The organism is Virgibacillus oceani (assembly GCF_041521345.1).
Taxonomy (GTDB): domain Bacteria; phylum Bacillota; class Bacilli; order Bacillales; family Amphibacillaceae; genus Virgibacillus_N; species Virgibacillus_N oceani_A.
In genome coordinates this window covers 1-107,708 of the sequence record NZ_JBGOHB010000015.1, presented here as the reverse complement: position 1 = coordinate 107,708, position 107,708 = coordinate 1, and the positions used below count along the sequence as shown (strand labels likewise).

Annotated in this window: 102 protein-coding genes, 1 tRNA gene, 7 pseudogenes and 3 riboswitches; of the genes and pseudogenes, 56 read left to right on the top strand and 54 right to left on the bottom strand. The window is 38.8% G+C overall.

All coding sequences use genetic code 11. The features are described from left to right. Positions 1-257: 257 nt before the first annotated feature. A pseudogene (locus ACDX78_RS12650) lies at positions 258-727 on the bottom strand (QueT transporter family protein). 266 nt (positions 728-993) lie between these two features. Then, a complete protein-coding gene (locus ACDX78_RS12645) occupies positions 994-1,344 on the bottom strand; it encodes a MerR family transcriptional regulator (protein ID WP_486028380.1) in 351 nt (116 codons plus the stop codon). Between the two features lie 438 nt (positions 1,345-1,782). Between ACDX78_RS12645 and sda the strand changes: the two genes are divergently transcribed. The 10 genes from sda (at position 1,783) to ACDX78_RS12595 (ending at position 14,850) form a co-directional block, all read left to right on the top strand. Next, positions 1,783-1,992 carry a sporulation histidine kinase inhibitor Sda gene (sda, locus tag ACDX78_RS12640; RefSeq protein ID WP_486028378.1) on the top strand — a complete coding sequence of 70 codons (210 nt, stop codon included), beginning with the start codon at positions 1,783-1,785 and terminating at the stop codon, positions 1,990-1,992. After that, entirely contained in the window at positions 1,989-2,198 is a 210-nt protein-coding gene (locus ACDX78_RS12635; RefSeq protein WP_486028376.1) for a hypothetical protein, read from the top strand. Before sda ends, ACDX78_RS12635 begins: the two co-directional genes overlap by 4 nt. 2,093 nt (positions 2,199-4,291) lie before the next feature. Continuing rightward, positions 4,292-4,645, top strand: a complete 354-nt coding sequence (locus ACDX78_RS12630) for a MerR family transcriptional regulator (RefSeq protein WP_486028374.1) — start codon at positions 4,292-4,294, stop codon at positions 4,643-4,645. Positions 4,646-4,772: 127 nt separating this feature from the next. After that, the gene (locus ACDX78_RS12625) at positions 4,773-7,139 is read left to right on the top strand and encodes an adhesive domain-containing protein (protein ID WP_486028372.1); all 2,367 of its coding nucleotides are present in this window, start codon (positions 4,773-4,775) and stop codon (positions 7,137-7,139) included. A gap of 486 nt (positions 7,140-7,625) precedes the next feature. Continuing rightward, entirely contained in the window at positions 7,626-9,116 is a 1,491-nt protein-coding gene (locus ACDX78_RS12620; RefSeq protein ID WP_486028370.1) for a prenyltransferase/squalene oxidase repeat-containing protein, read from the top strand. Next, a complete protein-coding gene (locus ACDX78_RS12615; RefSeq protein WP_486028368.1) occupies positions 9,100-9,681 on the top strand; it encodes a class D sortase in 582 nt (193 codons plus the stop codon). Before ACDX78_RS12620 ends, ACDX78_RS12615 begins: the two co-directional genes overlap by 17 nt. 482 nt (positions 9,682-10,163) lie before the next feature. After that, positions 10,164-10,355, top strand: a complete 192-nt coding sequence (locus ACDX78_RS12610; RefSeq protein WP_486028366.1) for a hypothetical protein — start codon at positions 10,164-10,166, stop codon at positions 10,353-10,355. 450 nt (positions 10,356-10,805) lie between these two features. Beyond that, on the top strand, positions 10,806-11,696 hold the full coding sequence (locus ACDX78_RS12605; RefSeq protein WP_486028364.1) for a terpene synthase family protein: 891 nt from the start codon (positions 10,806-10,808) through the stop codon (positions 11,694-11,696). Between the two features lie 1,088 nt (positions 11,697-12,784). Further along, positions 12,785-13,633, top strand: a complete 849-nt coding sequence (locus ACDX78_RS12600; RefSeq protein WP_486028362.1) for a VOC family protein — start codon at positions 12,785-12,787, stop codon at positions 13,631-13,633. Between the two features lie 263 nt (positions 13,634-13,896). After that, positions 13,897-14,850, top strand: coding sequence for a calcium/sodium antiporter (locus ACDX78_RS12595; RefSeq protein WP_486028360.1), 954 nt, complete (start codon positions 13,897-13,899; stop codon positions 14,848-14,850). A gap of 44 nt (positions 14,851-14,894) precedes the next feature. Here the strand turns inward: ACDX78_RS12595 and ACDX78_RS12590 are convergent, their stop codons facing one another. The 3 genes from ACDX78_RS12590 to ACDX78_RS12580 form a co-directional block, all read right to left on the bottom strand. Then, the gene (locus ACDX78_RS12590; protein WP_486028359.1) at positions 14,895-15,497 is read right to left on the bottom strand and encodes an alpha/beta hydrolase; all 603 of its coding nucleotides are present in this window, start codon (positions 15,495-15,497) and stop codon (positions 14,895-14,897) included. Positions 15,498-15,515: 18 nt separating this feature from the next. Next, positions 15,516-16,121 carry a flavin reductase family protein gene (locus ACDX78_RS12585; protein ID WP_486028357.1) on the bottom strand — a complete coding sequence of 202 codons (606 nt, stop codon included), beginning with the start codon at positions 16,119-16,121 and terminating at the stop codon, positions 15,516-15,518. Positions 16,122-16,194: 73 nt separating this feature from the next. Continuing rightward, positions 16,195-16,629 carry a MarR family winged helix-turn-helix transcriptional regulator gene (locus ACDX78_RS12580; protein WP_486028355.1) on the bottom strand — a complete coding sequence of 145 codons (435 nt, stop codon included), beginning with the start codon at positions 16,627-16,629 and terminating at the stop codon, positions 16,195-16,197. Positions 16,630-16,845: 216 nt separating this feature from the next. Then, positions 16,846-16,960: riboswitch (SAM riboswitch) on the top strand. A 121-nt stretch (positions 16,961-17,081) separates the two neighbouring features. Between ACDX78_RS12580 and ACDX78_RS12575 the strand changes: the two genes are divergently transcribed. After that, on the top strand, positions 17,082-17,561 hold the full coding sequence (locus ACDX78_RS12575; RefSeq protein ID WP_486028353.1) for an OsmC family protein: 480 nt from the start codon (positions 17,082-17,084) through the stop codon (positions 17,559-17,561). A gap of 17 nt (positions 17,562-17,578) precedes the next feature. Continuing rightward, positions 17,579-19,195, top strand: a complete 1,617-nt coding sequence (locus ACDX78_RS12570; protein WP_486028351.1) for a sodium:solute symporter family protein — start codon at positions 17,579-17,581, stop codon at positions 19,193-19,195. A 115-nt stretch (positions 19,196-19,310) separates the two neighbouring features. On the opposite strand, the gene ACDX78_RS12565 is transcribed toward ACDX78_RS12570, so the two are convergent. Beyond that, positions 19,311-20,888 carry a Vga family ABC-F type ribosomal protection protein gene (locus ACDX78_RS12565; RefSeq protein ID WP_486028349.1) on the bottom strand — a complete coding sequence of 526 codons (1,578 nt, stop codon included), beginning with the start codon at positions 20,886-20,888 and terminating at the stop codon, positions 19,311-19,313. 352 nt (positions 20,889-21,240) lie between these two features. Here ACDX78_RS12565 and ACDX78_RS12560 point away from each other — a divergent pair, with 352 nt between their 5' ends. Then, the gene (locus tag ACDX78_RS12560) at positions 21,241-21,504 is read left to right on the top strand and encodes a DEAD/DEAH box helicase family protein (RefSeq protein ID WP_486028348.1); all 264 of its coding nucleotides are present in this window, start codon (positions 21,241-21,243) and stop codon (positions 21,502-21,504) included. A 150-nt stretch (positions 21,505-21,654) separates the two neighbouring features. Further along, the gene (locus tag ACDX78_RS12555) at positions 21,655-21,843 is read left to right on the top strand and encodes a hypothetical protein (RefSeq protein ID WP_486028346.1); all 189 of its coding nucleotides are present in this window, start codon (positions 21,655-21,657) and stop codon (positions 21,841-21,843) included. A gap of 59 nt (positions 21,844-21,902) precedes the next feature. Here the strand turns inward: ACDX78_RS12555 and ACDX78_RS12550 are convergent, their stop codons facing one another. Both ACDX78_RS12550 and ACDX78_RS12545 read right to left on the bottom strand, forming a co-directional pair. Next, complete coding sequence (locus tag ACDX78_RS12550) at positions 21,903-22,223, bottom strand: Uma2 family endonuclease (RefSeq protein WP_486028393.1); 321 nt, start codon at positions 22,221-22,223, stop codon at positions 21,903-21,905. Between the two features lie 16 nt (positions 22,224-22,239). Then, entirely contained in the window at positions 22,240-22,437 is a 198-nt protein-coding gene (locus tag ACDX78_RS12545) for a hypothetical protein (RefSeq protein WP_486028391.1), read from the bottom strand. A gap of 641 nt (positions 22,438-23,078) precedes the next feature. On the opposite strand from ACDX78_RS12545, the gene ACDX78_RS12540 reads away from it, so the two are divergent. After that, positions 23,079-23,306: a hypothetical protein gene (locus ACDX78_RS12540; protein WP_486028344.1), complete on the top strand. Its 228-nt coding sequence runs from the start codon at positions 23,079-23,081 to the stop codon at positions 23,304-23,306. A 47-nt stretch (positions 23,307-23,353) separates the two neighbouring features. Here ACDX78_RS12540 and ACDX78_RS12535 read toward each other — a convergent pair whose 3' ends face one another. Next, positions 23,354-24,487: a conserved virulence factor C family protein gene (locus ACDX78_RS12535; RefSeq protein ID WP_486028343.1), complete on the bottom strand. Its 1,134-nt coding sequence runs from the start codon at positions 24,485-24,487 to the stop codon at positions 23,354-23,356. A gap of 239 nt (positions 24,488-24,726) precedes the next feature. Then, positions 24,727-24,908: riboswitch (cobalamin riboswitch) on the top strand. A gap of 122 nt (positions 24,909-25,030) precedes the next feature. Between ACDX78_RS12535 and ACDX78_RS12530 the strand changes: the two genes are divergently transcribed. Further along, the gene (locus ACDX78_RS12530; RefSeq protein WP_486028342.1) at positions 25,031-25,501 is read left to right on the top strand and encodes an acyl-CoA thioesterase; all 471 of its coding nucleotides are present in this window, start codon (positions 25,031-25,033) and stop codon (positions 25,499-25,501) included. A gap of 56 nt (positions 25,502-25,557) precedes the next feature. Here the strand turns inward: ACDX78_RS12530 and ACDX78_RS12525 are convergent, their stop codons facing one another. After that, a complete protein-coding gene (locus ACDX78_RS12525; protein WP_486028340.1) occupies positions 25,558-26,001 on the bottom strand; it encodes a YaiI/YqxD family protein in 444 nt (147 codons plus the stop codon). Between the two features lie 134 nt (positions 26,002-26,135). On the opposite strand from ACDX78_RS12525, the gene ACDX78_RS12520 reads away from it, so the two are divergent. After that, a complete protein-coding gene (locus tag ACDX78_RS12520) occupies positions 26,136-26,411 on the top strand; it encodes a DUF3219 family protein (protein WP_486028338.1) in 276 nt (91 codons plus the stop codon). Positions 26,412-26,442: 31 nt separating this feature from the next. Here the strand turns inward: ACDX78_RS12520 and eutH (ACDX78_RS12515) are convergent. Both eutH (ACDX78_RS12515) and eutH (ACDX78_RS12510) read right to left on the bottom strand, forming a co-directional pair. Beyond that, positions 26,443-26,774 (bottom strand): annotated as a pseudogene (gene eutH, locus ACDX78_RS12515) (ethanolamine utilization protein EutH). Next, positions 26,663-27,438: pseudogene (eutH, locus tag ACDX78_RS12510) on the bottom strand (ethanolamine utilization protein EutH). The pseudogenes eutH (ACDX78_RS12515) and eutH (ACDX78_RS12510) overlap by 112 nt, the downstream one beginning before the upstream one ends. Between eutH (ACDX78_RS12510) and ACDX78_RS12505 the strand changes: the two are divergent. The 3 genes and pseudogenes from ACDX78_RS12505 to ACDX78_RS12495 all read left to right on the top strand — a co-directional run. Further along, positions 27,386-27,837: pseudogene (locus ACDX78_RS12505) on the top strand (transposase); the annotation flags it as partial. The pseudogenes eutH (ACDX78_RS12510) and ACDX78_RS12505 sit on opposite strands and share 53 nt — an antisense overlap. Before the next feature lie 293 nt (positions 27,838-28,130). Then, positions 28,131-28,301, top strand: a complete 171-nt coding sequence (locus tag ACDX78_RS12500; RefSeq protein WP_486028336.1) for a proline racemase family protein — start codon at positions 28,131-28,133, stop codon at positions 28,299-28,301. 2,092 nt (positions 28,302-30,393) lie between these two features. After that, complete coding sequence (locus ACDX78_RS12495) at positions 30,394-33,690, top strand: FIMAH domain-containing protein (protein WP_486028334.1); 3,297 nt, start codon at positions 30,394-30,396, stop codon at positions 33,688-33,690. A 578-nt stretch (positions 33,691-34,268) separates the two neighbouring features. Here the strand turns inward: ACDX78_RS12495 and ACDX78_RS12490 are convergent. After that, positions 34,269-35,378 (bottom strand): M24 family metallopeptidase, encoded by a 1,110-nt coding sequence (locus tag ACDX78_RS12490; RefSeq protein ID WP_486028332.1) that lies wholly within the window; start codon positions 35,376-35,378, stop codon positions 34,269-34,271. Between the two features lie 106 nt (positions 35,379-35,484). Between ACDX78_RS12490 and ACDX78_RS12485 the strand changes: the two are divergent. From ACDX78_RS12485 to ACDX78_RS12465, 5 genes and pseudogenes are all read left to right on the top strand, one after another. After that, positions 35,485-36,166: pseudogene (locus ACDX78_RS12485) on the top strand (proline racemase family protein); the annotation flags it as partial. 718 nt (positions 36,167-36,884) lie between these two features. Next, positions 36,885-37,154, top strand: a complete 270-nt coding sequence (locus tag ACDX78_RS12480) for an ATP-binding cassette domain-containing protein (RefSeq protein ID WP_486028389.1) — start codon at positions 36,885-36,887, stop codon at positions 37,152-37,154. Beyond that, positions 37,100-37,270 (top strand): oligopeptide/dipeptide ABC transporter ATP-binding protein, encoded by a 171-nt coding sequence (locus tag ACDX78_RS12475; RefSeq protein ID WP_486028387.1) that lies wholly within the window; start codon positions 37,100-37,102, stop codon positions 37,268-37,270. Before ACDX78_RS12480 ends, ACDX78_RS12475 begins: the two co-directional genes overlap by 55 nt. A 107-nt stretch (positions 37,271-37,377) precedes the next feature. After that, the gene (locus tag ACDX78_RS12470; RefSeq protein WP_486028330.1) at positions 37,378-39,018 is read left to right on the top strand and encodes an ABC transporter substrate-binding protein; all 1,641 of its coding nucleotides are present in this window, start codon (positions 37,378-37,380) and stop codon (positions 39,016-39,018) included. Positions 39,019-40,047: 1,029 nt separating this feature from the next. Next, entirely contained in the window at positions 40,048-42,753 is a 2,706-nt protein-coding gene (locus ACDX78_RS12465; RefSeq protein WP_486028328.1) for a TasA family protein, read from the top strand. Positions 42,754-43,878: 1,125 nt separating this feature from the next. Here ACDX78_RS12465 and ACDX78_RS12460 read toward each other — a convergent pair. The 6 genes from ACDX78_RS12460 to ACDX78_RS12435 all read right to left on the bottom strand — a co-directional run bounded on the left by ACDX78_RS12460 (position 43,879) and on the right by ACDX78_RS12435 (position 47,844). Next, positions 43,879-43,965 carry a hypothetical protein gene (locus tag ACDX78_RS12460; RefSeq protein WP_486028386.1) on the bottom strand — a complete coding sequence of 29 codons (87 nt, stop codon included), beginning with the start codon at positions 43,963-43,965 and terminating at the stop codon, positions 43,879-43,881. A 10-nt stretch (positions 43,966-43,975) separates the two neighbouring features. Beyond that, entirely contained in the window at positions 43,976-44,230 is a 255-nt protein-coding gene (locus ACDX78_RS12455) for a hypothetical protein (protein ID WP_486028326.1), read from the bottom strand. Next, positions 44,227-45,465, bottom strand: a complete 1,239-nt coding sequence (locus ACDX78_RS12450) for an NAD(P)/FAD-dependent oxidoreductase (RefSeq protein ID WP_486028325.1) — start codon at positions 45,463-45,465, stop codon at positions 44,227-44,229. Before ACDX78_RS12450 ends, ACDX78_RS12455 begins: the two co-directional genes overlap by 4 nt. Then, positions 45,458-45,796 carry a (2Fe-2S)-binding protein gene (locus ACDX78_RS12445; RefSeq protein WP_486028323.1) on the bottom strand — a complete coding sequence of 113 codons (339 nt, stop codon included), beginning with the start codon at positions 45,794-45,796 and terminating at the stop codon, positions 45,458-45,460. The genes ACDX78_RS12450 and ACDX78_RS12445 overlap by 8 nt, the downstream gene beginning before the upstream one ends. After that, positions 45,793-46,065 carry a (2Fe-2S)-binding protein gene (locus tag ACDX78_RS12440; RefSeq protein ID WP_486028321.1) on the bottom strand — a complete coding sequence of 91 codons (273 nt, stop codon included), beginning with the start codon at positions 46,063-46,065 and terminating at the stop codon, positions 45,793-45,795. The genes ACDX78_RS12445 and ACDX78_RS12440 overlap by 4 nt, the downstream gene beginning before the upstream one ends. Positions 46,066-46,128: 63 nt before the next feature. Continuing rightward, positions 46,129-47,844, bottom strand: coding sequence for a sigma-54 interaction domain-containing protein (locus ACDX78_RS12435; protein WP_486028319.1), 1,716 nt, complete (start codon positions 47,842-47,844; stop codon positions 46,129-46,131). 221 nt (positions 47,845-48,065) lie between these two features. On the opposite strand from ACDX78_RS12435, the gene ACDX78_RS12430 reads away from it, so the two are divergent. The 7 genes from ACDX78_RS12430 (at position 48,066) to ACDX78_RS12400 (ending at position 56,514) form a co-directional block, all read left to right on the top strand. Beyond that, positions 48,066-49,238 (top strand): NAD(P)/FAD-dependent oxidoreductase, encoded by a 1,173-nt coding sequence (locus tag ACDX78_RS12430; protein WP_486028384.1) that lies wholly within the window; start codon positions 48,066-48,068, stop codon positions 49,236-49,238. Beyond that, complete coding sequence (locus tag ACDX78_RS12425; protein ID WP_486028317.1) at positions 49,239-50,276, top strand: proline racemase family protein; 1,038 nt, start codon at positions 49,239-49,241, stop codon at positions 50,274-50,276. Next, on the top strand, positions 50,277-51,200 hold the full coding sequence (locus ACDX78_RS12420; protein ID WP_486028316.1) for a proline racemase family protein: 924 nt from the start codon (positions 50,277-50,279) through the stop codon (positions 51,198-51,200). Positions 51,201-51,290: 90 nt separating this feature from the next. Then, positions 51,291-52,712, top strand: coding sequence for a Na+/H+ antiporter NhaC (gene nhaC / locus ACDX78_RS12415; protein ID WP_486028314.1), 1,422 nt, complete (start codon positions 51,291-51,293; stop codon positions 52,710-52,712). A gap of 36 nt (positions 52,713-52,748) precedes the next feature. Beyond that, on the top strand, positions 52,749-53,639 hold the full coding sequence (dapA, locus tag ACDX78_RS12410) for a 4-hydroxy-tetrahydrodipicolinate synthase (RefSeq protein WP_486028312.1): 891 nt from the start codon (positions 52,749-52,751) through the stop codon (positions 53,637-53,639). Positions 53,640-53,656: 17 nt separating this feature from the next. Continuing rightward, positions 53,657-55,141, top strand: coding sequence for an aldehyde dehydrogenase family protein (locus ACDX78_RS12405; RefSeq protein WP_486028310.1), 1,485 nt, complete (start codon positions 53,657-53,659; stop codon positions 55,139-55,141). Between the two features lie 170 nt (positions 55,142-55,311). Beyond that, positions 55,312-56,514 carry a class I SAM-dependent rRNA methyltransferase gene (locus ACDX78_RS12400; RefSeq protein ID WP_486028308.1) on the top strand — a complete coding sequence of 401 codons (1,203 nt, stop codon included), beginning with the start codon at positions 55,312-55,314 and terminating at the stop codon, positions 56,512-56,514. Between the two features lie 108 nt (positions 56,515-56,622). On the opposite strand, the gene ACDX78_RS12395 is transcribed toward ACDX78_RS12400, so the two are convergent. Continuing rightward, positions 56,623-58,236 carry an amidohydrolase gene (locus ACDX78_RS12395; RefSeq protein ID WP_486028306.1) on the bottom strand — a complete coding sequence of 538 codons (1,614 nt, stop codon included), beginning with the start codon at positions 58,234-58,236 and terminating at the stop codon, positions 56,623-56,625. 174 nt (positions 58,237-58,410) lie between these two features. Here ACDX78_RS12395 and argF point away from each other — a divergent pair, with 174 nt between their 5' ends. Together argF and ACDX78_RS12385 are read left to right on the top strand one after the other, a co-directional pair. After that, entirely contained in the window at positions 58,411-59,376 is a 966-nt protein-coding gene (gene argF, locus ACDX78_RS12390) for an ornithine carbamoyltransferase (RefSeq protein ID WP_486028304.1), read from the top strand. 147 nt (positions 59,377-59,523) lie between these two features. Further along, complete coding sequence (locus ACDX78_RS12385; RefSeq protein ID WP_486028302.1) at positions 59,524-60,927, top strand: DHA2 family efflux MFS transporter permease subunit; 1,404 nt, start codon at positions 59,524-59,526, stop codon at positions 60,925-60,927. 342 nt (positions 60,928-61,269) lie between these two features. Here the strand turns inward: ACDX78_RS12385 and thrB are convergent, their stop codons facing one another. From thrB to ACDX78_RS12370, 3 genes are read right to left on the bottom strand one after another with little or no spacing between them, the layout of a single operon-like run. Beyond that, positions 61,270-62,160 (bottom strand): homoserine kinase, encoded by an 891-nt coding sequence (thrB, locus tag ACDX78_RS12380; RefSeq protein WP_486028301.1) that lies wholly within the window; start codon positions 62,158-62,160, stop codon positions 61,270-61,272. Beyond that, on the bottom strand, positions 62,157-63,218 hold the full coding sequence (thrC, locus tag ACDX78_RS12375; protein ID WP_486028299.1) for a threonine synthase: 1,062 nt from the start codon (positions 63,216-63,218) through the stop codon (positions 62,157-62,159). The genes thrB and thrC overlap by 4 nt, the downstream gene beginning before the upstream one ends. Next, on the bottom strand, positions 63,187-64,515 hold the full coding sequence (locus tag ACDX78_RS12370; protein WP_486028298.1) for a homoserine dehydrogenase: 1,329 nt from the start codon (positions 64,513-64,515) through the stop codon (positions 63,187-63,189). Before ACDX78_RS12370 ends, thrC begins: the two co-directional genes overlap by 32 nt. A gap of 160 nt (positions 64,516-64,675) precedes the next feature. Here ACDX78_RS12370 and ACDX78_RS12365 point away from each other — a divergent pair, with 160 nt between their 5' ends. Beyond that, complete coding sequence (locus ACDX78_RS12365; protein WP_486028296.1) at positions 64,676-64,822, top strand: hypothetical protein; 147 nt, start codon at positions 64,676-64,678, stop codon at positions 64,820-64,822. 360 nt (positions 64,823-65,182) lie between these two features. Here the strand turns inward: ACDX78_RS12365 and ACDX78_RS12360 are convergent, their stop codons facing one another. The 7 genes from ACDX78_RS12360 to ACDX78_RS12330 all read right to left on the bottom strand — a co-directional run bounded on the left by ACDX78_RS12360 (position 65,183) and on the right by ACDX78_RS12330 (position 70,394). Continuing rightward, positions 65,183-65,887 (bottom strand): hypothetical protein, encoded by a 705-nt coding sequence (locus ACDX78_RS12360; protein ID WP_486028294.1) that lies wholly within the window; start codon positions 65,885-65,887, stop codon positions 65,183-65,185. A gap of 43 nt (positions 65,888-65,930) precedes the next feature. Further along, positions 65,931-66,821: an ATP-binding cassette domain-containing protein gene (locus ACDX78_RS12355; RefSeq protein ID WP_486028292.1), complete on the bottom strand. Its 891-nt coding sequence runs from the start codon at positions 66,819-66,821 to the stop codon at positions 65,931-65,933. Then, positions 66,814-67,992, bottom strand: a complete 1,179-nt coding sequence (locus ACDX78_RS12350; RefSeq protein ID WP_486028290.1) for a hypothetical protein — start codon at positions 67,990-67,992, stop codon at positions 66,814-66,816. The genes ACDX78_RS12355 and ACDX78_RS12350 overlap by 8 nt, the downstream gene beginning before the upstream one ends. Before the next feature lie 49 nt (positions 67,993-68,041). Then, complete coding sequence (locus ACDX78_RS12345; protein WP_486028288.1) at positions 68,042-69,232, bottom strand: hypothetical protein; 1,191 nt, start codon at positions 69,230-69,232, stop codon at positions 68,042-68,044. 236 nt (positions 69,233-69,468) lie between these two features. Next, positions 69,469-69,624 carry a hypothetical protein gene (locus ACDX78_RS12340; protein ID WP_486028286.1) on the bottom strand — a complete coding sequence of 52 codons (156 nt, stop codon included), beginning with the start codon at positions 69,622-69,624 and terminating at the stop codon, positions 69,469-69,471. Between the two features lie 267 nt (positions 69,625-69,891). Beyond that, entirely contained in the window at positions 69,892-70,050 is a 159-nt protein-coding gene (locus tag ACDX78_RS12335; RefSeq protein ID WP_486028284.1) for a hypothetical protein, read from the bottom strand. A gap of 77 nt (positions 70,051-70,127) precedes the next feature. Beyond that, positions 70,128-70,394 (bottom strand): glycine betaine ABC transporter substrate-binding protein, encoded by a 267-nt coding sequence (locus ACDX78_RS12330; RefSeq protein ID WP_486028282.1) that lies wholly within the window; start codon positions 70,392-70,394, stop codon positions 70,128-70,130. A gap of 239 nt (positions 70,395-70,633) precedes the next feature. On the opposite strand from ACDX78_RS12330, the gene ACDX78_RS12325 reads away from it, so the two are divergent. The 3 genes from ACDX78_RS12325 to ACDX78_RS12315 all read left to right on the top strand — a co-directional run bounded on the left by ACDX78_RS12325 (position 70,634) and on the right by ACDX78_RS12315 (position 74,175). Then, the gene (locus tag ACDX78_RS12325) at positions 70,634-71,455 is read left to right on the top strand and encodes a squalene/phytoene synthase family protein (RefSeq protein ID WP_486028280.1); all 822 of its coding nucleotides are present in this window, start codon (positions 70,634-70,636) and stop codon (positions 71,453-71,455) included. Between the two features lie 51 nt (positions 71,456-71,506). Further along, a complete protein-coding gene (locus ACDX78_RS12320; RefSeq protein WP_486028278.1) occupies positions 71,507-72,325 on the top strand; it encodes an STAS domain-containing protein in 819 nt (272 codons plus the stop codon). 305 nt (positions 72,326-72,630) lie between these two features. Further along, positions 72,631-74,175 carry a BCCT family transporter gene (locus ACDX78_RS12315; protein ID WP_486028276.1) on the top strand — a complete coding sequence of 515 codons (1,545 nt, stop codon included), beginning with the start codon at positions 72,631-72,633 and terminating at the stop codon, positions 74,173-74,175. A 64-nt stretch (positions 74,176-74,239) separates the two neighbouring features. On the opposite strand, the gene ACDX78_RS12310 is transcribed toward ACDX78_RS12315, so the two are convergent. The 5 genes from ACDX78_RS12310 to ACDX78_RS12290 form a co-directional block, all read right to left on the bottom strand. Beyond that, complete coding sequence (locus ACDX78_RS12310; RefSeq protein ID WP_486028274.1) at positions 74,240-74,425, bottom strand: hypothetical protein; 186 nt, start codon at positions 74,423-74,425, stop codon at positions 74,240-74,242. 697 nt (positions 74,426-75,122) lie between these two features. Then, positions 75,123-75,743, bottom strand: a complete 621-nt coding sequence (gene thiE, locus ACDX78_RS12305) for a thiamine phosphate synthase (protein WP_486028272.1) — start codon at positions 75,741-75,743, stop codon at positions 75,123-75,125. Positions 75,744-75,763: 20 nt separating this feature from the next. After that, positions 75,764-76,579: a bifunctional hydroxymethylpyrimidine kinase/phosphomethylpyrimidine kinase gene (gene thiD / locus ACDX78_RS12300; RefSeq protein ID WP_486028270.1), complete on the bottom strand. Its 816-nt coding sequence runs from the start codon at positions 76,577-76,579 to the stop codon at positions 75,764-75,766. Positions 76,580-76,617: 38 nt separating this feature from the next. Continuing rightward, complete coding sequence (gene thiW, locus ACDX78_RS12295; RefSeq protein ID WP_486028268.1) at positions 76,618-77,103, bottom strand: energy coupling factor transporter S component ThiW; 486 nt, start codon at positions 77,101-77,103, stop codon at positions 76,618-76,620. Between the two features lie 85 nt (positions 77,104-77,188). Further along, a riboswitch (TPP riboswitch) is annotated at positions 77,189-77,301 on the bottom strand. A gap of 247 nt (positions 77,302-77,548) precedes the next feature. Further along, positions 77,549-77,621: transfer RNA gene (locus ACDX78_RS12290), tRNA-Ala, on the bottom strand. A gap of 185 nt (positions 77,622-77,806) precedes the next feature. On the opposite strand from ACDX78_RS12290, the gene ACDX78_RS12285 reads away from it, so the two are divergent. The 3 genes and pseudogenes from ACDX78_RS12285 to ACDX78_RS12275 form a co-directional block, all read left to right on the top strand. Continuing rightward, complete coding sequence (locus ACDX78_RS12285; RefSeq protein ID WP_486028266.1) at positions 77,807-78,076, top strand: YhdT family protein; 270 nt, start codon at positions 77,807-77,809, stop codon at positions 78,074-78,076. Beyond that, a pseudogene (gene panF, locus ACDX78_RS12280) lies at positions 78,073-78,243 on the top strand (sodium/pantothenate symporter); the annotation flags it as partial. The gene ACDX78_RS12285 and the pseudogene panF, both read left to right, overlap by 4 nt. Before the next feature lie 50 nt (positions 78,244-78,293). Next, positions 78,294-78,943 (top strand): annotated as a pseudogene (locus tag ACDX78_RS12275) (sodium:solute symporter family transporter); the annotation flags it as partial. 472 nt (positions 78,944-79,415) lie between these two features. Here the strand turns inward: ACDX78_RS12275 and ACDX78_RS12270 are convergent. The 11 genes from ACDX78_RS12270 to ACDX78_RS12220 form a co-directional block, all read right to left on the bottom strand. Further along, entirely contained in the window at positions 79,416-81,401 is a 1,986-nt protein-coding gene (locus ACDX78_RS12270; RefSeq protein ID WP_486028264.1) for an acetoacetate--CoA ligase, read from the bottom strand. A gap of 149 nt (positions 81,402-81,550) precedes the next feature. Continuing rightward, positions 81,551-82,195, bottom strand: coding sequence for a hypothetical protein (locus tag ACDX78_RS12265; RefSeq protein ID WP_486028262.1), 645 nt, complete (start codon positions 82,193-82,195; stop codon positions 81,551-81,553). Positions 82,196-82,311: 116 nt separating this feature from the next. Continuing rightward, the gene (locus ACDX78_RS12260) at positions 82,312-82,725 is read right to left on the bottom strand and encodes a DUF3021 domain-containing protein (protein ID WP_486028260.1); all 414 of its coding nucleotides are present in this window, start codon (positions 82,723-82,725) and stop codon (positions 82,312-82,314) included. 1 nt (position 82,726) lies between these two features. Next, a complete protein-coding gene (locus ACDX78_RS12255; RefSeq protein WP_486028258.1) occupies positions 82,727-83,176 on the bottom strand; it encodes a LytTR family DNA-binding domain-containing protein in 450 nt (149 codons plus the stop codon). 33 nt (positions 83,177-83,209) lie between these two features. Then, positions 83,210-83,956, bottom strand: a complete 747-nt coding sequence (locus ACDX78_RS12250; RefSeq protein WP_486028256.1) for an ABC transporter permease — start codon at positions 83,954-83,956, stop codon at positions 83,210-83,212. A gap of 13 nt (positions 83,957-83,969) precedes the next feature. Beyond that, positions 83,970-84,869 carry an ABC transporter ATP-binding protein gene (locus tag ACDX78_RS12245; RefSeq protein WP_486028254.1) on the bottom strand — a complete coding sequence of 300 codons (900 nt, stop codon included), beginning with the start codon at positions 84,867-84,869 and terminating at the stop codon, positions 83,970-83,972. A gap of 146 nt (positions 84,870-85,015) precedes the next feature. Continuing rightward, positions 85,016-85,264 (bottom strand): DNA alkylation repair protein, encoded by a 249-nt coding sequence (locus ACDX78_RS12240; protein ID WP_486028253.1) that lies wholly within the window; start codon positions 85,262-85,264, stop codon positions 85,016-85,018. A gap of 136 nt (positions 85,265-85,400) precedes the next feature. Beyond that, on the bottom strand, positions 85,401-85,838 hold the full coding sequence (locus ACDX78_RS12235; RefSeq protein ID WP_486028251.1) for a YueI family protein: 438 nt from the start codon (positions 85,836-85,838) through the stop codon (positions 85,401-85,403). 74 nt (positions 85,839-85,912) lie between these two features. Next, positions 85,913-86,185, bottom strand: coding sequence for a YesK family protein (locus tag ACDX78_RS12230; RefSeq protein WP_486028249.1), 273 nt, complete (start codon positions 86,183-86,185; stop codon positions 85,913-85,915). A 31-nt stretch (positions 86,186-86,216) separates the two neighbouring features. Then, positions 86,217-86,609 (bottom strand): type II toxin-antitoxin system death-on-curing family toxin, encoded by a 393-nt coding sequence (locus ACDX78_RS12225; RefSeq protein WP_486028248.1) that lies wholly within the window; start codon positions 86,607-86,609, stop codon positions 86,217-86,219. After that, complete coding sequence (locus ACDX78_RS12220) at positions 86,610-86,861, bottom strand: AbrB/MazE/SpoVT family DNA-binding domain-containing protein (protein WP_486028246.1); 252 nt, start codon at positions 86,859-86,861, stop codon at positions 86,610-86,612. 140 nt (positions 86,862-87,001) lie between these two features. Here ACDX78_RS12220 and ACDX78_RS12215 point away from each other — a divergent pair, with 140 nt between their 5' ends. From ACDX78_RS12215 to ACDX78_RS12205, 3 genes are all read left to right on the top strand, one after another. Continuing rightward, on the top strand, positions 87,002-87,172 hold the full coding sequence (locus ACDX78_RS12215) for a hypothetical protein (protein WP_486028244.1): 171 nt from the start codon (positions 87,002-87,004) through the stop codon (positions 87,170-87,172). A gap of 118 nt (positions 87,173-87,290) precedes the next feature. Further along, positions 87,291-87,812 carry a GNAT family N-acetyltransferase gene (locus tag ACDX78_RS12210; RefSeq protein ID WP_486028242.1) on the top strand — a complete coding sequence of 174 codons (522 nt, stop codon included), beginning with the start codon at positions 87,291-87,293 and terminating at the stop codon, positions 87,810-87,812. A gap of 28 nt (positions 87,813-87,840) precedes the next feature. Further along, complete coding sequence (locus ACDX78_RS12205; RefSeq protein ID WP_486028241.1) at positions 87,841-88,116, top strand: 2TM domain-containing protein; 276 nt, start codon at positions 87,841-87,843, stop codon at positions 88,114-88,116. 281 nt (positions 88,117-88,397) lie between these two features. On the opposite strand, the gene ACDX78_RS12200 is transcribed toward ACDX78_RS12205, so the two are convergent. After that, positions 88,398-88,568, bottom strand: coding sequence for a YfhD family protein (locus tag ACDX78_RS12200; protein ID WP_486028239.1), 171 nt, complete (start codon positions 88,566-88,568; stop codon positions 88,398-88,400). Between the two features lie 207 nt (positions 88,569-88,775). On the opposite strand from ACDX78_RS12200, the gene ACDX78_RS12195 reads away from it, so the two are divergent. Beyond that, a complete protein-coding gene (locus ACDX78_RS12195; protein WP_486028237.1) occupies positions 88,776-90,728 on the top strand; it encodes an aconitate hydratase in 1,953 nt (650 codons plus the stop codon). A gap of 21 nt (positions 90,729-90,749) precedes the next feature. After that, complete coding sequence (locus ACDX78_RS12190) at positions 90,750-90,926, top strand: hypothetical protein (RefSeq protein WP_486028235.1); 177 nt, start codon at positions 90,750-90,752, stop codon at positions 90,924-90,926. A gap of 635 nt (positions 90,927-91,561) precedes the next feature. Here ACDX78_RS12190 and ACDX78_RS12185 read toward each other — a convergent pair. Beyond that, entirely contained in the window at positions 91,562-92,176 is a 615-nt protein-coding gene (locus ACDX78_RS12185; RefSeq protein WP_486028234.1) for a spore coat protein, read from the bottom strand. Positions 92,177-92,380: 204 nt separating this feature from the next. On the opposite strand from ACDX78_RS12185, the gene ACDX78_RS12180 reads away from it, so the two are divergent. Continuing rightward, positions 92,381-93,682 (top strand): alpha/beta hydrolase family protein, encoded by a 1,302-nt coding sequence (locus ACDX78_RS12180; protein WP_486028232.1) that lies wholly within the window; start codon positions 92,381-92,383, stop codon positions 93,680-93,682. A 122-nt stretch (positions 93,683-93,804) separates the two neighbouring features. Further along, positions 93,805-94,752 (top strand): MBL fold metallo-hydrolase, encoded by a 948-nt coding sequence (locus ACDX78_RS12175; protein ID WP_486028230.1) that lies wholly within the window; start codon positions 93,805-93,807, stop codon positions 94,750-94,752. Between the two features lie 70 nt (positions 94,753-94,822). Here the strand turns inward: ACDX78_RS12175 and ACDX78_RS12170 are convergent, their stop codons facing one another. Together ACDX78_RS12170 and xth are read right to left on the bottom strand one after the other, a co-directional pair. Continuing rightward, complete coding sequence (locus tag ACDX78_RS12170) at positions 94,823-95,218, bottom strand: hypothetical protein (protein WP_486028228.1); 396 nt, start codon at positions 95,216-95,218, stop codon at positions 94,823-94,825. A gap of 92 nt (positions 95,219-95,310) precedes the next feature. Beyond that, on the bottom strand, positions 95,311-96,072 hold the full coding sequence (gene xth / locus ACDX78_RS12165; RefSeq protein WP_486028226.1) for an exodeoxyribonuclease III: 762 nt from the start codon (positions 96,070-96,072) through the stop codon (positions 95,311-95,313). Between the two features lie 193 nt (positions 96,073-96,265). Here xth and ACDX78_RS12160 point away from each other — a divergent pair, with 193 nt between their 5' ends. The 4 genes from ACDX78_RS12160 to ACDX78_RS12145 are packed head-to-tail and all read left to right on the top strand — an operon-like array spanning position 96,266 to position 99,388. Continuing rightward, positions 96,266-96,640 carry a GntR family transcriptional regulator gene (locus tag ACDX78_RS12160; protein ID WP_486028224.1) on the top strand — a complete coding sequence of 125 codons (375 nt, stop codon included), beginning with the start codon at positions 96,266-96,268 and terminating at the stop codon, positions 96,638-96,640. A gap of 12 nt (positions 96,641-96,652) precedes the next feature. Further along, positions 96,653-97,342, top strand: coding sequence for an ATP-binding cassette domain-containing protein (locus ACDX78_RS12155; RefSeq protein ID WP_486028222.1), 690 nt, complete (start codon positions 96,653-96,655; stop codon positions 97,340-97,342). Beyond that, a complete protein-coding gene (locus tag ACDX78_RS12150; RefSeq protein ID WP_486028220.1) occupies positions 97,339-98,160 on the top strand; it encodes a hypothetical protein in 822 nt (273 codons plus the stop codon). Before ACDX78_RS12155 ends, ACDX78_RS12150 begins: the two co-directional genes overlap by 4 nt. Positions 98,161-98,173: 13 nt before the next feature. Continuing rightward, positions 98,174-99,388: an NHL repeat-containing protein gene (locus tag ACDX78_RS12145; protein WP_486028219.1), complete on the top strand. Its 1,215-nt coding sequence runs from the start codon at positions 98,174-98,176 to the stop codon at positions 99,386-99,388. Positions 99,389-99,457: 69 nt separating this feature from the next. On the opposite strand, the gene ACDX78_RS12140 is transcribed toward ACDX78_RS12145, so the two are convergent. Beyond that, on the bottom strand, positions 99,458-99,796 hold the full coding sequence (locus ACDX78_RS12140) for a thioredoxin family protein (protein WP_486028382.1): 339 nt from the start codon (positions 99,794-99,796) through the stop codon (positions 99,458-99,460). Positions 99,797-99,906: 110 nt separating this feature from the next. Here ACDX78_RS12140 and ACDX78_RS12135 point away from each other — a divergent pair, with 110 nt between their 5' ends. The 4 genes from ACDX78_RS12135 to ACDX78_RS12120 all read left to right on the top strand — a co-directional run bounded on the left by ACDX78_RS12135 (position 99,907) and on the right by ACDX78_RS12120 (position 104,230). Then, a complete protein-coding gene (locus tag ACDX78_RS12135; protein ID WP_486028217.1) occupies positions 99,907-100,131 on the top strand; it encodes a hypothetical protein in 225 nt (74 codons plus the stop codon). A gap of 763 nt (positions 100,132-100,894) precedes the next feature. Next, a complete protein-coding gene (locus ACDX78_RS12130; protein ID WP_486028216.1) occupies positions 100,895-101,470 on the top strand; it encodes a CotY/CotZ family spore coat protein in 576 nt (191 codons plus the stop codon). Positions 101,471-101,686: 216 nt separating this feature from the next. Continuing rightward, positions 101,687-102,961, top strand: a complete 1,275-nt coding sequence (locus ACDX78_RS12125; protein ID WP_486028214.1) for a glycosyltransferase family 2 protein — start codon at positions 101,687-101,689, stop codon at positions 102,959-102,961. A gap of 276 nt (positions 102,962-103,237) precedes the next feature. Continuing rightward, positions 103,238-104,230 (top strand): polysaccharide biosynthesis protein, encoded by a 993-nt coding sequence (locus ACDX78_RS12120; RefSeq protein WP_486028212.1) that lies wholly within the window; start codon positions 103,238-103,240, stop codon positions 104,228-104,230. 244 nt (positions 104,231-104,474) lie between these two features. Here ACDX78_RS12120 and ACDX78_RS12115 read toward each other — a convergent pair whose 3' ends face one another. From ACDX78_RS12115 to ACDX78_RS12105, 3 genes are all read right to left on the bottom strand, one after another. Continuing rightward, positions 104,475-105,413, bottom strand: a complete 939-nt coding sequence (locus tag ACDX78_RS12115; RefSeq protein ID WP_486028210.1) for a glycosyltransferase — start codon at positions 105,411-105,413, stop codon at positions 104,475-104,477. 223 nt (positions 105,414-105,636) lie between these two features. After that, positions 105,637-106,374: a sulfotransferase domain-containing protein gene (locus ACDX78_RS12110; protein WP_486028208.1), complete on the bottom strand. Its 738-nt coding sequence runs from the start codon at positions 106,372-106,374 to the stop codon at positions 105,637-105,639. A gap of 5 nt (positions 106,375-106,379) precedes the next feature. Then, a complete protein-coding gene (locus tag ACDX78_RS12105; RefSeq protein WP_486028206.1) occupies positions 106,380-107,522 on the bottom strand; it encodes a polysaccharide biosynthesis C-terminal domain-containing protein in 1,143 nt (380 codons plus the stop codon). Positions 107,523-107,708: the final 186 nt, after the last annotated feature.

Genomic DNA, 107,708 nt, shown 5'->3' with positions numbered 1-107,708 from the left:
CAGTCTGGTCGTATTGTTATTAACTATATCTCCATATTTTTCTAAATGAATACTTCTATTTCGTTTAGAAATTCATTTTCATGGTAGTTGGTGGCGATGCGTAGCATAGCCATGGTTGTTTCAGTGGAGGATGAAAAAGAAAACCCCCACTGAATGAAGTTTCACTTTATATGATTACAGCTTAGCATGTTTTTCGAAATCAGAAAAAATAACTGCCTAAATAAAAAAGACCGCACTACTCAAGTGCGATCTTTCTTTCAAACAAGTTTATCGAATCTCATTTGCTTATTCAATGTATACATAATTGGTATCCCAACTGCAAGTACTACAAATTCACCTGCAGCAGTTGTCAGCCATGTAAACAAGAATGGCAGGCCAAGTGCTAGGTACAGTTCAAATGCAATGATAAACATGGTGAAAGTAAAAATAAGGGTGTTTAATATAAGAAGCACCCAAACATTTTTAATATACTTTGCTATTTGGATAATGATAAATAATGATATCGCAGAGTCGCTACTCCGAAAACGAGATCGTATAATCCCAATGGTGAAAAAAATAAATTTGTGAGAAAAACACCTAATACGACCCCGAAAAACAATTTTTTGTTAAACACAACGAGGTGATTAAACATTTCCGGAATACGGAATTGGACATTCGTGAAACCAAATGGCTGAATAACTGCAGATGCTGCGATATATATAGCCGCCAGCACGCCGTTTATAACCATTAGTCTTACATTCATTAAAATCTCTTCCTTAGTTTTTTTATTGTGGGACGGGTTTCGAAATACGTTACATCTAGTCTATATTAAAAACTTTATTAATAATTTGGACTAATTTAACCAAAACCAAGGTTTTGGGCTGGAATAATGTATATGTATCTTTACAGGAGTTATCTCTCTCAAATAAAGAAAATCGATTGTAACACATACAAACCATAATTATTACACTATATAGGATTTTTTTATTTTCAAATCCAATTAATTTAAGTTCATTATGGAGATTTTAGTATTTTCATTTTGACTTTTAGTTTTCCTAGCGCAACATTAATATCTTGTTTTTGTTCATGTAGTTTATCTTGATGCTCTTTAAAAATTCGTATCCTCTCATCTAACGTTTCTTTTCCTTGCATATGTAAATGTGCTACATGGCGGAGGGTTTTTACAGACATTCCGGTTGATCGCAAACATCCTATTAACTCTAGCCAAAATAATTCATCTTCTTTAAAAAGACGATATTCATTTTTGTCTCGCTCTACAAAAGGTAGCAAACCCTGATCATCATAATAACGAATTGTAGATGGTGAAATTCCTACTCTTTTTGAAGCTTCTTTAATAGTAAACATGTTTTTTCTCCCTTAAATATCGTTTTGGTAAATTATACCTTTAACCTGCAATTTATTCAATAAATGATATTCGCTGGTTTACAAGGCCGAGGAACAAAGGGCTTCTATCATAGATTTTGCTTGATTATTTTATTTAATTTTCCTGCAACGCTAGTGAGGATTAATAAATAGTCCTGAAATACCGTTTATTATAAATTACATGTTGCCTGGAAGTGGACTTTAAACTGTATATTTAAAATAATAGCGAAATTTGTTATCTGTTGCTGCCAGAAACAATTTATAAATTGTAGACAGACATTTTTATCAGAAGAAGTTGTAAGGATTTTGCTAGTAACCGTTTCAATACTTTATTTTGTTGGCAGTTCAATCGATCGTGTTACCATCTATACTTATCTAATTCTAACAACAAAAATTAATTAATAACTGTCTATTAAAATTATGTCAACTTATAAGGTTGGTTTAATATTTAAGTATTCGAACTACGAAAGGATAAAGAATGCAATGGAAAGATTGTCTGATGAGTTACTAATTGAGACCTATAACAAAGCCAAAGAATTAAAACTTCATAATGAATTTATCATCCTTCTTAGAAATGAATTAATTCGAAGGTCTTTGTTTATAAAAAATGAATATAAAAGGTCGACATGATGCTAGTATATTTCCATACGCGCAATTTAGTTATATTTTTAAGCAATTTGGCGCGAGTGGTTGTGTCCGATACGGAAAATAAAAATGCAAGCATAAACTATAAGGAAGATTTTAAATGGACAATTGTTGACCTTTACCACCACTCTGGCAGCTCAGTTACAGATCCATTGGCGAATATTGCTTCAGATGTAACGATTTATGCTTGAATTAAGACATTTTCGCTAATGGAAACAGAAATTCGATCCAGTGTGGGAAGGGATGGAACCGCAATAGTAAAGAAACAAATACGCCGTCTCCAGGAGAAAAATGAAATCTTTAAAAATGGCTATGTCATATTTGCGAAACAGTAAGTCTCATAGAGCTAGCCGATGTGATAGAAAAGAAATACAGACTAGCATTCCTTTCAAGTGCTTTGTGACGTGTTGGACATTCCAAGAAATACATATAATGAAACATTGACTAAAAACAGAATCATAGAGAGTAAATGAAACTAAATGAAGGAAATCCACTTGGATAGTAAACAGCGTTAGTGAACCTAAAATCATCTTATACCTGAAAAAATAGGGGATCTAAAGCACATTCACCGTTTAAAGGAAAGGAAAGTATCGCCTCTATCCAGACGAAGAAAAATCAACCAACACCAAGTAAAGAGAAAGTTATTGAACGCAAAATGTTCGGAAGCGAGACTTTAGCTTAATGAATTACTCACTATAGACTTAAACCTGTATGAACATAATCACTTCGATCTCATTAACGTAAATGGACTTTCCTCTACTCCATACACATTACACAATGAAAGTTGATAAAGTTCCTTTTCGGATTTTCGTGGTGGGATTATTCTTTTCGCTTCCTTTTTTGTAATTCTTGTCTGATCCTGTCGAGGTGGTTGAACCCCTTTTTAAATAATTTTTCGATTACTCAGTTAATGCCACTTTTATTTCCAGTTTACTATCTTCAGGACGGGCTCTCTCGAGGATCCATAATAATTGTCGTACTACTGGTAATTAAAGGATTTTTTTGGCCGTTATAAATTAAAACACTCTCCAGGTTTGAGGGTGCAATGTTATCTTTACTCTCAGTATCCAGCATTATCCTTTCGACTTCGAGGCGGCCTTTTTGAATATATATCAGAACCTCTGTTTCTTTTCAATAGATAAAGGTCCAGTCTCTGACATTTTCATTCACAAGATGAGATGAGTCAAATCATAAAACGATTACTTCCGCAATTCTATCCAACTGTTCAAAATTCGCCTCATGTCACCATTTTGTGAACATTACTTTCAGTCAACTAACTATATTATATTGTGAATAAGGCAGGACAAAAGAGATAAAATGTAATGTCATTTCATCTCCATTTGCCGTGTTGTTAGATTTACCTAAAATCTATTTGTACATGTATACCCATTGGTGGGTCCTTGTATGGCTTAGCATTGACAGACATTTAAAATCTTAGATGATAACGTTGAGGAAATTCACTGACATAGTTTCAAACTGTACTTTTTGTAATGATTACATCCTCAAATTTTTTCAAGGTGTCTAGTGCCTGAGTAGCAGAAATATACAGATGTTTCTTCAGTAAAATAGGCTTGGGATCCAATTATTAAAGCACGGCCACAATATTCTATTAAAGAGCTTATAAACTTCGTCAGTTTAGCTAAATAGCTTATTTAATGACTAATTCATAAACGCAAAAGCAGGTAAACATACTAATATATCAATATTAAAAACTAGTCTGGCAGGGATGGTATTTTCTTATACCTTAAAGTTAACTTTAATGAAAAAATATAAAACATTTCAGTTAATCAAGCGGACTTTTTTTGTTTTAAAACAAGATGGATAGGTACATATGGATGTTTTCTGTTTATATATGGTAGAAATTGTTTATTATAAAGATTATTTATTAGGATTAAATACCCAATTTTCAAAAATATATTGCATTAAAGTCGGCTTTAAACTATATAATTCAAAATATGTTACAAAATGTTGACTGTTGTCATCTGATGTAATTCTTACGTAAAAGGATTTTATTTTTTAACTTTATCTTACCTTTAGAATTAGATGTCTTCTAGTATTTACCCTTGATAGGAGGTGATAAAAACTACTAATTTTAAAAGTCGATTTTACAAGAAATATAACTCCTATACATTATTTTAGTTATTACTGATATATCACCTCTTGGTTTTTTCTGGGGTTTTCATTGTATGCAAATGTAAACACGTGATCTTTAAAAATCTAATACTAACTTGGATACAGAATATAGGAGGAAATGAGCCGAAATTATGCAAGGAGACAAACAAACATGATGACAGTTAAAGAAGTAGCAGAACAAGTGTCAATTTCACCGTCTACAATTCGTTATTATGATAACCAGGGCTTGCTTCCATTTGTTCGAAGAGATAAAAACGGATATCGGGTTTTTAAAGAAAATGAGTTATTTTGGCTTGAATTAATACGATACATGAGGAAAACCGGAATGCCTGTCAAAGCCCTACAACGTATTGTTCACTTACAGTTAAAAGGAAATGAAACTTTAACTGACCAAATACAGATTATAGAGGAACATCAAGAAAGATTACGAAAGCAAATAAAAGAAATTGAACTTTCACTTATAGATCTGGAAGATATAAAAATTTTATTAGAGATTCAGCGTTAAGGAGTTCGTTAATTTTATATACACACTACTTAAATACCCAAGCTTTTTACTCAAAGTTAAATTCTATAAAAGGAGGGTAGTTCAGATATTTCAAGACTTATATATATAAATATTAGGAGGAGATTTTTTGGCGAAGAATTATAATTACAAACGTAGAATTAAAAAATTAAATGACGTTCACATGCGTAGAACTAAAAAGATTGTAGCAACTACAGCAATTACTTCGGCTTTAGTTTTTAGTACTACACCTGCAATGCCTTTAGGGAGTATTTTAACAAACCCAGATTATACTGTAGAAGCAGCGAGTTTATCAGAAGTGCAACTATTAACCGATATATCGGTGGATGCAGATTTAACCGAGCTTGATGATTCTTATAATTTAAATTTAGGTTTTACGGGAACAGGTTTAGTAGATGCTGAATTAATAAATCCTGATCGAGTAGCTGTTTTCTATATACCAGAGTTGGCTGGGAAAATGACAGCTAATGGGGATGCCGCTATATCAGTTCAGGTATTACCAATCAACCTACAAGAAGACCTTCCTATGTTATATGATGCCATAGGTTCCGTAACTACTGAATTAAATGATCTCGTATCGACCCTTACTGCTGCTATTGAGGACATACTTAATAATCCGGTTACAGGACCATTGTTAAACGTACAAGGGCTAGAAGAACTTACATCTGCGCTTGAATCGCTAAACAATCTCGATGAAGCAATGCAAAATATGACAGACTATCAAGATCAGGTAGAGTATACCATCGGGCCAAATGGTGAAATTGTAATAGATTTTAGTGATGGTTTAGGGAATCATCTAGAAACAGCTGTACAAGATGTAGTAATTGATGCCTTGAATCGGGTTGGAAATGCAATTGGTAATGTAGAAGTTGGGGGAGTTGGTGGTGCTATTCTTGCTCCTGTAGTAAACCCAACTTTAGATTTACTAAATGCCTTAGTGAATGATGCTATCAATCCACTAGCAGAAGATATATTAAATGGAACAGTTGATCTATCAAATGACTTAGCTAGTGTACAATTGTTGGGTAATACGACTGTTGATTTAGATGTCATTGTTGATAAGCCAGCAGATGTACAAGATACAGCAACAGTATATGCAGCTGGGATTTCAGATTCTACAATAGATGCCCAATTACTGAGCAGTTTAGAAGACAGTACTGAAATAGAGTTTAATGAATCTGATGATACAGACGCTGATGCGGATGCGGACGCGGATGCCGACGCCGATGCTGACGCTGATGCTGATGCTGATGCTGATGCTGATGCTGATGCGGACGCTGACGCCGATGCTGATGCTGATGCCGACGCGGATGCCGACGCTGATGCTGATGCTGATGCGGACGCCGATGCTGATGCTGATGCTGACGCTGACGCTGATGCTGATGCTGACGCTGATGCTGACGCTGATGCTGATGCTGATGCTGACGCCGATGCTGATGCGGACGCCGACGCCGATGCTGACGCTGATGCTGATGCTGATGCTGATGCTGACGCCGATGCTGACGCTGACGCTGATGCTGATGCTGATGCTGACGCTGATGCTGATGCGGACGCCGACGCCGATGCGGACGCTGATGCTGATGCTGATGCTGATGCAGACGCTGATGCAGATGCCGATGCCGATGCTGATGCGGACGCCGATGCTGATGCTGACGCTGATGCCGATGCGGACGCTGATGCGGACGCCGATGCTGATGCTGACGCTGATGCAGATGCTGATGCTGACGCTGACGCCGACGCTGATGCCGATGCGGATGCAGATGCAGACGCTGATGCCGATGCGGATGCAGATGCGGATGCAGATGCGGATGCGGATGCAGATGCAGACGCTGATGCTGATGCGGATGCAGATGCCGATGCCGATGCGGACGCCGATGCGGATGCAGATGCAGACGCTGATGCGGATGCTGACGCTGATGCGGACGCCGATGCTGATGCAGATGCGGACGCTGATGCAGATGCGGACGCTGATGCAGATGCAGATGCAGATGCCGATGCGGACGCCGATGCTGATGCGGACGCTGATGCAGATGCTGATGCAGATGCGGACGCTGATGCAGATGCTGATGCGGATGCGGACGCCGATGCTGATGCAGATGCAGATGCAGACGCTGATGCTGATGCAGATGCGGACGCCGACGCCGATGCGGACGCCGACGCTGATGCAGATGCCGATGCGGATGCGGACGCCGATGCAGATGCGGACGCCGACGCTGATGCTGATGCAGATGCTGATGCCGATGCGGATGCAGATGCCGATGCCGACGCTGATGCCGATGCCGATGCCGATGCTGATTCGGACGCCGACGCTGATGCCGATGCAGATGCCGATGCGGACGCCGATGCGGGTGCTGATGCCGATGCGGACGGATCTACACTTCCTAATACAGCTACAGGTATTTGGACAGTAGGTTTAGTAGGGATTGGTTCGGTTTTAGCTGGTATTGTGTCTCGACTTTTTGGACGTAGAAAATAATTCTATATTTCTACAGCGAGGCTGAGACAGAACTCTGAGTAGTTTTGAAAATACGAACCATCCACCACAGTAGCTCCGGAAATATACGTAGACTCCTGTGGGAGCAAAGGCATCGGTGAGACCCCGCAGTGCGACAGCACGAGGAGGCTCACCAGCCGCCCACGGAAAGCGAAGTATATTTCCGGAGCGAGTCATAAGATTAATGTTGTTCGGATTTTCGTTTGCTAAAATGGTTCTGTCCCAGCCTCCTATTATAAATGGAGGTCCTCAAATATGATAACTTCCCAAAAATCCAAAGTTTCCACTTCTTTATTGTTTAGGAGAAAAACAAAAAAATTATACGATTATATCAAGTCTACACAAAATTTTAGTGATTTGAATTCGAATGCTTCCATCGACTTATTTATTACACTCGGGTATAAACACCAGCGTGCTACTGTCCTTTATGTAAATAAGATAGGGTTTGATGAAGCTTGGAAGGCACTCATGAAAAAAGCGGAAAAGTATTCACTAGAACAACCTGACTATGTAAAAGCAGATATTGTGACAATAAAAAAGCCAATTAACTTATTCTCTTTTATTGATTTGATAACAAAAACAAAAAAGAATTATTTTAGATTTGGTATCAGTTTTGATAAGGATTTCAAAAATGCCTTCTTGGAACAGGAGATTAATGGTAATTCTATGATCCAAATTGATAAAAATAAAAAGCGTGGATATTTAAAAGAAACAAATATCCAAAATTATATAAAAAAACATCGTCCAGATATGAAACAAATAGACTTTCAAAGAGTGAAAAAAATTTATTTGTTCTCTACAAAAGGATATTTCTTTGATGGGGATCAGTGTTATGAATTAAAAAAAGGCACGCTAGACAATGGAAGAAGAAATACCCCTATCAGAACAGAAGAAATTCGCTATATGGTAACATCCGGACAAAGGTATCTGAACGGCTTAAACCAAAATAATGGGAAATTTGTTTATGGCTACTTCTCATGCTTTGATAAAGAAATTAATTATTATAATATGTTGCGACATGCTAGTTCTGTTTTTGCTTTAATCGAATCGTATGAATTTAATCCGAATGAAGAAACAAAGCAAGCTATTGAAAGGTCACTACAATTTCTAGAAAAAGATGGGATTATTTACGATGGTAGTAAACGAGCATACGTTATTGATCCTGTTCAACCGAATGAATATGAAATTAAACTTGGCGCAAATGCTGCCGCTATTTTAGCGCTAACAAAATATACAGAAACATTTAATGATGAAAAATATTTAACGCTTGCACAGGCACTTGCAAATGGCATACTTTCATTACAAAAAAAAGATGGAAGTTTTGTACATGTACTCAACCATCCTTCCCTGGAAATTAAGGAGACTTTTCGGATAGTTTACTATGACGGGGAAGCTGCATTCGCTTTAATGCGACTGTATAAACTAGATATGAATAATAAATGGTTGACAGCAGTCGAAAAAGCCTTTGAATACTTCATAGACAATAATTACTGGAAAAATCACGACCATTGGCTAAGTTATTGCACTAATGAACTAACGCTTTACCGGCCGCTCGAAAAATACTTTAAGTTTGGACTTAAGAATACTGAGAAAAAATTAACATTCATTTATCATAGGGAAACCACTTATCCGACTTTTTTGGAATTAACAGTCGCAACATATAATATGATTAACCGGATGAAAGAAACCGGACACCGTTATTTACTAGAAACGTTTGATGAAGATAAGTTGTTAAATGTTATCCATAAAAGGGCGGAGTATCAGCGAAATGGCTTTTTTTATCCAGAATTGGCTATATATTATAAAAACCCTTCTAGAATAATGGGTAGTTTTTTTATTAGACATCATTCGTTTCGCGCTCGAATTGATGACGTTGAGCATTACTTATCAGGGTATATCGCTTATTATAATGCTTTTGTGAAGGAGAAGGAGGTTAATACATTTGAAAAAAATCGGTAATCTACTGATTATAATAGGAGTGGTCCTGATTAGTTATTTTGGGTATCAATATATATCACTTGAAAAGGCTCAAAATCAAACGCTAGCAGAAGCGCAAAACTATATAAAGAAAACTGCGAATTCGGAGTCAAATGTTGATAACAACAACCATGATCAAAATACCTTCACAGCAGATCAGATGGAAGCATTTGGCACACTGGAAATACCGAAACTTGGAAATACAATCGGAATCGTAGAGGGTGCGGATGAAGATGCATTGTCACAAGGTGTTGGTCATATGTCGGAAACCGCCTTTCCTGGACAAGGTGAACAAATTGTTTTATCGGGGCATAGGGATACCGTATTTCGAAACTTCGATCAGTTGGAGATAGGTGATACATTTATTGTCAATATGCCTTATGGCAAATTTGAATATAAAATACTTGAAACAGAAATCGTTCCGGAAGATGACACTTCTGTTGTTGGAAAAATGGGCGAAGAAGTATTGGTTGTCTCAACCTGCTATCCTTTTCATTTTGTCGGGGATGCTCCTGACCGCTTCGTTGCCTATGCTTATCCAATTTAGGGTATTTTGATTTAATATTAAGTATCGCTAGCGTTGCAGAAGTATACATTGAACATGCTGTAAAATATGTTCCTTTAGTTTTTACCTAATAGTCAAAAATTAAAAAATGACTCTGCCTATTTAGTATAATTATACAATTTTTCACATTAAGAATTGTCAAGAGCTGCTACCTGTATTAATAGTACTGTTTTACTTTCATATCGGTCAAGCCTTATATAAGCTGTTTTCTACCATGCTGAGTTTAACCAGCTGTTGAATCATAGCAGCGATTTCTTGCTTTCTGTCTTCAATTGAATGAGGCCGAGTAAGCAGTAAACAATAAACCTCAATGTAAATTTAATACTGTATTGCTGTTTTACTCATACAGCAGGCGTGCTTAAATTTGTTGTATACCAGATAAAATAGTTGTTGCTTTAAAGTGTAGCTAAAACGATATAATTAATCGAAAAATGAAAGAGTTATAGATGGAAAGGGGAATCATTTTGTCAGAAAATAAGGATATTACACAACAAGAGCATGAAGAAGTTATTGAGAGTAAGGAAGAAACAGAAAAAAGAAGTGTAGATCTATCAAAACAACATTACATTGTTAGTTCTTTACTTTTACTTCTTGTTTTTTCTACAGTATCTATTATAAAAAAAAGAAAAAAACGCCATAATAACCCTGAATATTGAGAGATATGGAATGAAAAAATGCCTATAAAAAGCGCCAACCTTAGGAGCTTTTCGTCGTGGTGAAAAGCCAAATAAAAGTTATCGTTCAGTTAATAAAATGCTTCCACTTAAGTGGTAAAGCTGTTAGATTGAACGTATCATTGTGATTAAAATAAGAAGAAGGTAAATGTAAAGGTGTATTGATAAATGAGGAAGAATGATACCAAATGAAATTGGAGGTACAATTGATAATGATTCAAATGATAAAGTAAAAATTGATCTATAAGGTGACTGTGTGGTTATGAAAAAGTACAACGTAGAAAGTAGATGCATGGTAAGTGGAGAAGTTTCAAAAAGTAATCCTATTTTGGCTGATGGAACAGTTATGTTGTCAGAAAAATCGCAGAATATTTTATACAAATTATAGCAAACTTCTTTAAAATAATATATTATGTAAGGGAAGTGACTTATATGGAATTACACTACCTCAACTTTTCTACAGAAATGCATAATAACGCAGATGAGATAAATCGTAGGATATTTGATTGGGGAGAGATGAAAAAAATTGTCAATCAAAACAACTATAAAAAGATATCTGAATTGAAACTCGGGTACTTATCCTCTGTCATGTATCCTCATGCTAGTTTTCTAAATTTAAGTCTAATAACAGAGTATCTCTTAATATCATATATTTTTAAAGAAAACCTTATAAAAATAGAGAATGTTAGTCAATATGAAGATTTTATTGAAGAAATAACATGTGTATTTTACAGTAATAAACATTCAGATAATTATTTTGTTTCTGCTTTAAAAGACTGGTGGAAACGATATATTATGTACATTGGTATAAAATATAAGGCACATTTTTTATACCATTTTATGAGCTATGTATATTCGCAGTATTGGAAATACCACAATAAAAAAAACAAAAGAATACCACCTGTTAAAGAATCACAAGTTAAGCGCCGTTTTACTGAAGGAAATAGTGTTCTTCTGAATTTTATAGATATCGCGAATCATAATCCATATATCCCCAAAAAAGAAGTTAACATATTGATGAATATCGCAAATGATATCGTAAATTGGCAAAAAGATATATTGTTTTTAGAAGATGATTTAGCCAAAGGGTCCACGAATAATTTGGTTATTTGTATACATCACCATAATCAAATTCCAATGCACCAAGCATTAGAAAGGTCTATAGGGATGCGTGACTTACAAGTAGATAAATTTTTGAAAGAGGAGGAAAAGCTTATATTAAAAAACCAAAGTAACGAATTTGATTATAAGGTATTCACTTCAAGTTTAAGAAAAATAATTCAAGGTCACTTATATTGGGGAGAAGAACTATTGACTAATTAATTTCCTGTACATTAGGTGGGAAATTCCAATAAATCTTCATACCTTTATTTCCTCCGTCTATTTAAGCATTGACGGGGGTTTTGTGTTTTTTTATGGTAATTCGAAATAAAATTTGATAATTTATAAAAAGATTAATGCAAATGCAATTTTATGTTGGTAAGCTGGACTTTTACATTCCAAAAACGAAACATTTAATGGAATAAAGTTTAATCTGTTCGACCGTTTCTTCATCTCTCCATTTCATGCGTTCTTTGATCACAAAGTTATTCGTATCGAGAAAGCCTTGTTTCCTTGTGTAATATCCTTCAGGGATTAAACATAAGCACCTACTACTTTCTCCCAGGGAACAAGAGGCACGAGTGTCACCCATCGGTTAACAGAATTCAATTTTCCGCCAAATGGCAGGAAAGATTCATCTGGCATCCCCAATTGTTTTTCGTTGTGTTTATATATACAAGAACCTCCACGTGCAAGGTTTTTATTGGGACCTCCGTTAAAACCCTTGCATATTAATTCGACAAAAACAGCGGGTGATGGGGATTTTATTTGTTCGGTAGACCCTAATTATAATCAAAATCGAAATATCTCAAACCACCCCAATAATTTTTCTTTGCAAGTAGTTTGCCGTAAAAATAATGGAGCACTTTTAGTTCAATAGTTGCCATCAAATATGAATCTCCAAAATGAAAAGTGTTGATATATGTCTCGTTTTTGAAGAAAGATGATCCCGACCACCAGAACGATAAATCTCAATAAAGTATTCTCGTTATTAGGATATTTAATGAGCCTCTTTAAATTAATCTGTTAAATAGAAACGACCTTTGGCTTGTTTAAACTTATTCTCCTAAGCAAAAAAAGCTATACATAAACGTTTAAATCATTATTTGTAATTATATCTTATCGTATTTACTTTAATTTAGGATGGTTTCGAACCACGTGTTTGGGAAAAGTAACAATTTAAATTTAGAACAAGTAGCAGTTTATTAGAAACATAAAGCTTGTTGACAGTATATAAGCAATCAACTATAATAATTACTATAAGTAACTAAATGAAAAATAGTAATTAAATATTTAAAAGAGGAGATCAGATGGAAAAACAATTTTTTGAAAAGCCAGCTGTTTATGTAGGTGAAGTTAGTATTAATGTTACAAATTTAAAAAAGGCATTAACATTCTATCAGACGGTCATTGGTTTCCGTGTACTTGAGGAAACGGACAATCGAGCGATATTGACTGCTGATGGATCAACGCCATTATTAACGCTGGAGCAGCCGGATGATGTGTTGCCGAAAGAAGAAAGAACAACTGGTTTGTTTCATTTTGCGATTCTATTGCCATCAAGGGAAGACCTTTCTGCATTTCTGAAGCATATTGCTCAAGCGGGAATTCGTATTGGTGCATCTGATCACTATGTAAGTGAAGCCATTTATCTTTCCGATCCTGATGGAAATGGCATCGAGGTGTATCGTGACCGTCCTGCTTCTGAATGGAGCTGGTCAGATGGACAGGTTGCCATGGCAACCGAGCCGCTGGATACAGAAGGTGTACTTGCAGCAGGAAATAAAGCATGGAAAGGGCTGCCGGAAAAGACGGTTATGGGGCATATCCATTTACATGTTGCTGATTTGGAAAAGACAGAGCAATTTTATAGTAATGGTCTCGGGTTTAAAGTTGTCACTAACTACCCAGGTGCTTTATTTACTTCAACAGCAGATTATCACCACCACATCGGATTAAATGTCTGGAATGGTGTAGGGGCACCTGCTCCAAAAAGAAACAGTGCAGGGATGAATTGGTTTTCGCTTGAATTTCCGGATAAAGAAACAAGGTTTGAAGCAGTGGAAAGACTGCGGGATATGGGCGCTAATGTAACGAAAGAAGAGAACAATTATATTGCAGAAGACCCGTCAGAAATTCAGATACAATTGAGGGTATAAAAAAAGGGAGGAGCTAGCTCCTCTCTTTTTAAGCATGGAGTCCATGAGATAATTTTAAAGATTATTTTACGGCTACAGTCATGTATAAATTGTCGATATTTCCCGGGAAATGTTGGATTCTACCAAGTCCTTTTATTAATATGTTATTATAATACCAAATTTTAAGCTGGATAATAGTTTTCTTGTTATTCCCATAATGAAAATAAGAAAATAGGGTATGGATAAGGTATACACAAGGAAAAACTGAGAAAAGGGAAGTAGCTATGACATATATTTTACTAATCGTTGGTTTTGCTTTATTGATTAAAGGAGCAGATTATTTTGTTGGCGGAGCCTCAAACATTGCCAGGCTGCTGCGCTTACCGGCAATATTAATCGGGCTGACCATTGTCGCTATGGGGACAAGTTCCCCGGAAGTAACCGTGAGTGTTATTGCAGCTTTGGAAGATAGTGCGGATATGGCATTGGGCAACGTAGTGGGCAGCAATATTTTCAATCTCACCCTTGCAGTGGGGGCAGCAGCTTTTTTATACCCAATGCGGGTGCAAAGTGAAACAACAAAAAAAGAGATCCCATTCACTTTATTGTCTAGTGCTGTATTGCTTGTACTCATTAGTGATACCGTTTTGCAGGGGCTTAGTGAAAATTATATTTCCCGCAGTGATGGCATTATTCTTTTATTGTTTTTAAGCATATTTATGTATTATGTTATTGAAAGAGCCATAAGCAGTAGAAAAAATGGAAGCAAAGAAGACATCCCTGCCCATATCAATTGGGGAAAAAGCATACTAATGACGATATTGGGACTTGCCGCGATTATTTTTGGGGGAGAGATGGTTGTCTCCAACGGTATCGAAATCGCTTATTCCCTTGGAATGAGTGAAACCCTGGTAGGCCTGACAATTATTGCAATAGGAACATCCCTGCCCGAGCTGGTTACATCTGTGACAGCAGCTTTGAAAAAAGAAAGTGAAATTGCGCTTGGTAATATCGTCGGAAGTACTATATTTAATATTTTACTTGTACTTGGGGCGTCCTCCGTCATCACGCCGCTATCCGTGAACAATAAAATATTTGCTGATATCTATATTATGATGATCTTAACTGTGCTTTTACTTGTATTCTCAAGAACCAACTATCGAATTGGGAAGAGAGAAGGTATTATTCTTGTCGTGAGTTATGTGATTTATATGGTATATATTATTTTACGGAATTAAAAAATAACCGTCCCGTTCTTCAACACGGGACGGTTGTCTGCATTTTAAAGGTTCTTATACCAGTTGCCGGCTGCTTCCACTTCACCCAAAGTTAATTGATGGCCGCCGTTCTCCCAGTGCAACTCCACATTTGCACCAGCATTGTCCAGCAGTGAATAAAGCTCTTCTGATTCTTGCGCAGGACAAATTGGATCATTTTTACCAGCTGCAATAAGTACATCTTTTCCTGTCAAATCCGGTAAATTAATGCCTCTTCTTGGCACCATTGGATGGTGGAGAGAGGATGCACGTAATGCATCCTTATAATGGAACATCAGGCTTGCTGCAATATTTGCTCCATTGGAGTACCCCGCTGCTACAATATTATTTCGGTCAAATTCATATTTCTCGGCAGCTTCATCCAAGAAATCATTTAATTCTTTCGTACGAAAAATGAGATCTTCCTCATCAAATACACCTTCTGCCAGTCTGCGGAAAAAGCGGGGCATCCCGTTTTCAGATACATTTCCTCTCACACTTAATACATTGGCGTTAGGATCGATTCTTTCAGCGAGCGGAAGCAGATCCTGTTCTGTTCCTCCGGTTCCGTGAAGTAGTAGTAATGTTGGTTTTGATTGATCATTTCCTTTTTGAAAAATGTGCTTCATGTTATTTCTCCTTTTTAGTTATTTTGGACGTTTAATAGAAAACAGGTCACCGAGTTTTGCATAATTTGGCCCTGCTAATCGGCTTACTGTATTTAAAGCATAAAAGTCAATTTTGTCGTCTTTTAGATAGATATCTTCTGCCAAATGGTACTTTCTGATTCTCCCAATAATTAAATCGGTAGTTTGATCGTCTCCTAAAGGAATAATATGCTCCAGGCTACATTCCATACGGACTTTTGCTTCCCTGATACCTGGTATAGACACTCTCTCACTGTTCACCAAGGTGAGGCCAGCTTTTTCAATTTCACTTTCTTCGGCAGGCAAGGAAGCAGCCGTGATATTTATTTTATCTACTTGTTTTTCCTCAACACTATGCACAACGAATTCTTGCTGCTCCATGATATTTCTTGCCGTATCTTTGGAATTGCCATTTCTATGCTGAATCGCCAGTGAAATCATTGGGGGATCGGATGATACCACATTAAAAAAGCTGAATGGTGCCCCATTGATGACACCTGCATGATTACTGCTTGTGACAAAAGCGATTGGTCTTGGAATAATAGTTCCGGTTAATAGCTTGTAGTTTTGTTTTGCTGTCTTTGTGTATGGGTCAATTGAGATCATAAAATTCTCCTATCCTGAGATATCTTACGCCGCAGAGATCAGCATTTTTTAAGGCAAGCACGCTGGAGTTTCATTATGCATTATCTTCTTTTTTTCCAACTTTTTTGAGTACATCAATAACAGTTGCTTTTTCTTCTTCTGTGATTTCTGAAAAGAGATCTTCAATCACTTTTTGATGCTTTGGAAAGATTTCGTCCATTAGCTTTGTACCTGCGTCAGTAATATCAATGTAAACGACGCGACGGTCTTCCTGGCAGTGTCGGCGTTTGATATAACCTTTTTTTTCAAGCTTATCAATGACGTAGGTGATTGACCCGGTATTGATCAGAACTGCGTCTGAAATTTCTCTTACTGTCTGGCTGCCTTTATGGTACAATGCTTCCAATACAGTAAAATCAGAACTTTTCATGCCATGATTACTAATATCTTTTTTAATTATTTCTTCAAGTGTTTTGGACGATTTCATAATTACGACAAACGCCTTTAATGCTAAATTTTCTTTTTTCATGTGCTCATCTCCATGTAATTCTTTTTAACTGAATTAAGGTATTTTGAATTTAATTTAATGGTAAAATATTATGGGGAGATTGTCAATGTTTTCGCTTTGGAGATCAAGCTTCCATAGTAAATACTGCTTCAACAGATATCATTTTATCTCTATATATTAAGTAGGGTTTGACATTTTTATGGATACCATGTAGTATGATAAACAAATTTAATACATCTCTTATCAAGAGCGGTGGAGGAATCTGGTCCGACGATCCCGCAGCAACCATCTACAAGCCAAGGCTTAGTGGAACGGTGCTAATTCCAGCAGACATCAGTCTGAAAGATGAGAAGGGAACGTGTATCTTTAATTAGCATTTTACCCCCTTTTATCTTTTGGATAAAAGGGGGTTTTTGCTGTTCATAAAAAAGTAAAACGATTGTAAAACTATTATTTTTTTAGGAGGAAATAAAATGGAGAAGACAATAAATAACCAGACGAAACATTATCGCACGATTAGTGCCTATTCCAGTAGAGTCGGCACATTTAAAAATGAAAATAGGGTAAGAGATTTCAATTTTACGATTGATGAACCTGAAAAATTAGGTGGTACAAATAATGCACCAACACCAATGGAATATATACTCGGCTCTTTTAATGGCTGTATATTAATCGTAATAGAAATGGTCGCTAAAGAAATTCATTTTACTTTCAGTAACCTTTCCGCTGAAACTCATGGCGAACTTGATAGACGCGGTTTGGCTGGGGCGGCAGACGTTAGTCCGCATTTTCATACTGTGAAAAACACAGTGATATTTGATACTAACGAGAGCACCGAAGCAATTGAGCAACTTAAAGGTATAGTCAAAAAACGGTGTCCTGCCTATAATCTTTTTCATGATACTGGCATTGATATTGAATTAGATTGGAAAAAAACGAAAAATGCTGATTAATAGAAAGGAGGAAAATGATGACTTCGTATGGAATTTGGATGATTACTTTTGCGCTGGCTTACACACTATTGTTAATTATTGCCGGTAATGTGGCAAAAAGAAAAGCTTCCAATGGGGATAACTTTTTCATTGGCGGGCGGAACTTTAGGTGGTGGACAGTGGCATTTTGTATTACTGGTTTATTTTCCGGGTCAACTTACATATCGATTGTAGAACTATCCTATATAACAGGCGTTTCTGCCATATGGTATGGTGTTGCGGAAACGGTTCAAGTACTGATTATCGCCTTTTTAATGATTAAGCCTTTTCGTAATAAAATGATGGTGACAGTCTCCGGATTGATCGGGGATAAATTTGGCAGGCGGGCTAAAGCTATTTCCGGTGCAATTACTGCATTTGCATTTCCAATGTGGTCTGTTGCTACTGCGATTGCATTTGCTTCAGCATTGAATGTATTTACTGATATTTCTTTAAGCTTTTCAGTAGCATTTACTGCAATACTATTATTCATCTATTTGCAGGCAGGAGGCATGTGGTCGGTTGCCTTTACACAATCCATGAACACCATTATGTTTTTGATCATGTTTATTGTTGGTATGATCGCCTTTTTCATAAACCCCGGAATTGCAGGACTGCAGCAATTGGCTATAGATCGACCTGAAATGTTCCAGCTTAGTGGTGCAGGTATTCAAGTCATTGTCGCTTGGTTTGGAACTTTCTTAGTAAATGTCATCTTAGCCCAAGCTGCTTTCCAAATGGCTTTATCCTGTAAAACACCGGAAGAAGGTAAAAAGGGAATGATCGGTGCTGTCTTCATGGGAATTCCCTTTATTATATGCGGCGTGTTATTCGGTTTAGCTGCGGCTATCGTAGTTCCGGATGGGAATCTAGGACTGATCGCACTGCCGCAGTATTTAATGGAGGTATTGCCTGCACCACTAGTTGGTCTGTTTTTCTTAGGTGTATGGGCATGTGCACTTGGCTGGGGTGGACCATGTCAATTTTCAGGAGCGACAAGTCTTGGCAAAGATGTGGGAAGTGCTGTGTTCCCTGGTGCAACTAACGAACAACTAGTCAAATATACGAAGTGGTCACTGCTTCTTTTGACCGGACTAATGATCGTGTTTGGGTTATTACGGACAGAACAATCTGCCTGGTGGAATGTGCTGGCATGGACAGTTAGAAATTCAGCAACATTCGCGCCTGTTGTAGCTGCGATATTTTGGCCGGTGGTGACACGAAGCGCGGTGGTTAGCTCGTTGTTAACCGGGTTTGCATCAGGTTTAATCTGGTACTACTTGGGTGGATGGCATCCAACCGTCTTTTACCTGGATATTCATCCGGTTTGGATTGGCATGTCAACGAATGTTATCACCATTCTGTTGGTGACACTGGTGACATCTTATGGAGGGTGGATCGTAAACTCTCGTACAAATACGATCAAGGGGATTTCATCCGTTTTTGCGAGCGGGTTGCTATTGTTCGTTACGGTTATATTTTTTGGACCTTTGCATCAAGCCGGTCTTATTGGCCTGTTTGGCTTTATGACGATTCTTTCTTTGTTCATTACAGGTATAATCTATGTTAAGCCAAAAGATATGAATATTTCTTCCGAAGCAGAAGCAGTGAACTAGAAGTTGAGCTTATTTTTGTAAAAACTGATTAAAACCAGCAGCTTCAATCGTATTGAAGCTGCTGGTTTTATAATTGAATAAAAGATCCAAGAAGAATTTTTCTCGAGTTGGCATCCTATTTATTGCTGCCATTTTCCAGTTCTTTTTTCCGTGCTAGCAATTTTTGAAATTCTTGATCCAACTCTTCAGAAGGGTCAATACTAAGCTTGCTTAAGACTTCCGTTATTTTTGTTTCGATAACCTGAAGTTCATCTTCATTTGGATCGGTTTTTCGTGGAACATTTTCTTTAAATTCCTGATAAGAGCCTTCGAATAATGTAATTTCTTTATTTTCGATTGTTAAAATCCGCGAAGCAGTATTTTGCAGAAATCTCCGATCATGAGAAACTAACATTACTGTTCCTTCATAGTCTTGCAGCAGATCTTCCAACGCTTTCACAGCTTCAATATCGAGAAAATTAGTCGGCTCATCCAGAAGAAGTGTGTTGATATCGCTGACAAATAATTTGGCAAAGGAGACCTTTACACGCTCACCGCCGCTTAGTACTTCTACTTTTTTATACACATCGTCCCGGTAAAAATGCAGCCTTGCGAGCACCGTTCGAATAAAAGTTTCATCCTGTTTTGATGTTTCACTGACGTTTTCCAGGATGGACCTATTTACATCCAGCACATCCAGTTTTTGGCTGAAGTAACCAATTTTCATGGAAGGGGAGCGGATGATTCCATCCGTTTCATCTTTGATCTTTTTTAATAGCGTTGTTTTTCCCGTGCCGTTTTTTCCGATAATTGCTATTTTGTCCCCACCTCTTACATGAAAAGTGGTTTTGTTCCACAGAATGTGGTTCTTTATTTTCCCCGCCAGGTTCTCCACCCGCAAAACGACTTTTCCTTTAAACGTTTTCTCATGGGGGAGATTCATTTTAATAGGTGGTATTTCTTTTACTTTTTCTACTTCCTCCATTTGTTCAAGCCGGGTTTCCATTGCTTTGGCCACTTTACGCAGCTTCTTTTGTTTATTGGCAAAGTAAGGCTTGGCTCCTTTTACGTTAGCCTCTGAAGGACTTATATTTTTGGGCTTTTTTGTTGCCCGCTGTGCCTTTTGTTCTTTTTCTTCCAGCGCTCTTTCCAGTTGTTTTTTCTTTTTCACATACTGGTCGTATGCATTTTCCTGCTGTCTCATTTCCAGTTCCTTTTGTGAAACATAGTCCGAATAATTTCCTTTGTATGCTGTGAATTTACCATCATCCAGCTCCCAAATCAGATTGCACTGGGAATCAAGAAATTCCCGGTCATGGGAAATAATGACGATGGCTCCCTGCCATTTAGTGAACTGTTTTTCCAGTTTTTCAATGTGGTCTGTATCTAAATTTGTTGTTGGTTCGTCTGCAAATAGGATATCTGTTTTCTTGGCAATGGAACGATTGATATAGTCCTGTGTTATCTCGCCGCCGCTTTTGGTCGTCCGGGTGCTTTTCAGTTGGGGGAGGAGCTCTACAGTTCCATGGATGGAGACATTGCCTTCATCAGGCTGCTTGCTGCCTGCAAGTACTTCCAATAATGTTGTTTTCCCGCTGCCGTTTTTCCCAACTAATCCAAATCTGTCCTTCTTTTGGATTTTTAAATTTTCCACATCGAAAAGAAGACGGTCTTTTATATAGACTTTTATAAGATTAGCTTCCAGTAAAATCATACATTCATCTCCGTTTCGTTCTTATTCTGGAGACAAAAAATGCCTCCTGTTCTGTTTCAGAATAGGAGGCAATGTGAACGGTGAAAAAGAGACTGCTCCCTTTGTACAGAAACACAAATACATCAATCCTATTCTGAAAAATTCAGAAGAAAGCATGGCAAAACAGCGCAGATGAGACCTGCTGTTTGGCACGCATTCACTTGAATGTTTTCGAAAAATAGGATTAGTATTTCATGTTCCCTTGGTTCACCCTTTCGTTATTAGTTAATATCAGTATAAATGATATGGTTTTTGTTGTCCAGTGTGCTCAGAAGTAATATGATATTATGAAGGTAATCAGCGGGGTGATGATATGACTCTGTGGATTAATGGTATCTTTGGGGCAGGTAAGACTACAGTGGCATATGAATTAAATAGAAGGATCGAAAATGCGTTTGTTTATGATCCGGAAAGAATCGGTTACGTACTCATGAAAAATGTTCCAAAAGAGATTTCAAAAAGTGACTTTCAAGATTATCCGCTTTGGCGGGAATCCAATTATAAATTGCTAAAAGCTATTTCCCAGGAATATGATGGGGTTATAATCGTACCGATGACGCTTACCAATGTATTTTGATGAAATCATCGGAAACCTGCGAAAACACAGTATAGACGTAAAACATTTTGCACTTTCAGCTTTCAAACAAACGATTGAACAACGGCTAGAAAAAGATTAGAAGGCAAGAATTCATGGGCATACCAGCAATCGGAAGGTCGAATAAAAGACTTGGAAAATCCGCTTTTAAAGGAGTATATCCAGACGGGTGATAAGTCCATTGAAAGGGTAGTCGAAAGTATTGCCGAATCCGCTTCGATTGAATTACTTCCCGATAGGCGAAGGAAACTCGGGAAATTGGTAGATCGGTTTAGCGTTACTTTTAAAGAAATACGTAGAATTAAAAAAGCATTATTTTAAGAGGCAGAAAATCGATGTTATTTTAAAGAAATCATATTAATGCCGATTTTTAACTGGGGTTAATCCAGAAAACCAAAAATATCATCAATGGCAAAAGTAACATCAGCAAAGATGGTGGATGTGAAGGTTTCTTTTTCAATAGAATAGACATCTTCGGGTTGGTAAGAACCTTCATTCAGTATATATTTTTCAATAATTTGGTTTTGATGATCAACGATTAAGTATTCTCTTACACCAGCTTTTTCATAGTAGTTTAGTTTTAACAGGCGGTCATTACGGGCCGTACTTGGGGATAGCACTTCAACTACCAAATCAGGTGCCCCATAACAGCGTTTATTACGAAGTTTGCTTTTATCACTGACGATGGAAATATCAGGCATCACGGTTACATCATCTTTACCTTTTATTCTCATCTTTAAATGGAAAGATTACCTGAAGATTGCTGCCAAATACAAGGCAGGAAATTCCTGTAGCGTTATCAAATTTGCTAATTAATTTTGCTATCACACCCTCATGTTCATAGGAAGCCGGAGCCATAATAACAGGAGTGCCTTCATATAGTTCTGTCCTTTCTTCTTCCTTTACATAATCCAGAAATTCTTCCAGTGTATATTTCTTATTATATCAAGCTGAGACATTTAATTTACTCCTTTCATTAGGATACTATATAGAAATATAAAGTGTATTTATAAAAATAGTTTTAACAGGCTAAGTAATGAATATTATGTATAGACAAATTGGGTGTATAAAAGAACTGAAAACGCCTGTATATGGAACATATTTGTTATAGAAGTTTATTATGAAATCTCCAATTAGGATTAATCCAGAAAACCAAAAATATCATCAATGGCAAAAGTAACATTAGGAAAAATAGTGGATGTGAAGGTTTCATTTTCGATGGAATAGACGTCTTCAAGTTGATAGGTGAGATGCATTAACATTCGAAAAGAGTGTTGATAAGATAAACCGAATCGATTCATCATATTTATTATATAAATCGCTCACTATTTATCTCTTCTTTAATTAATCCATATTTTAATTCATAAAATTGCAACATCTTTTTTATGATTTTAACATAAAAAAAGTGTAGCGGCATAATTTTTTATATGCTGTGCTAAAGAATGTCACTTGCCTCAGCTTTGCTCGAACAGAGTAAATTGCCAAATAAATAATATAAATAAACTGATGATCATGCTAGTATAGGAGTATAACATCTTACAGGGAAGGTGAATAAAATGGGAGTTTGCAACATCGATCATTCGCATGAATCAGTCGTGAAGAAGTTGAAGAATCAGGAAGCATTTTTGCCGGTGGAGTTAAACAAGAAAATACATCACTTTTTGGACACCGATCTTTCCCAGGAAACGCTGAACGAGGTTTTTCACCTATTGAAAAAATATGATCTGTCTTCGGAAGAGGAAAGGGAAGATAGGAATAAAAAATTTGCAGCAATAATGGGCTAAACGTAAAACAGACTCCCGCTTAACCTGGCCGGGAGTCTTTTCGTGTGTTATTTTTCTTTCGCAGCTTTTGCCATCTGATTCCAAATAGATCCTTCCGCTTCCTTGCCGCTTTCAATTCTCGCCAGCGCCATTTTCACTTGCATACGTACTTCAAACTCCGGATCATCTAAAGCTTCCCGAAGTGCAGGGATGGCTGTCTCATCACCGACTTCATATAAAAACATAGCTGCCCGCCAGCGGACGATACGGCTTTTATCAGATAATGTTTTAATCATTTCCGGAATCGCTTCTTCAAATCCAAGATCTGATAAACAGTCCCCTGCGGTCCGTCTCACGTTAACGGCTTTATCCTTTAATGCTTTATATAAAATAGGGAGAGTCTCCGGTTCTTCAATCATTCCCAAATAGGCGGTGGCAAGCCGCCGAACAGATGCTTTTTCGTCATCAAGTGCTTTATCAAGTACAGGAAGGTCTTCTTTTTGTGGGTTCATCCGATCTAGTGCAGCATAACGATCCTTCCAGTTTGGCTGATCCAGCATTTCCAGTGTGACTTTCTTCGGCCTGCGTTCCTCAGCCTGCGATTCATTATTTAAAGCCAGTTCCACGAGTTCATTCAATCGCTCGGAATCATAGGTAGCAGATAATTCCTCCACTACTTCATTACCTATTTCATCCATTTCGCCATACCGCGGCTTTTGCTCTGCCCAAGTTCTTTCCATCAAATAATTATCAGCGGCCTCAGCTGCTTTCATCGCTGCCTCCGTAAACCTCTCAGGAAGAGCAAACCGCTTCTCGTTGTCTCCTTCTTCAAGTTTCACTTGTGTCGGGATATAGCGGATCATTTGAATGAGCACACTTACTTCGCCAAATGCATCATCGGCATCATCCGCCGCCTTTGAAAATAGGTCAGTGGATTCATCTTCAGACCCAAGAACCTTCCTTACTTCAGGTAAGATCTCTTCCCAAGAAACCCGGGGATTTCGTTCTAGTGCAATAAAGTCAATGACACGATAAAGTCCTTTGACGCCATTGATGGCAAACAATTCTTTTATATATTCAGGTGCTGCACTTAAGTCATCGTCGAGCTTATAATTTTCGGTTTGACCGTCAGCCAGTTCCTCATCCACATTAATTTTCATGGAATATGGACTTGGTGTCGGTTCCATGGATACAATTTTCAATTTCGAGCTCTCCCTTCACGCACGTTTTCTTATGAATGATGGTACCAAATTATTGAGAAATTAGCCAATGTAGCGACCTTCTTTCAGCTACATTGCAAGTGTATCGAATAGATCTCTCTGCCTGCCTTAATAACTGTTTGCTTTGCTATAATATCGATAATAGCTCATTGAAAATTATTATGATATTTCTCTTTAAGAATAGTAGGACAGTAATTTATATAAATGGTATGATAAATACAATTGAATATCTTGCCTATGGTGACTTTTTCATAAGTTTAAAAGGGAAGTTGGTGTAAATCCAACGCGGTCCCGCCACTGTTATGAGGAGAGCTTTTTGTAACCACTGTTTCTTTATGGAAATGGGAAGGGAAGAAGCTTGATGAATCTTAGCCAGGATACCTGCCATCAGGAAGGACATTTTAATCCTACGGGAGATAGGAGGGTGTTGCGTTTTATTGATTTCATATATTTGGAATTAATGTGATTGTGTTTGGCATCTTCTCATGTAGAGGGTGTTGTTTATTTTTCAAGGAGGTTATATCTGTGGAAAAAGTAACAATCCAAAGTTCAAAAACGATTCAAACTAGATTGGTGCTACCACCGGATACGAATCATTTGGACACGATATTTGGCGGGAAAGTACTTTCATATATTGATGAAATTGCAGCTCTGACAGCAATGAAGCATGCAAAGAGTGCAGTTGTTACAGCTTCGATCGATTCGGTGGACTTTCTTTCATCTGCAAAAGTAGGTGATTCATTAACATTGGAAGCATTTGTAACATATACAGGTACTAGTTCAATGGAGGTGTATGTAAAAGTTATCGCGCATGATCTGATTAAAAATGAAGAAAAACTGACGACAGAGTCTTTCCTGACAATGGTTGCTGTTAATGAAGAAGGTAAGCCGGTTCCTGTTCCAAAAGTGTATCCTGAAATGGAAGAGGAAATTAAATTGCATGAGACGGCCCCTTCCAGGAAGAGAAACAGGGAGAGAAGGGCGGCAGTAAAATAAAGAGATGTATCAGCATACTTTCTGCTGATACTTCTATTTTTCAGCAATCAAGAAAGTTATTTGCTTCCAATAACCTTCTTTAACAGCTCCCTGAATTTAGTTTTGTCTTCGTCGGTAAATGGTTTCGGGCCTTTAGTTCGTTTGCCGCTTTTTCTGGCCATAGCACTCAAATAGCGAGTCTGCAGCAGCTGATCGATATTATCATTTGTGTAAACAAACCCTTTATGGTGTAGAACGGTACAGCCTTTAGCCAAGCCGAGGGAGGCAAGACCGTAATCTTGCGTTATAATAATGTCTCCTTTTTCTGCCATTTTCATAATCCTGTAATCTGCAGCATCAGCTCCTGTATCAACATAAATGGTTTCTACACCGGCGGGCTGTTCTTCAGGGGAATAATGAGAAAAACTGGTGACGAGCAAAACTGGAATTTCTGCTGTTGCAGCTTCTTCAATGACAATATTTTTAACCGGGCTGGCATCTGCATCGACGTATATTTTCATGGATTTCAGCTCTTTTCTATAAAATATCTCACTAATTAACATCTTAACGATTGCAGCTTATTTCTACAAGAGTCAAGCCCGAGGGTTTTATCTCATGCATTCAAACTGTTAATATGTGTTAAAGGGTGATGACAATGAATAAGAAAATATGGATTAATAATTATCCAATTGAGGCAAGGAATTTTAAAAGAGAAGCTACTGATGGAAAGAAGGTAAGTTTTGAGTTTACGGTAACGCATGAGGATTATCATGATGTGACTACACTGCTTTACGAAAATGATTTTATTGTTAACGTCCCGGATGATGGTCTTGAATTCCGTGCCATAATCTCCAACTACGCTACATCGGTTACTAATCTGTATAAAGAAGAAGAAGAGGGAGTGTTTAGACTGAAGTTAGTCGAAAAATAAAACATCAGGGCAGTCCTTCTGTTATAAATCATCATGTAACAGAAGAACCGCCTTCATGTTTATTTCTTTCCGCAATTAACACTAAAATAATGGCGCTGATACCGCCTGTGAGTTTCCCAATGATCATCGCGATGGCCATTTCTTTGTTTAGCCCCGCTACTATGCCAAAGTGACTGCCGAAAACGAAGGCACCGCTAATGGTAAATGCAACATTGATGATTTTTCATTTGGATCCATATCCTTCAATATCGTCAGCATAGGGATAATATGTGCCAATGAGACGACAATCCCTGCTGTGGATGAATCATTAACAGCAATTTTCGTCCCCATTTTCTCCAATGGCTTCTTAAACACCTTTTGGATGAATAAAACCATGGGAAATGTTTCGACGAGAAAAATAACAATGGAGCCGAGTAATTGACTTTTACATTGGTCTTCATAAGACAATCTGTATTTCTTCTTCCACCAGAGCCCATGCCGGGTATAATGACCAACCCCGTTAATGTTTCAATAATAATGGCAATAAGGCCGACCACTACGACTATTTCTATTAATATGCCAAAGACAGAAAAGCCGCGTATCATTTTCACCGGGATTTTCATAAGCCCCAGGAAATAAGCAATAAAAAAATGAGAGAAGTAAGTTTCTTAACACATCATTGAAATCTCCATTCCAGCTGCCAGTCCACCAGCCAAAGCTCCAATTGGAATAGTGATCAAGCCCAGCAATACACCTTTGGCTTAATAATCCCAAGGGATACAGGAATAGTGAAGACGATGGCAGGTCCCACCGTCGTTCCTAAAAATACCCAAGAAAATAGGGTAGCTTCCGGATTTTCACCCCATTTCCTATGCAAGTGCATATCCGACCATATCAATGGCGAGAGAGTCGTATTGGCAAACGTAGCAGAATCTGCTCCTATTAAATGGTATACAGGGGAAATAACCGGAGTTAAAACACCTGCAATGACCCCGATATTTTTATTGTATCGATACTTCCTGGAACCATTGATGGATGAGGATACCAAACTGATTTCTAATTACTTTGGAAAGAAAGCAAAGATAAAACCGGGAATTATCGTTGGCTTACATAGATTCGGTTCGAAAGTAAATTTTAATCCGCATGCACATATGTTGGTCACCATGGGAGGGGTAACGAAAAAGGGAAGTGGAAAGAATATGATTTCATTCCTTTTCAAATACTTCGGAAGCAAAGGCAGACCCTTGTTTTAAAGTTAATCAGAAATAACCTGACAAAGGAAGATTACAAAAGGCTTTCTCCGAAAATGGGGAAGGTGTATGCGCCAAAACAAAAAGGGAAAATAAAGAACCAATTAAACTGCATTGGCCGTTATATCGTCGACCAGCGTTTGGAACCATCATATGATGGACAATATGTCACATTCAAGTATATCGATAAAAAAGATACTTTCAATCAGTTTTAATAAGTAGTATCCATTAAAGAAAAATCTCAGTTATTTTGTTTCTTACCTAATACATTGCAAGGTTAAAGTTAACATTAATATTTATCAATAATTCGAAAATGGCATGATTATTGCATTATAAATTTATGAAAATTCACTCAAGAAGATGGCGAATTGAAATTTAACCGATTACTAATAACGGTAGATGTCCATGTTACTGGAGCATCCTTAAGAATTATAACAGGGGGTTCCCGGAAAAAATGAGAAACACAACTAAGAAGCGATAAGCATACTGCATGGAAATTAGAACCATTGGCAAGTTGTTGATGCATGAGCCAAGGGGACATCAAGGAATGTCTAGGTGTATTATTACTCCACCAGCAACAAAGGGGGCAGATTTTGGAGTGCTTTTTATGCATAAAAAGGTTAGAGTACGATGTGTGGTCATGAATTATTGGTCTCATTAAGATGGGGGATGAAACAGGAAATTTAGAAGAGAAGGATAATCATTTCAAATTTATCGTTTATATTCCAGCGGGATTATTAGTTGCATATGCAATATGGGATTAAAATGAAGTAGTCAAAGCTTCCTTTGTGTATAAAAAAGATTACCCTGTCAAAATTAGTGAACAAGCATTTAATGTAGATCTTGCATTTGGTGGGGGTTTCTATGCAAGAAGGCAGAGTAAATAATGAAGAGATTACTATTTTAAAATCTGTTGAGCTTGCTGTGGTGGATATTGTGGTTGTTCAGTATGTTTAGGAGATGGCATTGAGGGATGGTGGGGGAAGGAAGGTAAGTAGAATGTAAAAAAATATACACATTTACTATGAATGTATATTATTTTTGATTGTATGTAGTCTATTCCATAGGTGTAAAGGAAATACCTAATTTTCTTACCTTTAAACGAACATCTATCTTGCAATAAGAAATTAATTTAAATTTTTAGCAATAAAAAGAGATTACAATGAGTTTAAAAAATACCTTAAATTATTGTTTTGGTTCCTATAATACTTATGATTATGGAATATCATGTAGGAAGACAAACGCAATTCATAGATTATAGGCGATGATTCAAATGAAGTTGTGAATGGCGTTGATACCGAATATGTAAGTACTGACGGTACTCTCCATATGGCAGTATCACAGAGGGCATTTCCAACATTATAAGCAAATGGAAATAAGAAGATTTATCACAAATTATTTTTTGAAAGTGGAAGAATCGAGGATGTTTTACTGATTACTTAAGAAGGTTGTAAAATACTGACTTATCTACAAAAAAACTAATCATTGATTAAAATAATCATATAGAGATCTTTAAGGTTGAATCCTGAGCAAACCAAGGCAGTCCTCAACAAATTCCCCCTTAGGGACACGAATCTTATTGAAATTCTAGCATCTGTATCTTTAGACTCAATCCTAGCTGTTCTCAAAATACAGATAGTTAAGAGTATTAAATTTATTTGAAAATATACAGTTTAATATTGATCTAGTACTTACTGTGAGCTAAGTTATGTTTAATATTCATATAAATGAATATTTTACAAATAATATATACGATGAAAGGAGGATAGATTTATAAGTGAAATAGTCAAAGATCTTCATCCGGGTGGTTGGTTACTAGCATGTCAACAAAAGGCAGCAAAAGAAGTTGTTATTGAAACTATTTTCGGGGATTTAACAGAAGTGAAGATTCAGGAAGTTTAGGAGAATATGAACAAGGAGAAGACTTTTCAGAATTAGCAAGGGAATATTCAGAGGTTACGGTAACTCTAGAGGATGGCGTTATTTAGGATATTTCTCTCTTGGAACGATGGTAATATTGTTTGAATATGTTGCATTTTTTATGGTGAATGGAGAAATAAGCGATCCAGCATGAACAAATGACGGTTATCAATTATAAAGGTTAATGATATCTGCCGTAAAGACCAAGATATTGGCGCATTTGACGAAGTGAAAGAGGAATTACGTGATGAGGTTCTAACGGTTACAATCAATATGGTTCAAATATTAATAAAAATAGAGGAGATGATCAAAGAGTCAATAGTTGAAATTACAGAGAATGCACATGGAAACATATTCTATAAAATTATGATTTTATCAGTTATGAGGTCAATACAAACAACCCTAGCACAATTTGGAGTGATCAAGAGGTCGTTCATGCCACTCAAATCAGTATATATTATATGTGTTGGGTATTGTTAAAACTTATAATACGAGGAGTGAATATATTGAAAAAAACATTTCTACTATTTCTGATGATGCTACTGCTGTTTTCCTTCAAGAATTTTGTGATCACGGCTCTTGAAGAGGATGATTTGGGTAACGCTACTTCCAGCTCTATCGCTGGAAATCTCGCTGACGTATTTTTGATCACAGGTAGTGAAATTGAAATTGAATTTGATAAAGAAATCTTAAACGATGCTGATGCGCAAGATACTTTTACTATAGAAGTTGACGGTACACCAGTAGAGTGGGAATTCCTCTCCTATTTCAAATTTGGCTCCTATGGGGATAGGGGCGGGGTTGTTAATGTTCGCTTGGAAGAGCCATTGGACGTGGGCGAACCACGAATTCAAAGACGTGCTGTGACGATCTTTGATAATACACAAAATGAAAAAGGAGAAACCGCTGCCGAAAGAGTAACGATTGAAACGAATAACGCGACGAAAATTGCCAATTTTAAGCCTTTTTATGAGGAAGTTCAGTTGGGACACATGTCTCAAATTGAGGCTTGGGGTGCCACTGGATCAGGTAATAGCTCTTCAAACGATTTCACAGGTGAAATCGGTAAACCTATATACAATACTGATTATGTAACAAAACAGCTGGGCGAGGGTGTTAACGGCATGGTTGGTAGAGCAGAATATTTAAATATACCTGCTGTCGATGCGGGTCTAGAGGCTCATGTAGTAGGTGCGGACCAATCCGTTTATGAGGTTCCCGCATACCGCGAGTTGTACAAGCATGGTATTACAGATGATACTTACACCCGTACAGGTATTAAAGGTAGCGTGGATAATGCAATTATCGTCACTACTGCTGACGAGATTATGCGTCATGATAGCGTTGCCAAAGCTGACGACGGCATTAATCCAGCTCGCCCTAGAAGTGACTATTTCGATTTTGCTGAGGATTTCCTAAGCCTATACTATCAATTTGGCGTAGTAGAGGGCAGTAAGCTATTCCCTAACGGCCAATTTGATGACTGGGATGAATACCGTTATGATGTACATCTACAAAGAGCCTACGACAAGGCTATGGAGGAAGGAAAATGGGCAGGCACTGTTATGGCAGAAAGTGTAGAAAACTATTACCTATATGGTGCGATGATACACTTCGAATTGATACCCGAATCTGCCGATGGTTCATGGGAATATGACAGATTCCCTGTAAATACCCGTGAGGAATTGCATGATTACGACAATGATTTATACCGCGCGTTAAGTGGTGTACACGGCAGATATCACTATTTCACTGGAACTCCTGAACAGACTGGAACTTTTACCGATGATTCAATGAAGAATAGACACCCTTGGTTCTGGCGTAGTCAGGTTGATAATTATACCACTAACAGTAATGGCGAGTCTGTGGAACGTGAAGCTTTAAAGATAGAGCATATCCGTATTATTTCCGACAGACAAATAGAAGTAAAGTTTAACCGTGAAATAAGCACTATAGAGCCAGCGGCAACTGCAGACAATTGGAGAGTCTATAAAGATGGCGAACAAATTAATGGTGTTACCATGATTGGTGGTTACGCATGGCGTACTGTTACCTTGCAAGTACCGACCGCTATCAGTTTGGATAATGGTAAACCTTATGGTAGAGCCTTTTCTGGATTTACCCAAGAAGACATTGATGAGCGAAAAATTGATGCTGGTGGTTGGATAGCTAATGATCAGCAGCCAAGTCAGAATGCTCTTGACTATGGTGAGTTCATCAGCCTTGAAGATGCTATCAAAGATTGGGGTGCAGGTCCTAGTGGCTTAATTGAGGTGGAATACGTAGGTGGCACGGACGTGAAAGACTGGGACGACAATGTGTTGGAGAAAAATGTTAAGCAAGAGGCGGAATTCCTGCCATATATCGGAAATGCATACCGCAGCCCACTTACAGGCTTTTATGTTTACTCTGATACTGTTGTTGAACTGGATACGATAGAAGCAGGTGCTCATATGTATGACACCAAATTGTCCAATAACCAGACTAAGACTTATCCAATGAGTGCTGGAGGAGAGGATTTTCCCGAAGATCCTTCAGCTGTTGTAGCACATCCCCTTCATAATAATTCTGATAGGAATTATGTTAGCAGAATACCAGAAAACTTTGGTGCAAGCCCTGTTGAATATGACAGAGTCGGTCAAAGGATTGCAGATGGTTCAATACGAGCTAACGGGGGAATGCAAATTATCGGAGGATCTAATTTTGGTCATCATGCAGCAATGCAACCTACGCATAGAAACCAAATTAACAGTGGTTTCCATGTCTGGCTTTATGTTGAAGGCTGGGGAGGTTCCACATTCCAAGCTGACGAAGTTCTTATACTGAAAGACACCCAACTGTCAAGGTATAAAAATGAAAATCTCGTTTTCCATGAAGGTGGACATGGTGTTGACAGTTATACAAATGCTGGAAGCTACGCTGAAGATGTAAGACATGACACTACAGCTGCCTGGGTAACTGCAGTTGCCCCTGAAAATGGCAGAAGATGGTGGAACCAATATGATACTGAGGGAGCTTACTTGCGTCACAGGGGCGAGCATGTTTCCACTGGATCTACATTCTGGCACGGAGCGATGCGTGAGTCGTTCCTGGGCATCAATGACGGTACATGGACGCCTATTAACACTCGTGAGGAATTACTCCGTTACGACCCATACTCCTTTGAAGCATTTAAAAGAGTATTCTTCAACGGTGAGCTTGGGCTTTGGTATCATGACGAACAAGGTAATCCGCGAGTAGGCGATCCAGAATACAGAGTAATGCCCGAAGATTGGGAGCTTCTGAGAGATCAAAATCAGGAATTTAGCCATTGGACAAGTGTGGACGACTTAATTTCCTGGGGTGCAACTATTCCTGAAATCGCACGGGATAACCCATACACTGGGGAACACAACCCTCTTGTAAACTGGATATCTTGGAATACTCCAAACGTATGGGATATTGGATTGATAGAAGACCCAGCTGTTCCTACTAACAGATTCGATTTCATAGGTCGTGATGCTTATCACCCTGCGGATCCTTCACCTACACAGAGCCAAATACATCCATTCTTTAGAGTGGGAGGCGTGAAGAAGCCTGAAAGGTCAGATGAAATTGAAACATTAGTAAAACCAGTGGCAGGTGAGATTGTAAATGGTTCCATTACCATGCCACGGCCTGTTTTAGTACAGTTCGAATTGGAAAATTACGATGGTGTAATAACCAGCAACAACGCACAGACCAGCTTCGAATTGAAGATAGACGGACAACCGACACATTTCTACTTCTACAGCTTGGATGAAGATAACGGGGTTGCTACAGTGACATTGCGATTGGAATGGCCGGTAGAAGATGGTGCGGAAATTAGCGTTGAACCGGGATGGAGTACAAGTATTGCAGATATGCAAAATCTGGTTGAAAAGTTCACAGCATCAGGTGCAATTGCAAACGAAGCAACCGCACGCTCCTTAAGTATGCATTTGACAGCAGTAGGGATTTACGCCGATACTGGTCAGCTTGATAAAGCAGTCCAACATATGTCGAGCCTGCATCTAATGCTTGATGTGTTTGAAGGAAATAATATGATTACAGAGAATGCAGCAGATACACTAAGGGAACATGCGGATTATTTGGTCAATAAGTGGAATTAGACTTCTTAATTAAAACAGCCGGCACTTGTGAAGAGTGCCGGTTGTTTTATAGGAGACACAACTACAGACATAGTATATTACATTTTGAGATAACGAGTATAAGTATACCCCTCCAGTCTTATATGATCAGAAACTCTTAATTTTTTTCTGTTGTTAAGATAACTCTCTTATTTTTATATGCATCTACTATTACTATATAATTCCCTTCCATTAAAAACAGGTAACTTAAAGCGATTTTCAAAGAATGTATGTAATGGCATACTTTCAACGTCATGACTGGAGTTGGATGGTATATTACCTATTGTAATCGTGATTCCGAGTTCTTTCCATTCCTGACGCAGATATTCCAGAAAGTTACCACCTTTTTCAGGAAGTCCAGAAAAAATACTGAAAAATTCACTTTTTCAAGAGCGAGGTATCACTCTACTTTCGTGAAATCCTTTCAACACTAGATACCAATCAACAAAAGTGACGACATATTTTTTGCAAGAGTCAAGCTAGTAACTATAAAAAGAGAAAAACGCATAAAGTGGAGACGATGTATTATGCCTCCACTTTATGCGTTTACCGTTCATTACTTATAAGATCTGTAGTTCTCTAGAAAATGAAGTTAATACCTCAGCTTCACCATCCTCATTAATGTAAACCTCATCTTCAATGCGAACCCCACCATAATCAGGTATGTATATACCAGGCTCAATTGTAAAAAACAAACCTTTTTCGGCTATTTTATCATTTTTTTCATGGATGGATGGCTCCTCATGCACTTCGACACCAATTCCGTGTCCGACACGGTTGTTAAAATAATCCCCATAGCCATTTCGTTTGATAACATTTCTTGCTTCAATATCAAATGTCTTGAGAGGGACCCCTGCTTTTACTGCACTTAAACCAGCCTGATTAGATTGAAGCACAATGTTGTAGATTTCCTTCTGTTTGTCTGTTGCTTCTCCAATAATAAATGTCCTTGTAATATCTGAACAATAACCATCTTTCGTTAAAACGCCAAAGTCAATTAACAAGAAGTCGCTTTTTTTTAATGCTCGATCTCCAGGTGTTCCATGTGGTAATGCTGCCTTTTCACCAGCTAAAACAATGGTCGAAAAAGATGGACCAACTGCACCAAACTTCTTCATTAAATACTCTAGTTCTGCAGCTAATTCTGCTTCCGTCATACCTATATGAACTTTTTTAATACCCTCAGCCAGTACTTTTTCTATAATATCTACAGCTACTTGTAGATGGATAACTTCATTTCTAGATTTATTAAGACGTAACTTGTTGATATAAGGCTGAATGTCGTCATAAGATGCCTCAGGAAAGGTAGCTTGTAATTGATTATGGCGTAACATGCTAACAACATTCATCTCTAAACCAATATTTCTTTTTACAACTTTTCCAAGCTCACTTTTAAGTTTGGAAAAAGGGCTTTCCTCGTCAGAAATTGGAATAATATTTTTTACAAATGACTCCGTAGCAGCTATTTCTTTGTCCAATGCAGGAACAAACAAAGTAAATTCCTTGTTCCAGTTATCAACAATTAAAGCCATGAAACGTTCATGTGGATCAGAATGAAATCCTGTAAAGTAGAATACATTTGCTGGTGAAGTAACAATGGCTAAGTCTAATTCTTTTTGGTTCAAGTTCTCGAGTAATGCATTTAATCTGACTTGATAATCAATTGTCATCGAATAAACCTCCATTTAGTTATCTGATATATAGTCCTTATGCAATAAATGTGCCGTATAAAAAGTAGGCAAAATAATTGGCACAAAAGCTGCAATTTATTAACAAATAAATCATGGAGGGGGAGCAAAGAACTTTAATAAACTAGTTTCCAAAGTTGATTTACATGTAGCTGGAGAGCCGTTAAGAATCATAACAGGCGGACTTCCAGAAATAAAAAGGTATATACAAACAGAGAGAAGAGATTATTGTATGGGAATTTGGATCATATCCGCAAAATTTTGATGCACGAACCAAGAGGCCATCATGGTATGTATGGATGCATTATAACCCAACCGGCTATAAAAGAAGCAGATTTCAGGGTACTTTTTATGCATAACGAAGGCTGGAGCGCAATATGTGGTCATGGCATTATTGCTGTTATTACGATGGGAATCGAAACAGGGAAATTTGAAGTGAAAGATAATGAGCGGAGGTTTATTATTGATAGTCCACAGGGGGAGTAATTGCATATGCAAAATGTAGGAACTAGAAAGTAGTCGAGGTAGCTTTTGAGAATGTACCCTCTTTTGTGTATAAGCAAGACTTTCCTGTGAAAATTGAAATTGATGATAGGGAATTCACTGTAGACATTGCATTTGGCGGTGCGTTTTATGTCATTCTTGATAGTAAAATGTTGAATTTAGAAGTAAATCGCGAATGTTTAGCCGATTTACGGGGGGATAGGAAAATAAAAAATTATATAGAAGTAATTATAAATGTTCAACCCCCTCTTCAGGCTGATTTAAAAAGCTATTTAAATTTATGCCTTCTGTTTCAGGTAAACTGGTGTCAATCTATTTGTACAGTGAGGGGAATTGATAAAGTAATCCCTTATAACCGGAATCAAGATAAAGCAGAGGATTTTGCTATTTATTTTGAAGAAAATCTTGGAATAGCAGCAGAAGTTGTGGTAAACGCAAATAAAGTAGTAGAACAATCAGACATTCTTGAGACAGCCACAAATGCTTGAGAACCTGTTTATTCTACTAATTTATAGAAGGTATTGCATCACAACGCTGTTGGTTCATTTAGACAAACATACAAGAGGTTCCTTCTGGTTCAATTATAAATGCAGATAAGGTCATTGCTGAATCAAAAGAGGTCACATGGGAAGAAAGGTTAATTTGTAGTACTTTCTAAATAAATAAAGTACTAAAAAATCTAAAATGTATAAAAATTTATACACTCTATTATAAATATCAAATAATTTTGACAACCACTAAACTGTAAAATAACTAATAATAGGTTGTAAATATAAATGGCATAGAACTTGCATTTAAAAGAATAAGAGTTCCAATTTTGTATACATAAGTCTTATTCTTAGGTCGAAGATACAGATTTTATCGATGAGTAGTGTAATAAATGCAAAATGAGTGTAAAAAGTTTCCAAGGAATTGCAAATATATTTAATGGCTTTACATCAAAGGAGTGATGAAGAGTGTCAGAGGTTGTATTGGAATTAAAGGATCGGCATACACATTTTTTCAGGTAGTGGAGAAATACCTTCTGTAGACGGCGTTAGTTTAAAAATACATAAAGATGAAATCGTAGGAATAGTAGGAGAAACTGGATCTGGAAAGAATGTAACTTCTTTAACCATCATGCGGCTAGTACCAAGTCCGCCAGGTCAAATTGTTGAATTAACCGAGAAGGATAAGATTTATGACAACCGAAGACATCCATATATACTCAAGCACTTTTATCTGCTGTACCTACGCCCGGCTCTGAACAAATAATAGATAGGGTTATTTTAAAAGCGGATGTCCCAAGCCCATCCAATCCACCTAAAGGTTGCCCATTTCATACAAGATGTCCACGCGCGATGGTTATTTTTAAACAAGTAAGACCATAGTTTAAAGAAGTTGATGAGAATCATTATGTTGCATGTTATCTCTATGAATAAGGGTGAATGTAACAACATGTTAATCATAAAAAAAGATTATATTAGGGGGTAAGAAAATGAAGTTTAAATTATCTTTTTTATTCGTATTCATGCTTGCACTTACATTCGTGCTTGTAGCATGTAACGGAGATGGAGGGGAATCATCAGATGAAGGCTCATCAGATGAAGGTAGCAACGATGAAGAGCAGATATTGGTATTTGCACGTGGTGGTGATTCTACTAGTCTAGATTTTGCAAGTGTATCAGATGGGGAATCATCACGTGTAACAAAGAACATTTTTGAGAGCCTGCTGAATTATGAAAGAGATTCATTCGAAATAGTTCCTGGATTGGCTCATGATTGGGAAGTATCAGAAGATGGGTTGGAGTATACATTCTATTTGGAGGAAGATGTCAAATTCCATGATGGTACTGACTTCAATGCAGAAGCAGTAAAAATAAACTTTGAACGTTGGTCAGACCGGGAACATGAATATGCTTTCCTAGACGATGGATATATTTATCCGTTGTATGAAACCATGTTTGGTGGCGTTAAAGGTGGTGAAGGTCATGTTATAGATGAGATAAATGTAATAAGTGATCACGAAATTGAATTTGTTTTAAATAGACCACTTGGTTCATTTTTACAGAATCTCGCAATGCACTATTTCGCCATTACATCGCCGGCAGCTTTAGATGAATATGGGCCTGATATTGGTGAAAACCCAGTGGGTACGGGGCCATTTAAATTTGTCAGCTGGGAAAAAGATTCACAAATTATTTTAGAAAAAAATGAAGACTACCGTATGGAAGGGTTGCCTAAATTAGATAGGGTTATATACCAAGTAATTCCAGATAATGGAGCTCGTGTAATTGCACTTAGATCTGGTGAAGTCGATATTATTGATGATGTCAACCCTGATGAAGCAGAAGGTATTGAATCTGATGATGATTTAGAGTTATATGCTCGTAACGAGAACAATATTGGATTCTTAGGTTTTAATGTTGAAAAACCATCTTTAGATGACAAATTAGTACGTCAGGCAATTACTCATGCTATTGACACTCAATCTATTGTAGACGCGTTATATGCTGGTTATGCTACGCCAGCTGTGAACTTAATACCGCCTAACTATTTAGGACATAATGATGATATTGAAGGCTACGAGTATAACACGGAAAAAGCAAAAGAATTACTTGCGGATGCAGGTTATGAAGATGGATTAGAGCTTGACCTTTGGGTAATGCCTGTATCCAGACCATATATGCCAGATCCTGAAAGAGTTGCTGAAATTGTTCAAAATAACTTGGGAGAAGTTGGAATTACCACGAATATTGTCCGCGAAGAGTGGGCTCCATATTTAGAAAAAACATCTAATGGAGAGCAAGAACTATACCTACTTGGCTGGTCAGGTTCAAATGGGGACCCAGACTATTTCTTTAACAGCTTGTTGCACGGAGATGCCATTGGTGGTGAAAATCGTACTTTCTATAAAAACGAAGAAGTCGATGAATTATTGGATCAAGCAGTAGAAACAATTGATCAAGAGGAACGTGCTGAATTGTACAAGAAAGCCCAAGTTATACTTCATGAAGATGCACCGGCAGTAAACATAGTACACTCTACACCACTTGTAGCAGCAAAAAGTTCTGTTAAGAATTTTGTACCTCATCCATCTACGAGTGATCCGTTGGAGGAAGTAGAGATAGGTAATTAAAAATGGAAAATGAAGGATAATAGTGTGATATCTATTATCCTTCATTATTACAAATTGTTATTTTAAAATTCTCTATAAAATTTTATTATATTTTTCATTCATTGATGATGTTGCATAAACAAATTTAGGTTTGTCAAGCTCCTTCTAATTAGGATAGTAATTCTGTCCAAATCCCAAATTATAAGGAGATACCACATGGACAAGTGAAATATAAATTTCACAATAAATGAACTGTAAAAAAATACTAGATAAAGAGAAATTCCTGAAAGTGATTAAGGTATCAAACAAAAAGCTGTCAGCATACATAATCCTTCAGCTATTTATTATTGCAATTAAATGATGCAGAAAGTTTAAAATCTTTATCAAAACATCTCATGGACAAGAAAGATATCCGAAAAACGATAGATATGGACACGATTGTTTATGCCAATAACCCTGGGGAACTTTCCGCAAAATAAAATCTGGTATACGGTTACGATTAAGAGTTGTCGTGATAAAGGATTAAACATTTCCACTTCAGACCGTTGTACTGCCTGCTAAATATGCAGATAGAACACAAATGAATGAGCTGGGTGTACACAAGAATTTGGATTGCATTGAGTACATACGCTTACAAGTGTTATTACAGTTGAAATTCAATCAGGAAGGTCCATTACTGGAGTTGAAACGAAAGCTTAAAAAACCGTCTATTTACGCCGTTGGTTGAGTTTATACAGTTCTTATTCAGTAAACCAATACGAGTATCACAAGGTTGTAAAAAAATACAACTGGGAGGAAGAATTCCAATTCTTTGTAAGACAATTTGACAAAGATGAGGTGGAACATCTTAACGACCTAATGCAGGGTACAGTATTTATTCTCCCTTTTTTCAAATATGTAGCATGTTATGTGGCAGGCATTATTGAAACAAATTGAAATACCGAATGAAAAGGAGCCAGATAGTCAGCAAGAATCAGTGTTATCGTCTTATCAGGTTGAACGACCCTGATGATGCGTTTACACATATAACAAATACAAGGAGGAGTAAGAATGGGGATCAAAAAAAAATTAAGCATGGGAGTGATGACGGCGGTGCTCGGGATCGCATTAATCGGCGGGGGAACGTTTGCCGCAGGTACTTTAGATTTAAAAGCAGAACCGACAGGAATTATCAATGTGGAGAACATGGCACCTGGTGATTCAATGTTTCACGGAACAGATATCCCTGTGACGATGTCGCTGGGTATTGCGTTGGCTCCAGGAGGGCCTACCTTGCCTTATATTAGTGATGGAGAGTACTTTGAATACGGAATCACTCAAGAAGTTGAACCCGATGAGATTGTCATTGAAGATTATAACACCCAACCCGTGTTCTCTTATGAAAATTCCATCAGAGAAGTGGTTCAGGTTGAGTCCCTACAGAGCAGCCATGATGGTGAAGAAAATGATATAATAACTGCAGATATTATTCGTCCTGCTTCCTCAGATAAAGATCTTCAGGTACCAACTATCGTAATACCCAGCCCATATTTTGACGGGCCAGGCCGTGGTCGTGAAGGGGAGTTAAAGCCTGATGCAAATGCGACTCCTCATATAGTTATCGGGGAAAAAAATTACTCAGCTGATTTGCTAACGGAGTCCAAACCAGTCACAGGTCAAAATGGTTTATTTGTGGATTGTGGTTTAGCAGAATCTCCGAATGATTGCCCTTCAAATACTGAGGAGTCGATAGCTCTTATAGAGGCAAACAATAACATTGATGACCAGGTCTTTAATGTGTCTAATGCCGGTGCAATAGGCGCGGTTATTTACGACAACGAAGAAGGTTCATTTAATGATCCTCTAGAAAGTGATGCACCAATCCCGGCACTGGGAATCACACAATCAGACGGATTGGATTTACGTGAGAAAATAGATGAAGGTGACTTTGACACAACATTACGAGAGCTTGTCGATCCAATCAACTTTTTTCCACTGTACTATGATAATTATTTTGTCCCACGAGGTTATGCGGTTGCACTGGTGGACCTACCAGGTAGTCGTGCATCAACTGGGTGCATAGATGTTGGCGGTCCAGCGGAGGTTGAAGGGACTGCTGCTGTTATCGAATGGCTCGCAGGTGAAGGAAACGCTGTCGATGGGACGTCAGGAATGGAAGTAACAGCAGATTGGTCTAACGGTAAATCCGCCTTGGTTGGAAAGTCTTGGGATGGAACAATACCTTACGGGGTGGCTGAACAAGCTCCTGAAGGTCTAGAAGCCATTGTACCGTTGGTTGCCTTAAGCCATTGGCATTCAGATTTCTGGACGAACGGAGCACGTTATGGCGGTTCAACTACACTATGGCATGATAGCCATAACGACAATCCTTCCATGGAGAATTATTGCACCGAGACAAGAGAGTATTTAGCAGAGAACGAGGAAAATCCTGATCCAAATACGGATTTTTGGCAAGAACGTAATTTCCTCAATAACGTTGATAAATTTGAAGCAAGTGTTTTTATTGTACATGGAAAAAATGATTATAACGTGCCGCCGGCTAACTATGGACACATGTGGGACGCTCTTGAAGAACATGACGTGCCAAGAAAGATGTGGTTATCACAAGTGGCTCATGAAAAACCATTCGATTTCCGAAGGGATGAATGGATGAACACTATCCATCACTGGTTCGACTACTGGCTACATGATATTGATAATGGTGTTATCGATGAACCTAAGGTTGATGTTGAGCATGATCCGAATGAATGGACCACCTACAACAATTGGTCTAATGGCAGTAGTTCTACTCATTTATGGTTAGGCAATGCCGAAGCTGAAGATGATCCACGACAAGGAACTTTATGGACGGATCCACGTTATGTTAGTGAAGATTCCGTCACCTTTAAAGAGATACGACAAAATATTAACACATTTGCGAAGGATCCATATTCGGAGCATGATGATCGCCAAGTGTTCCTTAGCCCTGAATTATCCGAACCAGTACACATCAGTGGAGGGACCACGGTGAGTGTTGAGGCCAATCTTGAGGGTGAGAATGCAACGCTCAGTGCATTTCTCGTTGACTACGGGAATGATGAACGTATCAACCATGCCGTGGGCGGTGGTCTGGAAACCTTAGAAACAGAGACCTGTTTGGGTGAGGGTACTGAGGAAGATACAGGCTGCTACTTCGATGTTGGGTTACGAACACACACATCTGATTTTGAGGTTGTCACTCGAGGTTACGTAAATACTGAATTTCATCTCAATGAACAGGGCCATACAGAAGAGAATTATCAAATTGACTGGGATATGCACCCCCATGATTATGTATTTAAGAAAGGGCATCGTATTGGAATTGTCATCACAGGTCCAGATACCCACCTGCACAATGATAATCACCCAACTACCAATAATGACATTGACATCCAGTTAGGATCGAGTTCAGTACAATTACCTGTGGTGGGTGGTTATGAAGCTTTGGAAAAAGCATTCTCTACAGATTTATCCATAAGTGCAAACAATATATTTCAATCGGTCGAGCTTTTTGAAGAACAGGGACTGTTTGAAAATGATAACGCGCCGTATTCCCTTCGGCTACATTTGACTGCTGTAAGCCATTATGAAAGTCAAAATGCAGCGGAAAAAGTGGTCCAACATATGGGAGGATTTATGGACCTATTAAATCATCAGTTAGATAACGATTTAATAGATGAAGATGTGTTTAATTTACTCAGTTATCAAACTGATGAGTTGATAGAAAAATGGGAATGAATTTTTAAGAATATCTCTTATACTCAGAGTTATACCCTTGCGAACTATTGTATAAACGATAGTCCGTGAGGGATGATTTTTAATGGGTGAGTACAATATCAAGATGAGTTCTATACCTTCTTAAGTCAGTTTCTACGTAGGGCTTGCTGAACAACCGCATACAAACGAAAGAATGTTTCACAAAGCTCCAAGAAACAGCTCACAAGCGCCAAAACCAGACCGTTTAGCAGATGTTTGATTTCTCAATCAAATTTGTTCAGTATAAAATTAGATCCTATCAAAAACAATGTGCAAGGTTTTTACGTATTAAGCTTGTTATGGTTAAGGTGGTTTCTGTTGTGTCATCTACAGGAGTGTTGGCTCTCTCAGTGATTTATTTTGTAAAAGGGGTATTGTTAATGTGTCTGTTTTACAGAAAGCATATAGATATCAAGGTACACGGTTGCCCACTGAAAAATTCATGTGATTTTTATCGGGTGGGTTGCAAAGCCCTACCTTAATTTTTAAAAACTATAACCCCGTACTCTTATTTGCAATGTTATAAACTCAACTTACTCACTTGAAAGTCTTAAATTCAAAGTTGATGTAACATGAATCCAGGTCCAAATTATCCCTTGACAATACCACCGTTAGACAAATGAAAACACCTCGACTTTTGGTATCATGTAGTTGCTAAAAACACTACCAAATGGTAAAAGAATCTGTACTATCTAATTTCCGGTAATAGATTTTGCTTTTTGGTTCTGTTCCGATATACTTTCAAGATATATATTGATTATCATTGGAGACCTCTGCCATAAAGGAGAATTATTAGTTTTCATTATCCTCACAAATCAGCTGATCCTCATCCTGGGAAGTTGCAATCGTATGCCAATATACCCGGTTATAATAACTTGCTTCTTCTGGTGGAATTGTATTTGGGTAGGAAAACGGCTATAGAAAGAACCATTGTTGTCTTCTGTCCATGCTATATTCGTAAACTTACACTATTTTAGAATTTCTAGATAGTCTTTACCTGTTTCCACTTTTTGACCTTCACTTCCTGCCAATAACTGCCGTTATATGAGATTGCACATGCTATCTTTTTCCATCAGGGCTAATCGTTAGAGCTGCCTTACCCTCACATCACTTAATTTTATTCGGATCAATGATGATTTCCGGATTTTCCAATTCCAGTGATATGGAGCGGTAAAAGACAGCTTGATTTTGCAGACCGTTATTCTTATGAAAATAATAAGATCCACCCTTTTTTTTTGGGCAGGGAATACTTTGTATAACTCATTAAGTTTGTGATGTTTTCCTTAATCGTTTCACTTTGCGGAAAGTCTATCAAATGTTGCTGTGTTTGCTTGTTTTGTTCATCTGTCCATATTTTTACTTCTGTAGAATTAGCGTCTTCCAGACATCGGTATGGGTCAGCTACTTTTACACCATGATAGTCCTCAACTATATTATCTTTTCTGGTTATAATGGTCATGAAAATCTCCTCCCCTTTGGTTTACATGTTTGTTCCTTTAGGGATGCCTCCCACTTCCTGCGCAAAACTTCTTTCCCCTTCTTCACTTCAGAGTGAAATTGAATGTAAGCATGATCCCTAGTTTCTTCAATAGATTGTATAGATTCCTGAATTTCTGACTCTAACCCGGGAATTCCGGAATTACCGGCAATGGTTAAGCCAGCAGTATGCCCCTGTGCTATAGCAACCTTTGCCCCTTCAATGCCTGTAATATTACCAGCAACATACAAACCTTTTAAGCTGGTTTCCATACGCTCATTATGTAATGGGACATATCCCCCCAATTCCTCAATGAGATAAAAGGGACAACCTGCAACTGCTGCTAGTTCTGCCAATGGATAAAGTCCTCCAGCAATGCAGACAAAATCGGCGTCTATATTTTCTTCTGTACCAGGTACAGCCTCTCCTTTTGTGTCAATGGTTGCTATAGTTACACCTTCGACTTCTGTATCCCCGTATATTTCGATTACAGCTTTCCTTAGCTGGAAGGAGATATCCCACATTTTTACACCACTTTTCGGATAAAAGGTTACACCTAATTTTTTCATAAAATCAATTTTCATAAATTTGCTACCTAATTTTACAAGTTTTGAAGGTGCCATGTGGGAAACGTGAAGCAGGGAATCCATTACTTTTTTTGGATGTGCGCTTTCTTCTGTTACCTTACTAGTCCTTGGTAATGTTAAGGCAGCTACGTCAACACCAGCAAGCTTAAGTTCCATAGCAATGGCTGCCGATAGGACATTAACCCCTATAATTACCCCGTGATCCCCAGGCTTTACCCTGTGAACATTGGTCATCACCTGTGCAGCACCTACAGACATAACTCCAGGCAATGTCCAACCGGGAACGGGGACAGGGGACTCTGCTGCTCCTGTTGCCAACAGTAATTTTGCTGCTCGCAATGTTTTCTTTTCTGTATAGACAAGCCAGGAATCTCCTTCCTTTTCAATATTGTTGACGGAAGTGTTAAGGTGGAATTTAACACCGAGCTCAACAGCAAGGTTATATAGCTTGGATGACTCTTTAATTCCGTTCCACCAAGTGCCATCTGGTTGTTCATAAAGTTGTCCGAGTAATCTCCCGCCTGCAATCATATACTCATCAATTACAACGGCCTCCAATCCTTTCTCTGCACAAGTAACCGCAGCTGTTAAACCGGCTGGGCCGGCACCAATAATTATGACATTATTCATGGCCAGGCCTCCAATCCTTTACAGAGGTGAGTAGCGGACCGCCGCTTTCAACATTCATTCCATCTTTTAACGGGGTTAGACATGCTCGCTCTCCTTGTTTGCCACCAATGGTGACCCTGCATTCATAACAATGGCCGATATTACAATATATCCCTCTTGGAGCGCCGCTTTCTTCATGATGTCGCAGTGTCCTAACACCATTAGCCAGGAGCGCAGCGGAAAGTGACTCATTCGCTAACCCTGTGTATTCCTCCCCATTAAAAGTAAAAGTAACATGATTACTTTCATCCAGCTTTCCGAGTATTTGGTGATTGAGAATTCGCTCGGTCAATTGTCTCCACCTCCTAAATCAGCAAAACTGATCGGGCGTATTGGTGCCTGATACTTTAAAGAGACTTCTGTATGGTTTTCTGTGTTTTTTGTAGTGCCTGCTATTTCATCGACCATACTTCTACATGATCTGCCACCGCAATAACCCATCCCTGCTCTTGTCCGAAGCTTTAATTCCCTCGCTGAGCAATGGTAAGTGGCTGCTGTCTCCATGAGCTCTTTGTATGTTACTTCTTCACATCTGCATATAATCATTTCATCTTCTTTCAATAAAAACACCCGGCTTTCATTTATGTCATTTATCTTTTATGCAAGAATCAAGCCAAAATAAATTTATACATCTATTCCTAATTTGTTTATTCGGTTATACAGGGTTGCCCTAGTAATTTGAAGTTTTTTTGCACATTCAAGCTTGTTACCATTTACTTTTTCCAGTTGCTTAAGAATAATTTCTTTTTCCGTTTCCTGAAGTCTTTCGCTTAGCGATCGATTATCGTTATCTTCAAAATAAGGAATATCTCCGTTTATGACTGGTGTTTTTCCATCGGTTTCAAATGGTAAATGCTCAGGTTTTATTTCGCCATTTTCTGAAAAAACAACTAATCGTTCTATAACATTTTTTAGTTCGCGGATATTACCTGGCCAATGGTGCTGCAATAGAGCTTGCATGATCGGCTGGGATATTCCATGAATTGGACGGTTATATTTAATAGAAAGTTCGTAGAGAAAATAATGCGTTAGCTCGATAATGTCTTCTGGACGTTTACGAAGGGAGGGAATTTCTAGACTTACGACATTTAACCGGTAATAAAGGTCCTCCCTAAATTTACCTTCCTTAACAAATTCTTTTAAATCACGATTAGTAGCAGCAATTACTCTAAAATCAACTTCTTTCTCTTTTGTGCCACCAACTGAAAAGAATTTCTTTTCTTGTAATAGTCTTAAGATTTTAACTTGCATATCTAAAGGCATTTCACCAATTTCATCCAAAAACAAGGTTCCCCCTTTAGCTAGTTCAACTTTCCCCTTTTTCCCCTTTTGATCAGCACCTGAAAAGGCTCCTTTTTCATAGCCGAAAATTTCACTTTCAAAAAGTGCAGAAGGGATGGCTCCGCAATTTATGGCTACAAAGGGTGCATCATGTTCTTCACGAATACTGTGAATCCCTTTGGCAAATAGTTCCTTACCCACTCCACTTTCACCGTGGATTAATAAATTTGTACTTGTCATTGCTGCTTTTTTTGCAATGGTTACCGTTTGTTTTAATGTCGAGCTATTCCCCTTAATTGGTGTAAATGGATCTTCAGAAGGAAGTAATTTATTCACTTCTCTTTCAAGATTAAATAGCTTTTCTGTTGTATTTGATAATTCGTTATGTAATCGGATCTGGCTTGTAATATTTGTCTCTGAAACAACTGCTCCAATAATTTCTTCATCCAAATAAACCGGGTTTGAGTTGATTAAAACTACCAAATCCTCCCTGGCATGATGTTGAGAGTGAGTTACAGAAGTTCCATCATCCAAGGATTTTAGGAGTTCTAATCGTTCAGGTTGAAAAAAATCAGTAATCTGTCTTCCGATTATTTCTTTCTGTTTAATATTGAATATGTTTTCAGCACCTTCTGTCCAGATTAATACATTTTCATCAGAGTCAATCACCGTACATGAACTGTCAATAGTTTCAAGGACTGTTTGAAAAAACGCTTTCATTTTTTCGTTCCTGTTTACTAGAAGTTTAGACAGCTCAACTGGATTAACATAGCCAATTATTTTTTCGTTGTCACGGATGATAAAATGATTATTTGTTTCGATGAAATTCAACATTTCATAGATGGTTAGATTTTTTGAAATCTCTTTACATGATTGAAAATAAATTTGATCAGTATTTTTATTAATTTGTGCTAACTGTATTTCTTTGTTAAATTTCAAGAAAATTTTTTGGGGCTCCTTAGACTTTATTAATCTATATAAGTCCGTATTATCCCAGTTGTCTAGAACTTCTATATTGTTACTCATCACTTGTTCAACATTTGTTAAAAATAATGACATATAAACTCCCCCTTCGTGTAAAAAATTATTTACATCGTTATAAGTATTTTGACACAAATGTGTTGCAGAATCAATGTAATTTTATAATTATTCTGCATTTTAGTCGGTGAAAAGAGATAAGCTCGATATTTTAAGTGTAAAGTATTTATCGTCTTAAATTGGCATGTATATTGCATGACTACATATGAGAAGAAAAAGAGAGGTGTACAGCTGTGAATAACATACTTCACCGGGATGTAATAGTAATAGGCGGAGGTATTATTGGATCTGCCATTGCTTATTACAGTTCAAAAGCGGGATTGGATATTACAATACTTGAAAAAAATGAGTTAGCAAGTGGAACTTCATCCAGATGTGATGGAAATATCCTGGCAATAGATAAAGATCCTGGGTTTGACAGCCAGATGTCACTGAAAAGTCAGCAGCTTGTTCATGAACTAAGCAAAGAGCTTGAGGTTCCATTTGAATATCGAAACCCGGGGAGCATCCTTGTTTGTGAAAACGATACCGAAATGGAGGCAGCACAAAAATGGGTGAGTCAACAACAGGAAGCCGGACTGGATTTTAAAATGTTGGACCGTGAAGATTTACGAAATGAATCCAGTTACTTCGCTGATGACTTATATGGTGGATTAGAATGTAATACAGATTCAACGGTAAACCCGTACATGTTGACGTATTCCATGTTTGATAGCGCTGAGAAGTCAGGTGCAAAGATACATACAAATACAGAAGTGAAGACGCTGTATAAAAAAGATTGCGGTCAATTTGTGATTAAAACAAACAACCAGACTTTTACTGCCGATAAGGTAGTAAATGCTTGTGGTGTATGGGCTCCGACAATTGGTGAAATGCTTGACGTTCATATTCCAATTACCCCTAGAAAAGGACAACTGATTGTTGCGTCTAGGCAACAACCAATTGGTTTACGAAAAGTGATGGAATTTGGATACCTTATTTCAAAGTTTGGCGGGGAAAGAATTGTTGACCCTATAACAGAAAGATATGGTGTGGCACTCGTATTCGAACCAACAGAAAGTCAAAATTTTTTAATTGGCAGCAGTCGTGAGTTTAATGGGGTTGATACGAAAGTAAGTAATGAAGTAACAAAATACATAGCAAAAAGAGCATTGCGTTTTTATCCCAAAATAGCCGATATGACAGTGATAAGGACATATGCTGGTCTGAGACCATGGACAGAAGATCATCTGCCAATCATTTCACATGTTGACGAAGTTCCCGGTTTTTATGTGGCAGCAGGACATGAAGGTGATGGCATAAGTCTTGCAGCTGTTACAGGTAAAGTGGTTGAAGAAATGTTGTCTGAGAAAGAGACATGCATTCCGATAGAACCGCTTCGTTATGATAGATTTCAGGAAAAGGTGATGAACTAAGTGAACTTTCAACGATTATTTTCAACTATTGATACACATACCGGAGGAAATCCTACGAGGACTGTTATAAGTGGTCTTCCTGTATTAAAGGGAGATACCATGTCTGAAAAAATGCTTTATATGAAGGAGAATTATGATTGGATCCGGAATTTTTTGATGAATGAACCAAGGGGCCATGATGTGATGTCCGGAACACTATTAGTGGAACCGTGCCATCCAGATGCAGATGTTGGAGCGATTTTTATTGAAACAGGCGGTTATTTACCGATGTGCGGACATGATACGATCGGCACTTGTACCGCATTAGTTGAGGCGGGGCTAATCGAAGTTTCCGAACCGTATACAAATGTAAACCTGGATACACCAGCAGGATTGATAGAAGTAAAAATCAAGGTAGAGAATGGAAAAGCACTAGAGGTTACCTTTGCCAATACGCCATCATTCTTGTTGAAATCGATTAAAATAGATGTAGATCAAATAGGTAAAGTAGAATGTGATATTGCGTATGGTGGTAATTTTTACGGAATTATTGATGCCCGGAAGCTTGGTTTGGAACTGACGAAAGATAATGCTTCTACCATTATTGATAAGGCAATAACAATTCGAAATGCAATTAACGAGACTGAATCTGTTATCCACCCCGAGCATCCTTTTATTAATGGCTTAACACATATTGAATTTTTTACAGATTTTGTTCATCCAGATGCAGATGTGAAAAACACAGTCGTTGTCCCCCCGGGAGGGATAGATCGATCCCCGTGTGGAACTGGTACTTCCGCCAAGCTCGCAACGATGTTCACGAAAAATGAAATCGGGATGGATGAGTTATTTGTACATGAAAGTATTGTAGGATCTTTGTTTAATGCAAGGGTACTTGAGACTTCAAAAATAAAAAACTATGACGCTATCATTCCGGAAGTGACCGGGTCAGCATGGATTATGGGAATGCATCGATTTTTCTATAATGAAAAAGATCCATTGAGAGAAGGTTATTTACTTATTCCCCCGATGAACGATCCCAGGAAAGAAGGTGTTTAAATGATTATTGAAAAAATGTTCTCCACCATTGATACACATGTAGAGGGGGAAGCGTTTCGAATTGTTATTCAATCACCCATTAATTTAAATCAAAACGATTTTGAATCGAATCAACAACTCTTACAAATGTCCTACCATGGTGAAAAAGAATTTTTACTGAATGAGCCAAGAGGACATCGTGGTATGAATGGGTGCGTTGTTATTCCCTCTAAAGCAGCTGATTTTGGGTTATTGTTTTTTAATCATGATCCTGAAATTCATTTTAATTATGGAGGGTTAGCAGCCTCTGTAACTGCATTACTAGAAACCGGAAATTTAAAAGTAAATGAAAATGGCGTCTATAAAATAGAAACGATTCAAGGAATTTATGTGGTTAAGGCAAATTTGGAAAATCAGGAAGTAACAGGAGTTTATCTAGAAAGCAAAGCATGTAGAATAACGGATAAAAAAAATGAATATCATGTAGTAGAAATAGATGGGAATAGGAGTTACATTATCTTACCACTGCCTGAGTCGATTCCTGGCATTGATATTAATCATTTGTCTTCTATCAATAAATGGGGCAAAAAAATAACAGAAAGATTTCATAACGAAAACATGGCTTTTAATGGAGTTATCATAACTGATGAAATAACGAATACAGATGCTAATGCAATTAGGTCAGTAACCTTTGAAAAAGATGGAAATATTACACGATCTCCAGGTATTGATAGTACGTTTGCTATTTTAACAGGATTACGAGAAACATTAAATGAATATACCTATCTTATAAATAATAGTATTTTTAATAGTTCTATCACGGCTTCTTTGTTGCTAGGAACAGAAGACAAATTCTTTGTGGAAGTCCAAGGATTTACTACAGGAATTCACCAATTCATTTATGACAAGGATGATCCATTAAAAAATGGGTTCCTTTTAAAATAATGAAGGGAGGTTTTATCTTCTACTCATTCTAAGTACACGGCCACCTAAGATTTTATCGTAAGCCAATTCATTAAACAAGGAGAGTGAATGATGGGTACAGATAAGCGATTGCCGACTTTGGGTGAAGTGTTGTTTGTTTTAATTTCCTTCGTTGTGATTATGTTTTTGTTTATTGCACAATTTGGTTTTCCGATTCAGCTAGCATTGTTAACGACTTGGTTTATGATCATGCTGGTTGGATTACGTATTGGTCATAGTTATAAGGATATGCAGAACGGGATAATTAAAGGGATTAATGATGGAATGGAAGCTGTTCTCATTTTGATAGCTGTTGGTGCATTAATTGGAACATGGATTGCAGGGGGAATAGTTCCGAGTATTATTTACTACGGCTTATCTATTATTAATCCAAGTATCTTTTTAATGGCAGCATTTATTATTTGTGCGATTACATCATTGGCTACAGGAACCTCTTTTGGATCGGCGGGAACGGCAGGTATTGCTATGATGGGGATTGGCGCAAGCTTTGGATTACCAATTGCTTTAGTTGCTGGTGCGGTTATTTCCGGGTGTTATGTCGGGGATAAGCTCTCTCCTTTATCAGATACCACAGTAATGACTGCCTCTTTATCAAAGGTTAATGTAATCGAGCATATTAAAGGTATGCTATATGTAAGTGCCCCGGCATTTGTAATAGCAGGGGGTTTATTCTTTGTCACAGGTTTTTTCTTTATTGACAGTAATGGCAGTTTAGAGCAGGCACAAGCAACGATGGCAGCGCTTAATGAGTATTTTAATATTAGTTGGTATATGTTAATTCCAGCGGTTTTGGTAGTTGCTTTGCTTGCAATGAAAAAGCCTTCTATTCCAGTAATTTTATTTGGGGCATTATTGGGTACTGCTTGGGCTTATTTATTCCAAAATGTTTCATTGTTTGAATCTATTAATATTTTATATGCTGGCGGTTCCATTGAATCAGGTGTAGTCTTTATTGATGAACTGTTAAATCGTGGTGGAATTGTTTTCATGCTGGATGTAATCGTTTTAATATTATTTGCTCTAGGCGTTGGTGGATTAATGGAGCAAACGGGTATTTTAAGAGTTATTTGTAATAAGTTGCTAGCATGGGCAGATAATGCAGGAAAGACAACGTTATCCACGGTGATTTCTGCATTCTTTGGTAACTTTTTCGGCGGCGCAGCTTATGTTTCAATTATAACTGGAAGTAAAATAACAGAAGAAAATTATGATCGTTTGAATATTGATCGACGGGTGCTATCCAGAAATACCGAAGCTGGAGGGACCGTAACAACACCTATGGTTCCGTGGTCTGATGGTGGTGTATTTATGGCTGCTACATTGGGTGTTTCTACAATTGCATATCTACCGTTTCTATGGTTTAACTTTTTAGTCGTAGCGATCACCATTCTATATGGGTTCACCAATACATTTATATGGTATACAAAATCGCATGGTAAAGAAGAAGAATTGGGATATCAAAATGTAAACTAACAAAATAGTATTTCAAAATTAAAGGAGGAAATTGAATTGAAACAATTAGAAGGAGCATTTCCAGTACTAATTACACCAATGACAGAGAATGGGGAGGTTGATACAGATGGGTTAAGGAAAAATATTGAACATTTTATTGCTGAAGAAGTGACAGGAATAGTCGTAAATGGCAGTACAGGTGAATTTGTAAGTCTGTCAAAAGAAGAACGCCTTCTTGTAGCTGAAATTGCTGTAGAGCAAATAGCGGGACGTATTCCGTTAGTTGTGGGTACAGCAGCAGAAACAACAGAAGAAGCAATATACTATACCCAACAGGCAGAAGCAGTTGGAGCGGATGCGGCATTACTCATTAACTCTTATTATGCACATCCAAAAGACGAAGAAATCTATGAACATTTCAAAGCAGTAGGAGAATCAGTAAAATTTTCAATTATGATTTACAACAACCCATTTACATCAGGAGTCGATATCGGAACAAATACTTTACTAAAGGTTGCAAGAGATGTAGAAAATATTACGCACATAAAAGAATCCAGTGGAGATATTGCGAAGCTTCGTGATATTACAAGACAAGGGAAGGGGGATATAAAAACATTTTGTGGATCAGATGATTTAGCTCTCGAATCATTTTTAGTTGGTGCAACTGGATGGATTTCTGTAACTGGAAATATTGCTCCTAAGCTGGTAACAGATCTATATAATAGTGTGAAAGAAAATAACTTGGAAAAAGCATGGGAGTTGTATGATCAAGTTTTGCCGCTTTGCAATTTTATCGAAGGGTCTGGCAAGTATGTGCAGATTGTAAAGCGGGCGATGGACCTGCAAGGATTGGCGGGAGGTCCTTCACGTAGACCTAGACTGCCATTGACAGATGAAGAAGATACGAAACTTCAGGAACTTCTTGATAGTCTATTAGTTAGTAAATGAAAGGGAGGAGATTTATAATGATTACTTCACAACTTGAACTGAAGCCAAAGGTAAAAGCTTTTCTGGAAGGAGAGAAAAACCTATATATTAATGGGGAATATGCTCCTGCAGCAAATGGGAAGACATTTGATGTGTTTAATCCTGCAACCGAAGAAGTTCTTGCGAGAGTTAGTGAAGCTAATGCAGAGGATATTGATAAAGCCGTACAAGCAGCAAGAAAGGCATTTGATGAAGGTGAATGGACAAAAATGGAGGCGGCAGAACGTTCAAGGCTTATTTATAAATTCGCTGACTTACTAGAAGAAAACAGGGAGGAACTTGCACAGCTTGAAGCATTGGACAATGGGAAACCTTTTAATGTTGCGCTTGAAGATGACGTAGATGGAACAGTACAACATTTTAGATACTATGCCGGTTGGGCAACAAAATTACTAGGAAAAACAACACCGGTTTCTCCTGAATATGTAACATATACTGTTCATGAGCCGGTAGGAGTAGTGGGACAAATTATTCCATGGAATTTTCCGCTTGCAATGGCAGGGTGGAAATTGGGATCAGCACTTGCTGTAGGTTGTACAGTTGTCATTAAACCGGCCCCCGAGACGCCACTTTCCCTCCTCTATGCAGCAAAATTATTTAAAGAAGCAGGTTTTCCGGACGGTGTTGTTAATATTGTGCCTGGTGATGGAAAAGTTACAGGTGAAGCAATTGTAACGCATAAACAGGTTGATAAAGTCGCTTTTACAGGCTCAACCATTGTTGGAAAAGAAATAATGCGTAAAGCGGCAGATCAAGTTAAAGGAGTTACACTGGAGCTTGGTGGAAAATCCCCGAGTATCATTCTGGAAGATGCCGATTTGCAAGAAGCAATTGAGGGTGCATTCAATGGCACGATGTACAATCACGGACAAAACTGTAGTGCATGTACACGAGTTTATGTTCACCGCAAGCATTATGAAAAGGTTGTTGAGGCATTTGCAGAACGAGTGAACGAATTGAAACTGGGGCCTGGAATGGATTCGCAAACTGATATGGGGCCTCTTGTTTCAGCAAAACAGCAAAAAAGGGTTCTTGATTACATTGAGCAAGGGAAAAAAGAAGGAGCCCGCCTTGTTGCCGGTGGAGAAAGAGGACTGGAAAAAGGGTATTTTGTAGAGCCAACAATTTTTGCAGACGTTGAAGATGATATGGTAATCGCCCGCGAAGAAATCTTCGGTCCTGTTATGTCAGTATTTGTCTTTGATACTGTGGAAGAAGTAATCAAGCGTGCAAACGATAGTGATTACGGCCTTGCAGCCAGTGTGTGGACAGAAAATATTAAAACAGGCCACTATATTGCGAATAAACTTAAAGCTGGAACTGTTTGGGTGAATGACTTCGGATTAGAGTGGGAAACAATGCCATTCGGTGGCTATAAACAATCGGGGATTGGCCGGGAAATGGGTGGCGAGTATGGATTGGAAAATTATACCGAAGTAAAAAGTGTGTTTGTGAAAATATAGGTGAAATAGCTGTCCTTCTGAAAGGACAGCTATTTTGATTCTGTTGCTTTAAAATATATTTTTTTCTCATATAATAAACACACCTTTCAAACATAAACCTTACCTTTTTTCCTTTACATTCCACATCAACCTGCGATAATAAGAGAAAAACAAGTGAGAAGGATGAAATAATGAGCACCCCAATCGATATAAAAGTAAAAACAAACAATATAAAGCAATATAAAAAAGGCTATCCGCTAATTAGCGAGAATACCAGCCAGCAGCCCCATACGCTTCCAGGAGAGGGGAGTATTGTTCACCTAATCGACACAAATAATCAGTTTCTTGCAAAAGGATATATTGGAAAACAAAATAAAGGAATTGGCTGGGTGTTATCCAGGAAAAAAAGTGAGGAGATTGATTTTCACTTTTTCAAGAAAAAAATCAAAGCAGCCATAGATAGAAGAACTTCGTATTACAATGATCCGAATACCACTGCTTTTCGTGTTTTCAATGGAGAAGGGGATGGGATAGGTGGACTAACGATCGATTATTATGACAGCTTCTATGTCATCAGCTGGTATAGTGAGGGAATTTACACTTTCAAAGATACAGTAATTGATGTACTGGATGATTTGCTGGAATACAAAGCGATTTATGAAAAGAAGCGTTTCGATACAAAAGGCTACTATATTGGTGATGATGATTTTGTCAAAGGAGAGCGTGGAGAATTCCCGATTATTGTGACAGAAAATGGGATGCATTTTGCCGTTTATTTAAATGATGGTGCCATGGTCGGCATATTCCTTGATCAGCATGATGTTAGAAAAGCAATTCGGGATAAATATGCAAAAGGGAAGAGCGTCTTGAATACTTTTTCATATACAGGCGCTTTTTCCATAGCAGCTGCATTAGGCGGTGCTGTAAAAACGACCAGTGTGGATCTGGCAAAACGAAGCAAAGCCAAAACAATCGAACAGTTCAGCGTAAATGGGGTTGACTACGAACAGCAGGACATTATCGTTATGGATGTATTTGATTATTTCAAGTATGCCAAACGAAAAGGTTTGATTTTTGATCTGGTTATCCTTGATCCGCCAAGCTTTGCCAGGTCAAAGAAGCGGACATTCCGGACAGCAAAGGATTACCCGTCACTACTGAAGGATACAATTGAAATTACAGAGAAAAACGGCATCATTGTGGCATCTGCAAATACGGCAGCCTTTGGAATGGAAAAATTTAAGGGGTTTGTCGATAAGGCTTTTCGTGAAAGGAATGTAGCGTATAGGATATTGGAAAAATTTACTTTACCACAAGACTTCAACGTAGACCTCCAATTTCCAGAAGGAGATTATTTGAAGGTGTTGATTATAGAAAAAATGGATAAAGTTTAAGATGGAAATGTAGTGCTCCCCTAAATTCTATTACCTTAAAAATGGGGAGCACTTGATGTTCTCCAGGAATGTGAAGTACTACACATCAGAGCAATGAAAACCTACTAATCATCCTCTGTTTCGTTCTTTTCTTTCATACTTTATTTCCCCGCCAATAACCGTCATCTCAATATCCATCTCCAAAAGTTCATCCGGATCTTCCATCTCAAAAGGATTTTTGGAATAAACGGTAATATCCGCAAGCTTTCCTCGTGCTATTGTCCCTTTAATCATTTCTTCATTTGTCGGATAAGTCCCTAACGCCGTAAATAATTGAAAAGCTTCTTCCATCGTAAGCTTTTCATCTGGATTATATCCTTCATGTGTTTGACCAGGTGTCTTTCTTGTAACTGCTGCGTGGATTCCCAGCAATGGATCCACCGGTTCCACAGGGGAATCAGAGCCTCCTGCACAAATAATGCCAGCATCGATCATGGACTTCCATGCATAGGAATGCCTGATCCGCTCATCCCCGAGACGATCCTTTACCCATGGGAAATCACTTGCCAAAAACCGTGGCTGAATATCAGCAATACGATTTGGGTGTGCCAGACGTTTAAACAAATCTTCTCTTAATACTTGTGTGTGAATAAGCCGGTCACGGTGCTGACTGGCAGGGAACTGATCAAGAATATCCAGGATATTTTCCAGCCCTTTGTCACCAATCGTGTGGACAGCAATCGGCATATCAAGTTCACGTGTGCGCTTCACAATGTCATATATTGTTTCCTGATCATACATGGCTTCCCCGTAATTATCGGGGTCATCACTGTATGGTTCGGATAAAAGCGCGGTGCTTCTTCCAAAGGCCCCGTCTGAGAACAGTTTGACTGCGCCAATTTGCAGCGTATCATTTCCAAATCCTGCATACATTCCTCTTTCATGCAGGTCATCAATAAATTCGTGATTGATTAGCAGATTGCAGCGAAGACCAAGTCCTTCTTCATTCAGCAATTCATCATATATCCGATATGTCTGGTCCAGCCCGCCCAGTGTATGCGGGTCGTTTGTATGTACACTAGTCAAGCCTTTGCTCATCGCGAGCTTCATTGCCTTTTTAACAGCATCTTTCCACACATCATATGAATATCCGGGAATATGCCAGCGAATCAAGTTGGACGCAGACTCCAAAAATAGTCCGGTTGGTTCTTTCGTTGTTTCATCCAGTACGATCTTTCCGCCTTCCGGAACTTCGATATCCTCATGGTAGCCACTTCTCTCCAGTGCTTGTGAGTTTACAATAGAAGCATGTCCGCAGATGCGTGAAACAAATAAAGGGTTGTCTGGAGCAACAAGGTCGAGTTCCTGAATAGTTGGAATGGGGCCGTCTGTAAATAGGTTCTCATCCCATCCGCTTCCGACAAGCCATTCACCCGGTTCCAGTTCCTTGGTACTGGCATGGATCTTCTTAAGCAACTCCTTTTTTGAGGTATAACCTGTTACATCCATGTTAATAAACGTGTAAGCAATCAGACCAAGATGCAAATGGCTATCAATTAACCCGGGGGTAGCCGTTTTTCCTTCCAGATCAATTATCTGACTGTTCGGCTGCCTCCAGTACTTAAGCATCGTATCTGAATCTCCCATATCAATAAATCGCCCATTTTCGGCCACCACGGCTTCCACTCGTGGTTTTGTGTTATTAAATGTATAAAAACGTCCATTTATAAATAGCTGTCGCATGCTCCATATCTCCTTTCCCGACTAACAAAATATATACTTACATTGTAACTAAAAAGATAAATAAATCCTATAACTATTTACTTGAATTTATAAAAATACAAAAAACGGTTGCATATTTATAATTAATAATGCATAATAATTCATAAATAGTTCTGGAGAAGGTGGAGAGGAGAAATGGGAATTAAATTAGCGCAGCCAAACATGAAAAAGATAGATTTAAATGGACGGGATTTTTTAACACTTGCTGATTACACACAGGATGAGATTTATTATTTACTTTCAATGGCAGATGACATAAAAAGAAAAAAGAAAAATGGCTATGTTTATGAGCCGTTAAAAGGAAAGACACTTGGCATGATTTTTGAAAAGTCCTCTACAAGAACAAGAATTTCATTTGAAGCGGGAATTTACCAGTTGGGAGGAACCGGTCTGTTTCTAAGTACGAATGATCTGCAGCTTGGCAGGGGAGAGGAGGTTGCTGACACAGCGAAGATACTATCCGGATATTTGGATGGCGTCATGATCCGCACCTATTCTCAGGAAATGGTGACAGAGCTGGCAGAAAATGCGACCATTCCGGTAATCAATGGATTAACTGACCTTTACCACCCATGTCAGGTGCTCGCAGATTTACAAACGATAAAAGAAATAAAAGGGTCTCTGGAAAATATTAAAATTGCTTATATCGGAGACGGAAATAACATGGTTCATTCACTCATGATTGGTGCTGCCATCATAGGGATGGAAATCACAGTGGCAGCTCCTGCCGAATATGAACCTGATGCAGCTGAAGTGGAAAAAGCTGAAAAACTTGCTCAAGCGAATAACGGAAAAGTTCAAGTTGTAAACGATCCAGCAGCTGCTGTGAAGGATGCGGATGTAGTGTATACGGATGTATGGGCAAGCATGGGGCAGGAAGCTGAACAGGATAAAAGAGAGCAGGATTTTAAAGGCTTTCAAGTAAATAATGATCTTCTTAAACTGGCGAAGTCGGATGTAACCTTTATGCACTGCCTTCCAGCTCATCGCGGGGAAGAAGTGACGGCGGAAGTAATTGATGGTAAACATTCTGTTGTTTTCAAGCAGGCAGAAAATCGGCTGCATGCACAAAAAGCATTGATGGTGGCTTTGATGGAGTAATCAGCAACAAAATATTTTAAAGTATTAAACGCTTGGATATCATGAGTCCAGGCGTTTTATTATTGCAAAGTCGAGTTTACAGTTTTTCGTTTCCCGAAGGATTCTGCTATACTATGAAGTAATTCATTTATGAGGGTTGGAATCGAGATGACCGAGGAAGAAAGAAAAAAGATTAATAGAATACCTTTAATGCTAGTGCTTATATCCGGTGCGTTTGTAGCTATATTAAACCAGACACTGTTGGCTACCGCACTGCCGCATATGATGAGTGATTTAAATGTAGATGCGAATAGAATACAATGGCTGCAATCGATATTTATGCTTGTAAACGGTGTGATGATCCCAATTACTGCATTTTTGATTGAACGATTTTCCACCAGAGGATTATTTATGACAGCGATGGGATTATTTTCTTTGGGGACGCTGGTGTGTGCCCTATCCCCAACCTTTGAACTGTTGCTTGCAGGTCGCGTTCTCCAGGCTACCGGTGCTGGAATCATGATGCCATTAATGATGACGATCCTTTTTCTCGTTTACCCTATAGGGAGCCGCGGAAAAGCAATGGGGTATTTTGGTATTGTCATTGCATTTGCACCGGCTATTGGCCCGACACTATCGGGATATCTGGTTGAAAACTTCCATTGGAGCAGCTTATTTTATGTCGTGCTGCCAATTGCGATTATCGATTTAGTTGTTGCTTATTTTATTCTTAAAAATATCACGAAGCAGACATTTCCAAAGGTGGATATACTGTCTATTATTTTATCCACACTTGGATTCGGCGGACTGCTTTATGGTTTCAGTATTGCCGGGAACATAGGCTGGACAGCAACAGGGACAATTATATCGCTTATTCTCGGCGTTATAACGGTGTCGATTTTTATTTACAGACAACTGAATATGAAAACACCTATTTTGAATTTCCGGGTCTTTCGCTACAAAACATTTACGCTAGCTACATCGATTGGCATGATTTCCTTCCTTTCCATGATCGGTGGAGCGATTATTTTGCCGATTTATATGCAGGATATGCTTGGCTTTAGTCCGCTCGAATCAGGACTGATGCTTATGCCTGGTGCTATATTGATGGGGATCATGAATCCAATTAATGGTACATTGTTTGATAAATTTGGTGGGAGATGGCTGCTTACGATAGGGTCTCTCGGGGTACTCATTACTACTTTTATGTTTACGTTCCTGGATGACTCCACAACGTTTCTTTATTTGGCGGCTGTGAACGCATTTCGAATGTTATTCATTTCCATGATTATGATGCCTTCCACTACAGCAGGATTAAATGCGCTCCCTGATAAAGTAATTCCGCACGGCACGGCAATGAATAACACACTAAGGCAAGTGGCCGGTGCTGTAGGAACGGCGATGCTTGTATCGGTAATGACCTACCAGGCAATCCCCGGAGAAGGTATAATGGGAGAAATACATGGTGTGAATATTTCCTTTACGGTTGCTTCTATTATAGCTATTGCCGGATTTGTAGTTTCTTTGTTTATAAGGGATACGAAAAGAGAAACGCTGCCGGAAGAAGAATGATTGACAAAAAGAGGCTGAGACAGAACTCTGAGTAGTTTTGAAAATACGAATCATCCACCACAGTAGCTCCGGAAATATACGTAGACTCCTGTGGGAGCCGCCCACGGAAAGCGAAGTATATTTCCGGAGCGAGTCATAAGATTAATGTTGTTCGGATTTTCGTTTGCTAAAATGGTTCTGTCCCAGCCTCTTTTTTTAAATCTATCATGTATCAGCGTTTTTAGTTAATTTAACAGTGTTTTTTCGGGTATATCAGCGCTTCTGGTTAATTTAACAGCGCTTTTTCGAAAGTATCAGCGCTTCCAGTCATTTTATCAGCGAATGCACCACAACCATGCGTATTTACTTCACCTGGACCCCATCCTGGTCCATTTTCAATGACAAAATCTGATGTTCTTTAAACAAAAGTCGAAGTTGTTCTGCGATTTGCGTACCTTTTCCTTTTGGGACAAAAGAAATCAGGGAAGGGCCGGCACCGCTGATGACCGTTCCATACGCGCCAAATTCTCTGGCCATTTGTTTTATTTCTGAATAACCTGGAATAAGTGCTGCGCGATAAGGTTCGTGGAAAAGGTCGTTTTCCATCATTTTTCCTGCCAATATGTAATCACCTGTTATTAATGCGGCAATCATAACATTGCTAATGCTGTTTGCTGAAACAGCTTCTTCTTTGGAAAAAGCTTTTGGGATTACTTCTCTTGCCGCTTCCGTTTTTAATTCGATCTTAGGAATATAAAGAATAAGATCTGTATCCAGTTCTTTTAATTTTATAGAATGGACGTTATCCCCCTCTGTTGTTGCAGAAATAATTAACCCTCCAAATAGAGCAGGTGCTACATTATCAGGATGGCCTTCTATTTCTGTTGCAGCATTCAGCTTCTCTTCCTTAGTCAAATGAAGCGAACAAACCTGGTTGGCTAACTCAATACCGGCAATTACTGCTGAGGCACTGCTGCCAAGTCCTCTTGCAAGTGGTATTTCACTCTCCATTACTACGCTGCAAGGTGCCAACTGTTTATCGTGTTGCTCAGCGATTCTTTTAGCAACCAGATAAATAAAATGATCTTCATGTGAAGTTGGTTCCGGCAGAAGGGGGGAGCGATGTTCAAACTCCCACTTCTCTGCCTTTGTCACCTGTAACGTCAAATGCAGGTTTAAAGCCAGTCCCGCTGAGTCAAAAGCAGGGCCGATATTTGCCGAACTGGCTGGAACGGTAATACGGAAGGAACTCATAGTCTCACCTTGTTTTCCAAGTATTCCATCACCGCTTTTTCGTCATTTGGCAGTGCTGTCGGCTTGATTTCCAGCTGATCAATTGCTGTTTGCGGATCTTTTAACCCATTTCCGGTGAGCACAGCAACCACTTTGCTGCCTTTCTCAATCGTTCCGTTCTTGCATTGCTCAATAAGACCTGCTATTGATGCGCTTGAACCAGGCTCGGCAAAAATTCCTTCCTTTTCTGCCAATAGTTTATATGCATGCTTTATTTCATCATCTGTCACAGAATGGATGGCTCCATTAGACTCATCTCTTGCTTGAACAGCAAGCTCCCAGCTAGCAGGGTTTCCAATGCGGATGGCAGTTGCAATTGTTTCCGGCTGATCGATTATCTCATTCTTTACGATTGCTGCTGCCCCTTCTGCTTCAAAACCAAACATTTTTGGCAGTCCAGTCTCCTTCAGCTCATGGTACTCTTTAAAGCCTTTCCAGTAAGCACTGATATTACCAGCATTACCTACGGGAATAGCTAGAATTTCAGGGGCTTCCCCGAGCTGATCACATACTTCAAGGGCAGCAGTTTTCTGGCCTTCCAAACGATAGGGGTTTACCGAATTAACCAATGTCACATCTGTTTTCTTGCTTAGTTCCCGTACCATTTTTAATGCTTCATCAAAGTTGCCGTCAATTTCAACGATTTCAGCCCCGTACATAATGGCTTGTGCCAGCTTTCCAAGTGCAACTTTGCCTTTTGGAATCACGATGATGGCATTTATACCCGCTCTGGCGGCATAGGCTGCAGCAGAGGCAGAGGTATTTCCGGTGGAAGCGCAAATGACGGAATTACTTCCTTCTTCTATAGCCTTCGCAACAGCGACCACCATGCCCCGATCTTTAAATGATCCGGTTGGATTGTACCCCTCTATTTTTCCATATAACTCAATCCCTAATTCCTCCGAGAGCTTGGATAAGTGGATTAGTGGTGTATTCCCTTCCTGCAGTGACAGATTTGGTGTGTTTTCCGTCAAAGGTAAACTTGATTTATAGTGTTTCAGTAATCCCGGCCAGTTCATCCTCAACTTCCCCTTCCACTTTATAATGGCTTTTTATATCTAGAACAACGTCGTGTTTGTTCAATTCTTCCATTGCCTTTCTGAAGTTACCCAAGGTCGTTTCATGCGTAACAAAAATGACTTCTGCCAGATCGAGTTTTTTCATCGGTGTCTGGAGAATTCGTTTGAAGCTTATATCATTTGTATGGAACAGAGAAGAGATCATGGAAAAAACGCCAGCCTCATCTTTCACGTGGAGGCGCATATAAAAATGGGAATACTGCTCCTCTGGTGATTTTAGTTTCCGTTCAAACCTCAGAGGGGCAGCCTGGGCTCCGTTTACATTTAAGCGTATATTTTTTGTGACAGAAACGACATCGGAAACGACAGCTGTTGCAGTCGGCATACTTCCTGCACCAGGCCCGTAAAACATGGTTTCTCCCACAGCTTCTCCATATACATATACAGCATTATACTCATCTTTTACCTGTGCCAAAGGGTGGCTTTTTGCTAGCAGGGTTGGCTGAACGTATACTTCAACTTGTTCATCTTCACACTGGGCAAAGCCAATCAGCTTCATGTTGTATCCCAATTTGTCCCCGTAATAGATATCTTCAAGATCTACTTGGGAAATCCCTTTCACCTCTACATCGTCCAGGCTAACATTTGTGGAAAACGCTAACCTGCCTAAAATAGCCATTTTTCTGGCTGCATCCAGTCCCTCCACATCTGCAGTCGGATCAGATTCAGCGAACCCAAGCTCCTGTGCTTCTTTTAGTGCGTCCAAATAGGAGACACCTTCCTTGCTCATTTTTGTTAAAATATAATTTGTGGTGCCGTTAACAATTCCCATTACCTTATGAATCCTGTCGGAAGAAAGTCCGTCAGTAATACCTCTTAATATCGGGATACCGCCAGCAACACTTGCTTCATAATAAAAATCGCATTTGTTTTGATTTGCAGCTTCCTGGAGTTCAAGACCATGGAGTGCGACTAGATCCTTGTTTGCCGTTACCACATGCTTTTTTGCAGCGAAGGCTTTTAAAATATGCTGATGTGATTCTTCGATTCCACCCATCACTTCTACAATGATATCAATTTCCGGATCATTTAATATGTCATCGGGATTTGTGGTAAGAAACGTTCGATCCAGGTTTACATCACGTGCTTTATCCGGATTTCGGACAAGTACACTCTTTATTTGCACAGAACAGCCAAGCTTATGTGCAATCTCTTTTTGATGATTTTCAATTAACTTAATCACTCCTGAACCAACTACCCCTAAACCTAATAAACCAATCGAAACACTGCTTTCCACACCATCACCTCATTATTTATTTTAATAGCTATTTAACCACGAATAGGAGCGTATAGCAATAGTGAATTTTCGAAATTATAAATAATAGCGCTTACATTTTGGAAAATCCATGAACTAATGATGCCGGGATCCAATAAACTGATAAAAAAGGAGAATAGCAATGGATTTAACGAAAACAGGAATCATGTTTATTGCATGTTTAATATTCGGCGCAGGAATTGGAATGCTTTTTGGCAGTTTGGAGGCAGGAGGTACAATTGGACTTGGTGCAGGGCTAGTTTCGATTGTGATATTCCGGAAAAAATGATCATTCAGTATTACCTTTTTTGTCAATGGCAATCAGTTTGGTGAAATTAGATATACCAGCATAAAAGGGGGAGCATTGAGATGAGTATAAAAATAAGTGGTATTATTGAAGCCATGGAAACACAGACCAATGACGATTATACGTTTATCAATAAAGAGACCGGGGAAGTTGTTGTTATTCTGGAAGAGTCTATGAAATAGGCAGACGAGGATACAGTAGAATAGCCACGTCCAGCTCCAGCGCCCAGCGATAGCGAGTCATTATGGTGGGGCGGGGAACCACTGTACCGTAGCTCCAAGGCGCAGTCCGTACGTTGCTAAACGGACGCTTTTGTTCTTTCAACCAAGTCTATCCAAACCGTCAATCTTCCATCCGTTCAAATTCAGCTGAAGAGATTCCCGTTACTCTTACTACCTGCCCGTCTTTCAATTCGATTTCACTTTCTGTTAAGGCTGCCTGACTGCCAATCAATTCAAAAATCTGTGCATCCCCATTTGGGTCCAGGATAACAATATGCCCAAAACCACCTACAGGATTTATCGTATAGCTGCCAGGTTCGATATCGGTTCCGACATGCCAGATTCCGGCATTCAGTTCATTGGAAGCTTCCATTTCCCAGTTCATGTAAGCAGCAGCATTTTCCAGTCCATCAATTTTAATGGTATGGGATTCATCTACATCTGCAAAAAAACCTAATACACCAGGATATCCGATGATTTCATGAATCAGAAGGTGACCCTCTTCATCATGGATATAAATATTTCCGGAAATTTCACCGGAAAACCAGTATCTTCCCGTTGGCAGCGAAAACTCCTCCTCATTCGCTACATCAAAATAATAGCCTTCTTCCATTTCCGGATCAGGGTTGTCCCGATCGCTTATATCAAATACCGTTTCACTTATATTCAAATCAGTTAGCATTTCTTCTTTTTCTTCTCCAATAATTTCATGATTTTCCTGGTAAGTCTTCGCTTTTTCAGAAGGTACGGCCTGAAAAACGGGTGATGTGCACCCGGATAAAAATAGTATACTGAAAAGAATGATAATTACCGATGAATGTTGCAATTTTTTTCAGCCTCCCTCATCATAGACTGTTTTCTCAAAACTTTTAACTGTGAAAGTATTTTTCATAATATTCCATGGTTCCAAGCGGGCCAATTGTAATCTCCCGGTTAAATGGAAGGAGTCGATCGAGCCATTCTGCTTGGTTTTCCATACACATATCTTCAATGGGAATACATAATAAATGACCAGCAATAAAGTGATAATCATCTGGCAGACCGTATGTTTTTTTCACAAGCTGATACTGATCTTCTTCCAGTGAAATTTTAATAAAGGCATCACTATCTCCATGAAAATGCTGTTCATGAATAATCTTGCCGTCCTTTAAAAACAGAACCCGGTCCGCGTATAAATCCAGATTTTCCAACAAATGGGAAGCTACCAAAATCAATTTCCCCCTCTTTTTCATGTCATCCAAACGTTGTGAGATTAATGATACATTGGACAGGTCGAGTCCGTTCATGACTTCATCCATGAGCATCATAGGTGTGTCAGCTGCTTCCATCATGGCAAAACAAAGTCGTTGTCGCATGCCCAGGGAGTACGTACTTACCTTCTTTTTTACATAGTCTGTCATATGTAAATCTGCCACGATAGCCGGGATATGCTTTGCCGTTTTCTGCCACATATTTGCGTACAATTTCATATGGTCCATCCCTGATAATTCCTCAAATAAATCACTTTGGTCAGGGAAAGTCGCCAGCTGTTTATAAATGCGTATTTCTTCTTTTTCCGATTTGTATGAATGCTTTTCGTGAAAGTTTACGATACCGCTATTTGGTTTTAAAAAGTTGGCAATGACATTAAACAGGGTAGTTTTACCCGTCCCATTCGGTGCGACAAGACCAATAACTTCCCCCTTATCCGCCGTCAATGATAACTTATCAAGTACTTTTTTATCCTTATAAGCTACAGAAATATCTTTTAATTTAAGCATGTCGCTTCTCCTCCTCTATCATCTCCTCCCGATTGATACCCTTGTATGAACGCCACTGCAAAAGTTTGAGTGTGACTATAATAATGACCGCAAGAACAGCAAGCCAAATCATCGCATACCAATAATCCAATTGTCCGTTCCCGAATTGGACACCCAGGTCACCTGAAAGGACACCGGAAATATCAATAGACTTAATTGGATGCAACCAGGGTGCATTCCATCCGATCATAAAGGCCAAATCGGGTATGTAAAAGATACTAAGTGCAATCAAGACAGTTGCGTAAGCATTTTTGAAAATGGTATTAAAGAGTGCAGCTGCATAATAAAGTAGGATGGCAATAAGTGCACTGGCCAGCAGTATATATATATAATATTGAAAAGCAGGTATCGCCACATAATCGCTGTTCATGTAAATCAAAACAGGGTAAGATAAATTTCCAAACCCGACCTCCCGAGTAGCGATATATCCCCCAGCTATGAGCCCCGCTGTCAAAAAGATCATCATATACAAAAAGTGAATGAGTATTTTTGCATGTATTTTATTCATAAAAGATAGCGGAAACCCTTTCATTACCGTTTGATGCTTTTCTTCATATAAAAGTATTCCGCTTCCGCTGATCATGATAAATAACAGAAAAAACAATCCACTGAGTATACTTAATGCAAACATAAGATAATCCGTTGCGACAAAGGGATCAGGCTCAAGCTGGATCTCGTTCTCCAGCGCATACTGTAAAAAAGCACTACTTTTTAAAACTTCTTCTTCCGGTATAATATAATGCGGGGAAATTCCATGATTGTCCAATTCATGTACACGCAGTCGCAATTCATTTAATTGGAGTCCGTTTTTGATATACTCTTCATTCGTCTCATCCAAACCGACAAATGACAAATAGTAGATTTGATAATTGACCAGGGAAGACTGCTCTAGATAGATTTCGTGAATTTCTGCCCCTTCTGATGTTTCTTCCTGTGACATGGGGAACGAATCTAATGTAGCATTAATCATTTCCTGTTCCGCTCTTTTTTCACTTTCGATGGTTTCGACTTCTGTGTCACTGTAGTAAAAAAAGAAAATGGGAAAAAAGAGTACGAGCAGGGCACCTAAAAATAAATTTTTACGATTGTGGATCATTAATTTTGTTTCAAAAAGAAAGTACTTCCAAAACATGCTATTCCCATCCTTATGAGTGGTTTCGATTTATGCGTAAAACCTGCGTTTATTGATCAGCCTGGAAACGAAAAACAGCATAATTTCTATCACGATGATTGTAATCAATAATATGGTGACCCCTTTTGCATAAGTGATTGTATCGAGATTGAGCAGAAATATTTTTTCCCCCTGTTACCACATTACCAAATTCAAAATAGGTTTGCGGAAAGCTGCTGACATCAATCCCGAATAGATTTCTCTTACTTCTGTCATAGTAGAATTGTTCGGAAAATAAAACAATCGTAGCGATAAACAGAACAATCCACTGATTTTTGAATAATAGGCTAAATATTGTACTTAATCGGGTGAACAGGTAAATAAGAATGACCATCAGGCTGAATGCTTTCAGAAGAAATTCACTGTAAGCGATAAATTCATAGTCCTCAGGCATTATATTACCGTCGGTTGTTACAACAGGCAGGGGAATATTAAAAAATCCAAACCCATTGATAGCCGTTAAAATTCCCAATCCCGTGAGTATTAAAATAACCAGCACAGCTAAGGTATACATAAAAGAGGTCATCGATTTCACATTCAACTGGCGATACCAGGGCATGGGAAGTCCCTGCAGCAATGTTTTATACCCGCGATCCCGTGTAACAATATCACTGCTGAAATAAATGGCGACAAATAAAATGAGATATGTAATGGGACTCAAAAGCGCCTTTTGCAGTGTTTGCACGGCTGTTTTTTGCTCAATCATGGGGTAGGTTATTGGTTCATCCTGCTCTAAATGGGCTTCATATTGAAACATGGTTTGATGATACAAATGCATCTGGTCTTTCACAGGGAAGGGAGACGTGACAAAGTCAGCTGTCGTATCGTCAAAGAAGCTGCTGTAACCGGCGCCATGAGAAAAGGTTAGTAAATACAAAAATCGTGTAAAATCTTTATCTTCATAAGCGTTCACCAACTTGTTATGTAAACGGTATGTATACTCCGTTGTCGCATAAACCGACATACCGGTAAAATGACCATAACCAGTTGAGCCCCTGGACATTCTCGCTTCCTGCTTTGCGGCCATGAGTTCCATGTCCTGCTTCTCGAGCTCCGGGTTAAAAGAATCAGCTGTCTCCTGATTGGGCTGAATCACAAAACAGTATGTAAGAAGCAATATAAATAGAAAGGCAACAAAAATATTATTTTTTCTGCTTTTAAGCATAAGCATAAATTCATGTTTAAATAACGATCGAATCATTTCGTTTCCCCTTTTTGCGGACAATCTTTTACGCTGCAGCACCCTGAAATCTTATATATTTTTTCATAAGAAAAGGGATTCTCCTGCGGTTTATATATATCGTTGATAAAGGAATTCCATATGTATAAACTAGCCGTATTTTCGAACTATTACTAATTTACTATATTATAATGATGATGTAAATAAGAAAAAAGTGAATAAAAAAGCAGCTGCCTTCACCAGCAGCTGTGCTCTCATTATAATGAATCCTTCACATTTTGGGCGATGTCATCAGGAACCCATTCTGTCCAAATATCTTCATGTGTTTCCAAGAACCAAACTGCAGCTTCATCTTCATTCACGCTATTCTCGATCATATAATATACCCCATCTTCAATAACTGGACTAGTCATAGAATAATTCTCTAGAATTTCAATGACTTCAGGCTCCTGGTCAGGAAATTCATGGTGCGCTGTCAGCTTTGTTTCCCTCTATTGCACCCATACATGGCAGTAGTGGCTGTCGGAGCCCATGTGTAACCTACCCAAGGCTCTCCGGCTGAATAAGCAGATTCTAGAGATGCCAGCCAGCATTGCTCCCTGGGATCCGGGACTGAATAAATTTTACATTTCATCTAATCCATAGCCATAGAATTTTTCTTCAATTATTTCTGAAACATTTCAGGCGCTGAGCCGATTATAAAATCTTCCATTTGAAGGGTCTTCAGGATCATAAAAAAGTTCCGGATAATCCTTTAAGTCTTCTATGGTTCGTAAATCAGGTGCTACTGGCTCAATGCTGCGTTTTTTTTCATCACCTTCTATTACATAGGTAGGCACCCAGGTTCCACTCTCGGTATCATCAAAATTGATGCCTACATCTACTTCATCACCAGACGCGCAGCTGCTTCATATAATTACCAGGACGTATCCGGCCGAAGCTCCATATACACATCAACTTCTCCCTGTCGCAATCCCTGGATGACTGCCGAAGTGGAACAGGAAATTTCATCTGTTTGATATCCATATCCATTCTCAAGAATCTTCTGGGCAATCCCATTATGAAGCCTAAGACTATCCCAATCTCCGCCGCCAATTAGAATCGCTTCATCTGTGCTTGACTCTGTGCATGCTGCGAGTAGTACAGTAAAAAGCAGTACTAATAATAGAAGGTGTTTTTTCATATCCCTGCCCCCTTTATTATTTTTAATAATAATAACAAGAATCTGACATCTGAACTACCATTTTATGTATTTTGTTTGCAGAGAAGAAGTTTTATTTTTCTGGTGAGTTAATCACTGGGACAAGGTGAAATTGTTTTTTTTATATAAAGAAAGCCTCTCCCTCAATGAATGATTTGGAAGGAGACTTCTCGCTTTTTATGTTAAAATAAGCCCATAGATTCCAAAGGGAGGAAAATGCTTTGCTAAAATCTGATAAATTACAAAAAGATGCAATGCGTGTTCTAAAGGAAACGAGCAGGACGTTTTACATACCGATTAAACTGTTAAAACCTACCCTGAGAATGGCTGTTGGGTCTGCATATTTATGTATGCGCGCAATTGATGAAATTGAAGACCATGAAGAACTTGATAAAGAAGTAAAGCAGGAATTGCTCCGTGCTGTAAGGGAGCTTTTACTGGAGAATAAATTTAACAGAAGCGCGTTTGAACAACTTATTAAGCCGTATGAGTCTCTTTTGCCAGAGGTAACGGTTAGGCTCGGTGATTGGGTTTCCGTCTGTCCGGAAAGTATTGCAGAAAAAGTGAAAGCATCGACCAGTATTATGTCCGGCGGTATGGCGGATTGGGTAGAAAGAGACTTTATCGTGCATACAAAAGAGGATTTGGATGATTATACTTATTATGTAGCAGGTCTTGTTGGTGTTATGCTTTCTGATATTTGGGAATGGTATGATGGGACACAAACAGACCGGAGCTTGGCTATTGGCTACGGGAGGGGACTGCAGGCGGTAAATATGCTCAGGAACCAGGATGAAGACGCGGAGCGAGGTGTGCTGTTTCTTCCTGATGGCTGGACAAGAAATGATATGTTTACCTATGCAAAAAGTAAGTTGGATCAGGCAGATGAATATATAGCGGATATTCAGACGAAAAATATTCTGTTGTTTTGTGAAATTCCATTAGAATTGGCAAAGAAAACGCTTAAAGCTATGGAAAGCGGGAAAGAAAAGATGTCACGTGACGAAGTAAAATCAACGGTTGATGAAATCATGAATGATTAGGAGGCTAATCCGGGAGCTGTTATTATAAATACATATGAAGGAGGAGTTGGAATGCGCGGTGAAGTGAAAAGGGAATTGGGTTTATTAAGGGAAAAAATAAATGAAACAAAATTGGAGTTTGCAAAGGAAATGGCTGCTAATTTTACGCAGACTGAAACAATCGTAAATTCCATCTCCGAATTTGTCGAATTACTTTTGGATCAGCTTAGCGAAACAGTGGATGAAAAAGAAGTGATGGAAAGAGCCGTTGTTTATGGAAAAGATATTGGTGAGGTAGCAATGGAGAGCGGAAGCAATTTGGATGAATCGATACATAGAATTTCCAGTATCCGAAGAGCCTTGTGGGGCACAATAAAAAAGATCATGCTTGAGGCACAGATGAAATTGGAAACCTCTCTGGAAGCAGCAGATAAATTTGATCCATTATTTGATAAATTAATATACGCGTTCAGTATTGCATACTGTAAATCTTATAAAGATAATTTGGAGCGGGCTGAAGACGAATTTCTAACGCTATCGGCACCTATTGTAACTATAATGGAGAACATCGCCATTCTGCCGATCATCGGGGGAGTGGATGAAAAACGTGCTGGGCTTTTGATGGATAAAGCATTAAAAGAAGCTACTGATAGAGACTTGGACAAGCTGTTTATTGATTTATCAGGTGTAACGTTGATTGATACAATGGTGGCTTATTACCTTTACAAAATTGTCCAGTCTCTGGATTTAGTTGGCGTGACTACTATATTGGTAGGAATCCGTCCTGAAGTAACACAAACTATGGTCAGTCTTGGGGTGGAATTTTCAGAAATAAAAACCTATGGTTCACTAAACCAGGCATTATTAAAGCAAAACCTTTTTAATCAATAAGGTGAAAAAACTGTTTCATTAAAATTCGATTAATTGACGGCTCAGGATAATTTACCTATAATGAAAAATTGTATTATAAAAACGGGCAAGCCGATGGGGTATTCGTTAATGATTATTTGTTATGAACAGGCAATAGTCAGATTCCATCCAACGGTCTTTAATGCGGTGGAGTATTTTGACAGGTAAGTAAGCATAAAAGTTTCTTACCTGCATTAGTGCAACTAAAGATTCTGCCATTAAGGCTTGGCGATAAGCTAAGTTTTCTAGTTTTAGACACTTGCTCCTAAAAAATTAGGAGGAGAAGCGTGCGTAAAAAAGGCAAAAGACTTGATTGGCCTGTATTTATTATAAGTGGCGGTTTTTTAATTCTTTTTATTGTTTTATCGTTTATTAACAATGAAATGGTCGGCAGTGCCATCACAACCCTATTTAACTACTCAGCAGATTGGTTCGGGGCTTATTGGCAATTATTACTGCTTGGAAACTTTTTCGTTGGCATTGGTTTGGCAATATCCAAGTATGGAAAAGTAAGATTAGGAAAACAGGATAAACCGAAATACAGTTATTTTCGCTGGGTAGCCATGATTTTAGTTACCCTGCTTGCAAGTGGCGGTGTGTTTTGGGCAGCGTCTGAACCAATGTACCATTATATGGAGACCCCGCCTTTACTCGGTGGCGGTGAGTTTAATGATATAAATGGTGCTATGGCACATTCATTTATGCACTGGGGCTTTTTGGCGTGGGCCATTCTTGGCACATTGGCATCTATTGTCATGATGTATGTGCATTATCACAAAGGACTTCCGCTTCGCCCGAGAGGATTGTTATATCCGATATTCGGGGAAAAAATTTACCATAAGAGTATTATTGGATCGTCAGCAGATATTTTTTCCATTATAGCAACAGTTGCCGGAACATTAGGACCATTAGGTTTTCTTGGGCTGCAAATATCCTATGGGCTTAATCATTTATTCGATGTTCCCAATACATTGACTTTATCTATTACAGTTGTCATCGTACTTGCTGCAATAGCTGCTATTTCAGCAGCCACTGGAGTGGATAGAGGTATTTTAACGTTGAGCCGTTATAATGTCAGTTTTACTATTTTCCTGGCACTCGTCATTTTGATTATAGGGCCGACATTATTTATTATTGATGCCTTTGTTGGCGGTACAGGATCACATCTGCAAAACTTTTTCTCCATGTCATTGTTCCGTGGAGATAACGGCTGGTTAGGTGCTTGGACGATTTTCTTCTGGGGCTGGTTTATTGGCTATGCACCGATGCTTATCGTCTTTATCAGCAGAATCTCCCGTGGGAGAACAATTAGAGAGCTTATTATTGCTGTATCCATTACAGCTCCATTGGTTAATAATTTTTGGTTCTCCGTAATCGGTGGAACAGGGGTATTCTTTGAAATGGAATCACCTGGCTCTATATCTGGAGCATTAGCCGAAAACGGTATGCCTGCAGCCGTAATGGCTATAACCGACCAGCTCCCACTAGGTATCTGGATGGGACTTGGCTTTTTAATCGTATCAGTTATTTTCGTTGCAACCACAGTGGATACGATGTCATATACGGTTGCTGCAACATTAACAGGAAATGATAGCCCAAGGAGATGGCTGCGTGTATTCTGGGCCATTATATTTGGACTTACAACAATAATGATCCTTTCAATTGGAGAGGACAGTATTGCCTCCATTCAGAATTCGATTGTTATTACTGCAGTACCTGTGTCACTGTTGCTCCTTCCGCCATTATGGAATGCGCCAAGAGTAGCTAGAAAAATGGCGTTGGAACAAGGACTTATTTGGCAGCGGGAAATGAGAAAGAAAGTAAATAAATAAACATGGATAAAAAGAGTGCCTTCTCATAATGAGAGGCACTCTTTTTGAAAAGCACGGTTTTTATTTACTTATTAAACAATGCTTTCACGCCGAGATAAAGGGTTGCCAAAGCAAAAACAATCATAGCAATTCCGCCAATGATGGAGAAGAAATTAGCTATTTCAGCTGAAACAATAGCTGATGTTGGCTGGTTAGCAAGCCCAAATCCAACTAACATACAAGCCAAATAAAGTAAGGATAACTGATGCATCATTAATCCTCCCTTCCGTATAGCTTATTAAATAGAAAGGGAGGACGATTGTAAGGTTGTTTTTTTACTCGAAAGGATGCTTAAAGGATTTTTTATGGAAACAAGTTTAATAGCATTGGAATGATTGAATCCTGTTCAGATCCAGACCGTAATAGACCCATCTGTTTCCCTGCCATCTATACCCTGCAATCGAATTTCGACCGACAAAGGTCGGATAAAACCAAAAAGCATCCCGTGTTGCCCAAATGTATGTGAAACGATACATACATCCACGGATCCCGCCTGGATCAACTGCAAATGTTTGTACTTGCGGTTGCTGGGGTTCAAAAGGGGGCGGGGGGGTATTAGGCGGTCCTCCGGTCTGTTGCTGCGGGGGAGCACCCGGCGGCTGTCCGCCCTGCCATGGGAATTGGCTGTCATAATATCCTGGAAATGTTCCGCTCTGCTAAGGAAATTGATTTCCCCCGGAACCAAAGATTTGGCCCATTAAATATCCCGGCAAATTAAATTGCCTCTCATCATAAAATGGTGGATGATGGTAGTGATTCATATTTTATCCTCCTGTATTTGTTATTCCTTTTATTATATGGGTGTTTGTGCTGGAAAGGGATTGATTTGGAAAGAATGGGCTCCGGTTCTTAATTGAATTAAAAGTACAAAAATGTAAAAAGGGACGAAAGTGATGGCTTTCGTCCCTTTAAAGCTGATCAACTGCTTCTTTTATATTATTTGCTTTGGCAATAGAGGATATAACCGCTACGCCATCTGCGCCAGCTTCGATTACAGAACCCGCGTTGTCCGTATTGATTCCTCCAATGCCTACTATAGGGAGTTTGGGGAATTGGTTTCTTAACTCCACGATCCAATCCAAACCAACAGCGGATTTGTCATGTGCTTTTGACGAGGTGCCAAATATATCACCCGCTCCGACATAATCGACAAACGCTAATGGGCTCTCAGCAAGTTCATTCCTCGATACGGATAATCCAATGATTTTATCGGGAAAAACCTCCCGTAATTCACGGACAGATAGGTCCTCCTGTCCTACATGGATACCGTCAGCATCAAGTTCGTTTACCAGATCTACATCGTCATTGACGATAAAAGGTATTTGGTGTTGTCGGCAGATGGCACGTAATTGTTTTCCGAGTGCTGTTTTGTCCTGGCCAGATAGAGCGCCAACCCCTTTTTCACGGAATTGAAAGGCGGTTATCCCAGCGTTTGCTGCAACCTTCAATATATCTGCAGGATCCCGGTCACAATTTTGACTACCCATAATAAAGTATTTTCGCAGTGCTGGTCGAATATTAAATGTCATAGGATCACCCCTTTATAAATTCAGCTAAAATATGCTGTCTTTCTTTCTATGCGATCAGTCCAATGGTTGGTAGGTCCGTTTCCGCTGCCCAGGTCAAAAGAATGCTTAATTGCTGCTGTGACAAACTGTTTCGCTTTTTGAACGGCCTTCTCCAGCGAGATGCCTTGACTCATATAAGCTGTAATGGCCGCCGAATATGTGCAGCCGGTTCCGTGAGTGTTTTTTGTGTTAATGCGTTTTTCAGAAAAGGTTGATATTTTTTTGCCATCATATAAAAAATCCGTTGCTTCTCCGTCCAGATGACCGCCTTTTACCAACGCCGCATTTGCTCCGAATTTATCTACAAGCTCAACAGCAGCCTGTTTCATATCATCCAGGGAATCAACTTTATTCCCTGTAAGGAATTCTGCTTCAGGAATGTTTGGGGTTACGAGTGCTGTTAATGGAAGTAAATGGTCACGTAAATAATTTCGCGCATTTTCAACTATCAGTGCATCACCGCTGGTTGCGACCATAACAGGATCCATGACATATGGTGCCTCAATCTCTGAGATCTTTTCTTTCACTGCTTTCATCATATCGATATTTGCAATCATTCCTGTTTTAAAAGCATGGACTGGCATATCGGAAAAGACAGAATCCAACTGCTGCTTAATCATGGGAATGGGAAGGTGGTGTACATTCTGAACACCGGTTGTGTTTTGTGCGACAACCGATGTAATGACTGACATTCCGTAGCTTTGCAGCTCCTGAAATGTTTTTAAATCTGCCTGAATTCCGGCTCCTCCGGTCGGATCTGTTCCGGCTATCGTAAGTGCGCAATGGACTTGCTTCATTTTCATTCCTCCTGTTGTATGTTTTTTGCTCGGCTGATTTAAATGCGTACTAAATTGGCCTGTTTTACTCTTGAAATGACAAACCAGCCGATTAAAGCTCCAGTTATGCTGCTTACTAGGAATGACGGCATAAAGGCAAAAGCACCAGCAGCACTACCCATTAAAACTTGTGCCATTGGAACCGCAAACAATGCACCAATCACACCACTGCCAATGGCTTCCCCACCAGACGCAAAACCTATCTTGTTTGACTTTTTGTACAGATAGCCCGCTACAAAGGCTCCGACCATTCCGCCTGGGAATGCCAGTAATGTTCCGAGACCGAGCATATTTCTGAGCAGCCCAATCATGAAGGCAATGCCAACTGCTGGCCAAGGACCCAAGGTTACTGCAGCCATCACGTTTACAGCATGTTGAACGGGATAAGCCCTGGCAACACCTGCAGGAAACCAGATTAGCTGTGCTCCTAATGTGCCGATAGCTACAAATACTGCCATTATGGTTAATAACCGCGTTTGATTCACAATTTTCCTCCTTTTAAAAGAGGGGCCACTAAAAAAGCCAGATCCAATAAAAGGACCTGGCTTTGATAAGCTGAAATAGAATGGACTTAACGTCCGACTACTTCCCTCCGCTGGTATTACCCAGTTCAGGTCCATAAGAGTCAGAAAGTTTGTTAGCACTTTCCTCTCAGCCCCATTTGGGCACCCCTAGTAGTTGTGTTTTGTATTTTACTGTTTGCTTTTATAAAGCATAACAGAATTATTTGTATTTGTCATGCGGTGAAATAGTAGATTCAGATAAAACTATAAAATACCTCTCTATATTTATACTGGATGTCTGTTTATTTTATGATAATAGATGAAAATGTCTGACTAAAATTCGCTATGAATAATAATAATTATCGTTATCTATAATTATTATAAAATGAAAAACACTCATCCCTTACAGGATAAGCGTTTTAAATGATGGAGCATAGCGGGCTCGAACCGCTGACCTCTTGTCTGCCAGACAAGCGCTCTCCCAGCTGAGCTAATGCCCCGTTACCAGTAAAGATTATATAATGAAACCAGACTTTTTTCAAGCCCTTTCCATTATGCCTAAAAATTTAGTGTATAATTTGGTGTTGAGAATTTGATGCAAAATTTTCACCATTTACAGATAATTAACTTTGCGTTATATTATAATGAATAAAGTTCTTCGCAAAAAGGGAGTTAAGTATTAGAATTGGAAAAAGACAAGCATCTATCGAGAATAGCAAATAGGGAAGCGCTGATCGGAGTAGGCCTGGCAATCTTTAACTTCATTTGGTGGTATGCATTTGCTTACAGTTTAGGGGGTAAGGACCCTGAACAATATTCTTATGTATTCGGCTTGCCTGCCTGGTTTTTTTACAGCTGTGTACTTGGCTTTGTCGTAATGGCCGTATTGGTTGTTTTTGTTGTAAAGAAATATTTTGTTGAAATATCGTTTGATGAGGAGAAGAAAAACGAATGAACTGGCAAGCGATTATACCTTTAGTTATCATCTTGATTATTATTTTTGGAGTTGGTATCTGGACGAGCAGATATGTAAGAGGGTCGTCCTCTTTTTTACAGGATTATTTCCTGGGTGGGCGAAGCATGGACGGCTTCATGCTGGCCATGACAATGACCGTTACATATGGAAGTGCAAGCAGTTTCATCGGATGGCCGGGAACAGCTTCTACGGAAGGGTGGCCTATAAAGATTCCCGTTCCATGCACCGAGCCATTACCATCGGGACGATTGTTGTCGGTTTATCATGCTGAATATGCATTTGATCGGTGTGTTTGCAAGACCGATTTTGCCCGGTATAGAAGTCGGGGATCAGGTCATTCCGCTGATTGCACTTGAAGTTATGTCAGCATGGGTGGCAGGGGTAGTGTTGGCTGCCCCGATGGCGGCTATCATTTCGACAGTAGATTCGTTGTTATTATTAGTTAGTTCTACTATTGTAAAAGATGTTTAATTGAATTATGTGAGGCCGGATGCGCCGGATGATAGGGTGAAGTGGATCGGTATCGGGATAACAGCTGCTTTAGGAGTTATCGTATTTATCATGGCATTAAATCCGCCTGATTTAATTATCTGGTTGAATCTATTTGCCTTTGGCGGTTTGGAAGCAGCATTTATTTGGCTTATTATTCTCGGACTCTATTGGAGCAAAGGGAATAAATACGGCGCACTCGCTTCGATGATTGTGGGTGTCGGATTTTATATCTTATCTGATTCTTTCTTCCCGCAGCCATTGGGTTTACACTCTGTTGTACTGCCAGTTGTATTTTCCTTTTTTGCTTATGTTTTTGTGAGCTTGGGGACCCAAAAGAAGACTGCAGAAATGTAAACAACTGGTTTAATCAACCTACATTAAAAAAACCGGTGAAAAACAATTAGTTTTTCATCGGTTTTTCCTATTAGGGTCCAAACTAATCCCTATAGGTATATACTTTGGGACATCTGAGTTCATTTATATGACAGGACGTTGAGCTCTAATATATGATAGACGCATTTTCTTGTTAGTCATGTCTCAGAGAGAGTGTCTCAAGTACACGCTGAGCCGGAAACCAAGATAGTCATGTATTAGAGGAGTTTTTTCAAGTACACGGTCATCCCATAATATGCTTGGTCATGTATCAGAGGAGCTTTCTCAAGTACACAGTAGCTCCAATATCAGCTCGACCTTGCTTCAGATACTTGCTCTTGGCAATTCTTACCGGCTACCATTTACTATATAGCCTTTTTATGGGAATCAAAATGAAAAGGACTGCCTTCATACCTTGTTTCTTTGACTTATCGACAGTCCCTTAGTTTACCTATTAAAGATTTACATGTTTCCCGGCAAACTCTACAAAATAATCCAATGCTGTCTCATTACTCAATGACCCTTTATTTACTACCTGCTCGACAGGTCTCCCCATTAAAATTTTCTTAACTGGAATCTCCAATTTTTTACCGTTCAATGTTTTTGGCAGTTCATCCACTTCAAATACGCCTGTTGGCACATGTCTTGGTGAGCATTGGCTCCGTATTTGTTTTTTGATTGCGTGTGTAATGTCATCAGTTAAATTGTATCCTTCTTTCATTTGCACAAATAGAGGTGTTTCCGAGTCATCTCCTTTAGGAATATCAACAATTAAACTATCAGCTACTTCTTTCACCTGATCCACCGCACGATAGATTTCACTTGTACCAATGCGGATTCCACCACGGTTAATTGTTGCGTCGGAGCGGCCGTAAATAACACATGTATGTCTGTCGGTAATTTTCAAATAGTCGCCATGACACCATATCCCCGGGAATACATTAAAGTAGCTTTCATGCAGACGGCTACCATCGAGGTCATTCCAAAAATAAATCGGCATCGATGGGAATGGTTCTGTCAGCACCAGTTCGCCAACTTCCTCCATTTGTGGTTCAGCTTCATCACTGAAACTTTCAATTTTTGCGCCCAAGCCACGGCATTGCAGTTCTCCAGCATAAACAGGCAAAATCGGAGCTCCAAGCACAAAGGCCGTACATACATCCGTACCTCCGCTTGCTGAGGCAATCCATAAATCTTTTTTCACATTGTCATAACACCACTGAAACCCTTCCGGCGGCAGGGGAGAACCAGTGGAACTGATGCTTTTCAGTGCACTTAAGTCAAATTCATCTCCCGGTTTCAAGTTTTCATCTTTCATGCATGCTGTAATATAACTCGCGCTTGTGCCAAATACCGTCATTTTGGTTTTTTCTGCGAATTTCCATAGCATTTTTTTATCCGGATACGCCGGATTTCCGTCATATAAAATTACAGTACTGCCGGTTAATAGTGCTCCAACAAGGAAGTTCCACATCATCCAGCCTGTTGTCGTAAACCAGAAAAAACGGTCGTTTTCCCCTAAATCCGAATGGAATGTCAATGCTTTTAAATGCTCGAGCAAAATACCGCCTTGACTTTGGGCAATTGGCTTTGGTTTTCCTGTGGTACCTGAAGAGAAAAGTACCCATAGCGGATCGTTAAACGGAACATGTTCGTAAGTAAGCGTTTTAGATTCTTTATTTTTGACGGCATCTTTCCAAACGATTGAATTTTTAAGTCCTGTAAAGTCAGCATCTTTATTAAGGTATGGCACAGCGATAGTCGCTTCCAATGTTGGCAGTTCATCCTGAATTTCTTTCACTGTATTTAAGCGGTCAAAACCTTTGCCGCCGTAGCGGTATCCGTCAACCGTGATCATTACCTTAGGTTCAATCTGTTTAAAACGGTCAATGACACTTTGTGTTCCAAAATCAGGAGAGGCACTGGACCAGATTGCTCCAAGACTTGCACTGGCGAGAAATGCCACAATAGTTTCATATATATTGGATACATAGGCAACAATGCGATCTCCTTTTTGCACACCAAGATCCTTTAGCGTCTTTTGCATAGCTGCAGTTTCTTTATACAGTTCATCCCAGGTGATCTCTGAAGTATTGCGTATTTCTGATGCATGAATGATCGCAGCTTTATTAGTTTTTCTATTTTTAAAAATATGTTCGGTATAATTAATTTCTGCGCCTTCAAACCATTTGGCGCCGGGCATTTCATGGGTAGATAATACGGATGTATAAGGATTTGATGATTGAATATCAAAATACTCCCATTGGGATTCCCAAAAAGCTTCTAAATCATTCACGGACCATTTCCAAAGGGAATGATAATCATCAAAATGTAAGTTTTTATGTGTTTTTAGCCAGTTCATGTACGCATTAATATTTGTTTGTTGTTTGCGTTCTTCACTGGGTTCCCACAATAATGTTCCTTCTTTTATTTGACTCATTTCGACCCTCCTGAATTATAATACAATTACTATCATTATATGAAATCGCTTACCCTATGTAAAGGATAGAAAAAACCCCGCTTAATAACGGGGGACGCATGAATCTATTATTGATAACCGCATACTGGTTTGAAATATGTTTTTTATATTCAGGGATACGCAGCGACGTCTTTCTTTTCATTTGAGGCAAGTCTTATTAATTTTCTCCCCATTAGGTATATTACCAGACTGGTACCCCACAAAATCGAGGAAGATCCAAAGCCAACAACAGACATGTATGCATTTACCCGTTGTTCCATTAATGTGACATTGTAGGGAACAATGATCCATGTAATAACAGGGAGTAAACATAAAAGTGTACCTGTATAATAATAAATCCTAACCTGGAAAAGATAGGCCAATGGAAAAAAATGAATACCGACAATTAACGCAATTACGAGAGGTATCAGTTCAGTTTGACCTGCAGCGTTGCACACAACAATAGCAATGACGATGGCGAAACCTTCTGCTAGGAAAATAGTGTTAAACCATCCACCTATATTCTTTCCGCGCTTTCCAGCGGCATATGGTACCTGATTTGGTAATTCACGAGAAGCGAATATTAGTAAACAACCACTTGCAAACAGCGCAATTCCAATGGCTAGAGAGGCAATTAACACCCATGGACTTCCCCAGCCTTGTAATCCTATTATTCCTGCGTATGCCCACATTGTCCCGAAAAACGCCATAAACAGTACACCAACTGCAGTTCCGCGTATATCAGCTCTGGATATTGAATTTAACGATTGAGCCATATAGGAAAATATCCTTTCATTTTGCGCATTATCGACTTCCTATCATTTTCAGCAATCAACTTTCCTTTGTATACCGAATGGAAATCGTATGCTTTATTTTTCACGTGATCATTTGATTACTCTTTTTTATTTTGCAGGTGATCATTTAATGTAGTTTCAATCTTTTTAAAGTAAAGATACCAGCCAGACAAGTTTAGCATATACATCAGAATGAAAAGCAATGTGGACCCTAATATGGCTGGTATACTCAACGGTACCCAGCCGACAGTGCCGCCAATAATGAGAAAGACACTATAGGACAGAAAAAAATGAATGACGGATTTTTTTAAGATATTGCTGCCATCATCTCCAAAGATGAGGGAAGATATGCCAAAATATATGCCTAATAACATACTGGCTCCCATATGCATCCATATTTCCGAAACAGTAGACTCCACTTCATAAATTCTCATAATGGTAAGGGCAATAAATGTGAAAATACCTCCAAAAGCCATGCCCAGCATACTTCTTCTTAAAATTTCAAGTATCATTTTATTGCCCTCCCTTCATCAGTCTGTCTTTAATCGCACCTACATATTTTCGGGTAATATATTCCTTGTTGCCGGATTGAAAATAAACACACAGATTTCCGTTAAAGGATACTTCAAATCTGTCAATACGGTGAAGGTTTCCGATCACAGATTTTGAAAAGCGCATAAAACCATGGGGAATCAGAAAATCTTCCACTTCATACAGTTTCATTTTCACTTCGAAATGCCTGTCATTGACCACAGCAAATATTTTTCTTTTCTCGGCATGAATAAAATCGATCTCCTTTGGCTCGAGAAGTACGGTTTGATCTTCATCAATGCCGAATAATCGCTGCTGCTTTTCCTTCTTAATGACTTTTATAATTTCCTCTAGTTCCTGTGTCCATTCCTTTGCCTGGATCGTGACCTGTGTTTCATCATAATTCTTGTCAATATCGATGTTTATTTTCATCCCCATCCCCCTAAGTGCGCTGAACACCCTTCGCTAACTGACAGATTTTTTTAGAAAGTATGGATAGCGGATCATGGCAATAATAAATGCGGCTAACCCGATTGCAAATAATATAGCCAATGTTTGCATCAGTTCCAAAACTTCAGTTGTTCCTGCCATGGCATCCTGAAAAGACTGGTGTGCCCAATACTGCGGCAGGAAAAGGGCGATCGTCTTCATGAATTCCGGCATTATTTCCAATGGTACCCATAACCCTCCCAGCATCGCACCGCCCAATGCAATAATCTGTGTGATGGCGATTCCCATATTTTCCGTATTTACCAGAAGCGACATGGCAAGTCCAATAGCTGTAACAGTAAACGTGATGACTATAGATAAAATCAGCAAGGTAATTGGCTCTCCCAATGGTACATCATAAACAAGTCTTCCAAATAAAAATAACACAACAATCTGAATGAACACAACACACATAAATGGAAGCCATTTTCCAAGCAAATAAGCATAGCTTTGAATCGGGGTGCTTGCAAGTCTGGAAGTCATACCTGTATCCCTGTCTTTAATGAACACATTCACCATTGAAATCATGATAAAAAATACAAACATAACGACATATCCCGGAACAATTGACATAATTACCTGCTCACTTGTTGCTGCATCTGCATCTGCAGTAAACATAGCAATAAATAATACGGTAAACACGATGGGTAATATCAGCATCCAAAAAAACAACCCTTTATCTTGAACATGTTTCTTTAATTCTACTTTAAATATTGCATTCATTTTATACGCCTCCTTAATCTCTCAAATTACTACCGGTCAACGTGAAAAATACATCTTCCAGTCTCGGCCGGACAAGCTCGAGCCGTTCTACGTCAATACTATTTTCCCGGCAGTAGGAAATAATTTTTTCCATTACCTGCAACGGTTCTTTTGTATAAAGCAAGAATGCATCTTTTTTCGCGGAAATGGTGCCATATTGTTCAAGCCCCTCCTGTGAAAGTCTGCTTCCTTTTATATAAATGGAAGGAACAGCATATTGCTTGAGCAACTCATGGATCGCACCATCTTCTACTACTTTTCCTCTGTCCAGAAAAGCAACATAGTCACAAAGTTTTTCGACTTCTTCCATATAATGGCTGGCATAGATCACTGTGCAGCCAGCTGTTTTTAGTTCTTCAATCATTTGAAAAATATATTTGCGTGATTGTGGGTCAATGCCGACTGTCGGCTCATCCATAATGATAAGATCCGGATTATGCATGAGTGCACATCCAATATTCAACCTGCGTTTCATCCCGCCGGAAAAAGTAATTACTTTTTCCTTACTCCTTTCCCGAAGTCCAATTAGTTCCAGCACCTCCTGCGTGCGCAGCTCCAGTTCGTTTCCTTTTAAACCATAAAGTCTGCCAAACAGATTTAAATTTCCGAATGCTGAAATGTCTTGTTCCAGAATGATATCCTGGGGGACATAGCCAAATCTTTGTTTTGATGCGTTGGAAAATTGTTTTTCATTAAATTGAATGTCTCCTTTATAGTCACGAATAATGGATACAATCATTTTAATTAATGTGGATTTACCGGCACCATTTGGACCAACCAGACCATAACAGACTCCTTCCGGGATGCTAATGGAAACATCTTTTAAAGCCTCTATATTGTCATATTGCTTCGAAACGTTATTGATTTTAAGCAAATTCACCAGCTCCTCTTTTCTTTATATTATGGCGGAAGCGTGTGAATTCGTAATGAGAAAAAGAATAACATGTAAATTTCCATGTTTGAAAAGCTGAAAATCCCGCATGAAAAAACATCACCTTCGGATGGGTGATGTTTCCAAGCTTACTTTTGCTTGAACGAAGCAAATTTGATAAATGTATTTTCGTCCTCTATCAGGCCGCAGGAGGCACATTGTACTTTATATTGCGGTCCGTTGTATGCTGTGTGAAAAGCTTCCAGATTCTCGTCTGTATAGTCCTGAACTAATTCACCGGTCCCGGGATCCAGTTTCACCGGTTTGGCAATCTGTTCAATCAAATTGAACCGGGATCTATTTGTTTTGCAATTAGGGCACAGATAGGCCTGTGTCATATTTACACCTCCAGCTTGTACTAATCTTAGATTGGGGTTTTAGGTTGAATAATATGCAGCAGGTTTTATATACTTGCAATGTTCATCTGTAATGTAGAATAAAAAATGGTCAAGCTTTGTTTAAGCTTGACCATTTTTAAGAAAACATGTTTTTAATTTTGGACAGAAAAGAATTTGAGCTGTCTGAGCTTTCCTCTTCTTTTTCTTCTTCTTTTATAAAAATCTCTTCCTTGTCAATGGCATAATCATACGTTAAGACAGCACCAATATCTGTATCACTGTCTTCATTCGTAATGGAAGTATACGGAATATTATATTTGTTGGCCAGTGCCTTTTCTTCGTTTAAAAACCTAGAAGAAACATGGCCATTCATCAGTAATTTTGCCTTCTGATGTTGCTTCATGGCCTCTTCTAATTTTTGCAGTCCGTTATCTGACATCACCTGTCCTTTGGTAAGGGCGATCACGACCCTTTCGCGCAGTGTACCAAGAAACATTTGCCGTTCTGCTTCTTTTGGCCGCCGTTTCCCGTATATTCCTTCTGTGATATAATCATCTACCGATTTTTTACTCATTTTACATGCCTCGCTTTTGATAATGTAATATCATTGTACAAACAGGAACTAAACAAAGCAAACATAGCTCGATGCTAAAGTGACTTTTTCAAATCCTTGGCACTGGAAATAAATGCAGTAACGATCAGGGAGAAAGCAGCACCGATGAAGATAGAGAATCCAAATACGCCCATCCCCATACCTTCCCAATCTCCAATAACGAAAGAGAGGAAAATAAGGGCAGTACTAATCAGTACAACAATCATTGGGAGAATATAACGCATAGGTGATTTTTTTCTCGAAAAAAACCAGCTGAAGCCAAGTAAGATGACAGTTGTAATAATAAATGTGATGAAAAATGGAAGCATTTGTGACCACTCCTTCGAAATTCTAGTATAATTATAATTCTGTGCTGTGTTTTTCAATAATCTCCGCTAATTCATTAAAAGTATACTGTTTATTTACGACATTAACGGTAAAGTCAGCTTGTTCCGAGGGATTACTCATTTCAAAATCATATCCATTATAAAATAAAAATTGCGTTAAGGATAAAAAGGCAGTTCGTTTGTTGGAATTTTGGAAAGCATGATTCTGAGCAACAGACTCAAAAAGTGAAGCGGCTTTTTGGAAAATAGTTTCATATGCATCCTGTCCAAAAGCAGATTGCTTTGGACGGTTTACAGCAGAATCCAATAATGCGGGTGACTTTATGCCGATTTGTTCTCCTGGACTGAATTTTTCGATTGTATATTGATTAATAGCAGCAACTTCCACATAAGTTAAATATCTCATTTATCTATCTACCAATTCTTCAATTGTCTCTTTATGTTTCTTTGTATTTCGTTCTAGAATCTTGAAAAAATCTGTACTTATTCCCTCAGGCAGTTCCACATCTTCTTTCTTATGCAACTTAATTTCACCTTCCTTTAATTCCATTTCCACATTATCTCCGTAGGACAATCCGGCTTCTTTTAGGAATTCTTTAGGGAAGGTAATTCCATAGCTATTGCCAATTTTCGTTATTTTTCTTTCATGTCTTTTCATCATTTTCACCTCATTAATTCTTATTTATTAATAGTATATCATGTTATAACGGTTATAACAATATTACAATGAGTAATTTTTGCGGCAATGGTGCCTAAACCAGTATAATGGGAACTAACATTAGCGAGGGAGGAACCGATATGGAGAGTTTTTTGGCAATTATTTTATGGATTATCCCTTTTATTATTTTATATCTTGTAATTGCTGCCGGAGTAAGAAGAGGAATTGATGGCTCTGATACGGGCAGGGCACTGAGAGAAAAGCTGTATGAAGAAGAGGAAGTGCGCAGAAAATCTGAACAAAATAAATGAACAGTGAAAAAACGATTGACAATGAATTAAATGTAAACTGTTTTTTATATTTTAGAATTGTCTTGTGGCTAGATGAATTTTCACAAGAATATAGATATTAAAAATATAAAATGATAATATGATTATTACGATAGACGTAAGGGTGGTTTTATTGGATATCCAAGTCCGTAAAATGAAAAAGAAAGATATCCCGCACGTGCAGTATGTTGCAAAAACAAGCTGGCATGCTACGTACGATGGTATTATTCCCCGAAACATCCAGGATGATTTTTTACAAGAAGCCTATAGTAAAGATGCCATGAAGCATCGATTAAAGAATTCACATTTTTTTGTTGCTGAAAGTAGTGGGCGTATTATTGGATTTGCGAATTACTCACTGGGAGACAAAGATGGAAAAGTGGAACTTGGAGCCATTTATCTGCTTCCCGAATATCAAGGAAAAGGGGCAGGCACTGCGTTATTGCGGGAAGGGATTGAGAAATTGCAAAGCGTGCGGGAAATCCACCTCAATGTAGAGAAGAACAATAACGTTGGCAAAAAGTTTTATGAGGCAAAAGGATTTGAAGTTGTATCCGAATTTGATGAAGATTTTGCAGGTCATATGTTAAAAACAGTCCGAATGGCACTGACAGTTGAATAAAATTCCTTGATTGGAAAGGGAGAATAACATGGATGACACTGAAAAGTACAAAAGAGCGCGAAAGAGGGTAGAAAATTTAAAGGCCTTTTATATTCATTTAACGATGTATATGATTATAAACACGATGCTCCTTCTCATGAATATAGTAACAAATCCGAGTGAGCTGTGGTTTTATTATCCGCTGATCGGCTGGGGCGTAGGGTTGGCTGCACACGGTCTAAGCGTATTTTCCTCAGGGTTCTTTGGGCAGGAATGGGAAGAAAGAAAAATAAAGGAGTATATGGATAAAGACAAAAGAGGATGAACCTATTTCTGCATAAACCTTTCGCTTAAGTCTCACAGGTATAAACTATTTTAGTCAAAAGTAAGGTGTGAGGTGGAACCGGAGTTGTAAGTTTATTTTTTGCTATGCTTGGTTTTCTTGTAACAATACATGCAGTTTCAGAAGGATACAGGCAGCTTGATATTGCCTTTAAATTTGGATTACTGAATCTTTTATTTTTTTTATAATATAGCTCTCTTTTTGCTGTCTAAAAATTATCCAAGGAAAGAGGTTGTCTCCAGGGACAACCTCTTTCCTCCACACTACTTCTTTTTCGTACGTTTCTCTGCAGCACGGCTTCTTGCTTGGGCCTCTTTATCATCATGATCCATCAATTCTTCTGCAAACTCAATATCTCGTCCTGCAGATTTTTGCTCTTTTAAGGTTTGTGAAAGAAAATTATTTTTCGTTTTTTTGTGTTCATCTCTTCCCATTGTAAGCACCTCTTGGTTGTATATTTTCACTGTTAGTATGCACTCCACATGTTGAACTATTAATTCCAATTAAAAGCAAGACACATCTTTTGCCCTTGTAAATTGGGTTTAGACTGCTAAACAGAAGTGAATATGAATAATATACAAATAAATATCCATATTTATCACATAATATATGTATACGTATTAATGAAGGAGGGGCTATTGATGGCAATGAATATTACGCAAAAAATAATTAAAGACCATCTTGTTTCCGGAGAAATGACGGTGGGTACAGAGATTGGTTTGAAAATCGATCAAACGCTGACACAGGATGCAACAGGGACATTGGTGATGCAGGAACTGGAAGCCATGGAACTGGACAGGGCAAAAACAGAAGCATCGGCGCAGTATGTGGACCATAATTTAATTCAGGAAGACAATAAAAACGCGGATGATCACTTGTTTTTACATAGTGCTGCAAGGAGATTTGGCCTGTACCATAGCCGCCCCGGCAATGGTGTAAGCCACCCTGTCCATATGCAGCGCTTGGCAAAGCCGGGTAAAACACTGCTTGGTTCGGACAGTCACACCTGTGCGAACGGATGCATGGGAATGCTCGCCATGGGTGCTGGTGGAATTGATGTGGCCATGGCTATAGCTGGTGAGCCTTTTTATGTAAAAATGCCTCAAGTATGGGGAGTGAAATTGACCGGAGAACTGCCTGATTGGGTGAGTGCGAAGGATGTCATTCTCGAATTACTTCGCCGTTATGATGTGAAAGGTGGCATCGGAAAAGTAATTGAATATTATGGGCCGGGTGTAGAAACATTAAGCGCCATGGATCGCCATGTTATTGCTAATATGGGGGCGGAACTTGGTGCTACAGGAACAGTTTTCCCATCCGACCAAGAAGTGAAGAAATTTTTAAAAGGAGAAGGCAGGGAAGCTGATTGGATAGAGCTGTCTGCAGATAAAGGGGCAACGTATGATAGTGAAGAAGAAATAAACCTTTCAGAGCTGGAGCCGCTTATTGCCAAACCAACAAGCCCGGGGAATGTAGTACCGGTTTCGGAAGTGGCCGGCACGCCAATTTATCAATCGTATATTGGATCGTCTGCCAACCCTGGATACAGGGATTTTGCGATTGCTGCAGAAATCGTGAGTGGGAAACAGATAGCGGCCGGTGTCTCTTATGATATTAACCCGACATCGCGACAGATGCTTACTGACCTGGTAAAGGAAAGTCATATTGCAAGTCTGCTGCAAGCCGGCGGCCGATTGCATCAGGCGGGTTGTAATGGCTGTATCGGAATGGGGCAGGCACCTGCTTCAGGACGAAATAGCCTGCGAACTACACCAAGAAACTTCCCAGGAAGATCCGGAACAAGAGAAGACAGTGTTTTTCTATGCAGTCCGGAAACTGCTGCAGCCTCTGCTTTGACAGGAGTGATAACAGATCCAAGAACACTGGAGATGAAATATCCAAAAGTCAAAGAACCCAAAAACCCGACAGTGGACGAAAAACTATTGGATGAACCAATCCCTTATGAAGAAGCAAAACAAGTGAAATTGCACAAAGGTCCGAATATCGCTTCCATTCCTAAAATGGATCACATTCCTGATGATTTGGAAATACCGGTGCTTTTAAAAATGGGAGATAATATATCTACAGATGAAATACTTGCCGGTGGGGCGCGCGTTTTACCATATCGAAGCAATCTTCCAGAAATAAGTAAGTTCACGTTCGAAATTATTGATGAGACGTATTATGCACGGGGTAGAGAAACAGTGGAATCTGGTGGTCATGCAGTAGTGGGCGGATTTAATTACGGGCAAGGTTCGAGCAGAGAGCATGCCGCACTCGCTCCAAGGTATCTCGGTTTACGTGTTGCTTTAGTGAAAGACTTCGCCCGTATTCACTGGCAGAATCTTGTTAACTTCGGTGTGCTGCCATTAACTTTTGTAAAGGAAGAGGATTATGATCTGATTGAACAAGGAGATGTACTGGAGCTTAGTGGCCTGAAAGAAAAGCTCAAGTACGAGAATGAGTTTGAAATGAATGTAAGAGGAAAAGAAGAAAAAATTAAGGTAGCCCATGCATTATCCGAACGGCAAAAGGAAATAATGCTAAAAGGCGGCATTATAAATTGGGTTAAAGATCGAGCTGTAAAAAAATAATCAAGTAAAGGAGATATTATTATGGCTCAAAGGGATAATATATGCAAAGCTTGTGAAGGAGCAGGCATGCTTTCAGATGATGAAGGCTGGCAGTACAGATGCAGTGTATGTAATGGAGATGGTATATACGCTAGTTCAGACAAAGAGCGAGGGGCAAAATTGATGTCAGTGGATGAAAATAATCGGATGCTTGATTGATGGAGTTTATCATGTGAAAATATGAAATAAGCTGGTAACAGCATAAAATGGATTTAATCTAAAAATCTGTTAAATTTAAAAACCGATGAAAAAATAATTTTCATCGGTTTTTGCATGAAATATTAAAAAATTACATTATTTTTGTCTTTCACAAGAACGTTTGTGCTATAATGATGTTATGCATGAATCGACTTCTCATGGGAGGGTGGCTCATCCTGTTGTCCGTTGTCCGTCATTGTTTATCAATGTCACAGCGGAAGGGGGTGATGCTATTGGACGATTCGACGTACCAAGTTTTGTCTCTGATGATTTTATTTGGGACACTGGTCGCGATGGTCATGTCCAACAAAGATTAAGGACCTCCCCTCTGAGTAGAGCGCTCTGACGTGGGAGATCCTTTTTCCGCTGATGAGCCATCCCCTTTGAAGGGGTGGGTTCATTTCATGACCGTTCCATTACCAGATGGAGCGGTTTTTATATTGTATGCAATGATGATATTTCTATGTTTATTATACCACGAAATTCGTAATTGTACACTTTTTTCAAAAAAGATAGTACCAAACAAAGAGCTGTCCAATCATTCGTTTTTACAAATGATCGGACAGCCATTTCTGTTTTGTAATGTCTTCTAACGATTAATGCGGCATTTGTCCCTGAATTGGACCAAAGCTGTTCATATATTGCTGCATATCCTGCTGTTTCAGCTGAGGCACTTGATAATACTGATTTTTGTTTTGGTATAAAAATACTTCATAAGCCATCTCGATCAGGTTAGGGATGCTGTCTGCGAAAACCCTTCTCATGACAGGGTTGGTCGTTTCCAGTGCGGTAGTTGTAAAAGCAGATGCTGACTCCTTTAAACAACTCATCATATAGCTGGAAACACATTGATCATTAATTTCATTCACAGTTTGCGCAGGCGTAGTCGGCTGTGATGGCTGCATACCATAAATGACATTATTGTCCTGGGTCATATTATAGGTTTGCGTTTTTACTGTCGGATCCTGCCCGGTTTTCAATGTCTCTACAAGTGTATTATAAAGCGTAGATAAATAAGTCTGATGCTGCTGAAGCATTGTTTTTAATTCAGGATCTTGAATGTGCTGCTCATATAGTAAGTATTGCTCCATTCCTCCGACCAAACTGGAAATGGCCTCATGGGCATCAAACATTTCATGGCCGCCAAAGCTTTGATTGGCAGGCATTTGACTGGAATCTTGCATATTTTGACTTTGCTGCTGATTATGCATGCTGTTTCCTCCTTGAATATATTCATATCAACATTATTTTTATCCAAAACTAAAACATTATACATAATATAGAAAGGGCATTAAAAAATTAGAACATATGCATAAACTGGATAGAGGAGTGATGAGAAAATTTCGGCGAAACCATCCTGCATAGAAGGCCGTATTATTAGAAGATGAAAGTAACAGTTTTATAGGGGGAAGAAATTGAAGAAAATTATAATTTTAATAATTGTATTGATTGTGTTGGCAGGATGTAATAATGAAAATAATGGGGAGGAAGAAACCGTGCAGGAGAAACTAACTGGGGAATGGAATGGTTCCATTGAAATTCCGAATCAGCCTTTGCCTATCATTATTGAGTTTGAACATGAGAATGAGTTGACAGGTACCATTAGTATTCCTGTTCAGGAATTACATAATTATCCATTGTCCACCATAGACCTAAAGGAAAATAATGAACTGCTTTTCATGATGGAAATGCAAGGGGATTATATTACTTTTGATGGAGAAGTAGAAGGCGAAACCATTTCGGGAACATTCAAACAGCATGGGCAGACCTTTCCTTTTCAATTAAATAAGGGAGAGACGATAGTGGCAGATGGGGAAGAAGAAGGTGATTTTCTACAAGTAGAAACAGGTCAGGGAACACTTTATGGGGAGCTGGAAACACCTGAAGGAGACGGAACCTTCCCTGTTGTTATCATCATTCCTGGTTCTGGTCCGACTGATCGGGATGGGAATTCGCCGGGCTTTCCGGGGGAAAATGACAGTCTCAAACTTTTGGCGGAGGGTCTGGCGGATAATGGGATAGCCAGTCTTCGTTATGATAAACGCGGTGCGGGGAAAAACGTGCAGGCTTTAGTTGCAGAAGAAGAAATGCGGTTTGACCAATTTGTTGCAGATGCTGTTTCCTGGGTAGAGCTGTTAAATGAAGATGATGCCTATACAAACGTAGGAATCATCGGACACAGCCAGGGTTCACTCACTGGCATGCTGGCTTCGCAGGATAGTGAAGTGGATGCTTTTGTTTCTATTGCCGGTGCGGGTAATTCGATTGATGAGGTTCTATACAATCAATTGAGTGAAGAGCTGACCGGGGAGCTTCTGGAGGAAAGTGAACATATTTTAGAACAATGGAAGGATGGAAATGAGGTTGAGAATGTCAGTCAGGAACTTCACAGTGTTTTCCGTCCATCGGTTCAAGCCTTTACGTCATCGTGGATGCAATATGATCCTGCCGAAGAAGTTGGAATGGTAGAAATACCAACACTGATTGTTAATGGAGATAATGATTTGCAGGTGTCTGCTCGGGAAGCGGAAAGACTCAGTGAGGCAAAACCAGATGCTGATTTTCTCCTTATTGAAGGTATGAATCATATTTTAAAAGAAGCACCGGAAGATAGGGAAGGGAATTTAGAGACATATAGTGATCCGAATCTTCCACTGGCAGAAGGGTTAATAGGTGGGCTTATAGAATTTTTACATGATAATAATTTCGTTGAATAACTATCTTCCGTGGGAAATCACGTTTGAAACTTTATATTTTTCTTATTCGATTATTTGGGCATTTGCCTGTATAATTGGGATAAATGGCGTGGAATTCGGTATTTATAGTAGGAGGTTTTTCCATGGAAGAAAAAAAGCCGTTCCAAATTGATGCACGTATTCATTTGATCGATGGATTTGATTTAGGTGTGCCGGAACGAACGGGTACATATGTTATTGATGAAGAAGAACTGACCATTGTGGAAACCGGACCGAGCCCGTCTGTTAAATATATTAAACAAGGATTGGCAGACTTGGGTTTTTCACTGGATGAGGTGAAGTATATTATTGTGACACATATTCACCTGGATCACGCTGGCGGAGCAGGGCTGTTGTTAAGAGAATGTCCAAATGCCAAGGTGGTTGTACATCCAAGGGGAGAACGGCATTTGATTGATCCCTCAAAACTAGCAGCGGGAGCCAGAGCGATTTATGGAGACAGTTTCTCCGAATTGTTTGATCCGATTGTATCGATAGAAGCCGAACGATTGATTTTAAAAGACGAGGGGGACACGCTGAAAATTGGCCCGGACTGTACCCTGGAGTTTTTGTATACACCAGGACATGCCAAGCATCACTTTAGTATTTATGATCCGGTCAGTAATGGTATTTTTACTGGGGATACTGTTGGCATACGATATCAGCAGCTCATTTATGATGGCGTGGGTTTCTTTTTGCCGTCTACCTCTCCCAATCATTTTGACCCGTCTGCCATGCAGGAAGCCATTCAGCGGATGCTTGATATGAACGTGGAGCGAATTTATTTTGGTCACTACGGTATGACGGAAAATCCGCCAAAAGCACTCCATCAGGTATCTGAATGGCTGGATGTATTTGTGGAAGAGGGCGAACAGGTTATTGCAGAAGGAAAAGGATATGATGAGCTCTCAGGAAGGTTATTCGAAAAGGTGAAGGCACATCTTCAGAGCCTTGGAATTAATGATGAACATGAAGTTTATATTTTAATTAACCTGGATATGCAGGTTAGTGCACTTGGTATTATTGATTATTTTCAAAAACTGAAGCAGTAAAAATAAGTGGCGGATCTATTATGGAGCAGATCTGCCACTTATTATTGTTTAACCAACCAAATAGATGATTCTAATTCTCATCTTCCTCTGTTTTCATAAATGTCAGCACAACAAATAATGCAAAACTAATGAGCAGGATCGTTCCGCCCACGATAAATAAAATGGTAACCAGTGTATCATTCAGATTAAATGGTCTTAAGTAATACAGCCACATACCGCCTGACAGGCCAATTGCACCAATAATTGCTGTCCAAACATGGACTGCTGCCAGTTTTTTGCTTCCCGGGGTGAAAGTTTTATAGTAGACAGCCCAAGCGAATAATGTGAGCCAGCCGACCACTAGGATATGGGCATGGACGGTTCGGAATTCATAACCGCCGGCACCTGCCATGTGCGAGCCGATAAAAGCACCGATAAAAGCGAAGATAGCGGAAAACCGCAACAAAGTTTTGCTGTACGTATTCAAATTAATCACACCTTTATTAAAGTTTACTATAGGAATGAAGCTTATTGACTGGATAAAAATTCTGCTCAACGCATTCATCACTTATATTGAAATTAATCTAAATCGTCCATTTCCAGCACAACTGGACAATGATCACTCCCCATAATTTGAGAATGTATTTTCGAATCTCTCAACCTGTCTGTCAGTTTCTCGGAGACAATAAAGTAATCAATCCGCCATCCAATATTTCGCTCCCGGACTGTGCTCATATACGACCACCAGGAATACAGCCCTTCTTCCTCAGGATAAAAATAACGCAGACTATCTACAAATCCGGATTCCAGCAAGCGTGTCATCTTTTCTCGTTCTTCTATCGTAAAACCGGAGTTGCCGCGGTTCGTTTTATGGTTTTTTAAATCTATTTCCCGATGCGCAACGTTTAGATCACCGCAGTAAATGACAGGCTTTTCTTTATCCAGTTCAGATAAATAATGAAAAAGCTCATTCTCCCATTCAAGCCGGTAATTCAACCGGGTTAAATCTCTTTTTGAGTTGGGCGTATAGACATTTACCAGGTAGAAATTTTCAAATTCAAGGGTGATGATTCTACCTTCTTCTTGTGTATCTTCTTCTTCCAGTCCATATTTGACGGACAGCGGTTTTTGCTTTGTAAAAACTGCAGTGCCGGAATATCCTTTGCGTGCGGCATAATTCCAATACTGATAATACCCTTCTAAGTCCAGGCTAATTTGCCCTTCCTGTACTTTCGTTTCCTGCAGGCAAAAAATATCTGCATCTATTTTATGGAAATAATCCATAAATCCTTTTCTTACACAGGCCCTGATTCCATTCACATTCCATGATACAAGTTTCATAAATATCCGTATTTCCCCTCTGCTTCACTTTTTTCCCATTGTAGCATAAATGGCAAAAAAGTTATTGACATATGAAGTGTATTACGAATATAATACACTTAAAGCGTATTAAGCGGTTAATACATATTTTTTGTGTGTGGTGTATTAATCGATTAATACATGAACAGCAGAATATGAAAGTAGGGCTGCGATCATGGAAGTGAAATTTAACAAAAGGGATCCAGTGTATGTTCAGGTGGTTCAGCATTTTAAAGAAAGAATGGCAACAGGCATGCTGGAGCCGGGACAGGAAATCCCTTCGCGTCGGGAACTGGCGAATCAGTTGAAAATTAATCCGAATACAGCGCAGCGGGCGTATAAAGAAATGGAGGAACAGGGTTTGATTTACACAGACCGGAATCAGCCGAGTAAAATTACAACGGATGAAAAGGTCCTGAGCTCAGTAAGAGAAGAGCTTATCACGGAAGCAGTGGAGACTTTTGTTGCATCGGTTCGTCCGATCAACGTGTCGCTTGAAGAAATAATAGGGCTTGTTGCAGAAAAATACGAAGGAAAAAGCAATGATTAGGAGGGAATACGATTGATTGAGGTAAAAAAGATCACAAAAAAGTTTGGAAGAAAAAAAGTGCTGGAAGGTGTTTCCTTTACAGCGGAGAAAGGAGAGATCACCTGTATTATCGGTGTGAATGGCGTAGGAAAAACAACCATCCTTAACGCGATTATGAATCTGGCACCTTTGAACAGCGGTCAAATTTTAATCAACGGAGAAAAAATACATAAAGAAAGCTATGAAAAAATTACTTTTATCCCTGATGCGATTACGATGCTGCCGCAAATGACGATTGCCAGTGCCATGGAGTTTATGGATGATTTTTACGAGTGCTGGAATCAAGAGCGGGCAACAGAAATACTTGGATTTTTCAAATTGAAGGAAAGTGATCGAATCTCTGAATTATCAAAAGGAAATACAGCAAAGGTGAATTTGCTGCTTGGCCTGGCAATGGATGTGGATTTTGTGCTCATGGACGAACCTTTTTCCGGCATTGATATTTTCAGCAGGGAACAGATAGCTGAAGTATTTACCAGCCATCTGATTGAAGATCGTGGCGTCATTATTACAACCCATGAAATCGGCGATATTGAACACTTAATTGATAAAGTTGTTCTGCTTGATCAGGGTGTAGTTTCAAAACAATTTAATTCAGAAGAGATGCGCGAAACAGAAGGAAAGTCTGTTATTGATGTCATGAGAGAGGTGTATAAAGCATGAACAGGTATTTGAAACTGGTGAATTTTGAAATAAGTCGTTTTATAAAATTGTACTTCGTGTTGATTGCAATAACAATAATTTCACAGGTAACAGGCGCCATTATTCTATCCAACCAGTATGTAAACAAGGCAAATAAAGCGATTTATCAGCACGGAGGCTCCATGGAACAGTTTATTAATGAGCATGGCCCAATGAGTATGTATCAGGTAAATTTCAGCCTGTGGTTTATGGGGCCTATCGCATTATGTATTGCTGCATTGATTTTTTATACCTTTTTTATATGGTATCGGGACTGGTTTGCAAAAAATACATTTGTTTACCGGTTATTCATGCTGCCGACTGCCAGAATTAATGTCTATCTGGCAAAAGCAACTTCCATTTTTTTAATGGTACTGGGATTAGTCGCGCTGCAGCTATTGCTCATTCCATTGCAAAGCACTATTTTGAAGTGGATAGTGCCAAGAGAGTATAGATTGGACATGTCTGTAAATGAAGTAATTGAAAGCTTTAGGTATTTCCAAATCTTGCTGCCACAGAGCTTTATCGAGTTTATGATCCATTACGGAATTGGATTTATGATCGTTTTTATTGTGTTTACTGCGATTTTATTTGAACGAAGCTTTCGCTGGAAGGGGATTTTCCTAGGGGCGGTGTACGGTGTTTTGGCGATCATCTTATTTGTATGGCCATTCTTCCTATTAACCGACTATTTATATCCTATTGAATTTCTGGTAGTGGAAACTGTTTTAGGCCTAATTGTTATAGCGATGTCTATCTTGGTAAGTCATTATTTATTAACGAAGAAAATCACGGTATAGGAGGGAAGAAAAAATGAAGAAGTATTGGAAATCAATTAGTATAGCCGTTATCACTGTAGCTGCCATTGGTTTTTTCTATATTCAATCTGCCCTGGCGGGGGTCAATTATCCGGAATATAAGATTAAAACGCTTAGTGGGAACGAAGAAGAACTGGAAGACTTAATCCTTTATGGTGATTACAGAGAAGGAAACATAAAGGGGGATAACTTTCAAATTACGGCAGAAGGGATAGAGTATAACGGGGAGGCATCCTATTTTGATAGGCTTCGTACCGGTTTCGGGTTTCCGGAAATAAACCAGTATCAGAAAAAATATAAGCATTTTATGAGGGGAAAACAGAGCATATTTCAGCTGGCTGAAAATGAACATCATTTAGTTCATGCCAGCGTAAACTCCGAAACGGAAAGTGGAATGGTTTTACAGATAGAAGTGCTGGATAAAGATTCAAATCATACCATGGAATTCACAGTGGACGTGCCTGACAACGAAAAATATAGCAGTGTTTATATAGAACAGATATATATTGCAGAGGAGGAAGTAAGTGTTGTTACACGCAATCATGTAAATGGGTCAATTGACAGTTTTTCTACAGAGATTCATATGTACGATATTGATATTGGGGAGGAGAGCCTCGTAAACGATGAAATGGTCGTCTCTTATTCAGAGGGCAGCGGTGGGAGAAACATGACCAATGTGTTTACACCGGGTAACGGAAGTACACTTCAATCGAATAGCCATGCCATATTTATCATAGAACAATGGGAAAGAGATGAAAATGATGAGGAAGGATATTACTCACAGTTTGCAGAAAGTAAGGTAACTTCCATTAATGTGGAGACAAATGAAGTTTCCGAATTTGAATTGCCTGATGAACTAAAGGATATATCTCATTCGGTATTGCTAGAAGATTCCACATTGTATTTTACCAATCAAGTGGAGAATGGACTGGAAATTACTGTTTATGATCTGGAAAATCAGAAACTGGATGAAAATCGGTCGTTTACCATCGAACGAGATAATATGAATATGGGATCTCAGGTAACAGCGATCAAAGATGGCAGATTGTATATTGCCAGTCAAATCAATGAGAGTTATGCACCTGCAAATATTCTTGTCATTGATGTTCAATCAGGTGAATTAGTATATGAAGGACAAATAACAGGGGAGAATGGAGATATGAATCCAATCGGACAATCCTTCCACTTGTTTAATATGACAGTTCATTAGTGGAGAATCGGGAAGGCACAGACAAGGTGGGACAGGTTTACTGTCCCACCTGCCCCTTACTTTTTAATTTTAATCCCCAATAACATTTTCATAAATCCGCTGCATTTTATCTGCAAAAAGATCCATATGAACAATGCGGGCTTCCCGCACATATTCTTTTCCATCTACAAAAAGAAGGAGAACAGGAACAGTAAACACAGAGAATCTGCCTGCAATTTCTTCCACATCATCTGCAAGGATATGCCCCAATTTAATTTCCGGGAATGTATTCATTAATTCTTTTACTTGCGGCAGCAGACTATGGCAAACACTGCAGTTATTACGGGAAATATATAGAAAAGTTAACTGGTTTTCGGCAATAAACCGGTCAACTTGCGGAATGCTTGTCAGTTCTGTAAATTCGCTTATTGGAATCACCTTCCTAATAGGACATTATACCAGCTGGACTATTTGTTTTGAATGTTTACGCGTCATGGAAAAAAGGAAATATGAAAGAACAGGAATTGGAGGTGAAAAACATGGCTAAAGAGAATAAATCACCGGCTGAAGATAAAGAGAACCGTCAGGATCGCGGGGTAGAGAGAAGAAATAACCTGGATGAATTTGAAAACCAGAAATTTGCGGATGATATACCTTTAGAAGATTTGAAAATTGAAGCCAAAGATGAAAAGAAAAAAGTGAAATCCAAGGATGCTTCCCAAAGTGAACGGAAGCATAGAAGTGATAAACCAAAATCAAAATAATCCCGCTTTCTACCCGAGGGGTAAAGAGGTTATTTTGGTGTAGGCTGAGACAGATGATTAAATCTTGCGCTAACTACTCCCTCCGGAAATATAATCCGCCTTCACTTCTCCCGGGGCCAAAAGTGATATCGCTGAAAACTTCTTTTGGTCGTTTTCAGCATGTCTTCTTTGCTGCGGGCGAAAAGCCGAGTTGTCTGATTGAGAAAGGAGAATTCGAACTTGAATTTCAATGATCCTCGTTCTCCTCTTTAAACAGAAACCCCACGATATCCCGTTTTCGACCCTCTTTTACTATCACATTTTCAAATCGAATTCATCATAATAATGTACTTCATCCATATTTTAGAAGTGATTTACAAGTCTATTTACTTTGAAAAATATAATGATTATCTATGTTCTTTGGAAAAATGTGTTCGTCTAATAGGGGAAATGCCGAGACATGCTGGCTGTTTTTACATATAAATAATATAAATCACTGCAAGCTTGCTGATGATTTACCCATGAATATTACTCCTTAAGAAAGCCGGCTGCTCCCCGGCTTTCTTACCCCAAATGAAATAAAGTACTTGTTTGGCTGCACGACCTGGTAAATAGTGATGCTTATGCAAAAAAATCTATGGAATGTATTTTTTAACTGGACAACCTTGGCGAATTATTCCTGGTCTATTTTATTAATTTATTTTGACATAGACTTACATACAACCTACTAAAAGTGAACAGGCATAAAATAATACTGTATTTATCTACAAAGAGGAGTGTTATTATGGGTAAAACTAGATGCAGAGAGTTTCTCGAACCGAAGAAAAAGTCAGAGGATTGTGTAAAAAATATTATTACGCGCATCATCAAAGTACAAGATGAAGCGATGGAGGACAGTTGTTTTTCCGCATGTGATTCAGCCATACAACAATTGCGAAAAGGTAATTCACTTGGTCCGGTGAACACGACCATTCCATTTATTCTTTACTGTGAAGATTGCAAGCCGTTTATGGGAAGCGGTGTGTTTCAAGCTCCTATGGGTAAAAAAAGCGGAAATTTCTTTGGAAGTGCAGAAACGCCAATCCTCCGTGCAAAACATTTCGTGAAAGACAGTGACTGTTGTATCAGGGTGGAATTACTGCTGCCGATCACAGAAAAATGCAGGGTTTTAATGCCGGAAATAGACTGCTGCAGCAACACAATTGCCCCTTTTTTTTCCATCGATGATCCGGTGACAGGTTTCCAGGAAACTGGTATTTGCATAACCATCGATGTGGAAAAATTTATCGGGATTACATGCTTGGATCCCATCACTCCAATACAAACAGGTGAATCTCCCAGTTCTCATTCCGCTCACTAGATTTTAACTTAACCTGCAAATCTTGAAGTTAGACTGCCAAAAGTTTCTGTTGATCATTAGAATTCTCTTTTAGGTTTTATCTAATGAGGCTGACCTAGAGGTGGAAGCTATCATTAAATATAAATTGTGATGAAAAAACTGCATGAAATTGAGTTTAAATTATTTCATGCGGTTTTTCATTTTATAACAAATAAAACGCAGAAAGGAGCATTCCAATTGAAAGATATCACTGCTGTTCTCGTTCATTATTCCAATCAGAAAGGATTGGATAGGGCATTGCAATCTTTAAGAAATCTTGAACCAAGGTTGAATTCAGTTATTATTCTGCAAAAACCGGGCATGTCTCTGCGCATCATTCATGCGTATGAAGGTCGGGATCAGGTTGAATTTATTCACACTAAAAGTAATGATGCAGGGGAAACACTGAATAATAGAATCAATTTCATAAAAAGTGATTACTTATTATTTCTTCGTGATCCAAATTATCTGTCTCCTTCTATAGAAGCTGTTTCTCTTAATCTGCCCCCCTCAAAAAAAATATTAGTAACCAGCTGCAATAAACAAACAGGAATTCAACACCCTTTACTTGTTCGTACTTCATATATTCAACATCACAAACTGCTATCTGAAGATGAACTTCCATTTAATGAAGCGCTTTTTCCAGCTTGGCTTTCTACTGTAGACAATGCTTTCAAATCATTTAAAGATGGTCTGATCAGGCAAGTAAAGAGAAATAGTTCTGCAAATAAAAAGAACAGGGAAGAAATGCTCTCAAAATACAATCTGGAAAAGGTTAATACCAATGCGCCAGCACTTTCGGTTATCATGGCAAATTATAATATGGAAAAATACACAGGTACTGCCATTGAATCCTGCCTGCTGCAAAATGAGCAGCCGGAACAGGTTTTAATTATGGATGATGGCTCAACGGATGGTTCCTATCGACCACTTCTACAGTGGCATGATGGAGAGCAGGTCAAGGTATTTCGCAAACAAAATGAAGGTAAAGCAAGAGCGTTAAACGATTTGCTGCCTCATGTTACATCTGCGTTTATATTGGAGCTGGATGCTGATGACTGGCTGGATCCTGATGCTATATCGGTAATTAAAAAGCAATTAGTGCATTTGCCGAAAGATATTTCTGTATTGTATGGCAATCTTAGAAAGTGGAAGCAGTTAGAAGGAGATGTTTTATTCAAAGGTATTGCAAAGGGCGCCGGAATTAATGGGAAAAAGGATGTACTTTCTTATCGTTTTCCACTCGGACCAAGAATATATCGGACCTCCTTATTAAAAAGACAGGGAGGCTTTCCAGTAACGGCATTTGAGGATGGCAGGCTTTACGAAGACGTAAGTGTATTAAATCAACTGATAGAGAGTTCAAGGTTTAAATATCATGATTTTACTGTATACAACGTGAGAGAGCATAAGGAAAGTATCACCAAAAACAACCTTTCAAGCTGGAACGATTTTTTAAGAACATTGAAATAACGCAGATGATTTATATAAAAAATAATAGGGTGGTGTCATAATTTTCGTTTCCCTGAACTTCAGCAGCTGCCTCTTTTGTCTTTCTTTTAAACGATTATCATGTACAGTCTACTATTTTGTTCATATATTAAGGTATAACCTATTTAGTTATCAAACTGGCATAATGAAACCTATTCTGGAATCTATGGTTAACAAATTTATCAGCCTTGTTTCATTTAGTCTATGATCCTGAGTATATAAACAGTAGGTGTTATCGCATGAGGGAGTTGTTTAAATGTGTTTCAAAATACGACAATATTAATTACCGGAGGGACAGGGTCCTGGGGACATGAACTAGTAAAAAAACTGCTTTCATTTCAGCCAAAGGAAATAAGGGTTTTTTCACGTAATGAATTTGCTCAAGTGAAAATGAAAAGGGCTTTTTTAGATCATCCTCATTTAAAATTTGTGATTGGGGATGTGAGAGATTTTGAAGCAGTGAATGAAGCAGCGAAAAATGTGGACTATTTATTTCATCTTTCTGCACTTAAACATGTACCAATTTGTGAAGACCAGCCATCTGAAGCTTTAAAAACAAATGTCCATGGGACAGAGAATATTATTAAAGCAAGTTTAAATCAAAAAGTGAAAAAGGTCATTGATGTTTCTACCGATAAAGCAGTGGAACCAATCAATTTTTATGGAATGACAAAAGCAATCGGTGAAAAATTAATTATTCATGCCAATCAGCTGAGCAATCATACACGATTTATCTGTATCCGTGGAGGTAATGTTATTGGCACAAATGGCAGTGTCATTCCATTTTTTAAAGAACAAATTGAAAATCACCACAAAGTACCCCTTACGTCCAAGGAAATGACCCGCTTCTTCCTGACGGTTTCACAAGCCATTGATTTACTGCTATACGCATCCAAGCAGGCAATTGGCGGAGAGACGTTTGTCATGAAAATGAAAGCATGCCGTATTGTTGATTTGATTGATGTACTGGAAAAACACTTTGCCGCAAAAGCGATTGCGATAGATGAAGTAGGTATAAGGCCGGGGGAAAAGCTTCATGAAGTGTTAGTATCCAATGCCGAATCCCGGAGTACGTATCAATTTGATGAAAACTATTATGTTATTCTGCCTGACGATGCTTCACAGGATGTGAAGAATAACTATGAAAACTTACCTCAGGTTACTTTCCAACAATACCAATCCAATGATGAATTAATGTCTTCTGCTGAAATTGAAAAAATTCTTATAAAAGCAAATGTTATTCCATCCTAAGCTTTTAAATGCAAAGTTATTTTCGCAAAGATGTGGCTGGTATGGTAATAGATGCTTTAAGTCTGATTCAAAGATAACAATTCTTTAAAATTCAGCCTAACGAAAAGATCAATAAAATGAAGCAGCCTAAAGAGAAATACCCTTATCACTGTAAAGTGGTAAGGGTATTTCTTTAGGGACTAAAGAAGAAAGCTATAAAGATTCTAAAGTGATCAATCAGGTGTTATTAAAGGGTTAAAGACTGCTACATATGGGATAAGATACTTTTTATTTGCCGGATGAGCTGCTTTGCCCGATGTGCAGTTGAATGATGGTTGTGAACGAATCGATAGCCGTTTTCTGTAATACTTTCCCTTTCGCTCACATTTTTAAGGTAGTAAGCAGCTTTTTCCGTAAAGTTATCCTCGTTTATATCCACAAAATGTTTGCCTGGTTTCATCCCAATCTCGTGAAGTTCCGGTAAATCAGGCGCCATTAATAACGTGTGGCAGGCTGGTACTTCAAAATATTTAAAGGTCACCACTTGACGAACAGAGCCGCAGGCAAAAAATAATTTCGCCTGATTAACGGTTCTGGCATAGTTTTCACCAATTAATATATTTTTTGACTGCTTTTCTGTAAAGTCTCTCCATCCCGGATGGGGGCGGTTGTAAAAACCGGGATGGTCTGCATAATGCTGCAGGATTTTTTCTCTTAATGGATAGATGTGATGAAGGGAAATTTCCCCCAGCATCATTAAATTAATTGTTTTATCACTGCCATAATCCTTAAATATAGAAGTGTTGGCGAATTGAGGGAGAAAGAATACCCGCTTTCCTCTTAGAAGAGGATAATTATTATAAAAATTATGCTGGCATATGACAAAAAAAGTGCTGATGCCATTATTCGCAATAAACTTTCTGCGCTGACTTACAAACCGGTGTGCATCGTTAACCATCAGCCCAGCGGGTATATTGATATTGGATAGGCCGGTCACAAGAGGGGCAAATGTATTTCCGATATCATTAATGATTAAAATGTAATCCGGTTTTTCAGGGATCTTTCTTAAAATTTTCTTGATATGCCCGGATTGCCGATAAATCATTAGCTTCGTTATTTTTTCTAATTCTTTTTCCAAAATGTCATAATTATTGTTTGTGAAATGAGAAGTATCAGCCGCAATCAGCAATAATTTAAGCTTCATTTCTGCATCACCGCCTTTCTTAATGAAAAACGCCCTCCAGGATAAGAAGGCGCTTTAAAAGATCATTTTATCGCAGTGTAACTGGCTGTAATCTAACAGCCAGTAACGGCCCGATTCGTTCAACTAACATTCAGTGGGGGGAGGGGGAACGCAGACTAAAATCGCCACACGTCTGCATGGCCTACGTCCTGTAGGCCTAAACCCCACTGAATGAAGTTTCACTTTATAAATATCCTAACCTTGATAAAGTCTTTTCAAATGATTGGTTGATTTGTCTCTGTTGTTCATCACTTAAAAATGATTTCCATTTGTTTGCCTTGCCTTCCCGAACAAAAGGGATATTATCATTGCTTTTCGGTGTATTGCCTTTTAAATGGTGCTGCTGTTTCTTTTCCAAGGCGCTCATATTATCGAAAGAAGCCCAATTGACGGCTTCATTAATTTCTTTTGCTGTCCTGTCTAAATCGAGGAACGCTACAATTCTTTGTGCCTCTTTAAAAGTATTTTCAAGCAGCTCTTCGTATTTGATAAGCAAAAAGCCATGTTTGACTTCTTCCTGTTTATCAAGCCAGCTTGCTACATTTGTATCCCACATTCTATATCCAATGTTGCCTTGCATAAATGCCTCAAAAAAATCATCAAAGTTACGACTGCTACCGTAATATTTTTTAAAATGATGATAATAGGAAATGACAACATCCCTGGGATCTCTTACAAGGTAAATGACTTTCGGATAGGAAGAATCGTAACTATCATGGCTCCAAACAAGATGTGGAGTAGGCAAGTTTTCAATTGGTTTGCTTGCCACATTTTGTATCATTTCTCCTTTTGTAGCCCAGTCCATTTTTTTCTGATATAACAACATAGAGACAAGGAACAGCAAAAAATTGTTGCCTGATTTTGGATATGCTACAAGGCAGATATCATCTTCCTGAACAATATATTTATTATTTGTTGACATGGTTATCATCCTTTCTTATTATTCGTTTTACTCGGCTGGACATTTAAGGGAAAGGTATCCGGGTGATCCGCATCGAACATTTCATTGACCCAAAACAACACAATTATTTCATCATCCGTTACATTTTCAATAGAATGAGTAAAGCCTGGCGGGATGTCTACCATCTCGATATTTTGGTCTGATACGCTATAAGTGATTAGTTTATCGGAATTAATCTTCCTTAAATGAATATTTGCCGCTCCTTTAATGACACAAAATTTCTCTACTTTTGTATGGTGGTAATGATTTCCTCTTATAACACCTTCTCGTGAAGTTGACATAAAAACTTGGCCGGCTTCACGGGATTTGATTAGCTCAACGAGACTTCCTCTTTCATCTCTATGTGCCGGCAATTTATAGGAAAAATTATTTTCATCCAGATAGGATAGGTAGGTCGTATACAAGTATTTTGTTAATTTGTCGGACAGGTCGGGTATCACGAGTGATTTTCTTATTCCCTTGAATTCATAAAGTTTATGAGCCAGTTCTCCAATCGTGATATGGAAGGTTTGACTGAGGTGATAATAAAATTTTTCTTCCGTCATTTTTCGTGTGAGACAGTCCATCAGATCGTTGGCAACATTATCTATATACGCGAGTTCAAGCATTTTCTCTGCATTATGAATCTCAATTTCTTTATTGTGGGAGATTTCATGGCAGAAGGTAGCAACAACAGAGTTATAATGCGGTTTACACCACTTCCCGAAGACACCTGGCAAACGATAAATAAAAACTTCTGCTCCGGTGTCCTTACTATAGTCTACCAGCACTTCTTCAGCTGCCTTTTTACTTAATCCATATGGTGTATCAAACGCTGCTTGCGCGGAGGAGGAAAAAATGATTTTTGGGCTTTTCTGATGTTCTCTTAAATAATTGACTATTTGTGTAGTAAGTCCTCTATTAACGCTAGCAAATTCTGTGTTGTACTGAGGTCTGTTTACCCCTGCCAGATGATAGATCACATCTGAATCGTTTAAATACTTATACAGCAGTGATAGGTCATCCCCGCGATGATATTGTTTTATAGAAATTCTTTTTTCCTTATGCAGCCTGTCGACTAAATTCTTTCCGATAAAACCTCCTGCCCCGGTTACTAGTACGTTAAGCATAAAATGATTCCTCCGTTCTTGTTTCCCGCAGTGTAACTGGCTGTAAGACTCCCACTTCGAGAATGAAGGAAACATGAAAATGCTAAGTGGGAGATCTAACAGCCAGTAACGGCCCGATTCGTTCAACTAACATTTGTATGAAAACACTTATGAAAATTGCTCTAAAAAGACAACAGGAAAGCAGCT

Bases quoted from the DNA above. Each gene is read 5' to 3' on its own strand.
- ACDX78_RS12645 (WP_486028380.1), bottom strand. From the start codon at position 1,344: ATGTTTACTATTAAAGAAGCTTCAAAAAGAGTAGGAATTTCACCATCT.
- sda (WP_486028378.1), top strand. From the start codon at position 1,783: ATGTCAACTTATAAGGTTGGTTTAATATTTAAGTATTCGAACTACGAA.
- ACDX78_RS12635 (WP_486028376.1), top strand. From the start codon at position 1,989: ATGATGCTAGTATATTTCCATACGCGCAATTTAGTTATATTTTTAAGC.
- ACDX78_RS12630 (WP_486028374.1), top strand. From the start codon at position 4,292: ATGATGACAGTTAAAGAAGTAGCAGAACAAGTGTCAATTTCACCGTCT.
- ACDX78_RS12620 (WP_486028370.1), top strand. From the start codon at position 7,626: ATGAAAAAAGCGGAAAAGTATTCACTAGAACAACCTGACTATGTAAAA.
- ACDX78_RS12605 (WP_486028364.1), top strand. From the start codon at position 10,806: ATGGAATTACACTACCTCAACTTTTCTACAGAAATGCATAATAACGCA.
- ACDX78_RS12600 (WP_486028362.1), top strand. From the start codon at position 12,785: ATGGAAAAACAATTTTTTGAAAAGCCAGCTGTTTATGTAGGTGAAGTT.
- ACDX78_RS12595 (WP_486028360.1), top strand. From the start codon at position 13,897: ATGACATATATTTTACTAATCGTTGGTTTTGCTTTATTGATTAAAGGA.
- ACDX78_RS12590 (WP_486028359.1), bottom strand. From the start codon at position 15,497: ATGAAGCACATTTTTCAAAAAGGAAATGATCAATCAAAACCAACATTA.
- ACDX78_RS12585 (WP_486028357.1), bottom strand. From the start codon at position 16,121: ATGATCTCAATTGACCCATACACAAAGACAGCAAAACAAAACTACAAG.
- ACDX78_RS12580 (WP_486028355.1), bottom strand. From the start codon at position 16,629: ATGAAAAAAGAAAATTTAGCATTAAAGGCGTTTGTCGTAATTATGAAA.
- ACDX78_RS12575 (WP_486028353.1), top strand. From the start codon at position 17,082: ATGGAGAAGACAATAAATAACCAGACGAAACATTATCGCACGATTAGT.
- ACDX78_RS12570 (WP_486028351.1), top strand. From the start codon at position 17,579: ATGACTTCGTATGGAATTTGGATGATTACTTTTGCGCTGGCTTACACA.
- ACDX78_RS12565 (WP_486028349.1), bottom strand. From the start codon at position 20,888: ATGATTTTACTGGAAGCTAATCTTATAAAAGTCTATATAAAAGACCGT.
- ACDX78_RS12560 (WP_486028348.1), top strand. From the start codon at position 21,241: ATGACTCTGTGGATTAATGGTATCTTTGGGGCAGGTAAGACTACAGTG.
- ACDX78_RS12550 (WP_486028393.1), bottom strand. From the start codon at position 22,223: ATGCCTGATATTTCCATCGTCAGTGATAAAAGCAAACTTCGTAATAAA.
- ACDX78_RS12540 (WP_486028344.1), top strand. From the start codon at position 23,079: ATGGGAGTTTGCAACATCGATCATTCGCATGAATCAGTCGTGAAGAAG.
- ACDX78_RS12525 (WP_486028340.1), bottom strand. From the start codon at position 26,001: ATGAAAATATACGTCGATGCAGATGCCAGCCCGGTTAAAAATATTGTC.
- ACDX78_RS12520 (WP_486028338.1), top strand. From the start codon at position 26,136: ATGAATAAGAAAATATGGATTAATAATTATCCAATTGAGGCAAGGAAT.
- ACDX78_RS12500 (WP_486028336.1), top strand. From the start codon at position 28,131: ATGGAAATTAGAACCATTGGCAAGTTGTTGATGCATGAGCCAAGGGGA.
- ACDX78_RS12490 (WP_486028332.1), bottom strand. From the start codon at position 35,378: ATGACAATTGATTATCAAGTCAGATTAAATGCATTACTCGAGAACTTG.
- ACDX78_RS12470 (WP_486028330.1), top strand. From the start codon at position 37,378: ATGAAGTTTAAATTATCTTTTTTATTCGTATTCATGCTTGCACTTACA.
- ACDX78_RS12465 (WP_486028328.1), top strand. From the start codon at position 40,048: ATGGGGATCAAAAAAAAATTAAGCATGGGAGTGATGACGGCGGTGCTC.
- ACDX78_RS12455 (WP_486028326.1), bottom strand. From the start codon at position 44,230: ATGACCATTATAACCAGAAAAGATAATATAGTTGAGGACTATCATGGT.
- ACDX78_RS12450 (WP_486028325.1), bottom strand. From the start codon at position 45,465: ATGAATAATGTCATAATTATTGGTGCCGGCCCAGCCGGTTTAACAGCT.
- ACDX78_RS12435 (WP_486028319.1), bottom strand. From the start codon at position 47,844: ATGTCATTATTTTTAACAAATGTTGAACAAGTGATGAGTAACAATATA.
- ACDX78_RS12420 (WP_486028316.1), top strand. From the start codon at position 50,277: ATGATTATTGAAAAAATGTTCTCCACCATTGATACACATGTAGAGGGG.
- nhaC (WP_486028314.1), top strand. From the start codon at position 51,291: ATGGGTACAGATAAGCGATTGCCGACTTTGGGTGAAGTGTTGTTTGTT.
- ACDX78_RS12405 (WP_486028310.1), top strand. From the start codon at position 53,657: ATGATTACTTCACAACTTGAACTGAAGCCAAAGGTAAAAGCTTTTCTG.
- ACDX78_RS12400 (WP_486028308.1), top strand. From the start codon at position 55,312: ATGAGCACCCCAATCGATATAAAAGTAAAAACAAACAATATAAAGCAA.
- ACDX78_RS12395 (WP_486028306.1), bottom strand. From the start codon at position 58,236: ATGCGACAGCTATTTATAAATGGACGTTTTTATACATTTAATAACACA.
- argF (WP_486028304.1), top strand. From the start codon at position 58,411: ATGGGAATTAAATTAGCGCAGCCAAACATGAAAAAGATAGATTTAAAT.
- ACDX78_RS12385 (WP_486028302.1), top strand. From the start codon at position 59,524: ATGACCGAGGAAGAAAGAAAAAAGATTAATAGAATACCTTTAATGCTA.
- thrB (WP_486028301.1), bottom strand. From the start codon at position 62,160: ATGAGTTCCTTCCGTATTACCGTTCCAGCCAGTTCGGCAAATATCGGC.
- thrC (WP_486028299.1), bottom strand. From the start codon at position 63,218: ATGAACTGGCCGGGATTACTGAAACACTATAAATCAAGTTTACCTTTG.
- ACDX78_RS12365 (WP_486028296.1), top strand. From the start codon at position 64,676: ATGGATTTAACGAAAACAGGAATCATGTTTATTGCATGTTTAATATTC.
- ACDX78_RS12355 (WP_486028292.1), bottom strand. From the start codon at position 66,821: ATGCTTAAATTAAAAGATATTTCTGTAGCTTATAAGGATAAAAAAGTA.
- ACDX78_RS12350 (WP_486028290.1), bottom strand. From the start codon at position 67,992: ATGTTTTGGAAGTACTTTCTTTTTGAAACAAAATTAATGATCCACAAT.
- ACDX78_RS12345 (WP_486028288.1), bottom strand. From the start codon at position 69,232: ATGATTCGATCGTTATTTAAACATGAATTTATGCTTATGCTTAAAAGC.
- ACDX78_RS12340 (WP_486028286.1), bottom strand. From the start codon at position 69,624: ATGACTAGTCCAGTTATTGAAGATGGGGTATATTATATGATCGAGAAT.
- ACDX78_RS12330 (WP_486028282.1), bottom strand. From the start codon at position 70,394: ATGAAAAAACACCTTCTATTATTAGTACTGCTTTTTACTGTACTACTC.
- ACDX78_RS12320 (WP_486028278.1), top strand. From the start codon at position 71,507: ATGCGCGGTGAAGTGAAAAGGGAATTGGGTTTATTAAGGGAAAAAATA.
- ACDX78_RS12310 (WP_486028274.1), bottom strand. From the start codon at position 74,425: ATGCATCAGTTATCCTTACTTTATTTGGCTTGTATGTTAGTTGGATTT.
- thiE (WP_486028272.1), bottom strand. From the start codon at position 75,743: ATGACATTTAATATTCGACCAGCACTGCGAAAATACTTTATTATGGGT.
- thiD (WP_486028270.1), bottom strand. From the start codon at position 76,579: ATGAAGCAAGTCCATTGCGCACTTACGATAGCCGGAACAGATCCGACC.
- ACDX78_RS12270 (WP_486028264.1), bottom strand. From the start codon at position 81,401: ATGAGTCAAATAAAAGAAGGAACATTATTGTGGGAACCCAGTGAAGAA.
- ACDX78_RS12265 (WP_486028262.1), bottom strand. From the start codon at position 82,195: ATGGCTCAATCGTTAAATTCAATATCCAGAGCTGATATACGCGGAACT.
- ACDX78_RS12260 (WP_486028260.1), bottom strand. From the start codon at position 82,725: ATGATACTTGAAATTTTAAGAAGAAGTATGCTGGGCATGGCTTTTGGA.
- ACDX78_RS12255 (WP_486028258.1), bottom strand. From the start codon at position 83,176: ATGAAAATAAACATCGATATTGACAAGAATTATGATGAAACACAGGTC.
- ACDX78_RS12250 (WP_486028256.1), bottom strand. From the start codon at position 83,956: ATGAATGCAATATTTAAAGTAGAATTAAAGAAACATGTTCAAGATAAA.
- ACDX78_RS12240 (WP_486028253.1), bottom strand. From the start codon at position 85,264: ATGACACAGGCCTATCTGTGCCCTAATTGCAAAACAAATAGATCCCGG.
- ACDX78_RS12235 (WP_486028251.1), bottom strand. From the start codon at position 85,838: ATGAGTAAAAAATCGGTAGATGATTATATCACAGAAGGAATATACGGG.
- ACDX78_RS12230 (WP_486028249.1), bottom strand. From the start codon at position 86,185: ATGCTTCCATTTTTCATCACATTTATTATTACAACTGTCATCTTACTT.
- ACDX78_RS12225 (WP_486028248.1), bottom strand. From the start codon at position 86,609: ATGAGATATTTAACTTATGTGGAAGTTGCTGCTATTAATCAATATACA.
- ACDX78_RS12220 (WP_486028246.1), bottom strand. From the start codon at position 86,861: ATGAAAAGACATGAAAGAAAAATAACGAAAATTGGCAATAGCTATGGA.
- ACDX78_RS12215 (WP_486028244.1), top strand. From the start codon at position 87,002: ATGGAGAGTTTTTTGGCAATTATTTTATGGATTATCCCTTTTATTATT.
- ACDX78_RS12210 (WP_486028242.1), top strand. From the start codon at position 87,291: ATGATTATTACGATAGACGTAAGGGTGGTTTTATTGGATATCCAAGTC.
- ACDX78_RS12205 (WP_486028241.1), top strand. From the start codon at position 87,841: ATGGATGACACTGAAAAGTACAAAAGAGCGCGAAAGAGGGTAGAAAAT.
- ACDX78_RS12200 (WP_486028239.1), bottom strand. From the start codon at position 88,568: ATGGGAAGAGATGAACACAAAAAAACGAAAAATAATTTTCTTTCACAA.
- ACDX78_RS12195 (WP_486028237.1), top strand. From the start codon at position 88,776: ATGGCAATGAATATTACGCAAAAAATAATTAAAGACCATCTTGTTTCC.
- ACDX78_RS12190 (WP_486028235.1), top strand. From the start codon at position 90,750: ATGGCTCAAAGGGATAATATATGCAAAGCTTGTGAAGGAGCAGGCATG.
- ACDX78_RS12185 (WP_486028234.1), bottom strand. From the start codon at position 92,176: ATGCATAATCAGCAGCAAAGTCAAAATATGCAAGATTCCAGTCAAATG.
- ACDX78_RS12175 (WP_486028230.1), top strand. From the start codon at position 93,805: ATGGAAGAAAAAAAGCCGTTCCAAATTGATGCACGTATTCATTTGATC.
- xth (WP_486028226.1), bottom strand. From the start codon at position 96,072: ATGAAACTTGTATCATGGAATGTGAATGGAATCAGGGCCTGTGTAAGA.
- ACDX78_RS12160 (WP_486028224.1), top strand. From the start codon at position 96,266: ATGGAAGTGAAATTTAACAAAAGGGATCCAGTGTATGTTCAGGTGGTT.
- ACDX78_RS12150 (WP_486028220.1), top strand. From the start codon at position 97,339: ATGAACAGGTATTTGAAACTGGTGAATTTTGAAATAAGTCGTTTTATA.
- ACDX78_RS12145 (WP_486028219.1), top strand. From the start codon at position 98,174: ATGAAGAAGTATTGGAAATCAATTAGTATAGCCGTTATCACTGTAGCT.
- ACDX78_RS12135 (WP_486028217.1), top strand. From the start codon at position 99,907: ATGGCTAAAGAGAATAAATCACCGGCTGAAGATAAAGAGAACCGTCAG.
- ACDX78_RS12130 (WP_486028216.1), top strand. From the start codon at position 100,895: ATGGGTAAAACTAGATGCAGAGAGTTTCTCGAACCGAAGAAAAAGTCA.
- ACDX78_RS12115 (WP_486028210.1), bottom strand. From the start codon at position 105,413: ATGAAGCTTAAATTATTGCTGATTGCGGCTGATACTTCTCATTTCACA.
- ACDX78_RS12110 (WP_486028208.1), bottom strand. From the start codon at position 106,374: ATGTCAACAAATAATAAATATATTGTTCAGGAAGATGATATCTGCCTT.
- ACDX78_RS12105 (WP_486028206.1), bottom strand. From the start codon at position 107,522: ATGCTTAACGTACTAGTAACCGGGGCAGGAGGTTTTATCGGAAAGAAT.